Here is a 96,008-nt window from a genome sequence, read left to right on the forward strand (position 1 = left end):
TTGCAGTGATCGCCCCTGTTTGACCGTGCAATTCAGCAATATTGCTCTGCAAAGCATAGGTAAAGGTTTTTGCGGCCTTAGGCGAGTAACGAAAACGCACGTTTCCTTTTCCGTCAAAGTGACCAATTAAGGCTAAGTTTTCTATTAATAGCTTAGCCTCAGGTTGCGTTGGCAGGTTGTCAGGTAGGGCTAATACCAGCTCCATTACACTAAATTCTTCTATTTCATCTTTGGCTGTAGTTAGACGTTCAAAAACTGTGTGGGAGCGGGTCCACGTACGCACATATTGACCACCCCAACCAGGTTGTGAAGGATCCTCTTGATTACCCTTGAGTAACCAAGCGAGTGAAGGTGTATCACCCATTTTAATTTCACCGCCTAGATGCCCGACAAAATAGTCTCCTAAGGCTCCATGACCGGCGACATTTTTAGTGACAAAAGTGGTATTACCCCAATCTTCGCCTTGATTACCGCCAACAAACCAACCGCGATAAGTGGCATTGGATTCGATGATAAACAGGCTGGGAAAGTTATCAGCAATATATTGATAGGCATCTGGCCCCCATTTTTTGTTAGGGCCACCTATATAATACACCCGCAATTTGGGTAGAATATCTGGCGCGTCATGTAAGGCTTGAGCTAAATCTTCAATACCGCCCCATACCAATATATTTAAAGGACGTGGGTCATCAATACGAGCACGTTCAATAATCCAGTTAGAGCCTGCCGTCGCTTGTCTAATACCAGCATAAGGTGCAGTTTGCGTTTCACCCTGTTTGGTGATTTGGCGTAATGCATCAGCCGTAGGATAACGCGCTGAATGGTTTTTTAGCTTCGGGTAATCTACGGCATAGACATCGATTACATCAAGGATGTCTTGTTTACGCCCCGGCCCAAAAGGTGAGGATATTAAGCCTTCAATATCTATGCTATCCGCATAAAGTAAAAGATGGACCATGGACTGAAAATCATCAGGATCGGTACCACCAATATCGGTTGAGACAATGACACGGTGACGGACTTCGTCGTTTGAGCAGCCAGTGATTAACAGTGAAGTGCTAAGTAATAAAATAAGCAAAAATTTCATGCTTAACGCTCCTGATCATTGGCATTGATGCGGTCGATTGCTACTGCGATCAAGATAATTAAACCTTTGATGACCTGTTGCCAAAATGGTGAAACGTTGAGCAAAAACAAGCCGTTATTGAGTACGCCTATAATTAAACAGCCCAGCACCGTGCCCATGATCGTGCCACGTCCACCGGATAAAGAAGTACCACCAATGACTACCGCTGCAATTGCATCTAATTCATAACCCAAACCGGCGTTGGGTTGGGCCGAATCAAGACGGGCAGTGACCAACAAACCGGCGACACCCGCTAATGCGCCACCTAGGGCATACACCCATATTTTTATGGAGTTAACATTGATACCTGTTAGGCGCGCAGCACGTTCGTTACCACCCACTGCATACAGATAACGCCCAAAACGCGTTTTACGGGTAATGACGACAAATAAGACGACTAAGGCTAGGGTGATCCACACCGGCATTGGCATGCCAAACACCGCCCCAGTGCCTAAAAATGAAAAGTCTTCGCCCAGTCCAGTAACCGGAAAGCCCCCAGTCCACAACATGGTTAGGCCTCGAGCAATACTAAACATACCAAGGGTTGCGACAAAAGGCGGCAATCTAAAGCGAGTAATCACAAAACCGTTAAACCAACCAAGCATAAAACCAACAGCGATACCGATCACAACAGCACCTGCAAGGGAAAACTGCAACAAGATATCGAACATGGGTAAGGCAATACCATTTTTTAATACGCCAGCAGCCACCGCACCGGCTAAGGCCAAAATCGCTCCCACCGATAAATCAATACCACCAGATAAAATGATTAAGGTCATCCCTATGGACAAACACAGGTTGACGGAAATCTGGCGTAAAATATTCCAGCCATTATCGGGGGTTAAAAATGAATCAGACAGCAATGAAATGGCAATAACCATAATGATTAAGGCAATTAAGGACTGTGATTTGGCCAATAACTCCTTCGCAGGTAAAGTGGGGGTATTCACGATTTTTCTACTCCATTTGGCAACGCTGCCGACATAATTGATTCTTCTGTTGCTTCGGTCCGGCTGAATTCAGCGGTTTTTCTACCTTCACACAATACGATGACACGATCAGTCAAGGCTTGTACCTCTGGTAATTCTGAGGACACCACAATGACGGCAAGACCCTCTGCTGCTAATTCATGAATTAACTTATAAATTTCGTCTTTGGCGTTAACATCAATACCACGGGTAGGCTCATCCAATAGGAGCACCAAAGGTTTGTTGGCTAACCATTTGCCTAAGATGACTTTTTGTTGATTGCCGCCACTGAGGTTACGAATGGTTTGATGCACAGAAGGGGTTTTTACCCGAAAGCGCGCGACGATATCGTCCGCCAACTGACGCTCGGCATCGAGATCGGTAAAACCCATTTTGCCAAATTGGGCTAAACACGCCAAACTGGCATTTTCTTGCACCGACATGCCTAAAACTAAGCCTTCACTTTTTCGATCTTCTGGTGCCAATGCCAGACCAAGCTTGATCGCGTCTTGCGGACTGGTGATATTCACTGGCTGGCCGTTGACAAAAAATTGACCTGCCACCTGACGGTGATGTAAACCAAAAATCGACTCAAGCAGCTCAGTACGTCCTGCGCCCATCAGACCAAAAATGCCTAATACTTCACCACTGTGTACATTAAAACTCACGTTTTTGAATACAAAGTCATTAACACGCTGTGGATGCTTTAGGGATAATTGCTCAACACGTAATACTTCTGGACCCAGTTCAGGAGATTGACGAGAGGCGATAGACTTCATTTCGCGGCCTACCATCATTTGCACAATTTCTGGCCGTGTTAGATCTTTTAAGGGAGCACTACTGATCAGCTTGCCATCACGCATAACAATAGCGTCGTCACCTATACGCACTAACTCTTCAAGTTTGTGAGTAATATAAGCAATCGCTACACCTTGCTGTTTGAGCTTATTAATAATGCCAAACAGCACTTCAATCTCATGTTCGGTGATAGCAGAGGTTGGCTCATCCATGATGAGCACCTTGGCTTTACAAGAAATTGCTTTGGCAATTTCTACAATTTGTTGCTGACCAACGCGTAATTGGCTTAGCGGGGTAGTGGGCTCAACCGCTAAATCTAATTGCTTAAGTAAGTCTGCCGCGTCTTTATTCATTTTATCGGCATCGATAAACCCTAGCTTATTTAAGGGCTCACGACTCAAATAAATATTTTCCGCTACGGTTAAATTTGCCACCAAATTTAACTCTTGGAAAATCATTGATATGCCAGCTTCGCGAGCTTCACGTGGGGTGTTAAAACTGACAGTTTCGCCCGCCAGTTTGACGTCGCCGCTATCCTGTTTAAACACGCCCGCGACAATATTCATCAAGGTTGATTTACCCGCACCGTTTTCACCAAGCAATGCAGTTAAACGCCCTTTTCTTAAAGTCAGGCTTACTTTATCTAGGGCTCTTACCCCAGGAAAAGATTTACAAATGTCCAGTGCTTCTAACACTATGTCTGGCGAACTGGTCATAGAGCCTCTATCACTACAGGTACTAAGCTCAGTACCGTAGGCGTAGTCTCAAAGTCATTTACTTCGACGGCTCCAACAAAATAAAGAAGGCTGCCAACTTTGCCATTGTTCACCGCTAAAGGCAGAACTTCTTGCTCTACTTGTAGATTTATTTCGGCAGAAACCGCATTAAAGTCTTGAGTATTAGCAAAGTCACTAATACTCAATACACCAGAACCATCACGAACCGCATTGCCAAAAATGGGACCGGTATCAATTTCGACCATTACCAAGTCATTGTCATGCAAACTTAGGCCAACTATGCCATCTTCAAAAAACACAACAGTTCCCTGTCCTTTAACAAAATAGGTGACAGAGCTACTTAAACCTAAACGATGACCATAACGTTTGGCAGCATCAGCGGGCTTTGTTTGCATTAGATCGAGTAAAACTGTGGCATCTACCGCAGTTTTAACTGCCTCTTGTAAATCTTCTTGCCAAAATCTAGCCACATAAGACTTGGCATCAAATTGCGCGACTAGATTTTTTTGCTGGGTTGCATGTAAGGGCACTATCGAAAATAGAGGCATAAAATTAACTACCAGCAAAATAATTATGCCGGCAACAATCCATGCCTTAAAACGAAGGATAAAAGCCAGCTTTGTATCAGACATAAACCAACCCTATTTGCGACCGAAATCACTGTATTGTGCAACATTATCCAAGGTAACTAACTCTACCCCGACTGGTGTCTTGGCTGGAAAATCACGTTTGCCGTTAATATAGGCATCGGCACTTTCGGCGGCGGTTCTGGCCATAACCTTAGGAAACTGCATACCGGTGGCGGCAATTTTACCTTCAGCAATAAGCTTGACTACATCGTCGGCACCGTCAAAACCAAACACTTTAACTTGCTCAGCTTTGCCCGATGCCGCTAGTGCTTGATAAGCACCCATGGCCATAGCATCGTTACCACAAAAGACGGCATTAATATCGGGGTTTGCTTGTAATACAGATTCAAGCACTTCAAGGGCCTTAGCTCGGTCAAAATCAGCACTTTGCTGAGCAACCATTTCTAAGCCGGAATAACGGTCAACCACGCTATGGAAACCTTTAGAGCGATTCCAGGTATTGTTGTCACCCACTAAACCTAGCAGCTCAACATATTTGCCGGTTTTACCCACCTGTTTGACAAATTCTTTACCGATTAATACGGCGCCGGAATAGTTATCAGACAGGATTTGAGAAACGGTAACATCAGTTGCGTTGATTTCTCTATCCATACTAAACACCGGGATGTTGGCATTTTTAGCGCGACGTACATTGGCTACCGAGCCATCAGCATCAGTTGGATTAAATAAAATCGCTTGATATCCGGAAGCGACGATATTTTCAAAATGTGCCGCTTCTTTTGAAGGGTCATTCTGCGAGTCAAAAATCGTTGTTTCATAACCGAGTTCAATGGCGCGATCTCTGGCTGTTTCTGCCAAAATAACAAACCAAGGGTTATTTAAGGTGGAAACCACTACCGCAATACGTTTGCTAGTGGGGGCTTGATTTTGTTCTGCTTTATCAGCTTGCCCACAGCCTGATAACAACGTGGCCAAAACCAACACCGCGCTCATTAATATGGAAGAAAATTTATTGAATCTCATAATATCACGTCCTATTTTGCTTATTTGTCGCACCGGCAAGCACTTGGCATACCGCATTTTGCCAGCCTGTGTAGAGGGTTATAACTTTGTCGTTTGCCATTAATGGGCGACAGTGGGTTTCTTGTTTAGGAAATTGTTGCAAGGTATCTAACGAGGTGTAAAGGCCTAATCCGACTAAGCCCATCATGGCGGCTCCTAAGGCAGAGCAATCGGCTGCAGTGGAAATATTTAAACTGCAACCTGTAATATCGGCAGTAAACTGCATAAGTAACTGATTGGCGGTGGGGCCACCATCTGCATAAAGTGTCGTCAACTCAACCCCACTGTCGGCTTGCATGGCATCTAATACATCTCGTAATTGATAGGCCATAGAATTAAGTGCCGCCCGAGCAATGTGACGTTTATCACTTTGCGCGGACAGCCCTAAAATAGCTGCTCGAGCCTGAGCTTGCCAGTGAGGTAAACCTAGGCCTGAAAATGCGGGAACCAGATAAACACCTTGTTCATCTTCAACTTGACGCGCCATTACTTCGATTTCGTCAACACTGCTAAATAGTCCCAGCTGATTTTGTAACCAGTTTAAGGTGGCCGCTGAACTAATTATGATCCCTTCAAATGCATAGCTTGCTTGACCATTAATGACCCAGGCCAGTGCGGTGACCATGCCCTTATCAGAAAACTGGGGTACAGCACCAATATTCAGTAATACCGATGAGCCAGTACCAAAAGTTACCTTTGCAGAACCTTGGGCAAAACAGCGTTGGCCAAATAAAGAAGCTTGTGAATCTCCCATGACACCCACTATTGGGATGGCTTTTGGCAAAATACCTTGCAACGTGCTTAGTCCAAATTGAGCCTGGCTTTCACGTACCTCAGGTAGAGCCTGTTTAGGCACCTGCCACAGTGAACATAGTTCATCGTCCCACTGTAATTGCGTGATATCAAATAACAGAGTACGACTGGCATTAGAATGGTCAGTGGCAAACACTTGAGTTTGTGTTAAACGATAAATAAGGTAGCTATCTATCGTACCAATTAAGGCTTCACCACTGGCCAGTTTAGTGGCTAACTCAGGGTGATTTTGGATTAACCATTGCAGTTTAGAACCGGAGAAATAGGCATCAATACGTAAGCCGGTTTTTTGCTGAATTAAAGGCTCAACACCAGATTTTAGGTGCTCACTACAAATAGCATCGCCGCGGCGACATTGCCAAACAATAGCCGGATAGAGAGGTCGACCGCTTTGGCGATCGAAGATCACTATAGTCTCACGTTGGTTAGTAATACTTAAGCCCAACAGACTGGTAATACACTCAGGATTACTTTGCAGCACAGTAGTGGCGACGGATATAACATTTTGCCAAATTTCTTCTGCATCGTGTTCTACCCAGCCAGGCTGAGGGTAATATTGTTTGTGCTCTAGTGAAGCACGTGCATGCACCTTACCCTGACTATCAAATAGTAAGGCTTTACTGGCCGACGTACTTTGATCTATGGCTAAGATAAAAGACATAGTCGTTATACGCTTAATATGGTTTGCATAGTCTTAGCCAAACCTTCCATGGAGATACCATAGTGACTAAAAATATCAGCCTGACTACCTGTTACCGTATATTCGTCTGGGATCCCACAAATTTTTAGGATCGGTTTAAAGGCTGATTGAGCAATGACTGCGGCACAGGCTTCACCCAAACCACCGTTTACCATATGTTCTTCAACCGTGACGACAGCCTTACATTCTGCGGCGGCAGCTAAAATAGCAGCAGTATCTAAAGGTTTAATACTTGGCATGCTGATAACTCGGCACTGAAGACCCGTGCTTTGTTCTAAGTGAGCTGCAGCCAACAGAGCATGAATGACAGTTTCGCCGGTGGCAATAAATGCCGCATCATTGCCTTCACGTATGGTTCTCGCTTTGCCTAAGATAAAATCAGCGTGCTTGGGTAAATCATATAAAGGTGCTTTACCAAAACGTAAATAGACTGGCGAGTTTGAGGCTGCTGACGCTTTGACCGATTCAATGGCTTCAAAGTTATCTGCCGGTGCCACAATAGTCATGTTATTCACTGCCCGTAGTGCCGCAAAATCATGTAAAGAGTGGTGGGTCGTACCCAGCGCACCATAACTAACACCGGCACTGATGCCAACCAAGGTCACATGATTGTCAGAATAGGCCACATCATTTTTTATCTGCTCAAATGAACGTGCCGTTAAAAAACACGCGGGAGAAACCGCAAAAACATTTTTGCCAACTGAGGCAAGTCCTGCAGCAATGCCCACTAAATTTTGCTCAGCAATACCGACTTCAACAATTTGTTTAGGTAGCGCTTGGCTATAAGGACCTAATTTGCCAGAGCCTCTGGAATCACTGGTAACTGCGGTAAGCCTGCTATCTTGGGTAGCTAACTGTTGCAAGGTTTCAGCAAATACTTCTAAATTTGCACGGCCTTGGGTTAAACCGAGTTGGGCGGCCATGGCTTTTGCTGCGTTGCTATACATAGAGGGAGCGGGAGCACTCATAGTGAATCCTCCTTCAACGCAGCCAGTGCTGTGTTTATTTCTGCTAGTGCGCGAGCATATTCATCATCATTTGGCACACCGTGATGCCACTTACCAACGTCTTCCATAAAACTAACGCCTTTACCTTTTGTTGTACGAGCAATAATGGCACTGGGTTTACCCAAAACAAGGGGCTTTTCGAGTGCTTCAGTTAATGCCGTTAAATCATGGCCATCTACCGTTTTTACTGCCCAGCCAAAAGCTTCAAATTTTTCTGCTAAGGGCTCATTATTCATGACATCGCTAGTACGTCCGGAAATTTGCAAGGTATTGCAATCGACTATAGCGGTGAGGTTATCTAATTTGTAATGAGACGCCGCCATCGCTGCTTCCCAATTAGACCCTTCGGCTATTTCACCATCACCCAGCAAGGTAAATACACGGAAATCCGCATTATCCATTTTTGCGCCAATGGCCATACCTGTGCAGATGGGCAAACCATGACCAAGGGCGCCGGTGTTTTGCTCAACACCAGGGATTTTCCGCGTGGGGTGACCAACAAAGTGTGATTGGTATTGGCACAAGGTTTCTAATTCCGATTCATGGAAATAACCTTGTTCAGCCAGAACCACAAAAAGTGCTTCAACCGAGTGCCCTTTACTTTGTACATAACGATCTCGCGTTGATGAAGTAAAAGTCTGGGGAGAAACTCGCAGAATTCGGTTGTACAGCACGTTGAGTATATCCAAACAGGATAAGCTTCCGCCGGTATGCCCTGCGCCAGCATGTTTGATCCATCGCAGCGTATCTCGACGATATTCCAACGATTTTCGGGTAAGTTGCATATTTGTAAGCATAATTATTATTCAGGTACTTTATTGTTAATTCAATTCACTATATAGTGTTTATTAATTTATATCTAGTGTTTTAGTAAGCATTCGACTTTCGATTACTTTCGCTTTGGTTCTGTAAATGTTGTACAGTGAGATAAGGATCTGCAGAGACGGCCATATTTTTACAAAATAAGGCATGACTCGATTCACTATCACAGAGAGTTGAATGATGAATGGGAAAAAACAGCAAGGCCGTCAACTGGGCGAAATTCGCCGTAATAAAATGTTGGCGTGGCTAAGAGAAGAAGGTAGTGCACGGGTTAGCGTATTCGCCGAAGCCTTTGGTGTTTCTGAAGTTACCGTGCGCCAAGATTTAGAGAAGTTGGAAAACGAAGGACATGTGGTACGCGAACATGGTGGGGCCTTTCTTAAATCGGTTCCTGATCAGGTGCGTTCCATGGCTTTGGCCCATCAGGATAATGCCGAGGCCAAACAGGCTATTGGTCGTGCGGCGGCAGCCTTAGTGGCAGATGGTGAGACCATTATCTTAGATTCTGGCTCGACGACTACCGCAGTGGCGGCCAATTTGTTTGGTAAAAATAATGTCACTGTTATCACCAATGCACTCAACATCGCTTTGATGTTAGGGGCTGAACCTGAATTCGATGTACACATGAGTGGTGGTCATTTTAAAGCACCGACATTATCCCTTAGCGGCGATCGCTCAGCGGATTATTTTAAAGGTCTATTTGTGCAAAAACTGTTTTTGGCCACAGCGGCAATGGACATTGAGAATGGTTTAACTTATCCGTCCATGTCAGATATCGCGGTCAAACGGGCCATGATTGGCTCTGCACAGAGCATTATCTTAGTGGCCGATTCGAGCAAAGTGGGTAAGCGCTCTTTTTGTCGCCTTGATGGTATAGAGCAGATTGATATTTTAGTTACAGACAAGGGTATTCAAGATGATGACAAAGCAGCAATAGAAGCTGTTGGTGTAAAAGTCATTATCGCAAATTAATCGTCAGCTTATAGTTTGACGGGTTTTCACTTAAAAATCTTTTGGAGAGATAATCATCATGAAAAGCACACAAAAATATGGCGCAGGCATTTGGCACTTCGCGACTTATGTCGATAGATATGCAACTGATGGTTATGGTCCACCTAAAAGTTTACTCGAAATGATTGATTTGGCAGGGCAAGTAGATGATTTGTCCGTGGTTGATATTAACTACCCTTTTGTTGACTCTTCGCTGTCGTTGGATGCAGTAGAGGTTGCCTTAAAGAAAAATAATTTATCGGTTATTGGTATCACCCCAGAGATTTACACTCGCCAATTTTCAAAAGGCGCATTTACTAACCCTGATGCTGGCATTCGTCGTCTAGCCAATGAAATGGTCAATGATGCTGCTAATGTGGTTCGTCGTTTTGGTGCAGATTACGTTAAATTGTGGCCGGGACAAGATGGTTGGGATTATCCTTTCCAAGTTGATCATAGAGAAATTTGGAAACTGAGTGTTGAAGGCATAGCGGAAGTGGCTAGTCAAAACCCTGATTTGAAATTTGTAATCGAATATAAACCTCGTGAACCTCGCGCCCATATGAGTTACGACAGTGTATCTCGTACCTTGTTGGGTATCGAAAAAATGGGTTTACCAAACGTTGGGATTTTGTTGGATTTTGGTCATTCATTGTACGGTGGAGAATCACCTGCCGATGCGGCGCAATTAGCCATCGACCATGGTCGTTTATTTGGTATGGATGTTAATGATAACTTTAGAAGCTGGGATGATGATCTTATTGCTGGCTCTGTGCATCCAATCGAATTGTTCGAGTTCTTTTATACCTTACGTAAAAATAACTGGGAAGGTGTATGGCAATTGGATCAATTCCCATTCCGCGAAGATTCAGTTGCCGCGGCCAATAGTGCCATTGGATTTCTAAAAGTCATCGAGCGTGCTCTTGATAAGCTTGATTTTGAAGCTATGCGTGAAGCACAAAAACGTCAAGATGCCGTAACTGCATTAAACTTAGCGCGCGAAGCGTTATTCAGTTCTTACCATAAATAAGCACAGTTATAATTGAAAAAAGCCTATTGTTACCTGAAAGGTGACAGTAGGCTTTTATGTTATGACTGGAGGTGGGGGCGAGTTAAGGATTATGTGCCAACACGACGAACATCTTCAGTCATGTGATGAGATTTGCGGTAATCACGTGGTGAACAACCACAAGAGCGAACAAAAGCATCATTAAACCGGCTGATGGTGATAAAACCAGACTGCAAGGCAATTTCCGTTACTTTCAAATCGGTAGTCGTTAATAGACGCTGAGCATGGGAAATACGATGTTGGGTAAGGTAATTGATTAGTGTTGTGCCATAGGTTTTTTGAAATAGGTTCATGGCATAATTGGGATGTAAATCAACAAACTCACTAATTTGCGCGGCTGTCAGTTTTTCGGTGTAATTTTGTGCCACATAACAGGCCATCTGTTCCACTTTATTAAGACCGGAATTGGCAATGGATGTAAAACATTCACCACGATTTTCGACCGGTAGTTTATAAGCTAAACGTGTTAAGCGAGCTTGCATCTCTAATAGCACTGGATGTTCAAATTCCGTGGATTGATTTTGTAAATCGTTTACCCAGTGTTCAAATAGTTGCCTGTCTGATTCAAATCGATCGCTAGTTGGATCACTAATAAACTGGCCGTGCATTAATTGTTCAACAAAGTATTCGGGTAGGCGCCACTGTAAAAAATTCTGTAAGGGGATAGTGGCCACGAAGTAGACAGTATCTGGACTGAAATCAATAATTTGATGAGGGATTGCGGCCCAAAATACACTTAATTTCCCTACTTCAACTACTGTTTTTTTACCACCAAGAAGATAAGTGACTGAGCCAGATTTTAGAAAATTGAGTTCCACTTCACTGTGGTGGTCAGGGCGTGGCATTGGAGAGGGTTTCCAATGTACACAAGTTAAACCATAAGGTGAAAAATCGGGCCTTTGTGGGTCAAACGATAGAGGGTGAATTTTACCTACCATAGTGAATATTAACGTCCTGCAGTTAATTTAAAGTTAATCGTATATATATGTGCTCCACCTTGGTGTTCATGCTGACCAAAATCGTTTCTTTAATAGATTTAAGCAGCGTGAAGCTACTAATCTAAACAGTAGTGTTCAGTCAAAGTGCGGAAGGTGATTTAGAGCTGACAAGTTATCAAAAAGTGTAATTTTAATAACACAAAGTGAAACAATGTACCACAAAGTAGTGCATGCCATGCATTTTTCATAATGTGGATAACAAACATTGGAAGGACACATTTGCGACAATAATCGCAGCATATTAGATTTAAGTAAGCTGTTAATAGTGCAAATTAAACGCCATTAATATTATGGTTTTAGTGAATTTAAACGTTATGGTTTGGCAGCTTATTTGAGGTTTTTTCTTGGTTTCAAAACCAAATTATTTAGCGTTTTATTTAAGTCAAAAACAATTATTTAGTTAGGGTATTTATGCAACTCAATACATATGAAGAAATTATTGACGATTTTCGTCAAGGTAAAATGGTTATATTGCTTGACGACGAAGACCGCGAAAATGAAGGCGACATTTTGATGGCGGCGTCTTGTGTCGAAGCTGAACATATCAATTTTATGGCTAAACATGCACGGGGATTAATTTGTTTAACCTTGACGGAAGAACGTTGTCGCCAATTAAATCTGCCGCTTATGGTGCGTGACAATACCAGCCAACATACGACGAATTTTACCGTGAGTATTGAAGCCGCTAGAGGAATTTCAACCGGTATCTCGGCAGCAGATAGAGCGCAAACCGTTAGATTGGCAGTTGCGCCAAACGCAGTGCCACAAGACCTAGTGCAACCTGGACATATTTTTCCAATCATGGCGCAAGCTGGTGGAGTGTTAAGTCGCGCAGGTCACACCGAAGCAGGTTGTGATTTAGCTCGTCTTGCTGGCTTAGAGCCCGCTGCGGTGATTGTTGAAGTTATGAATGAAGATGGCAGCATGGCTCGTCGTCCAGAGTTAGAAGTTTTTGCCAAATTACACAATATTAAAATAGCTACTATTGCTGGCTTAATTCAATATCGTATGGTGCGTGATCGCACTATTGAGTGCATAAATCAGCGTAAGGTCACCACTCTGTACGGTGATTTTGTATTAAAAACCTATTTTAATAGTACAACTAATGAACATCATTTTGCCTTAATCAAAGGTGATATTAGTGAAGATAATCCCACCTTAGTTAGGGTGCATGTGGGTAATACCGCCAAGGATGTATTCAGCATTCGTCAATCAGGCGATGATGGTAGCTCGTGGGATTGTCGCGCAGCACTCAAATATATCGCTGAAGAAGGCAGTGGTGTCCTAGTGTATATTTGCCACTCTGAAAGTACTGCGGATATTGAAGAAAGTATCGATTATCTTTTGCATGGTAAACGACGCCGTGCCAATCCTGATATGGCTTACAAACAGGTTGGTGCCGGGTCTCAAATTTTGCGTGATCTTGGTATTAAAAAGCTGCGTTTATTAAGTGCCCCAGTGAAGTTTTTAGCTATTTCGGGTTTTGATCTTGAAGTGGTTGAGTATATTGCTTGCGATAATAAGCACTAAAACTCATGCAAACCTGCAATGGGGCAAATTTACTCAATAATTTGCCCCACTGTTTAACTTATTAAAGCCTAAAACTATTAGTGGACATTGGGATCAATTAGCTCATTTGCCTTGGTTTTATTAGCGTTTACATCAAGGTTAGTCACACGAATGGCGATGCCGCTTTTACCCGGTAATTTCACGACTCGCTGTTTTGCATCTGTATATTGATAATTATCGAATTTTTGGGTCACAAACTCACCTTCAACTGGCGTTATCGTCATATCCCAAGTATCGATGATGTCTACCTTAAAACGCATCCCATCGCTTATTCCTTGTTTATATAATGAGAAAGTCCAATCTTGGGGCTTTTCGTGGCCAAAATAGAATAGGTAATATTCGCCAGCAACACCCCCAATATCAGGGTTCTGCCATTTATCGATAGGATCGATCCCATCTTTAGGACCCTGCTGCATAATATCGCGCAAAAATGCCAAGCGTGGTGAACTATTGCCAGTCAATTTACCGCCAAATGATGTCCAGGTATCTTCACCTTCGATATTAAAATAATCACCATGCCCTACGTAGGTGCCCGCTATAGTACCCGCCCAAAAACGATGCACCAACTCTTGAGCACTTAGGTCTGCCCATCGAAATTTTGCATCGCCTTCATATTTGATTTCGTCATAAACCACGGGTTTACGATAGACATCACGATAGATTTCTGCCGCCCCTGGGCTTTGCACTGCCACTCCGTTTTGCATACTGACATGCGTGATCCAAGGTTTATTATGGTTAAACAGTAACTTGCCGTTATGGATTGAACGCAGGTGGTTATATGGGTCAATCTTTTGGATTAATTGACCAATACGATCCCAGTCTTCATCGGTTTTGGTTCGCACAAAATCATACTCATTGGCCACCGACCACCAAATATTGCGATACGCCGTAAAGCGTGCCACTACATAGCGTACATAAAGCTCGTCATTTACCTCATCCATGGAATTAAAGCCAAACTTACCATAGGGGTTAAAGAGTATGACATCGGCCTCTATACCCATATCTCGTAACTGGCCAATACGTTTTTCATAGTGCCGAAAAAAATCTGGATTGAAGCGCGTAAAATCCCAGTCATAAGGCGGCTTACCTTGATAAGGCCACAAGGCCGGTTGAAATTTATTTCGATAGGGCGTGGGTTGTTGAGTGAGCAACATTCGAGCTTTATTAAAAGGTGAAGTGGCTAAGGTTTGTAAAGTTTGTTGTTGCACTTCTATGGGGGTATCGAGCCAGTTATAGATAGTGGTACCTATTTGTTTGTAGCTAGTACCATCCGCATAGGCAAAGTGGTAGGTATTATGTACCTGCACCGGTCCATGGTTGTTTTTACTGGCTCGGTTAACGTCAAATGTGCCGCGTTTGCCGGTTAAAGGCCAACGGTTAGATAGGGTTTCATAACGCCATTGACCGACCATGTCAGGCATAAAACGCACGATGTATTTACCGTTACCATCGTAAAAGCCGGGTACTTCGATTTTTTTCGAGGCATTTTCAAACACGGCAGAAAAACGCACGTCTACAAAAGGATTACCGGTTTTAGGCCCCTCTAACTCAACTTGAAATATATCCCATTGTTCAACCGTAACTTGCGTGGCATTGGCCAAATGGCTCAAAAACAAAGCTGTGCTTAAGGCGACGACAAGACAAGCCCTTAAAACTGTTTTGTTCATGGTACTGCTCCCTCCTAATTTGTTGAGCTAAATAGCTGAGCTAAATTGTTGAACTAAAGGTGTAGCGACCTGCGCTTACCTTGCACAATACATAATTATCTTGGCGCTCAATGACTCTCACTCCTTCTGCCAATGCAATGGCCACAGCGGTTTCGAACACCAGAGTATTAGTTAAACTTGGTACATAAACATGGGCGCTAGTATTGGGTGGAACAGTGATAGACCAGCTTAAGTTCTGGCCATTGCGCTGCCAATGACTGACGATTTCTCCATTCATAGAACAATAACTAGCCTTGGCAAAATCAAGACCTTCGCCAATATAAGGTTTTAATACAAATTGCTGAAAACCTGGGCACAAGGGATCGAGCTCTATGCCGCCCACATGGCGAAATAACCATTCGCCAACTGAGCCAAGAGAATAATGATTGAAGGAATTCATATGAGGGTTAAAAAAACCGTCGCTTTCGGTCCAACCGTCCCATCGCTCCCAAATAGTGGTAGCGCCATGTTTAATGGGATAAAGCCAAGAAGGGTAATCATCCTGCAATAACAATCGGTAAGCCACATCGTTATAACCTGCCAAGGTGAGCTGTGGGTTAAGATGACTAATGCCAATAAACCCAGTGCTCAAATGCCAATCGAGAGACTCAATATTTTTTACCAAATGTTCACTGCAGGCAGAGCGTAAGGATTCTGGAATGAGATTAAAAGCGAGGCCAAGTAAATAACCGGTTTGTGTATCTGTGGTAATGCGGCCGTTATCTTGCAACCATTGTTGTTGGAACGCCTTTCTAACTTGGTTAAACATAAGTTCAAAGCGTTGCGCATCCTGCTCATGGCCCAGCTCACGGGCAATTTCACTTAACTTGCTACAGTCATCGGCCCAATAGGCGGTAGCCAGTAAATTTTTCATAGCCGAATGGGTGCCAAATGAAGTATCTGCCGGAATACATAGCCAATCTCCATAGTTATTGGCGAGTTTGTTAAGGCGCAATCCATTGGGGTTATGCCTAGCAATCCAATCGACCCACCTCACCATGGCGGTATAATGACGTTCTAAAATGCGCCTATCACCATAAACACGCCACATGGCATAAGGAATAATTATCCCAGCGTCAGCCCATCCTGCGCCGCCACCCAACTGGCCTAAACCAACAAAGTTTTCTCCTTCTTGCAAGCGTGGTGCGGTATCGGGGAATATGCCTTCCTCGGTTTGGGCATCTTCGACGTCTATCATCCATTTAGTAAAAAAGGCGGCCACATCCATATTGTAAGTGGCGGTGCGGAAAAATACTTGGGCGTCGCCCATCCAACCTAAGCGCTCATCCCGTTGTGGACAATCAGTAGGTACACTCAAAAAATTATCTTTTTGACCCCATAAACCATTGAGCCAAAGTCGATTTACTCCTGCATGGGAGCATTCAAATTGTCCACTATCTGCGGTGGCTGAACGTACTACACAGCCTATGACCGAGCTCAGTTGTTCACGTGCAGATAAACCGCTAATTTCAATATATTGAAAACCATGAAAGGTAAAATGAGGTTGATAAGTTTCTGCCTCACCACCTTTACAAATATAGACATCAACTGAATCTGCCCGACGTAAGTTATCGGTATATAAACTGCCATCTGGATTTAAGCGTTCACCATGGCGTAAGGTGATTTTTGTGCCAGCTGGGGCATTAACCGTTAAACATACCCAACCAGCAATATTTTGGCCGAGATCATAAATAAATTTTCCTGACTCTATTTCATTGATGGCTACGGGGGCTAAGCGTTCAACAATTTGCACAGGTTCAGAGCGTTGAGCCACTAAAGGAAGCTCTGGTGCGGCAACTTCTAGAGCCGCTAACCAATCGGCCTCAGCAAAGCTCGCTTGATCCCAGTTAAAGTGTTCACGGCGCGCATCATAGTGTTCACCAAGCATAAAATCAGAAAATAGAATAGGTCCGGTATTGCAACGCCACTGCTTATTGGTGCCGAAGGTAAGTAATTGGCCATCGGCTAATTCAACTTCTAACTGCAACAACAAACTGTTTTCTAGTGAGCCATAACGGGCGCGGGTTTCTTGCCAACCAACATAACCACTCCACCAGCCGTCACCCAATGTGGCCGCAAGGACGTTATCACCTTGTATAAGTAAAGACGTGATGTCGTAAGTACGGTAGTGAATACGTTTGGCATAATCTGTCCATTCTGGAGCAAAGATATCATTGCCAATCCGCTCGCCATTGGCGCGTAATTCGAATACTCCTCTGGCGCAGGCATATAGTGTTGCTCTTTTGGGAGCTGCGATTAAGCCTACGTTTTGCCGAAACAGGGCAGGGGACCCTGGAATGCTTAAGCTTGGTGTTTGGGCTTGGGGATCACGAGTAATAATCTGAGGATCCGCTGCTATCCACTTTGCTGACCAATCAGATCCGTCTAATAAGCCCATGCTCCAATAACAAGGTGCTGAGCACACAGACTGACCACTGTCATCCCAAACTTCAACTTTCCAGTGGCATTGTTGGCGAGATTGCAGAGCTTTACCTTGATAAACAATATGCTTGCTTTGTGCTCCCGCTATTTGACCACTGTCCCACAGGTCATATTCTGCATTTGCCAGCTTATGTAAGGTAGTGGCAACCATCAAGCGATAGGCGACTTGTTTTGCACCACGACGGTCAGACTTCAGAGCCCAACTTAAGCGCGGAGCGCGCTCATCTATGCCCAGTGGCGCGTGCAGATATTCACAACGTAGACGGTCAATGTTGAGTGTTGGACTAAGCATCATGAGTTGCCTCGTTCGTGCTCTATTTGTTCTAGGGATTTACCAGAGGTGTTGGGCATAAAGAAATATCCGACACCACCACTGATCACCAGAAAAATCGTCAGTAGGGTTGCTAAGGTTGGAATGCCTTGGTTAGCAATGGCTGGCACATAAAAACTCCACACTCCAACCGCGACCCGCGCTAAACCGAAGGTAAACCCTTGGGCCGTACCACGCAACATAGTGGGAAACAGCTCTTGGCTAAATACTTTATAAAAGGCTTCGCCTGCTAAGGCGCCGCCTGCAGCAAACAACACAATATTGGCAATGATAACGGGAATGCTAAAGGGTAAAACAATTAACATAGCGTAGGCCGAGATCTGTAATATGGCGCCAATAGCCCACAAGGTTTTGCGCGTTTTATGACTTCTGTCTGAGTAAGGCATAAAAACAAAAATTGCCACTAACATTGCCGTTATAAATGCCACGCTCGGTAAACCAACCCCGAGTGCTTGATTGTCGGCATTGTGCGAGGTAATCAGGTAAGAATTAAAAGCGCCTGCCGTGCCTGCCGCTAAATTCCAAAATAGGTAAATGGTGCCAGTCCAAATTAGTGCTTTGAGATTGCTTCCAGAGAATAAGGCACCCAAGGATTGTTTGGCTTTTTCTGCCACTGAAAGCGTTCGTGATTTGGCCTGTTTCCAACGTATAGATTCAGTTAATCCTCGGCGCAGTGCCCAGGTGATTATGGCAATCACAAATAGATGTAAAAATACTATTCTGATACCAAGCATGCCGAGTGGAGCAACTGCTAAGGCCAACCACAACACTATGGTTGGGCCAAGACACCAAGCGACCTGTGTAAAACCGAGTAACTTTCCTCGGGCTTTGGCAGGAGCGAGCTCGCCCACTAAAGCTAATGAGGTTGGAATATCAGCCCCTACGGCAACACCCACAATAAAAGTGCCTGCAAATAACATCTCCACACTACCGGCAAAAGCGATGCACAGAATACCCAGGGCGTAGAGTAATAAATCATATTGGTATATAAATTTTCGGCCTAGCTTGTCGCCCAACCATCCACCTAAAAATGCCCCTAGGGCACAACCAAGCGCATTAGGTCCAATCGCTGCTAAAGCGCCAAGAGCTCCATCTGACATACCAAATTGTTTTTGAAAAAGCGCGAGTCCCGCGCCCAATGCCACAATAGAGCCTGCATCTAAATAAGATGCCATTCCCGCCAAGGCAGACCATTTCCATTGTTGTTTAGTAATAGCGCCTGAATCAGTTTCAGGACTTAAATCATCGACTAACTTATCTGACATTCTTCGCACTCAGCTTAAACGTTGGGTTGAAATTAATAAACATGCTTCCACCTTGGGGATAAAGGAGCGTTAATACACTTAAAAATCCGTGAATTTGACACTCACTGCGTTTGGTTTAACTTCAGGGCTATTTTTTACAGGGAATTCTGTCAAACCAGCTTGATTATTCACAAAGCTCACCTTGTCACTTTCTTGACCTTTAACCACGACAAACGCCTTGGGTTTAAGCTGCAAGTTAGTCAAATTGGCATGCTTAACATTAACAATTTCAAGGGCTTCATCATGTACGGAATGAACCTCAATATTACTCAGTGATATATCCTGAACATCCACTATAGAGATGCCTTTTTGTGACGCAAAATAAGCGTTTTCCATTGTTACATTGCTTAGTTTCATCTCTGGTAAGCCTTGGAATAAGGCAGCAGTGCCCACATCGATTGCTCGAATATTGCTTATTGCAATATCTTTTAATTGAGGTGTCGTTTCATCCACTGGTTCGGCGCTTTTATTACTGTTTCTGTCTTTTTTAGTGACTGTGGTATTGAAGGCGTAATACATATTAAAGCTAACCGCCGCGCCTTTAATGCCCACCATATCAACATCGGATACCCAGATATTTTCAACGATACCGCCTCGACCACGCGTGGTTTTGAAACGAATACCGATATCGGTACCAATAAAAGTAGCCTTGCTGAACAGAATGTTTTTTACTCCACCAGACATTTCACTACCCACCACAAAGCCGCCATGGCCGTGGTAAACCACATTATTTTTTATAATAATATTTTCAGTGGGCATCGCTCGTAAACGGCCTTCTTCATCCTTGCCCGACTTAATACATATGGCGTCATCACCCACATCAAAACTGTTGTTATAGATCAGCGCATTTTTGACTGAATCCAGATCGATGCCATCACCATTTTGCCCATACCAGGGGTTTCTGACTTGGGTATTTCTGACCACAACATTTTGGCTTGTAAGGATGTGAATATTCCACGCGGGCGAGTTTTGAAAGGTCGGTCCATCGAGTAAAATTTTATCGCTGTCGACCAATGACACCATTACGGGACGTAAAAAATCCTTTATTTTAGTGGCTTGTTGTTGGTTGTATTTGAACGTGTCGTAAACACGAGATTGTCTCGTTCCTTCTTTGAACTCGAGTGATGGATACCACGTCTTATTATCCTCAGATACAACACCACCACTTGCCACTAATTCTCGCCATTGATCTTCGGTCAGTTTGGATTTTTTAACCAAGCGCCAACTATCACCAGAACCATCAATAATACCTTTGCCAGTTATGGCGATATTTTGGGTGTTTTTGGCATAAATAGGGCTCATAGGACGCCAACTTGCGCGACCTTCAAAGTTAGTATGCACCATGGGATAAAGATTTCTATCAACAGAAAACTTAATCAAAGCGCCATGTTCAACATGTAAATCAATATTGCTTTGCAACTGAATAGGTCCAGTTAGCCAAATTCCTCTGGGCACAATAACGCGTCCTCCGCCCTGTTTTACCAATGCTTGAATAGCATCAGCAAAAGCCTGGGTATTGTCGCTCACACCATCGGCCACACCACCAAATTGTAATAATGACACCTGTCTGACAGGTATGCTGGGCAAGACAACTTTTGGCATGACAAAAGGCACATCTTGATATAAATCATCAAGTGTTAATTCTTGGGCACTAAGGGGGCGGTTTAATAACAAAAAGACCAGTAATAATCCCTGCGCAATAGCAGCACTTTGTTGTTTTATTGTCACTTTAATCATTTTTTCTCACTAGGTTTGCGCTTGTAAATTCAAGCAATAAATCAATTTTTTAATAACAGCGAATTGAGCGGAGCACGTGTAACTACTATGTCCTCTTTATTGACGGCATAGCTGACATATACAAAGTTCTTCCAGACAATACTTTTGGGGTAACTGTAGCCCGCTCGTTTATATTTGCCCTGATACTTTTGGGGAGGTAAATCCTCACCTCCCGCCCGCAATAAATAAGAGCGATCAAAGACTGAGCCATCAGCGCTGAGGGTGATAGCTAAAGGAATTCGGGTATTGTCAGCACTGGGGTTGTTAATGATAAATGCACTACCGTCGGGCAAATTACCGGCACTTTGTTTGGCCCGAGAATCGGGCAGGGCGGTAAGTGCAGGGGCACTCCAGTTTTGCCCATTATCGGTACTGACAGAGGCTAAGGTTTTGTAACTACTGGCTTGGTCGCGGAAGATCATCACTATGCTGCGATCTTTTTTAACAAACCAACTGGGCTCTAACTCACGACTCACCGTTCCAGTATGGGGTAAATTGGGTATTTTGCCCGCTGTCCAGCCACTCAATGCCAAAGGATCATCTGTGTAATAGGGGGTGGCAATTAAGCCGGGTTGGGCATGCACAGTGGTTAAAATGCGACCATTTGGCAACTGTCGTAAGTCTTGTTCTATTACCCCTGCAACCCAGTCACCATTAGCCATTTTTAAGCGCTGAGGCTGACTCCAGTGTGAGCCATCGGTGCTAGAAATATATTCAACGTAACCCTGTTTAGGTTGCAACAAGCTTGGCCACACATTGATAAACGCGATTAACTCTTCGCCATTGGTCCACCAACCACCATTAGTGACGATGGCATTTTCACGCGCCGCCACTAAAGTGAGTGGCGTCTGCCAATTTTTGCTGTCCTGACTTTTACTAAATAGTATTGAGGTGTCCGCCGCATCTTCATCTAAGGCTGAACTTTGCCATTGGATATACAGCTCGCCCTTAAAAGGCATCAATACCGCACCATGGTTATATTTATTGGTATGTTGTTGTGCAACAAACACCTCGAAGCTTTCAATGTTGGGCGCAAAATCGAGACCACGAGTATTGTCATTTGTTAGGTCAAATAGTTGAGCCTTAACGTCAAAGGGTAAGGGGAGGGGCTTTTGCGCCGCGTCTACTAAGGTTATATGCAGTCCCATGACGACCAACCACATTATGCGCAATCCGAGCATTGAGACTCCTATCAAAATTAAAAATTGGTGCGATGGATCCAGAGACCGAGAGATCCACCACACCAAGGGAAACGTTAGTGACTACAAATTTATTGCAGTGCGTTACTCAATCTTAATTACCACTCTGCGATAGCGGGTTAAGGCTGGTTCACCCTTATCTTTCACTTCGGCCACAACGTGAATGGTTTGGCCTTTTGGGGCATCCTTGGGTACTACAAATGAGGCTTGTTGTTGGTCAGCGTTTTTAATACTTATTGTTCCAGCATAAGTATCGGCCTCTTGATATTGCCACCATTGGTAAGTCAAAGGATCACCATCGGGATCATGGCTACCTTTTGCATCGAGTTTGATAACAGTACCGGGAGTTGCGTAGATATCTTGCTCATGGGCGAGTTCAACTACCGGTGGATGATTAGCCTCTGCAAAAGATTTAATACTCCAATCAGCTCGCGCCGCGAAATCATTTTGTAATGCGACGCTCCAACGCCACATCGGTTTGAAATACTCTGTGCGTTGCGCCTCCGTGGTTTTAGTTCCCTCACGCATACTCATACGTCCCCACGCAGAGCTGGTATACCAGCGTCCTTTGGGGTAGGTATAATCTTCAACAGGCACGGGATCTAGCCAGGTATTATCATGTACATTGATATAACGACCACCCCAACCACCCCAGTCGGGCGATTCCATACTCCGTAAGCCAGTGCTAATGGTGTGCAGAAACGCCGGTGAGTCGCCTTCGGAACGAAAATCTCCCGGACTAAAATCATAGTCTCCCATCAAACCATAGCTGGTTTTGGTATGAGCTTTATATGAGGCCATAAGCGGTCCATGATTTTGTAATATGTGCTCATTCATCCAGGGGGCGGCGAAATATTTTTGCAGCTCAGCAGGGAGGATCTTTTTCCACTGATAGGCAAGGGCCCAAAATTGGTCAGAAATAATAGTTAGGATTTGATATTTACCCCAATGGGGCAAAATATAATCCTGATAGGTAGTGTCTTGTTCCCAAATAAAATAAAAACGTATTTTGTTGGCCACGTAGGCCATCTTATCGGGATGTTCTTGTTCAATGGTTTTTAGGGCTCGAGCGATAGTGTTGGTGCCGCCCCAAGCTTGTAACCAAACAGGGCGATTATCACTTTCGTCCAACAGTACTTCAACAATGCGCTCAGAGCCGGGGGTGACTTCATCCATTTCTCCTTCCGCTTTTACGTTACCTAACAAGGTACGCTTTTGCAGAAATTCCGCGCTGGGGTAGTGAGGATCATGTTTGATGAGATTGCCATGTACTTTAGCGTAAGCATTCAATACAGGTTGTGCCCAATCGTCACCGGCCCACTTATGACCTTGCCAATGATATTGTGAACTAGAGGTAATGATCCCTTCTATGTCCCATTCGTTGGCATACAAAAGAAAACGCACTAATGAGCACTCGTCGTCAACTTCACCATCGCTGGTAATAATAACTCGAGTCTTTTCTAGCTCTGGCGTTTTACTTATTGCAATATTTGAGACGCAGCTAAGTAGTGCAGGAATCACCAACAAACAACTAGGCCATAAACTTCTGTTTTTCATCACACGGTTCTCTTCTATCAATTGCTGGACATTATTGGTTTGCTGGCCACTCACTTTTTAAACGATAGTGGTAGGTGCTGTTAATGGAATTGGCATTGGCTTTTTGAACCTCGATCTTATCGTTGGCTAACAAACGATAGATTTCAGCACCGGCATATAACACAGGGCCATATCCATGGGTTGCATGTATGCTTGCACCACGATTGAAGTAGTAAGTATTGTCATGGGCAAAAGTAGTGGCTTCTACCGTGCCATCTACCGCACCGTTGGCCAATACACGAGTTGTAATGGCGTTCCAGCCAGTTAAAGCAACTGGGCCATAAACATGATTAATCCAACCTTGGTTAATGCCTTTAGCAATTGCAAAGGTAAACATGGCGGTAGCGGAGGTTTCTAAAAAGGTATTGTTTTTATCTAACATGTTGTGCCAAAAGCCAGTGCCATCTTGTAACTCAGCTAAGCTTTTCACCATAGAACGATAAAGATGCAATATTTTGTCGCGGCCTGGATATTGTTCGGGTAAAACCCCTAACAATTCGACCATGGCCATTAGTGTCCAGCCATTTGCTCGAGCCCAATAAAAGCGCGGGTCGTAATCCGCTGATGTTACGCTCCAGCCGTGGTCAAATAGACCTTTTTCTGGAACATACAAACGTTCAGCCATTTGTAGGATTTGTTTAACCGCATCATCAAAATAGCGATTGTCGCCGCTTAATACCCCCATGTTGGCTAAAAACGGCACACTCATATAGATATCATCGGCCCACAAAGACTCATACTGCGGACGATGGCGGGCTAAGGTGCCATCACTCAACCTGAATTGATGTTTAGAGACATGCTCATTAATACGATTAATCGTCTTAAGATAATCACCATTTTTAGTCTTTAAATAGGTTTTAATCATGGCTGCACCAATAGAACCACAGTCATCCAGAGCATGAAAATTCATGATGCGCCCCCAGTTTTTGATTTTCTCCTGTTTGCCAAAGGTTTCCCCTTGCTCATAAAAATAAGGTAAATGATCTACCACAAAATCAAAAAATTGAGTGTTATCAGCAAAAAACTGTTGGTCGCCACTTACCTCAGTAATGTAATCAAAAGCAGACAACACTACACCATGGGTATAAGACCACTCGCTGGCAAACCCATCGGATACTTGGGCATGTTTATTAGGTTTAGAAAAGTCACTGATTACCTTGCCTGTTTGGCCGTCAATAATGGTTTGTGGGCTGGTGGATTTATAATACCCACGTACTCGTTTTAGCACTTCCATTACCCCAGTTTGGCTCGGATAATCATAAGCCACTGTATATTCAGGCGTGCGCTCACTGTGAGCTTCTTGCGCGTCTATTACTGGACTCAACAACACGATTAGCAGGGTTGAGAGCGTGGTACTTAATTTTTTCATTTTTATTCCTAATTCATGCAAGCTAACGTGCAAAGCTTTATTTGAGTTGCAAATAATTTACAAACACGAGATTAATTAATTTCAATCACGACTCGCTGATAACGAGTGAGTTGGGGAGTACCGCTATCAGTTACCTCAACAACGATGTGAATGGTTTGATTTTTTTGCGCGTCTTTGGGCACAGTCAAATAAGCTTGTTGGGCATTGGCATTCTGAATGTTAACTGAGCCTTCATAACTATCGGCCTCAGCGTACTGCCACCAGTTATAATGTAATTTATCACCATCAGGATCATGACTTCCCTTAGCATTGAGTTTGACGATTTCACCGGCTTTAGCTTTTAAGTTGTTCACATGGGCTAACTTAACTATAGGTGGATGATTAGCTTCCGCAAACGGCTTAACACTCCAGTCTGAGCGTGCGGCAAAATCGTTTTGCATTACATCTGTCCAGCGCCACAGTGGTTTGAAGTATTCGCTACGTTGTTCTGCCGTGGTATCTGTCCCTTCACGTAAACTCGAGCGGCCCCAACCATTACTGCCATACCAACGCCCAGGGGGATATTGGTAATTAGTTTGTGGAACAGGATCAAGCCAAGTGTTTTCTCGCACTTTGATGTAACGGCCACCCCAACCTCCCCAGTCGGGTGACTCCAAACTACGTAAACCAGTATTAATAGTATGTAAAAATGCGGGGGAATCACCCTCGGAACGAAAATCACCATTATCATGGGCAGCATACAATGCGTTTAAGGGGCCATGATTTTTCAATATGTTTTCATTCATCCAATCGCCATTGAAATAGGTTTGCATGGATTCGGGCTGTACGTTTTTCCAGCGATAGGCGATAGCTTCAAATTGATCGGAAATGATGGTGGGGATATTAAACTTGCCCCACTTAGGTCGAATATAACTCTGATAGGTCAGGTCTTGTTCCCAAATCAAGAACAAACGCAGCTTATTGGCCACATAGGCCATTTTTTCAGGGTGAGTTTCTTCAATGGTTTTTAGGGCGCGTGCCAGTGTATTAGTGCCGCCCCAAGCTTGGATCCAGATGGGGCGTTCATCGCTTTCATCTAATAAAACCTTGACGATATGACTTGAACCGGCGGTAACCTTGTCCATTTCTCCTTCGGTTTCCACATTGCCTAAAAAGGTGCGCTGTTTAAGAAACTCTGCAGTAGGATAACGGCTATCATGTAAAGCCAAATTAGGCTGCACTTTGGCGTAAGCCTCAAGAAAGGGATCAATCCAGTCATCACCGGGCCACCTATGGCCGTGCCAATGATATTGAGAGCTTGAAGTGACTATACCTTCAACATTCCATTCATTGGTATAGTAAAGAAAGCGTACTAAAGAACACTGATCGTCAATTTCGCCGTCACTGGTTACTATTACTCGAGTTTTCTCGGTTTGCTCAACTGTCTGTGCAAACGCATTTTCTGTGAGCAAAACCATGCCAATTAAGCTGCAGCTTAGTACTAATTGCGCTCTGCTTTTTTGTAAGACTCGTTTTTTCAATTTGTTCAGCATCATGGCTGTGTTTGTGATCATTGGTGTTGCCCAATACCATTTAGATATTTTTCTAACATGGTGTAACCATCGGCAGCCACACTATTGCGATCTGTGGCGTCATGGGGATCTAAGCCATAACGACTTTCCCAGGTATCAGGCATACCATCTAAATCGCTATCCACAGGTGCTGTTGTGCTTTGCAAAGTTGGCCAGCCACCTACGTCATTGGGAGAGTCAATGATACCTACCGTTATTGAGGTATCAGCAACCTTGTGCTCCTTTTTATAAGTAGGTCCTTCAAAAGTTGCAGAGCCATTACGGACTTCATCGATAATACGTTGGTCAACAGCATCACGTTTGGGCAAGTTACTGCCGGCATTTTGCAGCACTAGCTCATAGGCTTGCTGCGCACTGTGTTGATTTATGGCCATGGCAGGCCAAGGTTGTTCAAGTTTTAAACCAGCAATATAAGCATCACCATCTTGAGGTTGTACGCCACCATGCCAATTATTGGCTGATACCTCGGCATTACCTTCAATTAGATTGTCTGTGATGTACCAACTACCATAATCATCAGCTTTGTTACGTGACCATGGGTTAGCAATTTGGTATTGCACAGCACCAGGTTCGGTAGCTGGGCCTGGCTTGTAATAATTGGCTACCATATTGATATTGGTGAAGTTAAATTTGGGGGCATTGTTTTGTTGAACCTCACCCCCATAGGTACCTTTGTAGCCCCAGTTATAAATGACGTTGTTACGGAAATCGGTATTGCCAGCTCCGGAGGCAAATCGAGGGTTGCGACTTGAATGATGGGCAATTAAATTGTGATGATAAGAGCTGTAGTTCGAGCCCCAAATACCACCAAAACCATGATTACCTTTTACATGATTAGACATATACAAGCTTTCAGCTATCACTGACCACTGCACTGTAATATTTTCACCGTGGTATATAGACAGAGTTTCATCTACGCTCCAACTGGCAGAAACATGATCGAGAATGAGGTTTTTGGTATAACGACTGGTTATGGCATCGGCATCATCGCCGGATTCGCCGCCCAACCTAACGCGGATATAGCGAATAATGACTTGGTCGGCTTCAATCAATAAAGGGTAAGCTCTTAGTGTGATGCCGTCACCAGGTGCTGTTTGACCTGCGATAGTAATATTGGGGTTGCGAATGACCAAATCGCTTTTTAACTCTATGGTGCCCGACACAGCAAACACCACTGTCCTCGCCCCCGCACTTTCAATGGCTTTGCGTAAACTACCTTCGCCCGCATCATTTAGATTAGTAACATAATAAACCTCACCTCCACGACCACCTACTGTGTGTTTGCCATATCCTTCGGCGGTAGGGAAGGCCAGTAGTTCAGTTTCTAACGTGAGTTGTTGTGCTGCCTTATCAGTGCCAAGCGCAGTGTTCTGCTTTAGCGAACTACTATCACAGGCGTTAAGACAAACTACGACGCCACAAAGTAAAAAAATCGCTACGGCTTTAAGGCCTTGATACTCATTTTTGTTAACAAACATCGTGTTTAGTCTCATTAGTTATGTTAGCTCGCATGTACATCAAACACTTTCGTAACTGCAAATAAAACACGAGAAAACTCATGCTGCAGTCAAGAAAAAATCTAAAAATCACATTTAGTAGCATATAAAAACTCAATTTTTGACGAATGAATAAAACTTATCAATCAATCAATATATGGCTCCTTTTCATAATTAGTACCTTTTTAATAATATTTTAGCAATGCTTTTTTAACGTAATTAATAATATTTTTGTAGCAACAGAATGTTTTTTTACGGTGATCAAAATTAATAGAAGCCAGTAAAACCCAATCATTCAAGGGCTCTATAGCCATTTTTTAGAGTGCAAACTTTAGCCAATATGGTTGCCGGCGTTAACCACATGTTAATTATTTATTAAAAATGTCGTTGACAGATTGAGCTCATTGGGGATATGTTATTGCCACCGGTGGCAAGTGTTGTCATGCGTAATTATAACCTTTTTAGTAAGATTTTATGCTTAAGATCGCTGAAAATCCCTGAAAATCACGTTAATGGCACAAAGAGCTTAATAAGCGCTATAAATAGAAACACACTCAATAACACAATGAGAGGACATCACTAATGAGCAAACACAAGCAGTTTAAAAAAACATCACTATGCATTGCGATTAGCAGTTTACTAGTCGGGTTAAGTAGTATGAGTCTGCATGCACAAGAGGCTAAAACTAAAGTAGCTGATGCGGACGTAGAGGTTATACAAGTCGTCGCCCGAGGTTTTGCTGATAGCTTATCATTAGCATTAAATACTAAACGTCAATCTTCTGGCTCCGTTGATATCATCATGGCCGAAGATATTGCTGACTTTCCCGATCAAAACTTAGCGGATTCTTTACAACGTATTCCAGGTGTTGCAATTAGCCGCAGCAACGGTGAAGGCAGTACTATTACTGTCCGCGGTTTAAACTCTGATTTCACGCGTACACATTTAAACGGCATGCAAACCCAGTCTATCGTTGGTGGTACAAGCTCACGTACTTTCCAATTTAATACTTTTGCCTCAGAACTTTTTAATCGTTTAGAAGTTCGCAAAACAACCAATGCAGCGATGGATGAAGGCTCATTAGGTGCAACAGTGTCTTTGTTTACGGCCCGTCCCTTTGATTATAAAGAAGATGTGGTTGCCTTTAATGCACAAGGAGCTTACAGCAGTGAATCAGGTGATACCACACCTCGAGTTTCAGGCGTAGTCAGCTGGACGAACGACGATGACACATTCGGTGCTGTTTTTTCCGCTGCTTACTCAGAAAGAAGCGTGTATGGCTCAGCGCCAAACACGGGGCGTTGGGAAGATGATGTTTTAAATTTCTGTACAGCCTGTGAAAACAGTGATCCAGCTAATCAACCACCAGCTGGTTATTGGCATCCGCGCTTTCCTCGTTACGTATTTGGTGATGCTAATTTAGAGCGCACAGGATTAACCTCTAGCTTCCAATGGTTACCCACTGACAGCACACAACTGACACTAGATATATTGTATTCAAAAAATACCGGTGATACTTATGGCCCTGCGCTAACGCCCATCAGTTTGGCACGTACTGGTGATACCGGCCTTCAACAATCTGATTGGGTTAGTTTAGATGTAGTTGATGCAGCTGATTCTGTGATTATTGGTGCTATGGGGGATGTGGATGTTCGTTCTGAGTATGTGCAAACTGCAGACGACGGCGATTTTAATCAAGTAACCTTACATTTAGAACAAGACATTACTGATGATTTTAGCATGAAGGTGTTGGTTGGTCGTTCTAAATCAACTGGCCACAATAATTACGAGAGCCTGATATACGAACACTTTAGCGATAATGACAATCGTAAAAATGTGACCTATGCCGATAATAGTTCTACCGTAGGTTGGGATTTTAGCGATATGTTAAACCCTTCAACAAGTTACAGTTTTGATGTGAAAAACCCAGCGAACTGGGAGGTATCAGAACTGCGTAATGATGTTACCGATTCTGAATCAGAAACCAGAACGGCTAAAGTAGATTTTGACTACATATTAACGGAAGAGTTGACCTTAGCTGTAGGTTACGCTGACGAATTGTACAGCATGGATACGACCAGACAACAACGTAACAACCCATACAACATTGATAATGCATGTGGTGTTTCTCCTGTTGTGACTGCCGCAGATGGTTCAGTAGAAACATTTAAAGGAACCGATACCTTCTTCCTTCCTGACCATGCAGCCTATGTCAAAGTTAGGGATGCAGGCTGTTTTGAGTTTTATAATGTTGACGGCAGTATTCGAGATGCGCAAGAAAATAGCGCTTCTTATTACTTGCAGGCTAAATTTAATGCTGAAATGGGCGATATGATTTTACGTGGTGATGCCGGTGTACGCCGTGTGAATACTGACTTAGATACCACAGGTATTATCGCTGGCGAAAAAGTAACGGTTAAACATGACTATTCAAACACCTTACCCTCAATCAATTTAGCGCTAGAAGCGACAAATGACTTAGTCTTGAGAGCCAGTTGGGCCAAAGTAATGTCACGTCCTACACTAGGAAGTATCACTCCAGCGGGTAGTATCACCACCTTTGGCGAGCCAAAAGTGACGTCTGGTAACCCTTTCTTAGCACCTTTTAAAGCGGATACGACTGACTTATCAGTAGAGTGGTATTTTGCTGAAAGTGCGATGTTATCAGTTGCCTACTTCAAAAAAGATATCGAATCTTTCCCTGAAACCATTACCACTGTAAGAAATTGGCAAGACCTCGGTCTTGATGACTCTTTACTAGGCGCACAAGTAGAAGACTTGAAGAATGCCGATTTTGAAGTAAGACGTTTAGAAGATGGTGCCGGTGGTGATTTGGATGGTTTTGAAATTCAATATCAACAACCATTAACCTTTTTGCCAGGTCCAGAGTGGATGCAAAAGTTTGGTATCTTGGCAAACGTAACTTTGGTTGACTCTGAAATTACTTATGGTGGTAATCGCAAAGGACCATTAACTGGCCAAGCAGACAAATCGGCTAACCTTACGCTTTATTGGGAAGATGACGTAATAAGTGCACGTATTTCGGCGGCATACCGCGGTGAATACTATAGTGACTTAGGTTCATCCGACCAAGAAAAATGGCGCACCATTGACCCAACAACTAACATTGATATTTCTGTTAGTTATCAGGTTAATGAAAACCTTAAGTTAAGCTTTGAGGCAATTAACATCACTGATGAGTGGGAAGTCCAGTGGATGCAGGGTCGATTAATTGATGTTGGTAATACTCAAGGTACAACTTATCAATTTGGTGCTAGCTACAGGCTGTAAGTCTGCCTAGATGTATTAGTTAAAACTTGAAACCCGGTCTAGTAGCCGGGTTTTTATTCTCTATTTTTTCTCTGTATAACTAAAACCACGTTTTCAAGAGGTTAAATCTTGCTAAAAATTAACTGTCGACGTCGCAAGGTTATTATGTCAGTCATTTTCTTACTGACTCAAAAAGCAATCGCTGCCCAGCCAGTAAAAGAACAATCAGTCATTGATACGATGAGACGTGCCACGAGTTTTATGACCGAGACGGTCAGTTACCAAGGTGGTTATGTTTGGTCTTACTTACCCGATTTTTCAAGGCGTTGGGGAGAGATGGAAGCCAAACCCACTATGGTTTGGGTGCAACCACCAGGTACGGCAACCATGGGGCACCTTTATTTGGATGCCTATCATGTCACCCAAGATGAATTTTATTATCAAGCAGCTCAACAGGTTGCATCTGCTTTGATTAAAGGTCAGCACCCTAGTGGTGGCTGGAACTATATGTTTGATTTGGCTGGCGAAGAATCATTAAAACAGTGGTACCAAACCATTGGTAGCAACGGTTGGCGGCTGGAAGAGTTTCATCATTATTATGGAAATGCGACTTTTGATGATGCTGGTACCTACGACGCATCAGTATTTTTACTGCGTTTATACCTAGAAAAAAACGATCAGCAATACAAAACCCCATTATATAAAGCGATAGATTTTGTACTTGATAGTCAATATGAGATTGGCGGCTGGCCGCAGCGTTATCCGCCGATGCCAGAGCATTCAGTTAAAGGTCAGCCTGACTATTCCCGTGATATTACTTTTAATGATGATGTTGCCATCAATAATATGCAGTTTCTGCAGTACTGTTTACAGTCGTTAGACGATCCGTCGTTAAAAAAACGACTAACATCAGCGATTCATCAAGGGATGGACGCCTTTGTTAAATTGAAGCTGCCGGCTCCTCAGCCTGGCTGGGCTTTGCAGTATTCCCACGACCTAAAACCAGCGTCGGCGAGAAGTTATGAGCCCTTATCGATTTCAGTGGGAGCTACGGTCAATAACCTAAAGTCTCTCATGCAATTTTATCATCTTACCGGTGATAACAAATATCTGGCGGGCATCGCAGCGACAATTGACTGGCTTGATGCACTGCGATTACCAGCAGAACTTATCCGTGATGGCAGAACCCATCCCCGTATGGTTGAGATAGGTACAGGCAAAACCTTGTTTCTGCACCGCCGGGGATCGAATGTTAACAATGGTGAATATTTCATTGATTACGACCCTGCTTTTCAAGTAGCTCATTACCCTTCAATTGGCCGTGTTAATGTTGATGAGTTACGTCAACAATATCTTGCTACGTTGGACAAGCCAATTATTCCGCCAACAACTCAACCTAGGTTATTACTCGATAATTTACCTGCTCTACCACGTTTTTTTGTATTAAACGAATTTACCGGCAGCAAACAAAGTATCGACGCCATTGTCTCCTCGCTTAATAGCCAAGGTTTTTGGCCATCAAAATTAGATTTTACTACCAACCCTTATATTGGTCCGGCTAATTTAGAAGTGGTATCCGGTGACTACCGTACCACTTTTGTCGGTGATAAATATGATACGTCACCTTATCCTAGTGAGGAATCGGTCATTGTAATTACACTCAAAGAATACCTGAAAAACATGGTGACTTTACTTAACTATCTGGAGCAAAAAAATGTACCAAAGCATTAAAACCTGTTGTTGGGTCATCTGTTTATTCTGCTCTTTTAGCATTATCGCCGATGAAAGCCAGACGTGGATGTTGGATAATTTAAGCAACATTGGTGGGCATGGTTTACATATTGAAGGGCAGCCAAAAGTTGTCGGTTCACAAGATAAATTGAGTCTTCTTTTTGACGGAAATCAGGATCGTATTCAAATTGCCGGTAACCTAGTTGCAGGCATGCAAAGTTTTACCTTGGAGTTACTGGTTAAACCTTACGCGCCAACACCAAACGGGCGAGAACCAAGAATAATCCATATAGAAGATCCGAATAATTCTCAACATCGGATTACCCTCGAAATGCGTTTCACTAAGCAAAACCAATGGTATCTGGATGCATTTCTAATGGATGGTGACTCTCGTTTTACGTTGATAGATTCAAACCTAACCCACCCGATAAATCAATGGGTAAATATCGCCATGACTTACCATAACGGCGAGTTTAACTCGTATGTGAATGGGCAAAAGGAACTTTCGACGAATATGCAATTTTCACCTATGCCAGAAACCGCATTAACCTCCATTGGAGCCAGAATGAATAAAGTGCATTATCTGCACGGAGAGCTCAAACAATTACGAGCTAATAATCGAGTCTTATCTGCCCATGAAATGATATCGGTAAAGCATCTCAATGAAAATTAACCTCCATACATAAAGAGTCCAAACGTTAGAAATAACCTTATTACTGGCGAGTCACAGTAGGGCACAAATAACGGTGTCCAACGATTAGCTATAACCGAAGATTTTTACGCCACTGGACAAATATAGAAAACAAAATATTTCACATAAATATAACTATGTAGTTACTTTTGTTGTTTTTATGATTTAAACTCCTGTTTAGTAATTTATTCGTATTGGCAAAATTGATTTTATTGAGCTCAATAATAAATTTATTTTCAAAAAGCGGGCAATCGCTCTCTTGATTTTTGATGAGGATCCACAATGAAAAAACGCATATTAACTTTACTTTGTATGTTGATTGTCTACCCGCTGAGTTCAATTGCAGCATCTCCGTGGCAAGAGCATGGCAAACTCGAAGTTGCTAAAAATGGCCACTACATTCAACATCAGGATGGCACGCCTTTTTTGTGGATTGGTGACACGGGTTGGGCGATGTTTCAGCAGCTAAGCCGAGAAGAAGTCGATCAATATTTAGATCATCGGCAAAAATTGGGATTCAATGTAATCCAAGCAGTTGCCCATTGGTCACCCCATGGTGGTGGAATACCACGTAGCCCTAACAATGCGCCTAATTTTTATGGTCATAGCCCATTCTCTGGTAGTGAGCATGATCCAAATACTGGCGAGCCTTTGGTAGTCAAAGGGGGGAGCCCTGAGTCTCCCAATGATTATTGGGACAATGCTGATTATGTGGTTAATGCGGTAAAAAAACGCAATATGTACTTAGCCATGTTACCGACGTGGGGAAGTGAGTTAATCACTGGTTCTAACGAATTTACTGAACAAGAAGCTAAATCCTTTGGTGAATTTCTAGGTAAACGTTATAAAAACGAACCAAATATCATTTGGGTTTTGGGTGGCGATACTAAAGCGCAATTTTCTGCTTACGATAAAAATCAAAACTTTTCTGCCTACGATCATCGCGCCATTTATCGAGCTATGGCCGAAGGATTAGCACGTGGTGTGACAGGTAAAAAAGTTGCATGGAACAAAGCCAACCCTGCGTGGGATGAACTTTTTATGACCTATCACCCAAATGGTGATGCACCCTATGGGTCATCGCAATGGTTTCATAATGATGCGTGGTTAGATGTTAATGGCGTTGAAGTCTGGAAAGAAGTTAATCATGTCTACCGCACCATGTTAGATGATTATCAACGCTCTGATCCTATTAAACCTTCTTTGTTTTTAGAAGGCTCTTATGAATACGGAACCTATCGTCATGAATGTGGTTGGGTGACCCCTGTTAGAGTGCGTCGTCAAATTTATCAAACGTATTTTGCCGGTGGGGCAGGTCATACCTACGGGGCTGGACCCATCTGGGCGATGCGCGGTGATGATGGTGATTACAACTGTGGTTACACTTGGCAACAAGCCTTGGATTTTCCAGCGGCTAAGCAATTTTCCGTCGTAGCAAAAAACTTTTTACAAGAGCATAGTTGGTTTGAATGGGTGCCGAACGGTAATGTTATTAGTGCTACAGGTGAAAACGAAAGCTTAAAAACGGCCGTCACCACCGCGTCTGGCGACATGGCATTAGTGTACTTTGCCAATAATTCACATACTCAAGTAAACAATATATTGGACACACCGGCGAAAGCTTATTGGTTTTCGCCCAGCAACGGTTCTATAGAGACCCTAACGGATTTCACCCAAGGCGAATCCCGTGTTATGGCACCGCCCGCAAAATGGGAAGATGCCATTTTAGTGCTTATAAGTTCTAATTAGCTGATAGCTGCGGAAGATACTTTTAATATGCTAAACGTAACCAACTCTGTCATTTTTAGCCGGGGGGAATATATGATAAAGAGCTTAAAAAGCATGAGGATTGTGCGAATAGTCTATCTGTTTAGTGCAGTCATCATATCTGTCCCAGTATATTCGAAAACGCTCTCTTCAGGCTTTCATAGTAATGTTGAATATGGCAGCGCTAGCGGTGAAAAACTGCTTCTTGATGTTAACGTTCCTGAAGGGCAAGGAAAATTTCCAATTGCCATATACGTTCATGGTGGTGGTTGGACGGGAGGCGATAAAGCTAATCCTGATGATGCACCAATACTTAACATGCTTACCACAGCTAAATATGTTTGGTTTTCACTTAACTACCGCCTTGCTCCTTTACATCGTTGGCCCGCAAGCCAGGATGATGTGCAAACAGCTATCCGTTGGGTAAAGAAAAATGCAGCCCATTATAAAGGTGATTCCTCACGAATAGCGCTCATTGGTTATTCCGCCGGTGGTCAATTAGCGACATATGCGGCGATGGTTGTGGACGAAAGTATTAGCGTGCAGGCTGTTGTCGGTTTGGCTCCCCTTACCGATTTTGTTCAGGAATTACCTAAAAGAGGCAATATTCTTGGTAGGGCTCAGCGCGGTTTGCTAAATCGTCCGAAGGAGTTAACTGCAGAATCTCTCGGGATATTAAAAGCACTTTCGCCAATCAACTACGTTCGACCTGGTCTAGCGCCATTTTTACTTGTTCACGGCGATGCCGATCAGTCGGTGCCTTACCAGCAATCACTTGCCATGCAGGCTAGACTAAAAGACAATGGCGTCCATTGCGAACTGCTCACACTGCCTGACGCTCCTCATCGCTTAACGGAATGGACTCGATTCCTTCCGAACTATGAGGAGCAAATTGTTAGCTGGATGAATCAGGTGCTTAAATATCCTAAAGACACAAAATCTTAACTGGAGTGGAGTTTAACTGGGCACAAACCATTCTAGTGCTGGAAATGCGGTTATTAAAATGCTCCTTGGCTTGTTGAGCCTACGGGACCATGGACATCATAGACTACTGTAAACACCCCTGTTGAATTAACAAAAGGCAGCAATGTCATTCGCCTAAGCGCAATTAGCAAAGAAGGTTTGGCCAATACTGACCACTTTAGCCTGAGCCCCCAGTAATAATCTTAAAATATCTTGCCAACAAAATGCAGTGACTAGCGTCGCGCAAATTGTTGGCAAATAATAATTTTTGTCTTCGTTTTAGCAGCTAAAGCCAGTCATCAATATAGAGTTAACCTTCAGCGTCAGTGTGCTGGCAAGGTTGATGAATAAGCGTGTTACTGATCCCTGTGAGATTAGCGACGTTATTAGTGCTTTGATGATGTTCGGTTTAAACGCATTATTACGGACAGAGCGCTATGCACCTTCTGCTAGACTGCAGAAGGTGCAATTAGCGTTATAAAATCGTGATCACATACTAGGAGCAGCAGTAAACGGCTCAGCTAAACGTGCCTCAATTAAACTGTCGATTTGTGTGTGAGAACCTTTAGGTAAAAAGCCAAAAACACTGACAGCATCAGTACCAGTATAAGCACGTTTATCTTCATCGCGGCCAAAGCTAAAAATAACCATATTGTTACCTTGTCTCCAACCTTCATCGCCAGCGCTCTCAGGTCCCGCATCTTTTACAGCAATATATAATAGCTGTGTATCCTCAGGGTCACTGTCCACTAAATAAAAATAAGGAGAAGGAAAATCATTACCAAACTCGGGTTCTAGATAGCCTAATCCACCTTCTTTTACTTCTCGGTGAATACCATCCTGAAGTACATAATAGTCTTTTTCAATAGAGGCTTCTTGCTCGCCGCCAATAGGCCCTTCAAACAGAAACGCATATTTGTCTTCAGCCTTTAATACTTTAATTGCCGCATGCGTTGGGAAGAAATGATATTCAAGTTCATACAAATCATTAAAGGAACGCATGATCAAGTGCTGCCCTTCAAGTCGTCCGTTAAACTCGATAGTATTGCCCTGAGTATCAACCCAGCGAGTTTGCGCACCGCTTTTTCGTTGGGGATGATCAAAGTTTCCCTCACCAAAGTTTGGCCAGCCACGATATTCGTGTTTACCCCCAGTTGAAGGAGACAAGTTATAACCTTTATCGGCGTCATTTCCAATCCAGTCATTTCCGGCCTGATCAAAGGCGCTGCTAAAACCACTTTTTCCTTCTGTTTCACCATTTTCAAAGTACCAAGTCCCTCCCGCAGCGGCGATTTTCCAGCTCATATTGTCAAAGTGTTTAACCTTAGTAACCACTACTTTATTATTTGGAAAAGGCTTGTAAGGAGAGCCCGCCGCGAGCTCATATTGCGCTGCGTCGGTAGCAGAGTTTACTGGAGCAGTAGTATTATTCAGAGTTTGCTGGGACGGTGTGGACTTGTCGCCATTATCACATGCACTTAAGCCAAGAATGCTGACCAATGTTATTCCAATAATTGTTTTATTCACATCTACTCCAAATCATGTTGTCTAAAAAATTTAGTGGTAGCGATATAAGCTCAGTATTTCTTGTTGAAATAGACTCACAATCGCTGTCAAATTTATTTACTTACGGGAATTAAAAAAGACATTTTTCAGCGTTCTCTGATTTGTTAGCGAGTTTTTTACTAAACAAAGTGAGTGACTAATTAGAAAATTATCGATTTGCGATTATATAGAAAGTAAAAAAACGGTATTTTTTTTGTTCTTATTTGCGTTGATAGAGGTATTTTAGTTAAAAGACAATGAAAGTAAACTGTATGTTAATTTTATGTGAGATTGATCTTGCCTAGTGTCTAAAAAAGTCGGGTTGCTAGCCGTGTTGCTACAATTTTGCTACACAGAAATGATTTTAAGAGTTTTTATGTTTGGGTTTAGGCTTTAAAGCCATTTAAAATGGCGCACCCGGCGAGATTCGAACTCACGACCTCTGCCTCCGGAGGGGCAATTTTCATATATTGCCACACCTGTAAAAATCTCTTAACCCTTTGTTTTAAACAATAAACAATGAAGTGAAGGTAATTCCAAATAACTGCCTATAACTACTTCAATGTCCCCAAAATGTCCCTTAATGAGACGATATAAAAAGTATTCTAAAACTGACGCAACCTCAAATATTTTAACTTTTACGTACAGCTTTACCCAGCATTAAGGCTTTATTGATTAAATCAGCGCTGAAACATTTATATGTTTGTCTCATAGTAATTAAAGCAATTTTTTTACACATTGCCCAAGCCTCAATCCGAGAAGCGGAGGTACTGCGTTACCCACTTGTGTATATTGAGGGACTTCAAACTTTCTCATTTGTCCACCTGTTGTAATTTTGGAACGAAATACAAAGTTATCTGGAAATGATTGTATTCTTGCCATTTCCCTAACGGTTAATACTCTCAGTTCATGTTCATCATAATGACAAGCGTCATCAGGAATTGATAATGCCGCGGGTGCTGGTGAGCTTGCTACTAGCGCTTTCTGAGTTTGTTTTTTTGTGGGATGAGATTTCAAATAATCTATGAACTTTTCTTTACTCACAAATTTCGATAATTGACCATCTTTTTGAAGGAATTCATATGGTTTGCAAAGTGACCATATGTCATCAGGAAGAGTTATCTCGTCTCCTTTGAGAACTGAAAAAATTGCTGTAGTAACTCGCCGTTCATCAATCGAACGTAGAACTTGATATAGCCGAAAACGCCTTTTAACTACTTCCCCATTACTGCGAAATTCATGATTCGACAAAGATTTGCGTTGCGGTAAAAATTCGAAAGTTGCATTGAGTAAATTTACAAATTTTGATGGTTTAGAAGGATTAGTTTGTTTCAAATCATCTAAAGCGTCACGAACAGTAATAGCCTCTCCATTGACTAATGATGCTAGAAATGAATTTTCAAATAAATTTAAATCAGAGGGTTTAGTTGCATCAAAATAGCTCAAGTGCCCAAATGGCAAATCACTCCCGACCTTTTTAACGAGATTATAAAAATCTAGTGAGTGAGTAAATAACTTAGTATTGGCAGAATCATCATCGAACTTTTGTAAAATGCTTTCGACGTGGTCAAACTTAACAGCAATCATTATAAAGCGTGGGCGGTTTTGTGCAATGCCAGCAAGCCGAGCATTAATATGCAAGCAAAGTGGGACATACCCAATCGTTGCAAATACCTTAGCTACCTCATACCAAGCATGAAAACTATTTCCGTCTTTGTCTTGGAAAGCTCTTAAAATTCCAGTTACGTTTTCAAGCATCGCTATTTTGGGCTGAGTATGCTCAACAAACTTTGCGAACTCCCAAGGAAGTGTATTTTTTTCACAATCCTGTTTACGGAGTCCAGCCATACTAAAACTTTGGCAAGGTGGGCCACCTGAGACCAAATCTAAACCGCGTTTAGCGCCAAATGCAGTTCTAAGCTGATGTACTAAATCACTATTTTTATCAAGTAACCTATTTAACTCTACAATACTTCCAACGATCAATTTTCCTTTTAAATTTGAAAAGTCTTTAGGCAAATCACTGTTGCCTACTTCGCCAAATGTTGGAAATTCAAAGGGGTTTTCTCTTAGTCGAGCTTTTAAGTCTGCATATGCACTATTCAACCAAAGAGTATTCTTGGCTTTCTTAGAGACATTTGCCAATTCTTCAAGGTTTTCATCAAAAAAGTTGTATGCAAAAGACTCTGCGGCCATAGGAGACAATTCATTTGCCATTGATAGTTTGAAGCCACTTTTCTCTAAGCCCAATGACAAGCCGCCACAACCAGCAAACAACTCAATATGATTCATGCAAATACCTTTAAAAACAACACGGAGCGCATGATAACTAGAACGACAATAAAAGTCCAGGAACAAATTAAAAATCAAGATAATTGAAACAGAATTATTTATAAGCTATTGTAATTATCGGCTTTTAAGAGAAGCCATTCTTTTAGAAAAGACCCCTTCAGGCCATCTCTGTAGATAAACCAATTTTTGATTTGGTGAATTTATGGTGTGGTCGAATTCATAATTCACCAAGAATCTTCAATTTGTTTATCTGCCTAAGCATGATTTAGGTGGGTTTTCTTCTGTGTCTCTCCATTTTCGTGCTGCCTCGGCTTTAAGGGGAGCCAATTTAATAAAACGCCACTGCGTACCCTAAGTTTGTTGTTCATACACAGAATCATACAGGGTACAAATTATGTCATCACATCCTAGTGATCTACCGTCAATTAATCGAATCCAACAACGTGCAAAGGCGCTAAAAAAGAAAGAGGGTATTTCTCAAGCGCAAGCGTATCAAAAAATTAGTGAAGAATACGGGTTCACCTCTTGGCCAAAGTTTCGTGAAGAGCTTAAAAAAAAAGAACGTTCTAAAACCACCATACAACTCCCATCGATAGATTTCGTAATGGATGAAGATGTTGAAATGACTGAACAAGATTTCGAAAGCTTAGATAATGAACGAAGCAGTGAACTACCAGAAGATATAAAGAGACGCGTTCAAGAAAACAAACGTCAACTTACAAAAGTTGGTATCGAATTCTCAGTATTTGAGCCAACTATCACAGGACTTAATAAGTCTATAATTGACGCGACTCAACCTGTGCGCACGCACTTCGAATTAGAAAATTTTCATTTCTACTCTGATCAAGGGCAAGGGCAAGAACATAAAGTTAAAAAAACCTCCTTCTTGCTTACCGATAAAATAAAGATCAAATCTTCCGCAAGCTTTTATAGACCAAATACGAAAAAAGGTGATCCTCGTATGTGGTTCTCTAAATTGTCACAAATTTGTGATGCAGGAGATCAAATTGCAATTGTAATACATGAGGATTCCCCTTTTCTCATAAACCTAAGTAAAACGATGCTATCTGAATCATTGGAAAATATTGATTCATGCATAGGACGGTTCCTAAATGACGTTTGTGAAGACGAGTTTTCGGTTGCTGAAGAGCTTTTATCAAAACTTAAAGGTTTAGCAAAACAACCATTGCCAGCTTTAAGGTCTGGAAGTACGGGCATTGGATTTACCATTGAGACAATGTTAGGAATTGCCGCCAACTCTAGTAAAGAGCCTGATTACGATGGCATCGAAATAAAGTCAGGTAGAGGTGCAACAACTAGAACAACTCTTTTTGCTCAAGTGCCAGATTGGGCAAAAAGTCCATGTAAGAAAAGCGCTGAAATTCTCAATAAGTATGGCTATGAACGGGAGGAAGATTTCAAACTTTATTGTACTTTAAGTACGTTGAAAGAAAATTCACAGGGACTTAGCTTTATTTACGATGAGTCAAAAGATGAATTGCAAGAGTGGCATAATAAAACAGATTTAGTTGCCGTATGGCCGGGTAAATTGCTTAGAAGCCGATTAACAGAAAAGCATGCAGAAACGTTCTGGATAGAAGCATCAAGCGAAGTTATTGAAGGTGTTGAGCATTTTCATCTGAAATCAGTAACTCACACCAAACGCCCAATGGTTAGCCAGCTATTACCCCTTATTCAATCTGGCGTTATAACAATGGATCACTTGATAAAGCGGAAAGGTAAAACAAATCGAGTAAGTGAAAAGGGGCCATTATTCAAAATGAATAAGAGAGATTTGGAGCTTTTGTTTCCAGCGCCGAAAACATATTCATTGGTGTAGGGAAGAACATATGAACGTGCGAAATGCAACATACACACGGGTAGTAAATATCCCAGACCATGTTTATAAAGAAGCCGAATATCGAGCCAATAACTTACCCATACATAAGATGTCTCATCGCAAGGAAGAAGCCAATGGTGTCGGCTGTCTTGGTGAGCTGATAGCAGAATATTGGATGACACGCCACCAGATACCATTCACTCCAGAACTTGAAAATACAAGGTTTGATTACAAATTGGGGGCTGGTCTCACAATTGATGTTAAAACAAAAGACCGGAGATATAAGCCTAAGTTAGATTTCGATAATAGCGCTCCTTTGTATAACCATGAACACCAACGCCCTGATTACTTTTTATTCATTTCTCTAGAAAGAAATAAAAATGACTATTCTAAAGATCTAAGGCGATTCCACAGCGCCCACATCCTTGGTTCAATAAGTTATGAAGAATTGAACTCAATTGGTATACCTTTTCTAGAAGGTGAGAGCGATTGGAGAAATGGTACAGAGTTTTGGACGGATTGCTTGAATGTGGAAATGTGGCAATTAATACCACTGACAGAAACTATCGATATTTTTAAAGGACTAATTAATGCTCCTTCCTCAAAAGCGGATGTTAATTTAAAGATATTGAAGGAAATGAAATTCCGTATAAAAAACAAACAACTAAAACCAAGAAATTTACCTTTGCTCAACAATGATTCTGTTTAAAAGTCATGTGAACGGTGAAGTTACTTAAATTATTTCAGATGAGAACTAACTCATTTTGCATATGAACAACTCAAACATCAAACAAAAAGCTGGCTGGCTTATTAAAGGCTTATGTGTAGGGACATCATATCTGACGTGACACATTGCCTTAGAAGTTCAAACCAAATAATATAGCCAGTTTTGAGCGAATTGCGGACATCAAATAGTTAAGTTGGGTTAGTCCGCTATAGACAAACAGCGGACATTTTATTGGGTAAAATCCGTCTAGATTTAAAGTCGTTTTTTTACAGCTATGGGAGGATTTTTACTGGTGCTGCTCCTGTTCCTAGATTATTACTTCACAGGAATAAAATCGCCGGAAGAAGTGTTTGTAATTTCTGGAAAAATAGCCGGTGTATTTGCATTGTTCCCTTTAGGTTGGTAAGCGTCGGTTAAATTTAAAGAAGTGCAAAAAAGCGGCGGGTAAAAATCAACGCGGTACTGAAGCATGTACGTGATCTTTCTCTAGTTTCACCCATGAGAAACCGGCCGCCATTGCAAGACATGCTAATTTAGATAGCTTTTTAGTATCTCTATCATCAGTAGTGATATCTGCGGCTCTTCCTTCGTTATGAAGAGAGTATTTTGTATGTTCAGCATTATTATCCCATGCTTCTGTAATTCTTAGTTTTCTCTCCCCCTCCCATTCTTGATCGATTAGCTCAACTAATTTGAAAATAGTTTTCTTCAAATTTTTTGTGACTTTTGAATCGGAACAATCGCCTTCCTCAAACTTTATTACAACATCGTTAGAACAATAATTAAAAAGGTCCTCCAGTGCATTACCATCCTCTGAGCGGACAGATATTCCTGAAGCTTCTACTTCCGATATTGACGGACGGTGTTCATTTATGTTGAATTTACAACTATCAGCATTAGCAGATTTAAGATCCAAACAAAATAAGAGAATATAAGCTAGATTCTTGAACATCTGTATTCCTTGCTTCTTCGATAATTTCTTTCTTCTTCTGTCGCTGCACTAGCAATCTTTCTTTCATTCCAGTCGTTCCATTCATCATTGAGATAACAACTTACGACCACTACTCCGTTAGGAAAACGGCATCCTTCTCCGCCGGAATTACAGTAACTAGTTCTATCTTTCGAATTCTGATTTTTTAGACAACTGACTATTCGCTGTGGAACATAAGGGGCGTTTCCGTATTGATGCATATAGTAATGCTCACTTTGGTAACTATTCTTCCCGTCAACCCAACGAGCTTGGTTTGAATAAATCGTTATAAAACCCGCTTTTTGCGGAATAGCTTCACATTTAATATCTTTCCATTCAGTGACACTAGAATATGCTAATCGTAAATCATGATAATAAAATGGGCTTTCAGTATGGTCTAGTACTACTTTTTTCGGCCCCGCCCTTTCGGTTATAGCTATGTCTACAAGCATTGGTAATTTTTCAATTCTATTTTCGGCATATTTTTTCATCTGTGCAAACGTGTTTACATCTTCTATAGAATCAAATGGCTCAACAGGTAGTGTTAGATTATCTACCGGTGAACCTTTTATAGCGATATATTGTTTAGAAGAAACTTTACTAATCACCTCTTGAGTCCTTGTGTATGACAAAATTTCTCTAATGCTTTCTTCCGAAACAACATAAAGTGAAATTGATACAGGAACCCATTCACCTTCACGAATTTCCCAACTCACATCGTTAAAAGTCTTAGATTTTTGTTCATTTTCTTCACTAGCAGAGAAGACCTTAAAATAATCAAAAGATTTCTTATCCTTTAGTTCGTTGTGGTAGTCATGCTTAGCTTTTAAGACGGCCCCTTTTGTAACCGACGCCCCTTCAATTGGTTGCTTTAAGGCCTCGTGAAAAAGCTCGTACTCTTGCTTTTTTTTGTTTTCGATTAGTTTAAAAGTGATATTTTGGCTGGCTCTATGAATTACAGACTTTAGTTCATCTTTAAACTCTTGAACCAAGTTGTTGCATTCGTTGGGTTCCATATGTCGACACTGTATAGTCAAGCGATTTTCTTTGATGTAAGTATTTATTGAAGACTCTATAAACTTTGAAGAAACCAACCGATGATGTTCTGACTCTACTTTTGTTGAGCTTTTTCCGTTACCTCCGCCAATTTTCAAGGGCTTTATATCTAGAGAAAATCCGTTTGAGGAGGAAATATTAGTAACTTTAGTATTCTTATTTTCCTTAGCAGAACTGTGTAGATCTTTAAATCTATTACTTCTCAAAAAATTTTCTTCACTAAAATCTATTCTACTTGAAATCGTTTCAGGTACGCTAACAAGTATTTGTAAATATAAACTAGGCCTTTCTGCAAATTCCTGTGCTTCCCTTAAGTTTTCAAATCGAATACTAACCGTTTCACTGCGCTCTACTTCGCTATTTGGAGTGATCTTAATGGTTTTTGAGAATGTACTGATAGGAGGAAATGAGTAAATCATGTCTTCTCTAGAAGAAGGGAATTGTACAAATACCATTCGAAAAGCATGCGTGATGAAATCGATGTCAGGGTTCTCAATTTCTTCCTTTCTTGAAATATGATCGGAAATCTCGTGTAGCAACTTGTTGTTATAGAAAAAAATCTCTAGGTCAATTTCGAATGTACCTTGTTCTGTGTTAAGTGATTCTACTTTATTCTTGATTTCCAGAGGATCAAATAAAAGCTGAGGGGTTATATAGTACTTATCGCCTCTTTTGTATATATCTACTGTTTTTCCTAGAAATAAAATTGGAGCACTATCATATTTAGTTTCATCGAGCTGTAAGTTGCTTCCAACATTTTGGGAATTAATTTCTTGACCTATCGCGGCCCCCAAAAAAAGCAGTATAACTGTAAAAAAAAACGATTTACTCACTGTGAATCTCCTTGTGATGCTTTCCTTTCGGTAATGTTCTAGAAATGTCTACAATGATGCATCTAAAGGCTCATAATGACATTTAGAACTATTAGTATGAAATATCCGAAAAAACAAATATAAAATTAATTTAGCACCCTTTCTAGGATCGAAAAGCAGGTCAGCCGCTACAACTTTACATCCAGACAAGCACTTAACTCTCAACAATGAAAATACTATGGTCAGCTATGGCACTTAAAGCAGAAGGTCGGTATCAGTCGTGGGAATGTCAGAAATTCGCGCGTTGACGCTATCAAGTAATCAATACGCCAACTTCCGCTTTACGCTGTGAGTTCAATCGATGGACGCAACACATTGGTTAAATCTCAATAATAAAAAGTGTCAAATGAAGTAGTGACTATTCCAGCTTATGCTTGTTGAAAAGGATTGGCCTCAAATAATTCATCTATCTGCTCAGTTGAGTAACGACTGGTCAATGAACTTATCTCTAAAAAGTGCCAATCTAAAGGCTCAATTGTTGGATCTTGATCAAAACATATTTTTGCTTCAATGAACTCATCCAACACTTTGAATGTATCTTTACCTTTCATTTTTAACCATGCATCTTTGGGAATTCCGAATTCAATTTCAAGAATTTCAAGTGCACGCTGTTCAAAACATACTTTCGCAAGCTTGCGAGTTTCACCAATATATTTCGCCTTAATGAAAGCATAAGCTAATTCAATACACACTCTATACCCAGCAGGCAGATAGTCGACCTCTGCAATGACGTTGCTGAATGTTGCTTTATAGCCATCTAGCTTGGTCAATTCACTATAACCAACTGGATAATGTTCGAACTCCATTAGCTCTTTATAAAGAGAAACTGCCGAAGTTTGATCTAATATGTTTGACAAGACACTCTCAGCAATTACGAAGCTAACAGAGTTAAAAAAAGCTCTAACCGCATCGCGAATATTTACTGTTTCAAAAACATTGAATATTAGAGCGGGGCCACTTTGAAAAGCAGCTTCATTCATCGGTTCAAGAACTAACAACTCTGTCAGTAATGACATTTCTCCAACTAGTGATTTGGCTGGGCAACTTCTTGCGCTACTGTAATTTCCCCATGCCTTTTTCTGGAAATACCCCTCAAATTTCGTTACGGGTCTGCCTTCAACATCACTTGCTTCCGTATCGTCTACTTCTTGTATATATTTATCGAAATCAATTTCCTTCTCTAAATCGAAAAAGTAGGTTGATAATTCATCAAGTGATGCTCCACTTCTTTTGAGCCTTCGACTTTTATTGAAAGCTTTGTTTAATTTCGCTTTAAAAGCGTCTAAATCAGACTTTCTTTTTGCATTACTAATTTTATTCTCAAGAAAAGTGATTTCTTCGTTGGTTTGTTCTAGTTCAAGTTTATTAGCAGGTTGTTTAATAAACTGGTACCAATAAGCAGTTTTTAGTAATTCATATGAGGTTGTTGCTAGCATTCAGTACTCCTTAATCTGATTTAATTTGTGATTCGTATTATACAAGAATCAACTACCCATGCTTTTGCAGAGTTAGCACCTTTACCGTGCAATATAGTCACTTTGCAGAATTAACATAACGAGTCTGCAAATATTGGTGTTCTCTTTTTACGCCAGAATAGCCTCATAAATTCACGAGGCTTAAATGAAAACACTTCAACTTTTAGACAGATACGACTTAGCTGCATTACTCAAAACAACACCCGAAACAATCTCTAATCAAATTTACCTTGGTAAAGAAGGCGACACAGTGCCCGTTAGCATAAAGCTTGGTTCCAAAAGACTGTGGCGAGCAACAACTGTTGAAGATTGGCTTCAACAGAAAGAACAAATTAATTGTGCACAAATAAAAGTTGCTCACAATGCCCTCGATTTGCACAAACTCTCCAAGAAATCATACAGACCCCAGAATCCTAAAGGTATTCGCTTAATTCAAAAGCAGCCAGCAAGTGCCCGTAAATCAAAAGGTTCTGAGAATACAGCGATGAATACAGCAAACGAGCTTGAGCAAACTCAAAGCCAGATAGATAACGGTTAATACGGGGTATACATCATGACAACACAAGTTATAACCACTCGATTCCCATATAAAGATGCCGAAGATCTAAAACATTATGCAGAGTTAAAGCAGGTTCCACTTGCTGAATTAGTAAGACTTTGCTGTAAATCTTATGTCGAGTTAGAGCAACAGAAACTACAACTAGAGCAACTGAAAAACGAAATTACTCAAGCTACATTCACGATGTTGACGACCGTTACGGATATGTCGAATGAAGAACGTCAAAATGCAGCCCGATTAATAAACAGCGAATTAGATGGGGTGATGGTTGAATGAACAATTATACTCCACCATCTACCCCCCAGCGCAGCCGGGGACTAATTACCACTTTCTTTGTAATAAGCTTCCTAATCTTAAGCTGTAGCAGTTTTTATCTGTTTTGGTTTAAAGAGTTTGGCCAACTTGATAGACACGCTGAGTTTATTTTTTCAGCAATCAAAGAGCTTATTTTCTATCATAGTTCAGTAACGATTGAACAATATTGGATTGCTTTATCAGAAGGGCAGATCAGAGCAAAGCTTCTTAGTTATGCAACATTAGTCATCGTTTTATCAGCTTTTTTAAGTTTCATAGCGATTCGGCTGCTTTTTTTTAGACATGCGGGAAGAACTCAAGATATAAAAGTAAAGGGTGGAAAACTTAGACTACGTACTCCGGATAAAACCATCCAAAAGGGGGCTTCCCATTTATTTATCCACCCGGAGTTGCCTTTGGATTCACACCAATACACGGGGAACTTATTTACTTTCGGTGCGCATGGTAGCGGAAAATCTACACTAATTAAGTTTTTGGTGTCTCAACTGATTGGTCAACGCGGGAAGTCCGTAATTCTTTTTGATGAAAAAAGAGAGTACACCCAAATATTTTATAAGCCGGATTCCGTCCATTTGATAGCTCCGTGGGATGCAAGAACGTGCATTTGGGATATTGGCAGTGATTTGAAATCTATTCCTCAGTTTCGTCAATTTGTGTCACAGCTAATCCCAATAGACGAAAGCAAACCTACGTGGGGGCAAGGCGCTCAAGATATAATGATTGCCCTAATGCTGTGTTGCCAGAAAGAAAGTTCTCTATCATGGAAAGCATTGAGTCACTGGCTCAGTATGCCAGTAGATGATTGGCTCGATAGCTTCGAAAAGTACTACCCTCCCGCACTAAAATTTATTACTGGCGCAGATGAAACCGTAAGTAGCTACATTTCAAATCTATCATCGAATATTGCATGGATTCATGACTTAGCGTTACTTGAAAATTCGTCGAACAAGAAAATTTCGTTTAATGAATGGATAAAAGGCGACAGGTCTAAATTCAATACAGTAATAATTCAGTCCCACCCATTCCATACCGAAATGATGGCCAAATTAGCTAGTGCTATATTGCACTGTGTTTCCTTGGAAGTCTTGTCTTCAGAAGATAACGAAAGTGAGGAGTTATGGTTGATATTGGACGAGTTAGGCAATCTACCAAAATTAGAATCACTTCAAAAATGGTTATCTACGGGACGCTCCAAAGGTGCTAGAACCATTGCCGGAACGCAAAACATTTCTCAAACGAAAGAAGTCTACGGCGAAAACATTTCAGAAACCTTATTAAGCCTCTTTAAAAACCACGTGGTCTTCCAATGTGGTGCAATTGGAAAAACTCCAGAGCTAGCTTCTGATAGCTTAGGGCAAGTTGTTTTTGAGCGTCCTAGCAAATCATCCTCGTCAAATGGTGACAGCACCTTCACATGGCACAAGTTCACAGAAAATCTTGTTCCAAAAGTAGACATTATCAATTTAAAAAATACTAAATTTGGTGTTGTTGGCTTTGCCAAAGTATCCGGTGATTCCGATGTTTATAAACTTGAATGGGGATACAACCAATACGCACAGATTGCTCCTAGTACAGTAATTAGTGATGGAAGTGAACATGAGCAAACCAAGTCAAACAGACTGAAAGTTAAAAGGACTGGCTAATGGTAAGTCTTTCCGCAATCAACAATATTGAGTATTACAAAAATATTGATGATGAAAATTACTATCTATCAGATGCATTGTTAGGAGTATGTCACGGAAAACTAAAGGATCACTTTAAACTTGCTAACGGAATCGATCACACAAGTTTTGAAAATATTCTAACTGCAAAACATCCTAAAACAGGGAGCAAGCTCTTTGATGCTAACCAAAATATCAAGAGAGCTGGATGGGATTTGACGTTTTCAGCGCCAAAATCAGTGTCACTTCAATGGGCTAGCTCTAATGAAATGGAACGTAAGCAAATAGAGAATGCCCAAACAGAAGCTGTTAAGAGCACGATAGATTATATCGAGCGTTACATAGCGGGGGTTAAGCGGGGGAAAAACGGCGAGAAAAAAGAGAGTTCAAAAGCTATCTTAGCTGTAATTGTGAACCATTTTGTTTCTCGTGAGTTAGAGCCTCAGATTCATAGTCATACCGTGATCCCAAACGTTACTTTAGCTGAAGACGGAAAACTGATGGCTATAGACAGTCGAAAGTTTTATACAAATCAAAAAGTTATAGGAGCTATTTATCGATCCCAACTTGCTAAAAACTTGTTAGATCTGGGGATTGAACTTGAAAAAGACGGTGAGTCATTCCGATTACAAAACATACCGAGAGAATTGGAGTCTCAGTTTTCTACTAGAACTCAACAGATAAAAAGAGAACTGAAGAACAGAGGCGTTAAGACTAGCGCTTCAAATCAAGGCGACCTAATTAAATTAGCAACTAGAAAAATTAAAAAATCGGTGTCTTTGAGTGAGCTATTACCAATCTGGCAAGAGAAAATCACCAACGCCCAAATACATATCAACAGCGCTGTTGAGCCAGTTATAGATTGGCAAAAAAGACCGTCTCCACTTAAACGGCTTATTGAAAACTTTTCGAGCTTCACTAGACAGCAATTGGAATATGAAATTTTAGTTGATGAAGTTTTTTCAAAAAAAAACATCATTGATCTAAAGAGAACCATTAACACCAAGTTTGCATCAAATGAAATAGTTAAGTTGGCACAGCGCGAATATCAAAGCCAATACACAAGTCGTAAAGTACTACAAGCTGAGTCCCAGTTAATTCAACATATTGAGAGTATTAACTCGGAGGCTAATCATGCTTTTGATAAAGACGAACTATCAGAAGCTTTGCTGAAATTTGAAGGCGAAACAGGATTCAAAGTTACGGTTGAGCAACACGCTGCCTTGAAATCAGCATGTTTAAAAAATGACTTTTCCATAGTTCAAGGGTCTGCTGGCGCTGGAAAATCTACAGTGATGCGTGTAGTGCAACTCTTGTCGGAAGCAAGTGGGAAAACAGTGATTGGTGCGACAATATTGAAAAAAGCAGCGCAAAACTTATCAGAAGAAACAGGAATTCAATCGTTCACAATTGCCAAAATACAACACTTGCTAGACAAGAATAAAGCTTGGCTAGATAACGTGGATATATTAGTTATTGATGAAGCTGGTCAAGTTCCATCTATGACACTTCTGGATCTAGCTGTAGCTGCGAGAAAAAGTAAAACAAAGTTGATTCTGACTGGTGAGGATAAGCAGTTAGATGCAATCAGCCATGGTGGAGCATTAGCCTTCCTTTCCGAAAAGTTTGGTTGTTCTAGAATTGAAACAATTCAACGACAAAGCAACATGGAAGAAAGGCAAGTAGTTTTGCAGCTTAGGGAGGGCGAGGCTAAAAAAGCCTTTGGATATTTGAATAAGCAAAATAGATTGGATTTTCGCGAAAACGCTGAGAAAGCAAAGGAAGCATTAGTTGCAGATGCAATGTCATATAGTGACAACAATAAAGACAAAGACTTCATCATTCTCGCGGCAAAATGGACTCAAGTTAACAATTTGTCCTCACTCGTCAGAAAACACTTTAAATCCAAGGGATTAATTAAGGGTGATGAATACACATGCTCTTGTGCCATTTCAGACAAAGTGTTTGAACTTTCATTCTCGGAAGGTGATTTAGTTAGGTTTTCAAAAAATGATTACCAACTAGGCGTAGTTAACGGCTCTAAAGGAACCATAAATAAAATAATTAAAAAAGAAAGTGGCGAATTGGTTTTTAATATCACTCTTAGTTGCGGTAGAGAATTGACTTTTAATACCCGTAAATATTCGGATGAACACGGAAACGTTAACTTGGGATACGCCTATGCATCGACTGTATACAGTAGCCAAGGTCTGACGATAAATGGGGATAGCTTTGTGCTTTGGGATGCATCAATGCACCGGGCAATGACCTATGTTGCAGGCTCCCGTCATAAAGAACATAGTCATTGGTATTTTAATAAGGCTCAACTTGAGGAACATAGAATAGAAGTAAACCAACCGTATATTAATATTGTTTGCAAACTGGCGACAGAAAATAAGCAAAGAAGTCTGGCTTCAAAATTATTATCTGCTGACTTAAACGTTGCAATGGATAACTCCTCTCTAGTTTTAAACTAAGCTTTGTGAGAAATTGTATTAAACGATTCGTTTTTATAAGTTGATGCACAAATTGCAGTTAAGGTAATACACTTCCTCGGCTAAATCTGTGGTGTTCTGGTAATTCGTAAAGGCACACAATTTATAAAGTTTAATCGGAGAAGCTTTAGAGAAAGAAGAACAATGTCTAGGAACTTAGTGGTAACAGCGCACCAACCCCATTTTCTGCCATGGATGGGCTATTTTAATAAATTGGTGAACTCTGATATTTTTCTTGTTCAGGATAATGTGCAATTTAGGAAGTTGTATTTTCAAAATAGAACATTCATTAAAAACATGCACGGAGACAAGTATAGGCTAACAATACCTGTTTCATTTAGTCATAGTGATTCTATAAAAGATGTTCGAATTGCTAACTCAAAATGGCGTCTTAGTATCTTAAGGACAATAGAATATTCATATTGCAAAGCACCATTCTTTGATGATTTATGGGACGATATAGAATCGGTAATATCAGGTAAATCAGTATACCTTGTAGATATTACAATTCCGCTACTACAGATCCTAATCGAAACTTTAGGATTGAATAATCTGAAACTATGCTACACAAGTGACTTTGGCGTTCAAGGAAGCTCTACCCAGAAGCTTATCCTGATTGCAGAAAAATTAGGTGTAAATAGATTTATTTTTGGAGAGGGAGGAAGTTTAGCGCACCACAACTTAGACCTAATGAAAAAGGCTGGAATATCCGTAGTACAACAGAGTTTTGTTGACAAACATCCTGTTTATCCACAGATTCATGGTAATTTCGTGTCAGAACTATCTGTTATTGATAGTTTGTTTAATGTAGGTTTTGATAATACAAAAGCGATGCTGTTGAAAGCATGGAAGATATAAAGGAGAGCGACATTGACAGCCATAAGAGAAAACGTCGTTAATTTTGCGTCAAAGGTAACGGAGTGGTTAATATATGGTTGCGTTGCCATTTTATTAGTAGAGGAGTTTATTAGGTCGGTTTTCAACTACAGTTTCCTAACAACGGAAAATAGCGATGCAAGAATTTCCATAGGCATATTTGCCCTTACTACTTTTATAGCCATCATGAAAGTAGAAGTTTCAAATATGAGAATTCTTGTTTCTAGAAGCACTACTAAATTACTTGGAGTACTCGAAGTATTGCACTCTCATGAAAACATTGATTTTTGCGAGATGCTCGAAACAGCTAGTGAAATAAAAGTACTTAGTTTATCTGGAACAAAAGCTGCATCCTTAGGAGATGGGAGAGTTCAGGAACTTCTATCTGATCCTTCAAGAAAATCCAAAATTACCATCTTACTTGCAAATCCATATTCTGAAGCCATAAAAACACGCTATATGAAAGATGAACCCGATTCATTTGAAACTGGTATAGAAGGAATTAATCGCCGTCTTATCGCCCTCAAAAGAATAATTTCTGAGCTACCAATTGTAGCCAGAAAAAAAATAGATGTTCGTGTATTTAATAACTATCCAGTTGTATCAATTGTGCAAGCGGACAACGATTTATATTCAACTACCTACGGTTACAAGTTAAGAGGGGGAGACTGTCCTAAAGTCCACTCATTAAAAAATGGTGAGCACGGTGTTTTCCTGCTTCGGCACTTTAAAAAAGTTTACGATGAAGCCATTCCTCTATTTGATTGGTATGAGAAATTTGGAGAGGATCAATTACTGGATAGTAAAAATGAAGAATAATGAAACGCTAATAATTTTTGATCTTTTCGGTGTTGTTTTCAACAAAGGCCTTGAGTCGTCCATTGATCGTTTGGTAGCAGTCTTAAACAGGCCAGAAGACGAAATCGAGAAAGCCTACAGGCATTGGGAACAACTATTCGATAGAGGAGAAATTGATGAAGATATTTTCTGGTCAAAAATAAATATCCAGCTCGGATCAAATATAAACCCTTCAGTATTATCAAATATCGTGATTTCGGCATACAGGCCTAGAATGCAAACAATCCAGTTAGCGAGGTTTTTAAAGCGACACCACAAAGTCGTAGTTTATTCAAATTACAGAAAAGAATGGTTTAATCAACTGGATGATATTTATGATATCGAAGTAAATTTTGATGATGTAATCATCTCATCAGATACTGGACTATTAAAGCCAGATGCTAATGTTTTTTATTACCTTGAGCGAGAGTTTAAAGTCCCAATTGAGAACATGGTATTGATTGATGATGATATATCTAACATTAGTGGAATCAAAAATTTAGGTGGAAATGGTGTTTTATTTAGGAATGTATATGAAGCTGAGGTAATTACCCGTTCAATCCTAAAAGAAAAAATGCCGAGTTATGATTATTCATATTCGGGAATACTGATTAGAACAAAACAAGGAGCATTGATATTTCAGCGAAGGGATAAAAAGCCTAGCATTCAAAACTCAGGCAAATTATCTGTATTTGGTGGTCGAGGAAAAAAGAAAGAAAATCCTGTGGAATGTGCTTTACGAGAACTATGGGAGGAGACTGGTATTATAAAAACTCCTGAAGAAATGACTTTGTTAAGAAACTATGGTGCACCAGATGAAAATGACTGTTGGGTAAATTGCTCGTATTTTCTTGTCGAGGCTGAAGTGAACGATATTGACATCAGAGAAGGTCATGGTGTTGAAGTGTGGTACCCAAACCAAGCATTAGATCAAAAAGATCTTACTGATGTACCTCGAGTACTTATTGAATCAATTATTGAGAAAAAGCAGTTCTAAAATAATAAAGGTTAATGGGATTAACTATGAGCAGTAACTCCCAATCATTATGTGTAGTGACTCTTTCACCAATATTCAGAGACAGCCGCTAAAACAGCGGCCTTGAACATTTATTTATCATTTCATGCTCTATAACAAGTGTCTTTCTGCACTCTCAATAAGTTCTTTTAATTCACTTTGTTTGATAGATTTTCCGCCAACTAGTTCATTAACCATCGCTATACAAACTTTCCAGTAAACACTAAACAAGACATGTTCGACCCTTTCAATTGGGTCAGGTACATTTAAGTCTAAAACTGCTGTAATTTTTTATTTTCCGCTGCAATACAAGCTTGTAAAGGAAGACTTATCTTTGGATTTTTACGCTTTCCATACCACTGACGGATCGCGTGCTCTCCGACAATTAAAAAAGCTACATAGTCAGCGTAATCTCCTATGTTTAATAAATCTCCAACAAGTCTATCTTGTGGTAACTTGAGATTATTTGGATATGAACAAACATATTCCATTTCAACACCGACATTCCATGCCATAACCAAATGACTAATTTCGTACACAGAGAATATTTCATAATCGTTGTAAGTTTTCATCGAAGCTTCCTCTAACCTAACTTGCCGACTAAATCTTCTGCTCGCAAATGGGTATATTTCTTAAGCATTGCTAAGTCTTTATGCCCAGTAATTGCTGAAACCTCCATTATCCCTAGCCCCTTCTCGAAGAGCCTGCTGGTAGCTTCGTGGCGTAAGTCATGAAATCTTAAATCCAACAAATTCGCTCGTTTAGTAATACGTCTGAACGCTTGACCTATAGAGTCGCCTCTTATAGGAAAAATAAATTCGTCTACCTGTGTTTGTGACTGCAAAATAGCATTTGCTTTAGAGGAAAGTGGAATTACTCTATCTTCTCCATTTTTAGTATCTTCGATAGTTACAATACGAGATACAGAGTTGTAATTTGACCATTTGAGTTTGGTGATCTCTCCTCGTCTCATACCAGTTTCGATAGCAAGGTCAATTATTGGAGCTATCTCGCCACCATACTTAAGAGCCTCATTTATCAGCGTTGAATATTCACCTTGCTCAAGTCGTCTATCTCTTGATTTTCCTTTTTTAGGGAGTGCAATTGAGCTAACTGGATTTCCTTTGGGTAGAAAAATCTGCCATTCATTAATTGCATAGTCGAAAAAACGTCTCTTCAACAACAGATCTTTTCTAACCGTATCCCCCTTAACAACTTTAAGTCTGCTTTCTTTGTATTCCTTGATCACCTCTGTGGTCATATCGATCATTCGATGCTCTGGAAAAGTTTTAATGAGCCGATTTAGGGCATATATCGTTACATCAGAGGATTTTTGAGGTTGAACCACCTCTTCCCAATATTTGTGGATTAGGTCTGAAAATAAATGGGACTCGGCAGCACATGTAGACTGGAAAGATCCCATATCTATTTTATTCTCAACATCTCTTGCCCACTTTAAAGCCAATGCTTTAGTTAAGAATGTTTTTGATAGTGACTTTTGCCCTTTTCTTCTTACCTTTACTTGCCATTTACCATTTGGTCTTTTAGTAATTGTTGCCATGATTAGTAATCTCCTTTGATTGAATTCATGGCATATTTTCCATAAATAACAGGAGACTGTGTTTTTGAGAAAAGGCGGCTTACTTCGCAAACTAAATGCGAATTTGAAGTCGAAAGTTGTATTACTTGCTTTGTCTTGTTCAAAATGAGTGTCCCCAAATTGTCCCAAGAGTTAAGCTGATTTTTGAAGAGGTAGGCTATAGCCCATAAAGAATGGCGCACCCGGCGAGATTCGAACTCACGACCTCTGCCTCCGGAGTGCAATTTTATGGTGTTTTTTGGTGAACAACCATGAACACTAAAATATTTAAAAATACCATTAATCCCTTTATTTATATGACCTGTGTGCTTTCATGGTTTTTCTGTGTTGTTTCTTCTTGTTCATTGTTGCACAATCAATCTGCTACATATTTGCTACACAGAAATTTTTAGAGGCCAAATGCCAGTTAAAGCAAAGATATCAAACTCGACAGTAAAAACCTTAAAGCCAAGTGATAAACGACTCAATGATACTGATATTTCAGGCTTCCATGCGCGGATTACCGACAATGGAAAAATTAAGTATTACTTGTTTTACCGCCTCAATGGAAAACAGGTTAATTATCTACTTGGTGCGGATGGTCAGATTACTCCAGCACAAGCCCGTGACTTAGCTAAAGACAAGATAGCCGAAGTCACTAAGGGTATTGATGTTCAAGCCGTCAAAAAAGACGCTAAGGAGCAAGTTAAGCTTTCAAAGTTATCTACGCTCTTGGCGTTTGTTGATCAAAAGTATGCGCCTTGGTTAACGACCAGAAATCCCAAAACGGCAAAACAAGCAATTCATAATCTTAAAGTCGCTTTTCCTAATTTCCTCAATCTGCAATTGTCGGCCATTACCGCTTGGGAAGTTGAAAAATGGCGCAGTGATAAAAAGGCAGCGGATTTAAAACCGGCCTCCATCAATCGACGTTTAAATACTTTGAAAGGTTGTTTAAGTCGTGCGGTTGAATGGGAAATTATCGACGGCCATGATTTAAATAAAGTTAAGGCGCTAAAAGTAGACAATTCCAAAGTGAGATATTTGGATAAAGGCGAAGAACTAAGATTACGTGAAGCGTTGCGCGCAAGGGACGCAAAGATTAAAGAACAGCGGAACAGCGCTAATAAATTTCGTGAAGAGCGAAACTATGAGCAATTACATGATTTATCAATAAACACCTTTGCTGACTATTTAGAGCCAATTGTATTGTTGGCAATGAATACAGGTATGCGACGAGGGGAGATCTTGAGCCTCGAATGGCAAAATGTGGATCTGACTAACCGCAACCTTACTATCATTTCTGATAATGCTAAATCAGGTAAAACACGACATATTCCTTTAAATACCGAAGCATTTCAGACCTTGAACAATTGGAAATTAGATTCCGGCTCGTTAGGCGCTCTATTTAAAGGGCAAAACGGAAAGCCATTGTTAGAAATCCGCAAGAGTTGGGAAACAGTTTTGGATATGGCAAAAATTGAAAATTTTCGTTTTCATGACTTACGCCATCATTTTGCAAGTCGCTTGGTTATGGCATCTGTAGATCTAAATACGGTGAGAGAGTTATTAGGCCATAGTGACTTAACTATGACCCTTAGATACGCTCACTTAGCCCCTGAACATAAGGCTGCAGCGGTTAATTTGATTGGTTAGAATTCCCGTTTAGTATTATTTAAAACTCATGCCTCTTAGCTGCAAAATCAATTGATTATGTTGACCAATCATTAAGTTATTCATTTCAAATGCATTACGTTCATAGCTCATTAACTTGTCATTTTGCAGTGTTATCACTTCGTTGTGCATTTGCTTTTGAGAACTATGTATATTTCTTAATTCAGCGCCTAATGTGCTGGTCATATTGGATAATTGGTTTTTCATTCCAGATATTGCAGATGAAAGATTGGTGAATCCTGCAATTAATAATTGGTTTGTTCGGCGCGCTTCGTAGATAAGTGCAAAGTTAAAATCTGCTTGAGCTATTTCAATAGTTTTATTTAGCTCAGTGATAAATTCATCAATTTTCGAGAGAGCGATGATATCGTCATCTGTATATATAAATTGGGGAGCAGCGCCCTTATATTCTAAACAAGCTTTTTGAAATGTTATGGCGTTATCTTTTATTCCACTCAGGGTGTCGTAATATGAACCTATAAACGAATAAATTTCTTCAATTTTGTCCCAGAAAGGTGAGAATAATGAACGGTTGTATAACTCTTTTACTTCGCAAAGGTATATAGATGCATCAGTTAATGTTATGGGTAATTTTTCACCCATATTGATTGCCTCTTGGTTAAGTCTGGGGAGCAATGAAGCTAAAGAAACTTGGTGCTGTGCTTCTTTTTCTTTTGCTTTTTGTTTATCCAATGCCTTATCTGCTGCACGAAGATCTGAATAATATTTTTCTTTATCGATATTTTCTATTTCTTTTTCCAATTTTCGTTTTATAGAACGTGTATTTATGTCGTAGCTTTTTTGAGCTTCCTTAACAGGCTCCATCTGTCTTTTACTAAATAATATTGCGATGCCAAATATACCAATTATGCCTCCTCCAGCGATCCTTAGAAGCCAAATTGCTATTTCACCCCCCCCCCTTGCAGGTTCATAAAAAGGAAAGATAATAACTCCCAATGCGAATATGGCGATACTTCCCCAAATATTAGAAGCATACTGCTTTTTTTCTTTAGAGATTGCGTTGTTCAATCTCTCTGTAATTATCTTTAACTCTGAATCATACTCCGCCTGCCTAATGGCTTTTTGTACTTTCACTTCATCTTCTGTCATAACAACATCCTTGATTAATATATTGATTTATCTAATCGCTTTTTGAGCATAAGAACATGTGCTCGTAGATAAAAAGTGTAATAAAACTAGAATTTAAAGGGGTTTTTCATCTGTGTCTAGAATTTGAGGTGACATAGGTTATATTTGCCGCTTTATTAAATTTGAGAGTCATTAAACTTAGCTGAGTGAGCACATATGAGTCTTAATAGTTATTCTGAAATAGACTTTATCAACAAATTAACTATAAATATTTCTGTTAAACCTATTTATCCTTAAATTCCTCTGTAGAGCTTATGTTTACAGATTATTTTGATTTGTGCTGTCCTTTTTGCATATTTGATTGGCAATATCCTCTGTGGAGCTGATTTTTAGCGCTCATTTTGCTTAATACTAACTTTAAGCGTTCTTTTTTAAATATTCTCTGCAGAGCTTGTCTTTACAGCTCATTGAGCGAAATTAACCAGTAAAGTTGAGAACTGATTTTCGCTTATTATTTGGGTTACTTTATTCCAAAATTTGATTAGGATTGGCAAACAGATTTGTTCATTTAGTAAAAAGTAAAATATGGTTTAGCTAAAGGAAAGGAATGATTAAGAAAGACTACTATCGTTATGATGAACTAAGTCCTCGATTTAATATTTTAGACGCTGATTTAGTGTATTGGCATGAAAAGAGGCTTCTGTCTTTTGTAATCCCTCAGCTAATTCAAGATTATATTATTGGTGGTTGGATAAAAGGTGGGGGGTTTCGTGGTTATGGCGTTGTTGAATATAAAGGTTTGATAAGCATACCAAGCAGCACGGAAAAACTCATACTTGAAAAAGGTAAATCGCATATAGGGGATTGCTGGCTGTTAGAATTAGACAAAATTAAGTATCTGGATGATTCATATAGATTTAGCGTTCCTTTGCCAAACAGTTTGATTCATTCATGGCAGTCTAGGTCTTTAGTCGATATCGATTGGGATATAATTCCTGCTAAGCGTTTTCCGACGGTTCAAAAAGAAAGTTCAATTCAACCGTTTATTAAAGCGATGGAAAGCATAAAGAATAAGGAATTCAAACCAATGTCACATTTCGAAGCTGATCTTAAGGATATATTATCACCACCGTATTTGGAGATTAAAAAACAAGAGCTGTGTATTACGCATGAAAATCTAATCAAATTGGGTATTATTGAGTCAGACAAAAAGCCTGAAGGTTTGCAGGAGATTTCCAAAAATACGCCCCTTTTAAATGCAGAACCTCAAGAGTCAGATAAGCGTTCTAGCCAGTTAAGCGCACTAATTGAGCGTATGTTATTAGCGAAGCCAAATTTGAAAACTATTGAAGTTTGGCGGCTACTTAGAGCCGAAACTGAGTTAGACATTATGGAAAGGACATATGACAACGAAGGTATTTTGATGGATATGACTGCTAATGACTTACTCTGGGTTAGTAGGTATGGCAATCAATCTAACGTTCTGAAGTCTACCTTTGATTCAAAAGTGTCCAGAATACGCAAAAAATTAGGTATTAATAAAAAGTAATTTGCGATTAAGCACGTTTATTTGCACTTAAGAATGCAATATTTGCGTTAAAGCTTATCCGCAAATTTTCGTCCATTAAATTCAACCTCGAAGTTAATCCACCAACAACGAGGTTAAAAATGGATACTCACAATAACGCTGTGAAGCGCGATGAATTAGCAAAGCGTGTTTTATCAGAAATAGAAACATCAGAGTACATCGGTATGAGCCGTTCTTTTTTGCGTCAGGCGAGAATGGATGGTAATCGTGATAACCGCACTTCTGCGCCGCCTTTTATCAAAATTGGACGCTCTGTCCGTTACTTGAAAGAAGATCTTGATCAATGGCTTGATAGCTTTTTCAAACAAAGTCACCTTTGCCAAGAGCGAGGTGTTTTATGAACATCAAGCTTACAAGCCAGCAAAAACTCAATTTAATGTATTTGGCCAATAACCGTTTTATCGAAATTTGTACTTCAGTTGGTCGCTCATTGGGTTGTGCCGTGTTCCCCGATGGTAATAATGCAAAATCTATTATGGCTGCTTTTAATACCTTTCTTGCGTGGGGATATTTTGACGAGGAAGAAAAGCACTATCATGGTTTACGCTATTCGCGTTTTACCGTTAATGAAAAGGGTAAACAAGCATTATTGAATGCGGAGGTGGTTAGTGAATAAATTCATTGATAACACCTTAGAGCGAGAGCTTATCTCGCGTGATAGCGAATTTACGGATTTTTTCGAATCGCTACACTTCGAGGATAGGCGATTCGTGCGAGAGTGTATCTCGCATTACCCGCGCAAAATACAGCGCATAATTATTGGTTTGTATCGCAAAGAATCGACTCCCTTTCTCGCTAATACCGCGCTTAGGCAGTTAATCGAAAAACTTAATGCGATAACCCCGCCAATTTTGTTAAGCAATTTTGATGCTGGTGAGAATGAACTTCGAGAACTTGCCGATGAAATGGCTAATCGATGTCGAGCATTTCAAGTTAGAGCAACCCGACTTTATGCGGTTACTCGCGTTAATGACGTTAACGCATCAAAGCGAGTTAACACGCATCAAAGTGAAAAAAACACCTGTTTAAAATCCGTTAACGGTTTAAAGCGTAATGATTCGCTTGAAGACGTGTATTTATGGTGTCGTAATTTCGTTAATGAAAAAGGGCTTATTGCGCCTGAAATAAACACTAAGCAAACTATCGAAGGCTGCGTAAAGCGAATGCAAGATAGGGGCTGGTGGTTACGTAAGTTGCGAAGACTAATTGTTAAAAGCCGTGAAAAAGTGATGCTTGAACTTAATCAAGTGAATCGTCTTAAAGGCATCTATTGCAGTGACTTAACCGCAGTTAATCGTAAACGCCAAAAAGAGCAGCAATTGCAAATGCTCGATTCTTTAACAATGACTAACGAGTTAGGCGAACAGTTTTCATTACGTGATTTGCATGATGTCAATGTATCTAACCCAACTATCAGGCGTAATGAGTTAATGACTCGTATGAGTGGTTTCGAGGAAATTTCTAAAGAGTCAGGTCATATAGGTATTTTTGTGACTTTGACTTGCCCGTCTAAATATCATCGTGCTTATTCTAAATCAGGTCAACGTAACCCAAAGTGGCAAGGACTAACCCCTTATGATGGGCAGCAGTACTTGTGTTCAACGTGGGCAAAAATGCGTGCTGAGCTTGGTAGACAAGATATTCGTATGTATGGGCTGCGTGTAGCTGAACCACAGCACGATGGCACTCCACATTGGCACATGATGTTGTTTATCGAAAAAGCCCAAGCAGAGAGCTTTAAGGCCATTATTGAGCGCTATTCATTTGAAGAAGATGGTAACGAGCAAGGTGCACGAGAAAATCGCGTTAAGTTTGTGGATATAGATCCTAGCAAAGGTTCGGCTACCGGCTATGTGGCTAAGTATGTTTGTAAAAATATTGACGGGGCAGATCTCGAAAAAGGCGTATACGGGGAAGATCCTATTATGGCCGCGCAACGTGTTGAAGCGTGGGCAAGTTGTTGGGGCATTCGACAGTTTCAGCAAATTGGCGGTGTTTCGGTAACAGTGTGGCGAGAGCTTCGACGGTTTCGGGGCTCCGTATACGGAGCAAAATCCGAAGATGATGCACGAAGCCCCGTATACGAAAAACCTAATTCAGAATCGCTTCGAAGCCCCGTAAACGAAGACAGTACCTTTACGGAGCTTCGTAGTGCCGCAGATTCCGGAAATTGGGCTTCGTATACGAAACTCATGGGCGGTGTGTTCTGTATACGAAAGTCTCAGGCTATGCGCCCGTATTACGAGTTGGTCGTTAACAAAGTCTCAGGCTTGATTAAAACCAGTTGGTTTGATGGCTTAATCACAACAAAGCTAAAGGGTATTAAGTACAAGGGTAGTCAAATCATTACCCGTATACACACGTGGCAAGTCAGTGTGGTTAAGAATGGAAAAGCCGGAACGGATTTTTTGCCTTCACTTGGAGTTCTGTAAATAACTGTACCCAAATATCAGCTGAGTTGATTTTTACTTATTTTAAAAGCCAAAAACACGTCATGTTCTGATAGCTGAGTTCTGACACAAAATTGAAAATTTGTTAGATGATATCGTCTCTTTAGCTTTGGAGTTCTGCATTCTATTTGATATAGTATATTACGATGTTACGGTCTTGGAACTAGGACGTTTGGATGGCTAAAGACTATAGCAGTGATAAAATCTACAAGTTATGTGATTATCCTCCGTATCGTAGGTTTGGTGAAGACAACCCTGATAGAAACAAAGATACTTATCGAATAATGGATTTAAAAAACCCATCGTCGAATAATCACCAATCCGCGATAAAACATTTCGGCACAAATTTTTCAGCAGGTTTAAAGAAACTTGTAGTCAATATAAAAACAGACAAAATTCAAGTAGCTATAGTTCCGTCATCAAAAAAAGGTAAACGTTCATCAGGACTTGAAGCTATTTTAAAAATGGTTGAAGAGGTGGCGATAATATATGATCCTTTATTCCTCGTTCGAGATGAAGACGTTCCGGCTTCACATGAAGGTGGAAATAGAAGTATAGAGAAGCATATAAATTCAATTTCAGTGAAAAAAATTCCTGACCCAAATATTCCAATGCTCATCCTAGATGATGTCACTACAACTGGAAATTCATTAGAAGCTTGTGAAAAAATACTTAAGAAGAAAGGTGTGACACTAATTTATAAAGTCGCGATAGGAAAAACAGTCTAATGTTAAGCACTATGGATTTAAAGACTCTTTTTGCTTTAGCTCTACAAAACTTTGAAGTAAAAGCTTCAGAGATTTTTCATATATTTTCCAATGTTGATTTGTCAAAAATTAAGTCTATTTCAGATATTCGAGATTTAATGAATGAATCTAATTTAGCTCTCTTTTTTCCTTCGGAAAAATCTTGGAACTATGCTCTTAATATTGATGAAGAAAATTTAAAATACAGTATCAAGTCTTATTCTATATTATCTAAAGGTTATCCAAACCATCTAAAGGCAATTGATAATCCCCCTGCAGTTTTGCACGTAAGAGGTTCTGTTGAAATACTTCAAGCTATAAAAGGAGTCGCAATTGTGGGCTCTCGAAAAACTTCAAAGGCAGGGGAAATTATAGCGCAACGTATAGCTGGTCAAGCTGTTTCAAAAGGTTGGATTGTAGTAAGTGGACTCGCACTTGGTATTGATGCTGCGGCTCACATAGGTGCTTTATCTGTAGGTGTATCTGGGGCAACAGTAGCGGTTTTAGCTCACGGTTTAGAAAAAGCTAAACCTTCAGCTAATAAAGGTATCGGAGAAGCTATTTTAGGAAATGGTGGTGCTTGGGTGTCAGAGCATCCAGTTGGAACACCTGCATTACCTGCACAGTTCGTGTCTAGAAATAGGATTCAGTTAGGGTTATCAGTAGGTTCTATTATAGTAGAGGCAGAAGAAAAAAGCGGCTCAATGACTCAGGCTAGATTTTGCATACAACAAAAAAGGCCTTTATTTGCGGTAGTACCAGAAACAATCAGTAATAGCCTCAATCTTGTGAGTTCGGGCACTCAATTGCTTGTCAAAAAGATGGGCGCTAGTCCTATAAAGTCGAAAGAAGATTACCCTAGTATGTTTGAAAGATTCGATAGACAGCAAAAAATGATGGAGTCACTGTAGACATTATCTACAAATTATTTTTCATTAAGCGAAAAATTAAAAAATTGCCTAAGTTTTAAATTCATCATAAATCAATTAAAAATTCACTTCACTAATCTTTGTGATGATTCGTCAGTCGCAAAATATTTCTGTGTACTTTGATCTTATCCTTAGGTTAGAGCGAATCCCCAATAAGGTTTTTCATATATTAGCTATTGAGAGAGGCAGACTTTAAGAAAATTGTTGATATGTAATTTAATAGGAGAGAAATTTTGAATTGCTACATATTTGCTACATGGAATTTGAAGTAAGGGGTTTTGAAGTTTAATGTTGGGCTGCAAGTCTTTAAAAATGGCGCACCCGGCGAGATTCGAACTCACGACCTCTGCCTCCGGAGGGCAGCGCTCTATCCAGCTGAGCTACGGGTGCATATTTTGAAGTTTGTCACTCTGCAGTAACAACACATTCCATGTGGGGTCATTCCAGCCAAATCATCCACGATTTGTCGTTCAGGTCTTTCGATGTGATGTTAAATCACCTCTCATCGCTTCGCGACCGAACTTCACCCAGCTGAGCTACGGGTGCATTTTGTTTCTTTGCAATGATGTCAGGGACATCACCAAAACAAAAATATCGCTAAAAACGACGGTGGTTTTTAGCGAGGGCTGATTCTAATGAAATACGGCGCTTTTTCCACTTTTATTTAGTTTTATTCTGCTGGATTCTTTTTTGATTGCTGGTTTACGTGTTGGTTGCTTGGTGAGCAGCAATATGTTTGTCATATTGCAATGTTATATCAGTCCTTTCTGAGCGTGATGCGTTTTCATCTTAGTGCTAGGTGAAACTTGCTTGGTCGTTTACACACGTTAATTTAATAGGATTTGTAATGGTTACCAGAAGACAGTTTACCCTCGGAGCAAGCGCTTTGGCGTTTGGTGGCTTAACCGCGAGCTTTTTTGGAAAAGTGAATGCGGCTGAGTTGCCGCAAACGATAACGGCTTATGGGCCGTTAGTGGCTGATCCAAACAAGATATTGGATTTGCCGGCGGGCTTTAGTTACCAAGTCATCTCGCAATTGCGTGAGAAGATGGCGGATGGTTTTACTGTGCCGGACAATGCCGATGGTATGGGGTGTTTTGCCCTTGATGATGACCGCGTGGTATTAGTGCGTAATCATGAGTTAAAACCTGAAGATTTAAACGTGGCGGCTGACGGGATTAAACAGCACAAAACAGACTTAGCATATGACCATACAAAAACTGGCGTTGCTCTGCCTGGTGGCACTAGCAATATTATTTACAACCTTAAAACCCAACAACTTGAAAGTCAGTTTTTGACTTTAGTTGGCACCATTCGTAATTGCGCTGGCGGCATTACCCCTTGGAACTCTTGGTTAAGCTGTGAAGAATCGGTGCTCACCCCCAGCGAAGGTTTGACTCAATCTCATGGTTATATTTTTGAGGTTCCAGCCTCAGCAACAGGACTAGTTAAACCTGAACCGCTTAAGGCCATGGGCCGTTTTAATCATGAGGCTGCGGCTGTCGACCCGCGTACGGGTATTGTGTATCTCACTGAAGATCGCGGTGATAGTTTGTTTTATCGTTTTATTCCTAATGTGCAGGGCAAGTTACATAAGGGGGGCAAACTGCAAGCCTTAGTGGTTAAAAATGAACAACAATACGACACGCGCAATTGGGCCGATAGTAAGATGCCGGTTCAGCAGTGGTTGGATGCCCAATGGATAGATTTAAACAACCCCGAAAGCCCTGAAGATGATTTACGTCAGCAAGGTTATGCAGCTGGTGCTGCGCTGTTTGCCCGAGGTGAAGGTATACATTGGGGTGATAACGAGCTGTATTTTTGCTGCAGCAATGGTGGTAGCAAGCAGTTAGGTCAGGTGATGCGTTATCAACCTTCTATGCATGAAGGGCAAGGTCGTGAAAATGAGCAGCCCGGCCGTTTGCAGCTGTTTTTAGAAAGTGCTGATAAATCCCTGTTTAACTTTGGCGATAATCTAACAGTTACCCCTAAGGGTCATCTTATTGTATGTGAAGATCAATATACTGAGGTGGTGGATAATCATTTACGTGGGGTTACACCGCAAGGTCAAGTTTATACCTTTGCAAAGCTACGTTTACAAACCGAATTGGCGGGAGCGTGCTTTTCGCCAGACGGCTCAATAATGTTTGTGAATCTTTATTCTCCTACCAAAACCCTCGCTATTAGAGGGCCATGGGAGAAATTCTCGTTTAATGCTTAAGCGTTTCGCTAGGGCGGCTAACAAGCTGTCCCTAGCGTAAGAAAGGGGTTTTAACCTTGTTTATCCATACTTTGTTTGTATAAGGATAAAGCTTGTTGTTGGTCGTGTTGTGATTCTTTTAGTTCGGCCATTAACCTAAGATCTTGCTGGCGGTTACCCAGTTTAATCGCGCGATTTAATGCGCGTTCAGCTAGGGCCTTATCATTGGCGTGATAGGCGAGATGTCCAAGAGCCGAGAGTAAGTCGATATTACTGTCGTCATGTTTTAACCAACCTTCGATTATTTTCATCGCCGCGCTGGGGTTAGGCAGTTTTATTTTTTTGAATAGGGGCACCAGTAAAGGGTGGGGCCCTGATTTTTGATATTCCACCAAGGCTTTTTCGGCATCGCTGTGCATGCCTTGATCAATCAATTGCTGAATATAGGCTGCTTGTTGACCAGGGTCTTTACGAGTTGAGCGCGGCAAAGATTGCCAGTTGTGCATGAGTTGCACGGCGCCTTCTTTACTGGCTATTTCGGCAAAATTGCCACTCGATGCTTGTTGAGTAAGGGGGTCATAGTCTGGCCCCAATGCTTTTTTCCAGCCTGGTAGTTTGGTTTTAAGCTCTTGCCAGTGCCCAGCATCTGCTAAGGCTTGTGCCCAAAGTTTGATGACTAGAGCTTGATGGCGTTGTTTTTCAGTCAAGTTAGTCACTATTGTCAGCGCACTATTCGCTTGTTGATGTTGCAGTGCATCACGCATAAGGCACAAATTGGCTGCCAACGACGAGCTTTCGATAGTTGCGGCTTTTTGCCACAGCAACCTAGCATTTTGTGTTTGCCCTAAGTGCACTTCTACTTGGGCGGCAGCCAGTAAATTGATGCCATCAAAATCGTCGTTTTCAATTTTTCCAAGTGCGTCTTTGGCTGCGTGGTAGTTGTTTTCAGCCAGTGCTATTAACCCTTTTCTGAATAGCGTTTGTTTTTTGCGTTGGCCGAGGTTGCCCAACCAAGAGCGTGAGCCCGAAGCGGCATTTACTGTGGCATTAATAAACCAATTAAACAGTTGTAAGCCGCTAAAAACTAAGATTGCGGAGATGGCCAATGACATCACGTTCATTTCGATGGCGTAACCGATAAACTCGATAAAGACATAACCACGATCATCAAAAATCATGGCGCCAATGACCAGAAAAATCAGCAGCAATACAAATACAAAAAGAATTCTGACAAAGCTATTCATGATCAGTGGTTCCCGTTAGTAGTACGGCCATCTAAGCGATGTTTCATCAGGTCTTGCAAAGGTGCGCTAGCAGAAAATTGCTCAGGGTAAACTCGTTCGACATCGGTATTACGCAAGCTTGCAAGGCTCTCACTAAATTGCACTACAGCGACTTTTTGCCCATCAAAATTCTCCACCACCATGTTTTGTGCATTACCTAGGGCCGCTTGAAATAACTCGGTATTGTCTTTGAGTATGGCAATCTGGGCACTTAGCAGGGTGAACTTTAACTGCTCTTTAGCTAACCACTGCTGTTGTTCAGACATGAAGGGTTTTACTTCGCTGCTGATCTTTTTAATACTGAAAAAATCTTTTAAAACCGATTCTATGTTGGCCATTAAATTACTTTGCCAATCGTCAACATTGTTGCTTAAGTTGGCCGCAGTTTCTTCATCTTCTGGGCGTTTAAAAAAGGCTAGAGGCAAGGCATCAACTTGTTGCATTAAGGCGTTGATGTTAAGTGCCACAGTGCTTGATGAAACCGGATTGATTTGCTGCAGACTTTGCATATCCATGGCTAGTTTTTCACGCACAGGTAGCAAACTGGGATCGTCTAGTTCTTGCAAACGGGTATCTGTGGCTTGCAGCATCAGCATGGCGGTTTTGACATCATGTTCAAGCCACAACTTACGCCCCGCCATTTTGAGCAGATAATCTGCTTCAGCTAAAAGCCAGTCTGTGGGGCGGCGCTCTGCGATGTCTGCTAGTTTTGCTTGGTTAAGGGCTACTTGTTGGCGGTTTTGCTCAACATCAGCAAGCAACGCTGTCAAAGTGTTCTGCAAGGCTTGGTTTTGGCTTTGCCATTCATCTTTTATGAGTTGGTTAGAATCTAAAGATTGTGTGAGTGCTGCGCGTTGTTGATTAAAACTGGTTTGCTGAGTACTGATAAATTCTTGCTGCTGCTGAAGTTGTTGTTGTTTTTGGTTTTGCCATTGCATCCAAGCCCAATATCCAGCGGCGGCTAAGGTCATCACCAGTAAAAAATTAAACAGAGTGACAAACCATAAAAATCCCGTTTTAGCTTTAGGTGCAGCACGTTGCGAAATATATTCTTCTCTTTTGGAAAAAGGAGCAGAGCTACTTTGCTTTGAGTCTGTAGGCGCAGAGGTTTTGGCGGCAGCTGAATGATCCGCCACATTTTTTGACAATTGCTCTTCTAATTCAGCAAGTTTTTGCTGATCAGACTGCTTTAATTTGTCGTGATTGTCTGCCATTCATTACTCCAATAATTGCTCGGTTCAATTTGCCGCTGACATTAGTTTTGCACTATTGATCAATGCCTGATCACTGGCGTTTTCACTGATGTTAATTTGGCTAACACCATGTTGTTTGGCGATGTCAGCCGTGCGTGGACTGACTACTATCCATAGCTTAGTCTTAAGCCATGCTGCCGAAAAAGCATTAAATGCCGCTTCAATCACTTCACCACTGGTGGCTATAATGCATTGTATTTGTTCCTCATGCCACTGGTGAGTGCTGAGTGGATTAGCGACATTTACTCTTTGATACAATTCCCATTCACTCACTTGTGCGCCTCTTGCAGTTAAGGTATCAGCGAGTAGTTCCCTGCCACCAAAACCTTTGATGATCACTAGATGTTTACCGCTAACTTGTTGCAATTGGCTTAAGGCCAGTAAACCTTCCGACCGCGCATCAGCAGGCACAGTCGTAGCAAAATTAGCTTGCTGTAATATATCAGCCGTGCTTTGCCCCACTGCAAAAAAAGCTTGATTACCAGGCCATAGCTCAGCAAGTTTAACACATTGTTGTGCTGCCACTGTGCTGGTGACTATCACTAAGGTATTAGCACTTAAGCTGGCGATTTTTTGCGGTAAAGTGGCCAATGCCTGTGGGTCGAGTTGAGTATCAATTAAGCCACAGGCTACGGCATCTAAGCCCGCAGCCTTAAATGCTGTCACACTGCTGTGACATTTTGCTTGTGGACGTAAGAGTAAAAAGCTCACATTTAACCTTGATGATGTAGGGCTTGTAAGATTTCGCCGGCACCCTGACTCAATAAACTATCGGCAACTTGTTGGCCTAGACTCAACCCATCGTTTAGGGAACCACTGGCGCTGGCATACAATAATGTCGCGCCATCGGGTGAACCAACCAAACCGCGTAAGGTGAGCTTGTTATCTTGTATTTGTGCAAAGCTACCAATAGGCACTTGGCATCCACCGTTTAAACGGGCATTCATCTCTCGCTCTGCCATCACTCGGGTAGCGGTAGGTGCATCGTTAAGTGGGGCAAGTAAGGCAATAAGTTCTGCATCATCATTGCGGCACTCTATGCCTACCGCACCTTGACCGACAGCAGGTAGGCTGATTTCAGCTGGGATCTGCTGTGTGATGCGGTCTTGCATTTTGAGCCTGATTAAACCAGCAGCGGCAAGAATAATAGCGTCGTATTCACCGGCATCTAATTTGGCCAAGCGGGTGTTTACGTTGCCGCGTAAGTCTTTAATCACGAGATCAGGACGCAATTTGCGCAGTTGGCACTGGCGGCGCAAGCTCGATGTACCCACTACTGCATTTAGCGGCAATTCACTTATTTGTGTGAATTGGTTAGACACAAAGGCATCAAAAGGATTTTCACGAGGGCAAATAGCATGTAAACCAAAACCTGCAGGAAACTCTACCGGTACATCTTTCATCGAATGCACGGCAATATCTGCTAGCCCTTCTTGCATGGCAACTTCTAATTCTTTAATAAACAAACCTTTACCGCCAATTTTGGCCAAGGGAGTATCTAGAATTTTATCGCCCTGAGTACTCATAGGCACGAGCTCAACGGTGATACCTTGATGAGCTGCTTCGAGTTGGGCTTTGACATATTCAGCCTGCCATAAAGCTAGGGCACTTTTACGAGTGGCAATGCGGATAACGCGATGGGTCATGATATTCCTTGAAGTACAATCAGTTGATTAGAGCTGACTTTCGATTTTCAGATGCTCTAACAAAGTGGGTAAAGTTTAACATTTACGCATCTAAAGGTAAGGGCAAACTGCCTTTTAATTATATTGGAGTGTAAGACTATTTACTGAACTAAAAGAGTTTCTGCTGGGATGTGGAATTCTCGCCTTGTAGCGGCTAAAAAATTGGGATTGGTGTCTAACCATCGATTAAACTGTTCAATTATTTCTGGGTACTTAATTGTTGATAATTGGTAGCTGAATACATCTTGAGGCAAGGCAACACTGTAAGTGAGTTGGTGGTCGAGACCTAAACTGTTGAGATAAAATTTTGCTACTGCAATATCCACATCAACCCCATCAACCAATCCGTTTACCAGGTGTTTCATTAATACTTTAGGGCTAGTGTCGCTAAGAATATTAATTTCGTTATTAGCAATTTCGGCTCTCCAAAGTGTCGGGTCAAAACCACTGATCATGCCTAAATTTTTGAAAAATGATTTAGGTTTTTCTTTATTTTTGAGCAGGACTATTGTGCCTGCTCTGAGGTAAACAACATCATTACTGTAATATTCGGCGCCGTTATTTTTCACATTTGGATCATGCCAGCGTTGGTTATCTGGAAATTTAAAATCGATATTGTTTTCGTGCAACCATTTCGAAAACTGTTTAACGGGGAGTGATACATAGCTAATCGTGTGACCATTATCAGTGGCAAACTTTTCGAGAATAGTTTTACTGAAAGAATTTTCATTGGAATTAAAGTCAAAATAGGGGAAATACGCAATGTCTTCAACGCCCACCACTAAATTCTGCGCGTGAAGAGATGTCATACTTAAAAACGCCGTAGTGTTCAGTAAGTAAACTAAATACATAGATAATGAAGAGAAAAATTTAGCGTTTCTCAACTGTCACACCCGTAGTGTGCAGAATTTTTCTGAGTTGATGTAGATACTAAGTAAAGCACTTTAAGGCTCAATGACCACGGTAAAATCATGACTGAGCAACTCTAAATCACCATACCAAATTTGTACTTGCCAATCGCCAGGCCAGTAACTGGGCAGTATTTTACTGGAATAAGTGCGCCAATTATCACTGCCGATATTCAGGGTGACAGCGGCTTTTTCACTGCCCTGATAAAGCCATCTGTGGGTAATTTGCTGGTTGGCTAAGTGGGTGATTTGAGTGAAAAAATAGACTTTTTTGAGCTCCCCTTCTTTAACCGTGATGACATTGCCTAAATCACTGGCGGGTTCTCGTTGTTCTATTATGTCAGTTAACTGGCTGCGCTCAACTTGCGCTGAGCTCCAAGAGGAAAATCCAATACTGATCAATGTGGTAATTATAAGGGCTGACTTTTTCATTACTCTTCCTGCTATGGCAGTGCAAAAAGGAGATATAAGTTGACATTAGACTTGTTCTTTTTACAACACAAAAAAGCTCTCTTGGGCTTAATTAATAGCTGATGAAGCCTAAAAGTCCAGTCCTAATGCTGGCGTTATAGTGGAGGGCAATGACTAAATCCACCTCGTCATGCAGGCTACGCTAATCTTAGTTGTAACCACTTAGAAATATCATTGAGCTCCTGCATACATACATTGTGCTGCATCTGATATTCATGCCACTCCACCGGATATTTATTAGCGCTTAAAACCTGAGAGGCAGCATGACCCATAAACATCGGTACAACGTCATCATGTTGGCCATGAGCGACAAATATCGGGGTGTTTTGATTGGCTGAATGAGCTTCGTTTGTGAGTTTTTCGGGCTCACTCATGTAGCTAGATAAAGACATAATCCCAGCGAGTGTGTGCTCAATACGAGTACCTAAGTGCAAGGCAATCACACCACCTTGGGAGAAACCCGCTAAGACAATCTTATTGGCCGGTATACCGTTGGCGATTTCAGTCTCGATAAGTTGCTGAACTAAATCAGCTGACTCTTTAACACCTTTGCTATCCGCGCGATTATTAAAGTCCATGCTGACAATGTCATACCACGCGCGCATGCTCATGCCGTTATTAATGGTCACAGGTCGAACCGGTGCATGAGGGAAAACAAAACGCACAGCCAAAGCGTCGGGAATTTTTAAGTCAGGCACTATAGGAGCAAAACCATTGCCTGAGTCACCTAAACCATGCAACCAGATCACAGCCGCTTGCGCTTTTTGTTTAGGATTCACTTCCACATAAGGTAAAGGCTGTGTTGTCATTTAGCTGTTCTCGTTACTATTTGCTAAGGATTAGGGTTTGACCCGCTTGTTTACTGGCTGCATCGTTTAAAAAAGACCAGAATTCGACGCCAGTTCGTTCGTCGATCCACAGGCCATCTTCTTGATAATTAAAATGATGCCCATTAAATTTAGTGGCAACCCAAAGCTGCAATAAAGGCGGTTGTTTATTAATAATAATTTTACTGTGATCAGGGAAAATCATGGTCAAAATACTACTGGCAGATTCGTAGTCAATATCGACTTCGCAGTTATCTAGCATTTCTTCAATATCGATCAACAGATCGTCTACCATCTGATGATATTGGCTTTCGTTCATAAAGGCTTCCAGTTGCATTAGGCTTTTGTAATGAATGAGGCTAGGCTAAGCAAACAATTGGCTCGCTTAGCTAAGAATTCTTCAACAATATGCTAACATTGCAAACTTCTATCGACACTTACTTTATGAAACTAAAAATACTATGGCTCATACCTTAGGTAATTTATTTATTTTAGCGGCCCCTTCTGGTGCTGGAAAATCAAGTTTAATCAAAGCTTTATTGCAAAAACATGCTGAAACAGGACCGCATAATAATGTCATGCAAGTGTCGGTTTCTCACACTACTCGTGCGCCTAGACCCGGCGAAGTGGATGGTGTGCATTATCATTTTGTAGATCGTGATGCCTTTCAGGCGCTGATCAAACAAGAAGCCTTTTTTGAATGGGCAGAAGTGTTTGGTAATTATTACGGCACCTCTAAAATTGTGATCGAACAAACCTTAAAACAAGGTATTGATGTATTTTTAGACATCGACTGGCAAGGGGCACGCCAAGTTAAAGCGCAAATACCAGATACCGCTACGATATTTGTGGCGCCTCCATCAAAAACCGAATTATTACGCCGTTTAACCGAACGTGGCCAGGACTCGCCCGACGTTATAGACAAACGTATGACTCAGGCCGTTGATGAGATTTCTCATTATCACGAGTTTGATTATGTGGTAGTTAATGATGATTTTGCAGCCGCGCTGGCCGAGTTAGATGCCATTGTGACCTCACGGCGTTTACGCAAAGAAAAACAAATTATGCGCTATGATCAGCTTTTTAAGGATCTATTAAGCGAATAACAGTCGATCTTGGATCAAATAGCTTTCAAACCGTTGCGTAAATCAGTACACTATGCGACCTTTTTTTCAATTAACACTTAAGAGAAATCACCATGGCTCGCGTAACAGTTGAAGATGCTGTAAATAAAATAGGCAATCGATTTGATTTGGTTTTGGTGGCAGCTCGTCGTGCTCGTCAAATTGCGATTGAAGGAAAAGACCCTTTAGTACCTAGAGGCTCAGATAAACCAACGGTTATCGCTTTGCGCGAAATCGAGCAAGGTTTAGTCAACGCTGAAACGTTGGCGGCACAAAGCATCCGTGATCAACGTGATCAGGATCGTGTTGAATTTGCTTCAGTAGCAAACATCCTTTCTGAGCATTAATTCTTATTTTTTTAAGCATGGCTAAACATCTTATGTGTTTAGCCGTTGGCTTGTTAGCAAAATCCCCGTATTCTTGGACTATTCATCACTAACTAAAAGCGTAAGCCGTGTATCTGTTTGAGGGGCTAAAGCAAAAACTTGAAGCTTATCTGCCATCTGACAAGGTTGCGGATGTTCAACGAGCGTTTTTAGTTGCCAGAGATGCACATAGCGGACAAATGCGCTCTAGCGGTGATCCCTATATTACCCATCCGGTTGCTGTAGCCAGTATCTTGGCCGATATGCGCCTTGATCACGAAACCCTGATGGCAGCGTTGCTGCATGATGTTATTGAAGATACTCACCACGATAAAGAAGGCTTGAGTGCTCAGTTTGGCAACACCGTTGGCGAATTGGTTGAAGGTGTAAGCAAGCTCGAAAAAATTCAATTTAGTAGTACTCAAGAAGCTCAAGCAGAAAATTTTCGTAAAATGATCATGGCTATGGTCAAAGATATCCGAGTGATATTGATTAAGTTGGCCGATCGTACCCACAATATGCGCACCCTAGGATCTTTACGTCCTGATAAACGCCGCCGTATAGCTCGTGAAACCCTCGATATTTATTCGCCTATTGCCCATCGTTTAGGTATTCATGATATTAAAAATGAGCTCGAAGACTTAGGTTTTCAGGCCATGTATCCTCTTCGTTATAGAGCATTAAAGGGCGCAGTAAAACAAGCTCGTGGCAATCGTAAAGAAGTTATCGAAAATACCCGCAAAGAAGTTGAAACTCGTTTAGCCGCAGCAGGCATTGAAGCCTTGACCACAGGCCGTGAAAAACATTTGTATTCCATTTATCGTAAGATGAAAAACAAGGAGTTAATGTTTAACGAGGTCATGGATATTTATGCGTTTAGGGTAGTCGTTAATAGTGTTGATAACTGTTATCGCGCCTTAGGTGCCATGCACGGTTTGTATAAACCCATTGAAAGCCGCTTTAAAGATTATATCGCTATCCCCCGTACCAATGGTTATCAATCCTTGCATACTTCTTTGATTGGCCCCCATGGTATTCCGGTCGAGATCCAAATTCGTACTCAAGCCATGGATCAAATGGCAGATAAAGGCGTAGCTGCCCATTGGTTGTATAAAGATTCCGATGATACTAGTGATACCACGGCTCAGGTTAGAGCACGTAAGTGGATGCAATCACTGATTGAATTGCAACAAAGTGCTAGTTCATCATTTGAGTTTATCGAAAACGTTAAAACCGATCTCTTCCCTGACGAAATATATGTCTTTACCCCAGATGGGCGCATTATTGAGTTGCCGATGGGTGCCACTGCCGTGGACTTTGCTTATGCGGTGCATACCGATGTGGGGAATTCATGTGTGGGTGTTAAAGTTGAACGTCGTACTTATTCTTTGAGTAAACCCTTAGAAAATGGTCAAACTGTTGAAATCATTACTTCGCCACGGGCTAAACCTAATGCTAACTGGTTGAATTTTGTGGTCAGTGCAAGGGCACGTTCGCATATTCGCCACTACCTTAAAAATCAACGTTCTGAAGAGGCGGTGGTGATGGGTAGCCGTTTGCTGCGCCATGCCTTAGGTAGCGTTAAATTAGATGATATCCCGGTGCATGAGATTGAGCGGGTAGTGCTCGAAACTAAACACAATAATTTTGATGCTTTACTGGCAGACATTGGTTTGGGTAATGAACTCAGTGCCATAGTCGCGCGCCGTTTAATCGGTGATACGCCTGAACTGTCAGACAAACAGTTAAAAGTAGCCATAAAAGGTACCGAAGGTTTATTGGTGTCTTATTCTCGCTGCTGTCATCCGATCCCTGATGATCCCATCGTGGCTATTTTGAGCCCAGGGCGCGGCATGGTTATTCATCAAAATGGGTGCAGTAATATTCGTAAACTGAGTAAAGAGGAGCCTCACAGGGTATTAGTGATGCAGTGGGGGACTAATGTTAGTGGTGAGTTTAATGCGGCTTTACGTATAGAATTGATCAACCATCAAGGCACCCTCGCCACCCTGACTAATACGGTTGCCAGCTGTGGCTCAAATATTATTGGTCTGCAAACAGAAGAAAAAGAAAGTAATATTTACTATATTGATATCGAGTTAACCACCAAAAACCGACTGCAACTCGCAAACGTTATGCGCAGAATTCGGATTATGCCAGAAGTCCAGCGGGTTTCACGGCATAGTCAAAGCAAACATAACAAGTCTCCTAACGCTTAATTTAAAAGGTAATTTATGTCTAAGTCTGTAATTCATACTGATCAGGCGCCACAAGCTATTGGCACCTATAGCCAAGCCATTAAAAGTGGTACTACTGTGTACTTGTCAGGTCAAATCCCTTTAGTACCAGAAACCATGAATATGGTATCTGAAGATTTTGCTGAGCAAGCTCATCAGGTATTTAAAAATATCCAAGCCGTTTGTGAAGCTGCGGGTGGTACCACAGCGGATCTGGCTAAAGTGAATATCTTTTTGACTGACTTGGGCAAGTTTGCCATCGTCAACGAAGTGATGAGCCAGTATATTAAACAGCCTTATCCGGCCCGTGCTGCGGTGCAAGTCAGCGCATTGCCACGTGGTGCCCAGATTGAAATTGATGGCGTGATGGAACTACCGGAATAAGCACCCGAATAAGCTCCCTGAGTTAACTTAAGTGCTCCGTTCAAAAACTAACACCGCAGCCGCCAGTAGCATGTCGGCCGAGCGTTATCAGCGTATCTCAACCTTTGCTGATCTACGTCAGGCTGACTTAACCGTATGCCTTGAGCAAGTACATAAACCCCATAATGTCTCAGCGGTATTACGCAGTTGTGATGCTGTGGGTATTCATACTGTGCATGCGGTTGCTACCGACGAAAACGTAATGCGTAAAGATACTGCCATGGGCGCTGAAGACTGGGTCTTTACTCAGCGACATGGCTCAATCCAAGCCGCGGTCGAACATTTTCATCAACAAAAAATGCAGGTGCTAGTTACGCATCTGGATGATGAAGCGGTAGATTTTCGTGAGATAGATTACACACTTCCTACCGCTATTATCCTCGGCCAAGAAAAGTTTGGCGCTACGCCAGAAGCTCTGGCCTTGGCAGACAAAAAAATTATTATCCCCATGGTTGGCATGGTGCAATCCCTCAATGTCTCAGTGGCGGCTGCGCTGGTTTTGTACGAAGCCCAGCGCCAGCGTCAGCAAGCCGGTTTATACCAGCGCAATCAACTGAGTTTTGAACAAAGACAGATTTTGTTATTTAAAGGCGGCTTTCCGCGTTTATATGCCTTGTGTGAAAAAAAAGGCATTGGCCACCCGCCTATAGATGAAAGTGGCAAAATAGTTGCCGGGCCAGAATGGTGGCAACAATTGCAATTTAGTGAAAAGCATAAATAAATCGAAAGTATCTAATCAAGGCGCGGGTCTACTCAGGCAAACCCACTTCATATAATGAGAACTTCATGAAAAACCGTTTATTACTTAATTTATGTACTGGCCTAACACTAGCATTGTTATCTTTACCTGGCTTGGCCCTTGATCGCACTAAAATTGCTGATGATGCCGCTAACGTTACGCCCTTACTTATTGGCCAAACTGCGCCGAACAGCACCTTAAAAACCGTGGATGATGCACCCGTTAGCTTAAAAGCCCTTACTATGGAAAAACCCACAGTACTGATTTTCTATCGTGGTGGTTGGTGCCCTTATTGTAATCGCCAGTTAGCTGGACTAAAGGATATTGAAGCTGAACTCGATGCCCTAGGTTATCAAATAATCGCTATTTCGCCTGAAACCCCAGCGCAATTGCAAAGCCAAAAGCTGCAAGAAAAATTCACTGTTCGTTTATTATCTGATGCTTCGCTAAGTGCTATCAGTGGTTTTGGTATTGGTTTTTATGTGGCCGATGACACCACGGCAAACTACAAATCCAAGTGGGACATTGATTTAAATAAACAAGACAATAGCGGTAAAGCCGTATTGCCAGCCCCTGCGGTATTTATTTTGGATAAAAATGCTAAGGTAAAATTCAGTTTTGTAAATCCGGATTTCAAAGAGCGTTTATCTCCTGAGTTATTATTGTCAGCGGCTAAACTGGTACTGTAACTATATTTGCTGAGCTCGTTAAAGAGCTCAGCGTTTAGCCTCGTTTTGTTGCCTAAACCACTGTGCTGAAACTCGCATTTTCAAACATTTACGGTATATTATGCCGCTCAGTTCACCAGTTGGCGTACACATCGATACGCCAGACAAGACCATTAGGACAACATGCGAGGATTAGCAACGACGCCGGTTACCGAACTTAAAGGAGTAGGCGCTAAAGTCGCTGAAAACCTGACTAAGTTGGGGATCTTGAGTGTTCAGGATTTGTTATTCCATCTACCCCATCGCTATGAAGATCGCACCCGCATTTATGCCATCAGTAATTTACAGCCTTTTATAAGCACTAATATTCAGGGCGAAATCACCTCTTGTGATGTGCAGTTTGGCCGTAAACGTATGTTAATTGTGCGCGTCAGTGATGGCACAGGCACGGTGACCTTACGATTTTTTCATTTTAGTGCAGCGCAAAAAAACAACTTAGAGCTGGGCAAGACCATCCGCTGTTTTGGCGAGATCAAAGCCGGTAAGTTTGGTTTTGAAATTCTCCATCCTGAATACAAAGTGGTTGATGTGGATAGTCAGGTGCCAGTGCAAGAATCCCTTACGCCGGTTTACCCTGCTACCGAAGGTATCAAACAACTCACCTTACGCAGCCTGACCGAACAAGCTTTAGTGCTGTTACGTAAAGGTGGTTTAGCTGAGCTCTTGCCCGAAGGTTTGTATCAGCAACAAATTAGTTTGCACGATGCTTTGCAATTGGTACACCGTCCGCCACCGGATGTGACTTTGACCTTGTTAGAGCAAGGTAAACACCCCGCTCAGCAGCGTTTGGTGCTCGAAGAATTACTTGCCCACCATTTAAGTGTATTAAAGGTGCGTCAGCAAAGTCAGCAGCAGCGCAGTTTTGCGATTAAACCGGCTGGTGATCTACTGACTCAATTTTTGGCTCAGTTGCCGTTTAAACCGACTGGTGCCCAGAGTCGGGTACTCAATGATATACAACAAGATATGCAGTTAAATCGGCCCATGATGCGTTTAGTGCAGGGTGATGTAGGCTCGGGTAAAACCCTAGTCGCAGTGATGGCGGCATTATCTGCCATTAACGCTGGTCATCAGGTTGCTTTAATGGCACCCACAGAATTGTTAGCCGAGCAACATGCCAATAACTTTCGCCAATGGCTTAATCCCCTTGGCATCGAGGTAGGTTGGTTAGCGGGCAAGCTTAAAGCAAAAGTACGTGAGCAGGCGCTTACTTCTTTGCAATCAGGTGAAACACAAATGCTGGTCGGTACTCATGCAATATTTCAGGAGGCTGTGCAATTTTCCAATCTAGCCCTAGTGATAGTGGATGAGCAGCATAGATTTGGTGTACATCAGCGTTTGGCGCTGCGTGAAAAAGGTGAAGCACAAGGGGCTTTTCCCCATCAATTGATTATGACTGCTACGCCTATTCCACGTACCTTGGCAATGACGGCCTATGCTGATCTAGATACCTCGATCATAGACGAGCTTCCACCTGGGCGCACGCCAGTTAAAACCGTGGTGCTGCCAGATACTCGCCGTGAAGAAGTGATACTCAGAGTGCGTAATGCGGTGGTTGAGCTTAATCGACAAGTCTATTGGGTGTGCACCCTGATTGAAGAGTCTGAGTTTTTACAAAGTCAGGCCGCTGAAGATACCGCAGTGATTTTGACCACCCTGTTGCCAGAACTTAGAGTCGGTTTAGTGCATGGCCGCCTGAAAGCCGATGAAAAACAGCAGATCATGGCGGAGTTTAAAGCAGGTAATCTGGATTTATTAGTGGCGACAACTGTGATAGAAGTCGGCGTCGATGTACCCAATGCCAGCTTAATGATCATCGAAAATCCTGAACGTTTAGGACTGGCTCAACTTCATCAGTTACGCGGGCGAGTAGGGCGTGGCTCGGTAGAAAGCCACTGTGTGCTGATGTACCAAAGCCCTTTATCTAAAACTGCGGCTAAACGTTTAGCGGTATTACGGGAATCTAATGACGGCTTTTATATCGCCCAGCAAGATCTCGAAATACGTGGTCCGGGTGAATTACTCGGCACCAAACAAACTGGTTTGGCGGATTTAAAAATTGCCGATCTTATTCGTGATGCCGAATTGATCCCCCAGGTACAAGAACTGGCTCAGCATTTGTGGCAACATTATCCTGCCAATGCCCAAGCTATTATTAATCGTTGGTTAGCTCATAAAGAACATTACGGTCATGCTTGATATTCATAATCGCACCACTCCTGTTACCGTGCCGCAAGGTGCCAGCGTGGCTTTGCTGAGCAAAGCCCAACAAACGGCTGAATACTGGGGTTTGCCTTTTGTTGCCAACGCGACTCAAGGACTGGTGTTGTTGCAAAGCGAACAACACTTGGCGCTTAAACAACTCGACGAACCCAAAGTAGGCGAAGTGCTGGTCGACTTTGCCTCCGACGCCCTGACCTTTAGGCGTTTACACGGAGGTGGTAAAAAAGAAGCCATTGCCAAGGCCGTGGGCTTAAAAGGCCAAGTAGGTTTAAAAGTCTTAGATGCGACAGCGGGCTTAGGCCGTGATGCTTTTGTCTTAGCCAGTTTGGGCTGTAAGTTACAGTTAATCGAACGTTCACCGGTAGTGGCGGCTTTGTTGGCTGATGGGATTGAACGAGCTAAGCAAAGCGGTGAACTGGCCTCTTGGTTGCCCCAGTCTATGATTTTGCAACACGGCATTGCGATTGAGCTAATGAATGATTGGCAAGCTGAGCGCCCCGATGTGGTGTATTTAGATCCCATGTTCCCCCATCGTAAAAAATCAGCCTTAGTTAAAAAAGAAATGCGTTTGTTTCAGCAATTGCTAGGCCCAGATGAAGATGCCGACCTATTATTAAAACCGGCTTTGGCCTTAGCCTTAAAACGCGTGGTCGTTAAACGCCCAGCAGACGCGCCCTATCTGGCAGGCCTTAAACCACAAATAGAGATGCAAGGCAAAGCCAACCGGTTTGATATTTACCTCATTGTAAGTCACAAGGAGGACGCATCATGATGATCAGCAACGTCAGTGTATTGGTTGCTAACTACGATCGTGACATTGATTTTTATGTCAATAAGTTGGGGTTTAAGCTCTTATGTGACGTACCTGTAACAAGTGAGCAACGCTGGATCCGAGTTGCGCCACAACATAATGCATCAACTAGTGCTTTAGTATTAACCTTGGCCAATCAACAACAGCAGCACCTAATTGGCAAACAAGCTGGAGAAGGTGTTTTTCTGTTTTTGCAAAGTGAAGATTTTTGGACTGATTATCAAGGTATGCAAACCGCTGGCGTGGAATTTTTAGAGCAGCCCAGAGAAGAGATTTACGCTACCGTGGTTATGTTTCGCGATGGTGAAGGCAATAAGTGGGATTTATTACAGCCCAAAAACAATTAATGTGGAGAATAAGATGATTAAAACTGGTGATACCTTACCCGAAGTAACCTTTAGTTTACGTAAAGATGGCATTAGCTCTAACCCCACCACAGCTGACATTTTTGCTGGCAAAAAAGTAGTGGTTTTTGCGGTGCCAGGAGCTTTTACGCCAACCTGTTCTGAAGCCCATTTACCTGGCTATGTAAGCTTATTTGATAAATTTCAAGCTAAGGGCATTGATAGTGTTGTCTGTACCTCGGTGAATGATGCCTTTGTTATGGCTGCGTGGGGCGATGCCCATAATGCCGAACACCTCATTATGCTGGCCGATGGTGGCGCTGAATTTGCCAGCGCCATAGGTTTAGCCAAACAAACCGCAACTTTTGGTGGTTTACGCTCGGTGCGTTACGCCATGTTAGTTGACGATGGTGTGGTCAAGGTGCTTAACATAGAAGCCCCAGGCAAGTTTGAAGTCAGTACTGCTGAGATGATGTTAGCTTTGGTATAAAGATGTGCGGATAAGATTGCGGCTAACAAAGTAGTAACCTGTCATGGTTGAGTAAGACATATAATTATCTTACCAAAATTAACATGTAATACTCGCTTGTAAACCCGACAGTCTTTAGCAAAAAGCCCAGCAAATAATGACTGGGCTTTTTCATTCAAGCGCCTTGATTATGTGCTTTTAAATTCTCGCTGAGTGTACATTTATTTAATGGAGTTGGTATTACTCCCCTCTTAATAATGTACTGATTGGTTTAGAGAAATACTGGCGTAAAGGTAAATAGGCCGCGCCCAGTGCTACTATGCTTATCATTGCCAAGGTTATTGCAAACATGAGGATGAGGTAATAAGACAGATATTCCTGCAATACCTCGCTAAAACCAATAAACAGCCCGAGTAAAATGATAATGCCTAAAATGATTCCCAATGAAATGGCACCTACATTATCTTTAACCATAAGTTTGAATATAGCATTGCGTTTAGCGCCAATGGCTAAGCGAGTGGCGATTTCAGTTTTACGCATTTGCGTGCTGTAACTTAAAATTCCGTACAAACCCACTGCGGCGAGTAACAGGGTTAATAAGGCTAAAGCCCCCGTGGTACTTGCCATAATAATTTGTGGAAACAAATACTGTAAATGTAAGTCATGTAAGTTCACGTAATCCCAGACTGTCCATTTAGGGTCGATTTTTTTGAGCAGTTCACCAATGCGTTCTCGCGATAAATGTTGCTTAGGATGTAGTTTAATTAAGAAACCGGTGCTTCCTTCTCTCATTGGTAAATTAAACTTACCTTGAACCGTTTTGTGCCAAGGCAACTGGGCGTTTTGTACAATACCAATAATAGTTATTGGTATTTTACCGAAGTAGATTTGGCTATTGAGAACCTCAGTATTTGGATTAATAGCACTGATCTGTGCAGCGAGCTCTGCATTAATCACCACTACCTGAGCTTTGGCCTGCAAGTCTGTCTTAGTAAATTCCCGTCCTTGCAATAGCGGTTGCTCAAGCAAACTAAAATAGTCATTGCCGATCATATTTGCGCTGGTGACAATGGGGTCTTCATGGCCGACAAGAGTGAATGTTGCATCTTCTCGCGCATTAAATGGAGGATTAGACTGTGTAGCCATTTGTACTTCAGGTTGCTCCGCGAGCTGATTGATTAACTCATTGATAATAGGTTGTACCTGTTCAGCTGGAGGCCTTGGTCGACCAGAATAAGACAGTCCTAGTGAATAACTATTTTCGGTATTAAAGCCCAGTGGCTGAGTCATCGTAATCGCGGCTTCACGAAATAAGCTGGTATTAACCAATATCAATACTGTGGCTATGGCAACTTGGCTGACAATCAAAATTTGCCGAACTCGTTTAGATACTTGAACTTGTGTGCCTTTACCGCCACTTTGCAGGGCAGTATTTAAGGCGCGATAATTGATCATATTGCTGCTAATACGGGCAAATATAAAGGCCAAAGAAAGAGCTATAACAATGGCCGCAATGAGCATAAATCCGTTTAACGATAACTCCGTGACACGTGGAAATATAGCGGTAAAAAAACGATGTATCAGTTCAAATCCGCCCAAGGCGATACCCATAGCCAGCATAATTGACAAGCTCATTAACAATAATGATTCAGCAAAAAGTGTGGTAAATAAATGGGATTTTTTGGCCCCCAAAGCGGCAAAGATGGCCAGTTGTTGTTTTTTCTCGGCGGTGCGCGACATAAACAAATTAGTGACGTTAGCACAAGCAATAACTACTAAGCCGACAATGCCGATCAGCAATAAATAAATCATCGACTGGCTATCGCTCAATATAATGTCTTTAAGTGAAGTCAATGTCACAGACGTTTGTGAGTTTTTGAAATGGGGATGACTCGTGGTGTTTTGTTGCCATGTCTCATTTAATAACATACTGAGTTTTTGCTCGGCTTGCTGGTGCGAAATACTTGGCTGTAATTTACCCACCAATATATAGCCACTAATCAGCGCTGCCCAATTATCCCGTAGATCACGACGAAAGTTATAATCCCATGTCAACCATGCATCAGATTCATAACCGATATATGAAATAGCGGGTTCGGCAAAGGATTCAGCTAAAACGCCAATGATGCGGTAAGTTACCCCACTAAAAGTCACACTTTGCGACAAAATATCTTGGCGTAAATCGAATTCGTTTTTCCAGGTTTTATAACTGATGACAGTCACAGGATTAAAACTGTCGATAGCTTCAGTTTGTTCAAAGCCGCGGCCAATGGCATATCTAGCGCCCATCATCGGGAAAAATTCAGGCATGGCAAATGAAACTTTCATCGCTGGGGTATGAGCTAAAGACGATTCAACGTCATTGCTATTTATTACCACCGCGGAGGTGCTAAATACATCTTGGCGTTGATATAAACCCATCAATCCCGGATAGCTATAGAGCCCTTCTAGTGGTTTTCTTTGCTCTACATTTACGGTGGAGTCAACCCGAAATAAACGCTCTGCATCGGGATAAGGTAAGGGCTTAAAAAGAATGACATAAGCAAGGGTTAATACACACAACAGGGCACCTAAAGTAAGACCCATAGTAATAATGACGCTACTAACAAAGCTGGGCTTTTTCTTTAGATTGTGCCAGGCGAACTTAATCTGTATCAGCAAGTTATTCACAATATCATCCTTGTCGTTAGCTAATTTTACCGTCTAACAAATTGATCCTACTTTTTGCCATCGCAGCATAACGAGGATCATGAGTCACCATGCAAATGGTTGTACCTTGCTCATTAAGCTGAGCGAGTACCTCCATAATTTGGTCACCTGTCTTAGAGTCCAAGTTTCCCGTGGGTTCATCCACAAGCAATATGGATGGATTGGCAACCAAAGCCCGCGCTATCGCCACACGCTGTTGTTGTCCACCAGAGAGCTGATTGGGTTTATGTTGGCTACGGTTACTTAATCCAACCAAAGCTAAACATTGGTTAACACGCTCCGTTATTGCCTGTTTTGACGGTGGCTTATTGTGATAGCTAAGGGGTAAAGCGATATTGTCAAACACCGTCATCTCATCAATTAGATTAAATGATTGGAAAATAAAACCGATCTTTTGATTTCTTAATTCAGCAGCGTGGTCCAGTGATAATTTAGTGACATCAATACCATCAAGTAAATATTCGCCACTGCTGGCCTCGTCAAGCAAACCCATTAATGACAATAGAGTCGATTTACCACAGCCGGATGGCCCAGAAATAGCGACGTAGTCACCTTGAGTTATGCTTAAATTAATTTGATCTAAGGCATGGGTTTCCAACTCATCGGTTTCAAATACCTTGCAGATATTTTTCATGGAAATTTTTATGTTATCCATCACGTTTCCTTGTTAATTAATGCTGATATGGGTTGCATCTAAATTAGATAAATCTGAAATAATTAAGGTATCTCCTGCCTGCGCACCCTCTATTATTTCAATGGAACGATTCGCTTGTTTACCAAAACCTATGGCGCTCAGTTCCGCTTCAGACTTATTCTGGTTAAGCTTGTAGACAAATTGCTTGCTTGCTGCTTGTACTTTGGCTGGACGTTGTACGTAAAGAATATTGCTTAGCGACTCAATTATAATCTCGGCACTGATGCTTTGTTCTGGCCTAACATTAGCCGGTTGCTCAGCATCAAATACCACTTCGATTTCAACTGTGTTTTCAAACACCACGGGATTAATTCTAACAATATGGCCCGTTATCACTTGCTGGTAAGTATCAATTCGCACTTTTTGCTTGAGGCTTAATTGTTGCGCTGAACTTTGAGCAACATTGATCATGGCAATTAAGTCATCGGTACTGCCTATTAAAGCGACTTCACTACCCGCCGCAATGCTTTGCCCTAACTCCAAATCCATGCGCTGTAATACCCCAGCAAAGGCCGCCTTAATGCTTAAATCATCTAATTTTTTTTGCGCAGTAATAAGATTCGATTGATATAAGTTGCTTTCCTCTTGTTGAATATTGAGGGCCTCTGCATGCACCTTTAACAATTGTTCCATGCGTTGGCTGCTGATTTTCAATTGGTTTTCTAATTGCCTTTCCAACAGCTGACTTTCGATAAAATCGAGTTTTGACACTACGCCATCTTTAACCAAGGTTTCGCGCGCAGCTCGTTTTAGGGTAGCAGCTTCCAGTTGGGTTTTTATATCGGCGATGGCGGCTTGTTCTGTTAGTAACTCACGCTGATTGTTGAGCAACAATTTACGATAATTAGCCTTTGCTTTGCTTAACTCTTGTTCGGCGTTTTCTACCAATTGATTAATATCGGGGTTTTCTAGTTGAACAATCACACTGCCACTTTCTACTATGGCTCCTGCTTTTAGAATGATTTCTTTAACAATGGCAGGACTTTGCGCAGTAATTAACTGGCGTTTGTTGGATTTTAAAATGCCAAAACCATTGACGGTAATATCCACATCACCACGTTGCACATCAGCTAATAAAATATCTTCATGAGAAACACTAACCGCTGAGCCTCTTTGGTATGCAATGATCACCAAAACCAACAGTACGACGGCAAGTAATAAGAATAGTTGGTTGCGGGCAATGCCTTTAGAGGACGGTTTCGTTTTTTTAATATCCATATCCACGCCAATTCATGTTGATTTTACTCTTATTCTTATTATTTGAGTTTGTGGCAAGCCTAATAAGTATGCAAGTCTAAATGACCTCGCTGTTGAATTGACTGTATTTTTGAGTCCTAATTGGAGCTAAGTTTGTTTGCATTGTTGGTTAAATAGATTCACTTTTAAGCCTTTTATGAGCGTATATTGTTGGCTTGGCTTGATTGTTTTAGCACGCTTCAAACTGCTTTAGCTAAGATTGCCACTGCTACAGTGGCAATCTTCCACTATTGATCAAACCAATAAGCATTCCTGCAAAACCCGTTGTTATCCCTAAGACTAAACCCCAAAAGCCACAAAATTTTTGTACCTTCCTGCTGCGTAATTCTTTGGCATCAGAGGTGGGTAGGGCATAAATTTCTAACTCGACCAATTTGTGCATTTTTGTGACTAGCACTATCACACCCCAAGCAAATAACGAGTAGGCACTTACTGGAGCCCACCAACCTAAAGTCAATTCGTAGGCACAGGTTAGCAAGACACCACTGAATATTAGCCAGATAGTCATATATTTGCGGTAGAGCAGCACTTGTTGTTTGGCAGCTTCTCGTGACATTTTTTTCAGTAACAAAGTTGTACTCATACGCACCGCAATAATAGCCAGTAGCACACCTAACAGTGAGCCACCTAATACAGCCAAAAACTTGGCAAAAAAGCCTGATTTACTGCTTGCGCCACTGCTGGCTAAACTCGCTGCAGCAACCGGACTGCTGGTGGTAATTGCACCAAGTACTAAGGCACTAAAACCAAGGGTAGGCGCGGTAGAGAGCAATAAACGCCCATGTTTAGCCAGTATTTGTTCTTCTAGTAACTTTCTGACTCGTGACAACTTTTGGCGAATATTGGCTTCACTTTGCTCTAATAAACGCGCGACCTGTTGGCTTGATTGTTCTTCACGATAATAAAGTAAGACTATCTCACGGCTTTCTTCGGGCAGTTGCTGAATAAAATCTTGCACGATCACTGATTGCTGCTGGCGCTCTAGGGCGATGTCGTGTCCATCGGTTGGATCACAAAATTGGGCTAGTAGTTCGTCGGCTTGTTCACTGTCTAACTTTTGTTTTAGTTTATTGTCTCGCATAAAGTTTAATGCTTTGTAACGCGTCTTTTGGCGCAACCAGGGCAAAATACTCCTGCTATTTTGCAAACTGGATATTTGTTGCCATGCGCCTATATAAACTTGCTGGGCTACATCTTCGCTGTTATCCAAATCTTTGACGATGGCCAGCGCTATACTACTGACCATATTACTGGTTTGTTTGATCAGACGGGCAAAAGCTTGCTGATCACCCCCTTGCGCCTTAAGGACGTCGGCATGCAAAGCATCGTTGAAACTCATAATGCTGCATCCAAAAATTCACTGACTTGAGCATTTAACCATTGTGGGTCGTCGAGCATGATAAAATGTCGCGACTGGGTATTCATTACTAATTTAGCTTGAGGCAGGGCTGTTAATTGTTGTTGATAAAGCTCTGCAGCCGCTTGTTGTGGGGCGCTATCAGCAAAGCCTCCTGATGCTCCTAACAATAATAAAGGAGAGTTGATTTTACTGATTTCTTGGCGCAAATCAGTGCTCAACAGGGTGAAGATGGCTTCGCCTACAGTGGCTGGATTAGATTGTTCAATCATCGCCATAACAGTATTTTGTGCCTCAGTGCTGGTTGCTTGACGCGACAAACCATAACGGCTTTGCATACTCAGTTGCTGTTGAGTCATACCTTGATACATCGTGTTTATTTGCATTGCCTGTGTTGCCAAGCTGGCTACCGTTGACTCATTTGTTTGCGTAAATATTGGGCCAATATAAGGTAGGCCGTCAATGGATATCACTGCTCCCACGGAATCTGGAGCACTAGATGCCAACCACATGGCCATAAATCCACCTAGGCTATGGCCAATGATGGCGGGTTTAAAGAGTTTGTTGTTTTCGATATAACTCAACAGCTGTTGTTTGACTGCAAGTAATGAAGGGCTTGTAGTCGCCGGTGTTTCAGCAAAACCGGCAATATTAACAAGGTGTAATTGGTAGTGCTTTGTCAGTACTTTACTTAAGCCATCCCATACTCGCTGATCAGACATTAAACCGGGAATAAGTATTACAGGTTTGCCTTGGCCAATTACCTTTATAGTAAATTGGTTGGTGGATGGTTTGTTTGCTGTTTCTGCTGCATTTACCAAACCATTGGCGAAGAGTTGGAAAATGATAGTGGCGATAAACAGCGCGATAAAAGAGAGTTTAAATTTTAAAGTATATTTTTTAGGCGTTTTGTTGTTTAGGGTTTTCATTTTGCTGGTTTCCTTTAAGTTGTAATGTGATGTACAAGTTAAAGGCACGACGACTGAACAAAGTGTGACAAAGATTTTATAAAAAACTTAAAAAATCTATTTTATCGGGATTTTCCTTGCTAAAACTGTCAATTAGTTTGCTTTAAGGTAACTATTTAACCAGCTTATGGACTGCTCAAAAAGATCAGCTCTGCTTTTAAGCAACCCATGGTCATCACCCTCATAAATAACCAACTTGTGCGGGTAGCCTTGTTCGCTAAGGGCAGTTGCAAGTAGTTTAGATTGCTCCACATTTACATGCTTATCCTCCGAGCCATGAACCAGTAAAATTGGCATTTCAGTTGGCAGTTTATCGATCCACCTTATCACCGAACGTTTGGCCAGCTCCTTGGCTCTGTTAGACTGAAAATTTGGAATCCTAGCTTGATAAACCTTTTCCATTTCAGGTCGCCTTGCCAAGGCTTTTTCTGCATCGGCATTGCCAGCAATGGCGACCATAGCCTTAACATTGTTTAACCGTGTTGCGGCCTGATAAGCCTGCATAACTCCGCGACTCCAGCCAACCAGTGCAATATTGGAGGTATCAACATCTGGCATAGCCTTGGCTATCTCTACTAGTGCGATGACATCATTAACGTCATTGCCGCCAAATTCATCCTGTCCATTATTTTTGATAAAACGAGCACTGGCACCACGGTATTGACTGCCAATAACCAGATAACCGCTTGTTGCAATGTCGGCTATAAAGTCGATTTTCTTGTTAAAACCCATGTAACCATAGTCAGCGTTACCACCGCGGTTATAGATGACCAGAGGCAATTTTTTATTATGTTGATGTTTGGGTTTAAGGTAATAACCTTCGACAGTGAAACCGTCAACCTGATAAGTAAAATCGACACATTCCAATGTGTCTTTTCGCTCATTGAATTTACTTTTTGGAAAGGATGCTAAGAATCGCTCTTTGTTAAAATTCTTTTTTGAGGCTGAATAAGCTAACCAACTTTCGTAGCTCTCAAATGATCCTCTGAAACAGCTTTTGGCATCGTTTATCTGATAATCAGCGTGGCAAAATGTGCTTATTAAAGTCAAATAGAAAAAGACTAAAAATAGCTTCATACAACATTCCTTTTGAATATTACTTCTGATCACATCGAAGCATAAAACCGACATTACTTTAGGTATTTAAATTAACCAACTGTGTTATTTTAAGCAAGTCATCAGTAAGTGCTCTTTCGTTCACTCACTATATTTATAAAAAGGATAACTTGATGTTAAGCAAAGCAATAATGCTTTTAGGTGTTTTGAACCTCACAGGCTGTGTTGTTATGCCGGCAGTCGATCATACTGAAAAATATCAATGTGCATTATCGACAGATAAAAAGACCTTAAAAGTGGTTAATTTACTAGAGGGAGATACCAGTTTTTATGAATGGAATGATGAGTTTTTATCCCTTATTACTATTCCTACATCGGCCATTGTCTCGACAGTCTATGTTGCAGTAAATAATGTCTACCACATTGGTGAAAAACAAATTAAATGTGGCAACAAGACCTAGCTATTACCTATTTCAACACACCGAGCAGAATTTTTGTCACTAAGCCTCTTGTGCCTTTAAGGGATTAGCTCCATATCTGCGCCATCAACCAAGGAGTGTTTATGTTTCGTATATTGATGTTTTTAGCCACTAACATTGCCGTCATGGCATTGATCAGTTTGGTGTTTAGCTTGTTTGGTTTTCAAGGTTTGTTGGCGCAAAACGGCGTTGATTTAGATTTACAAGCCTTGTTGGTTTATTCAGCTGTTATTGGTTTTAGTGGTTCGATTATTTCACTGTTTTTATCGAAGTCTATGGCCAAACGCACAATGGGTGTAGAACTGATTAATTCTCCAAGTAACGAAACTGAAAGATGGTTAGTGCAAACCGTTAAAATGCAGGCTGAGCGCGCCAATATCGGTATGCCAGAAGTGGGTATTTTTAATCATGCCAGCCCTAATGCTTTTGCTACCGGTTGGAACAAAAACTCGGCCTTGGTCGCGGTGAGTACCGGCTTATTACAACATATGTCGAAAGCTGAAATCGAAGCGGTATTAGGTCATGAAGTCAGCCATGTGGCCAATGGCGACATGGTGACTTTGACCCTTATCCAAGGAGTGGTGAATACCTTTGTAGTGTTTTTGTCGCGAGTGATTGGCCATGTAGTCGATCGAGTGGTATTTAAAGTAGAGCGTGGTCATGGGCCCGCTTTTTGGATAGTGTCGATTATCGCTCAGGTTATTTTGGGCATATTCGCCTCAATGATAGTCATGTGGTTCTCCCGTTATCGCGAATTTAAAGCCGATGCCGGTGGCGCCAAATTAGCAGGGCGCAACAATATGATAGCGGCCTTACAACGTTTAAAACAAAATCAGGATGCTCCCCCCTTACCGGATGAAATGAGGGCATTTGCGATTAGTGCCGGTAAGGTGCAAAAACTGTTTTCCAGTCATCCACCCTTGGATGAACGCATTAAGGTGTTGCAACAGGGATAAGCTGCGCTTACTTTATCGCTGCGCGAAAGGGTATGCGCGGAGCTTACAGTTGATTGCATCGCTGCGCGACAAGGCATGGCCTGCGGCCACAGGGCATGCGCTGCGCGCACCAAGCTACAGCATGCGCTTACTTATAAATGCATCGCTTCGTGACAAAGCATGCACTCCGTTTACGTCATCTCGATAACTGCTCCTGCGTTATTCTACCTTCCAACATCCATGTTGGTCGCATGACGTTTTTTCAAACCTCGTCCCGAGGCTCGACTCACTTCTTTCCAACAGCTGAAAGAAGTGAGCAAGAAAAGCCGCTCTCCGGCCAACTTACTGATCCGATTTCACCTGCACCTTATTTTCAAACCGACTTGGAGAGCACATCCCTGTGCTCGCCAAGCCTTGTTGAAACAATGTCGTGGAAATGTAATTTGCTGATATTTTGACAGAGTCTTTAACACATCCATGATGATCGGCACCCAGTCTTCACATCCATGTGAAGCCGTTCAACTGGGCGAAGCTGCGCTTCTAAATAATCCAGTTTCACCCTGTTTGGACATTTGACAAGCCGATACTTCTATCGGGAAAGTTGGAGTCGAGGGGAAAATCAAAAGCATCGGCTTAGCCGATTGAATAACATGGCTGTCTTGATAATTCGGTCCGACGGGTTTGCCGACTACGATCCGCTCCATCCCAGATCATCGCAATTAAAAAAGTAACCAGTCCACCAGCAAAGATCATCGGCAGTATCAATGTCACCGTCATTGGAGAAAAGTTGATTATCATTGCCAGCACAAACACAACCGAAGCGGCGGTGCCTACGGCGACAGTAATCGGTACCTTAAAACGCATCCAGTGTAAACGTGCTGCTACGGCGGTTATGACACCAGAAATAATCAGCGACATTTCCGACACATTTTGCTGATTGACATCATTAAATAAAATCGGCACAGCAAATATACCGCCCAAAAACGTCAGCAACAGGCCAATAGCTGGTAGAGCCATATGGCGTTTACGCACAAAGTATTCCGCTAAGCCCCACGAAACCGCAGACAAGGCTAAAGCACCAAACCAAGGTTCAAATGTTGCGCCCAGCCAGGCAACCGACACCAATAGCAAACCACTGGCAATCATTACAAACACATCATTAAACCCTGAGATTAAACGAAAGTTTTCTTCATCAACTAATTGTGTATTTTTAGATTCTGCCATAAATTGGCGAAATTGTTGCACTGACGTTTGACTAAACATGCCTTCTTCAACGGCAGTTGTCAGGTCTTCATCTGTATACATAGCCTTTCCTCGATTAGTGGTTCAAGGCTTATAAAGCAAATGTTAAGCCACTAAATTTTATTATTATATTTCAATAACATAGATATATAATTCTGTGTTCGAGATTTTATTCAACCAAAAAATTAGGAAAACTGACCATTAATTATGAATATTGACCCAATGCTTTATAGATAAGTTGTTGAGATATTCATGCATGACCACTCAAAGCAATATAATGGTCTACTCATTTAAGAGGCTGTTAAAAGTCGTTTGTGATTACTATTCCAGGCGATTATTCAGTGGTATTTTCAGGCACCAAATCCGGATTCCATTTTCTGAAGGTGCGGTTTAAAAAGTCATTGGCCAGCGCCTCGAACTCAGGGTGTAGGCTCATTCCGTAAAAGGCGGGTGCAGTTAAGATAAACTTCTCAATCCCTATCAAGTCTGTATCTAGCATTGGCTGGCGCTTAAACATACTCTGGGTTTGCTGGAGGGAAATATCGCCAGTGAAATACATAAGATCTGCACACCACCAGCCGACCTTATTTTGAGTTTGTTGGCATAGGGAATTTGCATCAGCAAGACTAGTTTGCAGTACCTGCGCATAACTGCCATCCCCTTTGCGTTTTTTAATGGCTGCATAGTCATAAGGCTCACTGCGATTAAGATCAACGCGTTGCATAAACTCCTCTGCGCTTACCCCTGCCAACTGCTGTTGTTGTTCATACAAAGTTTCGTCGCCTAACAGCAGCTTGTAGTATGTCAGTAATTCGCTTTGGGTAGACTCACTAACCGGTAATTGTTGAAAGCGCAGGCGCTGTTGTTCGTTGAGTTTGCCTCGCATATCTAAATCCAATAGTAATAAGAAAGCGCCCAAAAATTGTTCTGCATAATCCGGTGACTGGCGTAACTCTTCGGCCATATAATCCAGCGCGGTATCGATATTGCCGCTCAGTATATTCACTGAAGATTTTGCCCTTCTATAGTCTGCACTAGGCTCGCCGCGATAGTCGTTAATAAGCGCTAAGGTCGCTTCAATATCCTGTTGGTAAGCGTAACTAAAATAAAGGTTGCTGACGAAGTTCAGCGAGTTATCTGGAAATAGCCGTTCCATTCTGGATAACACTGCCTGAGCTTTATCAGGTTGTTCTGTTACTAAATACAAAAACCCAAGGTTGGACATATTGACCTGACTTTGCGGATTGGTTTTCAGTATCTGCTCCCGGCGCAGAATCATATCCTGATAATTATCCAGCCTTAACGTACTGACGTTTTGAATGAGCGGGTCATTGGGCGCTTGTTCATAAGCTTGTTGATAAAGCACTCTGCTTATTGCGAGTGTACTGTTGTTCTCAGCTTGTGTTGCCATTACCAGCGTTTTAAGTGGAAAGTCTGGTGCGGCCAATAGCTCCCAAAACAAGCGTTCTGTTTCTGACTGACGTAATTCCTCGGTAAAGCCCCCATAGAATAAGGCAAGGCCGTATACTACATGAAGTTGCGCCTTAGCAAGATAAAACTGCGGATCCAGCTCTATCGCTTGTTGCAATATGTCAGCGGCTTGCTCTAACGAATCCGAGCTGCGCCGATAAGCCAGCTCCCGCCCCTGAATAAACAACTCATAGGCTTCGGGGTTCGAGGTCATACCGGCTTCATGTTCAACCTGATCAGGTAACAGATTAAGTTTGAGTGCTTGGGTAATGGCATAGGTGAGTTCATCCTGCACCGCAAAAATACTGTTTAAGGTACGGTCATAGGTTTGTGACCAGATATGCGCACCGCTGGTGACTTCTATCAACTGGGCGGTAATACGTAATTGGGATTTATCCTTACGCACGCTACCTTCGAGCACGTAATTGACATTAAGCTGTTGCCCGATGTCGCGAATATCGGTATTACTGTCTTTGAAATTAAACGACGAGGTGCGGGAAATCACTACCAATTGATTTAAACGGGCTAAGGAATTGAGAATTTCTTCAGCAATGCCATCACCAAAATACCCCTGCGATTTATCCGGGCTCATATCTTCAAAGGGCAATACCGCAATGGAGCGCTCTAAACTCTCATCGGCTGTTGACACCAGCATCTTTTCATAAGCGATAAAAGCCAGCGCCAACGCTAACGCTCCAGC

Annotated in this window: 78 protein-coding genes, 1 tRNA gene and 1 pseudogene; 37 read left to right on the forward strand and 43 right to left on the reverse strand. The window is 41.7% G+C overall.

Annotated features, from left to right (window positions below; genetic code table 11):
• From AX660_RS21890 to AX660_RS21925, 8 genes are all read right to left on the reverse strand, one after another.
• On the reverse strand, window positions 1–1,087 hold a 1,087-nt coding region (locus tag AX660_RS21890), incomplete at its 3' end, for a DUF1593 domain-containing protein (protein ID WP_068382168.1).
• 2 nt (window positions 1,088–1,089) lie between these two features.
• Window positions 1,090–2,076 (reverse strand): ABC transporter permease, encoded by a 987-nt coding sequence (locus tag AX660_RS21895; protein WP_235594813.1) that lies wholly within the window; start codon window positions 2,074–2,076, stop codon window positions 1,090–1,092.
• Complete coding sequence (locus tag AX660_RS21900; RefSeq protein ID WP_068382171.1) at window positions 2,073–3,608, reverse strand: sugar ABC transporter ATP-binding protein; 1,536 nt, start codon at window positions 3,606–3,608, stop codon at window positions 2,073–2,075. The genes AX660_RS21895 and AX660_RS21900 overlap by 4 nt, the downstream gene beginning before the upstream one ends.
• Window positions 3,605–4,261, reverse strand: coding sequence for a DUF2291 family protein (locus tag AX660_RS21905; protein WP_068382173.1), 657 nt, complete (start codon window positions 4,259–4,261; stop codon window positions 3,605–3,607). The genes AX660_RS21900 and AX660_RS21905 overlap by 4 nt, the downstream gene beginning before the upstream one ends.
• Before the next feature lie 9 nt (window positions 4,262–4,270).
• Complete coding sequence (locus tag AX660_RS21910) at window positions 4,271–5,242, reverse strand: D-ribose ABC transporter substrate-binding protein (protein WP_068382175.1); 972 nt, start codon at window positions 5,240–5,242, stop codon at window positions 4,271–4,273.
• Window positions 5,243–5,246: 4 nt separating this feature from the next.
• Window positions 5,247–6,755 carry an FGGY family carbohydrate kinase gene (locus AX660_RS21915; protein ID WP_068382177.1) on the reverse strand — a complete coding sequence of 503 codons (1,509 nt, stop codon included), beginning with the start codon at window positions 6,753–6,755 and terminating at the stop codon, window positions 5,247–5,249.
• Window positions 6,756–6,760: 5 nt separating this feature from the next.
• Window positions 6,761–7,762 (reverse strand): transketolase family protein, encoded by a 1,002-nt coding sequence (locus AX660_RS21920; protein ID WP_201027489.1) that lies wholly within the window; start codon window positions 7,760–7,762, stop codon window positions 6,761–6,763.
• A complete protein-coding gene (locus tag AX660_RS21925; RefSeq protein WP_235594814.1) occupies window positions 7,759–8,586 on the reverse strand; it encodes a transketolase in 828 nt (275 codons plus the stop codon). Before AX660_RS21925 ends, AX660_RS21920 begins: the two co-directional genes overlap by 4 nt.
• Window positions 8,587–8,800: 214 nt before the next feature.
• Between AX660_RS21925 and AX660_RS21930 the strand changes: the two genes are divergently transcribed.
• Window positions 8,801–9,595 carry a DeoR/GlpR family DNA-binding transcription regulator gene (locus AX660_RS21930; RefSeq protein WP_201027490.1) on the forward strand — a complete coding sequence of 265 codons (795 nt, stop codon included), beginning with the start codon at window positions 8,801–8,803 and terminating at the stop codon, window positions 9,593–9,595.
• 58 nt (window positions 9,596–9,653) lie between these two features.
• Window positions 9,654–10,643 (forward strand): sugar phosphate isomerase/epimerase family protein, encoded by a 990-nt coding sequence (locus AX660_RS21935; protein ID WP_068382183.1) that lies wholly within the window; start codon window positions 9,654–9,656, stop codon window positions 10,641–10,643.
• Between the two features lie 89 nt (window positions 10,644–10,732).
• On the opposite strand, the gene AX660_RS21940 is transcribed toward AX660_RS21935, so the two are convergent.
• Window positions 10,733–11,527, reverse strand: coding sequence for a helix-turn-helix domain-containing protein (locus tag AX660_RS21940; RefSeq protein ID WP_068382185.1), 795 nt, complete (start codon window positions 11,525–11,527; stop codon window positions 10,733–10,735).
• A gap of 564 nt (window positions 11,528–12,091) precedes the next feature.
• Here AX660_RS21940 and ribBA point away from each other — a divergent pair.
• Window positions 12,092–13,210, forward strand: coding sequence for a bifunctional 3,4-dihydroxy-2-butanone-4-phosphate synthase/GTP cyclohydrolase II (ribBA, locus tag AX660_RS21945; protein ID WP_068382187.1), 1,119 nt, complete (start codon window positions 12,092–12,094; stop codon window positions 13,208–13,210).
• 77 nt (window positions 13,211–13,287) lie between these two features.
• Here ribBA and AX660_RS21950 read toward each other — a convergent pair whose 3' ends face one another.
• From AX660_RS21950 to AX660_RS21990, 9 genes are all read right to left on the reverse strand, one after another.
• Window positions 13,288–14,916: a DUF5060 domain-containing protein gene (locus AX660_RS21950; RefSeq protein WP_082769073.1), complete on the reverse strand. Its 1,629-nt coding sequence runs from the start codon at window positions 14,914–14,916 to the stop codon at window positions 13,288–13,290.
• Window positions 14,917–14,956: 40 nt separating this feature from the next.
• Entirely contained in the window at window positions 14,957–17,692 is a 2,736-nt protein-coding gene (locus AX660_RS21955; protein ID WP_082769074.1) for an alpha-L-rhamnosidase, read from the reverse strand.
• On the reverse strand, window positions 17,689–18,993 hold the full coding sequence (locus AX660_RS21960) for an MFS transporter (RefSeq protein WP_068382189.1): 1,305 nt from the start codon (window positions 18,991–18,993) through the stop codon (window positions 17,689–17,691). The genes AX660_RS21955 and AX660_RS21960 overlap by 4 nt, the downstream gene beginning before the upstream one ends.
• Window positions 18,994–19,071: 78 nt before the next feature.
• On the reverse strand, window positions 19,072–20,769 hold the full coding sequence (locus AX660_RS21965; protein ID WP_068382191.1) for a glycoside hydrolase family 28 protein: 1,698 nt from the start codon (window positions 20,767–20,769) through the stop codon (window positions 19,072–19,074).
• 41 nt (window positions 20,770–20,810) lie between these two features.
• Entirely contained in the window at window positions 20,811–21,989 is a 1,179-nt protein-coding gene (locus AX660_RS21970) for a sialidase family protein (RefSeq protein WP_082769075.1), read from the reverse strand.
• Between the two features lie 102 nt (window positions 21,990–22,091).
• Window positions 22,092–23,564, reverse strand: coding sequence for a nucleoside hydrolase-like domain-containing protein (locus tag AX660_RS21975; protein WP_068382193.1), 1,473 nt, complete (start codon window positions 23,562–23,564; stop codon window positions 22,092–22,094).
• Window positions 23,565–23,595: 31 nt separating this feature from the next.
• A complete protein-coding gene (locus AX660_RS21980; RefSeq protein ID WP_068382195.1) occupies window positions 23,596–24,972 on the reverse strand; it encodes a glycoside hydrolase family 88/105 protein in 1,377 nt (458 codons plus the stop codon).
• A gap of 71 nt (window positions 24,973–25,043) precedes the next feature.
• Entirely contained in the window at window positions 25,044–26,525 is a 1,482-nt protein-coding gene (locus tag AX660_RS21985) for a DUF1593 domain-containing protein (RefSeq protein ID WP_106404126.1), read from the reverse strand.
• A complete protein-coding gene (locus AX660_RS21990) occupies window positions 26,522–28,021 on the reverse strand; it encodes a pectate lyase family protein (protein ID WP_201027491.1) in 1,500 nt (499 codons plus the stop codon). The genes AX660_RS21985 and AX660_RS21990 overlap by 4 nt, the downstream gene beginning before the upstream one ends.
• 675 nt (window positions 28,022–28,696) lie before the next feature.
• Here AX660_RS21990 and AX660_RS21995 point away from each other — a divergent pair.
• The 5 genes from AX660_RS21995 (at window position 28,697) to AX660_RS22015 (ending at window position 36,443) form a co-directional block, all read left to right on the forward strand.
• Window positions 28,697–31,330: a TonB-dependent receptor gene (locus tag AX660_RS21995; RefSeq protein WP_157884371.1), complete on the forward strand. Its 2,634-nt coding sequence runs from the start codon at window positions 28,697–28,699 to the stop codon at window positions 31,328–31,330.
• A gap of 144 nt (window positions 31,331–31,474) precedes the next feature.
• Window positions 31,475–33,040 (forward strand): pectate lyase, encoded by a 1,566-nt coding sequence (locus tag AX660_RS22000; RefSeq protein ID WP_068382200.1) that lies wholly within the window; start codon window positions 31,475–31,477, stop codon window positions 33,038–33,040.
• Entirely contained in the window at window positions 33,024–33,713 is a 690-nt protein-coding gene (locus tag AX660_RS22005) for a LamG domain-containing protein (RefSeq protein WP_068382203.1), read from the forward strand. The genes AX660_RS22000 and AX660_RS22005 overlap by 17 nt, the downstream gene beginning before the upstream one ends.
• A gap of 300 nt (window positions 33,714–34,013) precedes the next feature.
• Entirely contained in the window at window positions 34,014–35,480 is a 1,467-nt protein-coding gene (locus AX660_RS22010; RefSeq protein ID WP_068382205.1) for an apiosidase-like domain-containing protein, read from the forward strand.
• Window positions 35,481–35,552: 72 nt separating this feature from the next.
• A complete protein-coding gene (locus tag AX660_RS22015; RefSeq protein ID WP_157884372.1) occupies window positions 35,553–36,443 on the forward strand; it encodes an alpha/beta hydrolase in 891 nt (296 codons plus the stop codon).
• Between the two features lie 507 nt (window positions 36,444–36,950).
• Here the strand turns inward: AX660_RS22015 and AX660_RS22020 are convergent.
• Window positions 36,951–37,988, reverse strand: coding sequence for a hypothetical protein (locus AX660_RS22020; RefSeq protein ID WP_068382209.1), 1,038 nt, complete (start codon window positions 37,986–37,988; stop codon window positions 36,951–36,953).
• A gap of 735 nt (window positions 37,989–38,723) precedes the next feature.
• Window positions 38,724–40,298: a DNA cytosine methyltransferase gene (locus AX660_RS22025; RefSeq protein ID WP_068382211.1), complete on the reverse strand. Its 1,575-nt coding sequence runs from the start codon at window positions 40,296–40,298 to the stop codon at window positions 38,724–38,726.
• A 394-nt stretch (window positions 40,299–40,692) separates the two neighbouring features.
• On the opposite strand from AX660_RS22025, the gene AX660_RS22030 reads away from it, so the two are divergent.
• The gene (locus AX660_RS22030; RefSeq protein ID WP_068382213.1) at window positions 40,693–42,138 is read left to right on the forward strand and encodes an MvaI/BcnI family restriction endonuclease; all 1,446 of its coding nucleotides are present in this window, start codon (window positions 40,693–40,695) and stop codon (window positions 42,136–42,138) included.
• Between the two features lie 10 nt (window positions 42,139–42,148).
• Window positions 42,149–42,847 carry a hypothetical protein gene (locus AX660_RS22035; protein WP_068382215.1) on the forward strand — a complete coding sequence of 233 codons (699 nt, stop codon included), beginning with the start codon at window positions 42,149–42,151 and terminating at the stop codon, window positions 42,845–42,847.
• 469 nt (window positions 42,848–43,316) lie between these two features.
• Here the strand turns inward: AX660_RS22035 and AX660_RS22040 are convergent, their stop codons facing one another.
• The 3 genes from AX660_RS22040 to AX660_RS22050 all read right to left on the reverse strand — a co-directional run bounded on the left by AX660_RS22040 (window position 43,317) and on the right by AX660_RS22050 (window position 47,199).
• Window positions 43,317–43,817, reverse strand: coding sequence for a hypothetical protein (locus AX660_RS22040; protein WP_068382217.1), 501 nt, complete (start codon window positions 43,815–43,817; stop codon window positions 43,317–43,319).
• A complete protein-coding gene (locus AX660_RS22045; protein WP_068382219.1) occupies window positions 43,802–45,724 on the reverse strand; it encodes a hypothetical protein in 1,923 nt (640 codons plus the stop codon). Before AX660_RS22045 ends, AX660_RS22040 begins: the two co-directional genes overlap by 16 nt.
• 407 nt (window positions 45,725–46,131) lie before the next feature.
• Window positions 46,132–47,199, reverse strand: coding sequence for a hypothetical protein (locus AX660_RS22050; protein ID WP_068382221.1), 1,068 nt, complete (start codon window positions 47,197–47,199; stop codon window positions 46,132–46,134).
• Window positions 47,200–47,383: 184 nt separating this feature from the next.
• Between AX660_RS22050 and AX660_RS22055 the strand changes: the two genes are divergently transcribed.
• The 7 genes from AX660_RS22055 (at window position 47,384) to AX660_RS22085 (ending at window position 54,978) form a co-directional block, all read left to right on the forward strand.
• The gene (locus AX660_RS22055; RefSeq protein WP_068382223.1) at window positions 47,384–47,776 is read left to right on the forward strand and encodes a helix-turn-helix transcriptional regulator; all 393 of its coding nucleotides are present in this window, start codon (window positions 47,384–47,386) and stop codon (window positions 47,774–47,776) included.
• A 15-nt stretch (window positions 47,777–47,791) separates the two neighbouring features.
• Window positions 47,792–48,073 (forward strand): hypothetical protein, encoded by a 282-nt coding sequence (locus tag AX660_RS22060; protein ID WP_068382225.1) that lies wholly within the window; start codon window positions 47,792–47,794, stop codon window positions 48,071–48,073.
• Window positions 48,070–49,755, forward strand: coding sequence for a type IV secretion system DNA-binding domain-containing protein (locus AX660_RS22065; RefSeq protein WP_068382227.1), 1,686 nt, complete (start codon window positions 48,070–48,072; stop codon window positions 49,753–49,755). The genes AX660_RS22060 and AX660_RS22065 overlap by 4 nt, the downstream gene beginning before the upstream one ends.
• Entirely contained in the window at window positions 49,755–52,250 is a 2,496-nt protein-coding gene (gene mobF, locus AX660_RS22070) for a MobF family relaxase (RefSeq protein WP_068382229.1), read from the forward strand. Before AX660_RS22065 ends, mobF begins: the two co-directional genes overlap by 1 nt.
• 177 nt (window positions 52,251–52,427) lie before the next feature.
• Window positions 52,428–53,126, forward strand: coding sequence for a WbqC family protein (locus AX660_RS22075; protein WP_068382231.1), 699 nt, complete (start codon window positions 52,428–52,430; stop codon window positions 53,124–53,126).
• A gap of 12 nt (window positions 53,127–53,138) precedes the next feature.
• Window positions 53,139–53,963 carry a hypothetical protein gene (locus AX660_RS23380; RefSeq protein ID WP_068382233.1) on the forward strand — a complete coding sequence of 275 codons (825 nt, stop codon included), beginning with the start codon at window positions 53,139–53,141 and terminating at the stop codon, window positions 53,961–53,963.
• Window positions 53,953–54,978, forward strand: coding sequence for an NUDIX domain-containing protein (locus tag AX660_RS22085; RefSeq protein WP_068382235.1), 1,026 nt, complete (start codon window positions 53,953–53,955; stop codon window positions 54,976–54,978). Before AX660_RS23380 ends, AX660_RS22085 begins: the two co-directional genes overlap by 11 nt.
• Window positions 54,979–55,268: 290 nt before the next feature.
• Here the strand turns inward: AX660_RS22085 and AX660_RS22090 are convergent, their stop codons facing one another.
• Both AX660_RS22090 and AX660_RS22095 read right to left on the reverse strand, forming a co-directional pair.
• Window positions 55,269–55,568, reverse strand: a complete 300-nt coding sequence (locus AX660_RS22090) for a hypothetical protein (RefSeq protein WP_068382237.1) — start codon at window positions 55,566–55,568, stop codon at window positions 55,269–55,271.
• An 11-nt stretch (window positions 55,569–55,579) separates the two neighbouring features.
• Window positions 55,580–56,557, reverse strand: a complete 978-nt coding sequence (locus tag AX660_RS22095; protein WP_068382240.1) for a tyrosine-type recombinase/integrase — start codon at window positions 56,555–56,557, stop codon at window positions 55,580–55,582.
• Window positions 56,558–56,995: 438 nt separating this feature from the next.
• Between AX660_RS22095 and AX660_RS22100 the strand changes: the two genes are divergently transcribed.
• A complete protein-coding gene (locus tag AX660_RS22100; RefSeq protein WP_068382242.1) occupies window positions 56,996–58,231 on the forward strand; it encodes a site-specific integrase in 1,236 nt (411 codons plus the stop codon).
• Between the two features lie 15 nt (window positions 58,232–58,246).
• Here AX660_RS22100 and AX660_RS22105 read toward each other — a convergent pair whose 3' ends face one another.
• Window positions 58,247–59,359, reverse strand: coding sequence for a hypothetical protein (locus tag AX660_RS22105; RefSeq protein ID WP_068382244.1), 1,113 nt, complete (start codon window positions 59,357–59,359; stop codon window positions 58,247–58,249).
• 586 nt (window positions 59,360–59,945) lie between these two features.
• Here AX660_RS22105 and AX660_RS22110 point away from each other — a divergent pair.
• From AX660_RS22110 to AX660_RS22135, 6 genes are all read left to right on the forward strand, one after another.
• Entirely contained in the window at window positions 59,946–60,887 is a 942-nt protein-coding gene (locus AX660_RS22110) for a hypothetical protein (RefSeq protein ID WP_068382246.1), read from the forward strand.
• 119 nt (window positions 60,888–61,006) lie between these two features.
• On the forward strand, window positions 61,007–61,267 hold the full coding sequence (locus AX660_RS22115; RefSeq protein WP_068382248.1) for a helix-turn-helix transcriptional regulator: 261 nt from the start codon (window positions 61,007–61,009) through the stop codon (window positions 61,265–61,267).
• Window positions 61,264–61,542: a hypothetical protein gene (locus AX660_RS22120; RefSeq protein ID WP_068382250.1), complete on the forward strand. Its 279-nt coding sequence runs from the start codon at window positions 61,264–61,266 to the stop codon at window positions 61,540–61,542. The genes AX660_RS22115 and AX660_RS22120 overlap by 4 nt, the downstream gene beginning before the upstream one ends.
• Window positions 61,535–63,358: a replication endonuclease gene (locus tag AX660_RS22125; protein ID WP_235594815.1), complete on the forward strand. Its 1,824-nt coding sequence runs from the start codon at window positions 61,535–61,537 to the stop codon at window positions 63,356–63,358. Before AX660_RS22120 ends, AX660_RS22125 begins: the two co-directional genes overlap by 8 nt.
• 194 nt (window positions 63,359–63,552) lie before the next feature.
• The gene (locus tag AX660_RS22130) at window positions 63,553–64,104 is read left to right on the forward strand and encodes a hypothetical protein (RefSeq protein ID WP_068382254.1); all 552 of its coding nucleotides are present in this window, start codon (window positions 63,553–63,555) and stop codon (window positions 64,102–64,104) included.
• Window positions 64,104–65,033 carry a DNA-processing protein DprA gene (locus tag AX660_RS22135; RefSeq protein ID WP_082769078.1) on the forward strand — a complete coding sequence of 310 codons (930 nt, stop codon included), beginning with the start codon at window positions 64,104–64,106 and terminating at the stop codon, window positions 65,031–65,033. Before AX660_RS22130 ends, AX660_RS22135 begins: the two co-directional genes overlap by 1 nt.
• Before the next feature lie 331 nt (window positions 65,034–65,364).
• Here AX660_RS22135 and AX660_RS22140 read toward each other — a convergent pair.
• Window positions 65,365–65,441, reverse strand: a tRNA-Arg gene (locus tag AX660_RS22140).
• 457 nt (window positions 65,442–65,898) lie between these two features.
• Here AX660_RS22140 and AX660_RS22145 point away from each other — a divergent pair.
• Entirely contained in the window at window positions 65,899–67,272 is a 1,374-nt protein-coding gene (locus AX660_RS22145; RefSeq protein ID WP_068382256.1) for an alkaline phosphatase PhoX, read from the forward strand.
• A 50-nt stretch (window positions 67,273–67,322) separates the two neighbouring features.
• On the opposite strand, the gene AX660_RS22150 is transcribed toward AX660_RS22145, so the two are convergent.
• From AX660_RS22150 to cyaY, 8 genes are all read right to left on the reverse strand, one after another.
• The gene (locus AX660_RS22150; protein ID WP_082769079.1) at window positions 67,323–68,495 is read right to left on the reverse strand and encodes a heme biosynthesis HemY N-terminal domain-containing protein; all 1,173 of its coding nucleotides are present in this window, start codon (window positions 68,493–68,495) and stop codon (window positions 67,323–67,325) included.
• Window positions 68,496–68,497: 2 nt separating this feature from the next.
• Window positions 68,498–69,748: a uroporphyrinogen-III C-methyltransferase gene (locus AX660_RS22155; protein ID WP_068382258.1), complete on the reverse strand. Its 1,251-nt coding sequence runs from the start codon at window positions 69,746–69,748 to the stop codon at window positions 68,498–68,500.
• A 24-nt stretch (window positions 69,749–69,772) separates the two neighbouring features.
• The gene (locus tag AX660_RS22160; RefSeq protein ID WP_068382260.1) at window positions 69,773–70,498 is read right to left on the reverse strand and encodes a uroporphyrinogen-III synthase; all 726 of its coding nucleotides are present in this window, start codon (window positions 70,496–70,498) and stop codon (window positions 69,773–69,775) included.
• Window positions 70,499–70,500: 2 nt separating this feature from the next.
• Window positions 70,501–71,433 carry a hydroxymethylbilane synthase gene (hemC, locus tag AX660_RS22165; RefSeq protein WP_068382263.1) on the reverse strand — a complete coding sequence of 311 codons (933 nt, stop codon included), beginning with the start codon at window positions 71,431–71,433 and terminating at the stop codon, window positions 70,501–70,503.
• A 140-nt stretch (window positions 71,434–71,573) separates the two neighbouring features.
• Window positions 71,574–72,281 (reverse strand): type 2 periplasmic-binding domain-containing protein, encoded by a 708-nt coding sequence (locus AX660_RS22170; protein ID WP_131811852.1) that lies wholly within the window; start codon window positions 72,279–72,281, stop codon window positions 71,574–71,576.
• Window positions 72,282–72,416: 135 nt separating this feature from the next.
• Window positions 72,417–72,812 carry a DUF2914 domain-containing protein gene (locus AX660_RS22175; protein WP_068382267.1) on the reverse strand — a complete coding sequence of 132 codons (396 nt, stop codon included), beginning with the start codon at window positions 72,810–72,812 and terminating at the stop codon, window positions 72,417–72,419.
• A gap of 176 nt (window positions 72,813–72,988) precedes the next feature.
• Window positions 72,989–73,660, reverse strand: a complete 672-nt coding sequence (locus AX660_RS22180; RefSeq protein WP_068382269.1) for an alpha/beta hydrolase — start codon at window positions 73,658–73,660, stop codon at window positions 72,989–72,991.
• A 16-nt stretch (window positions 73,661–73,676) separates the two neighbouring features.
• Window positions 73,677–73,997 carry an iron donor protein CyaY gene (cyaY, locus tag AX660_RS22185; protein WP_068382494.1) on the reverse strand — a complete coding sequence of 107 codons (321 nt, stop codon included), beginning with the start codon at window positions 73,995–73,997 and terminating at the stop codon, window positions 73,677–73,679.
• A gap of 142 nt (window positions 73,998–74,139) precedes the next feature.
• Here cyaY and gmk point away from each other — a divergent pair, with 142 nt between their 5' ends.
• From gmk to AX660_RS22235, 10 genes are all read left to right on the forward strand, one after another.
• Window positions 74,140–74,784, forward strand: a complete 645-nt coding sequence (gene gmk / locus AX660_RS22190; RefSeq protein ID WP_068382272.1) for a guanylate kinase — start codon at window positions 74,140–74,142, stop codon at window positions 74,782–74,784.
• A gap of 92 nt (window positions 74,785–74,876) precedes the next feature.
• The gene (rpoZ, locus tag AX660_RS22195) at window positions 74,877–75,149 is read left to right on the forward strand and encodes a DNA-directed RNA polymerase subunit omega (RefSeq protein ID WP_068382274.1); all 273 of its coding nucleotides are present in this window, start codon (window positions 74,877–74,879) and stop codon (window positions 75,147–75,149) included.
• A gap of 107 nt (window positions 75,150–75,256) precedes the next feature.
• On the forward strand, window positions 75,257–77,386 hold the full coding sequence (gene spoT / locus AX660_RS22200) for a bifunctional GTP diphosphokinase/guanosine-3',5'-bis pyrophosphate 3'-pyrophosphohydrolase (protein ID WP_068382276.1): 2,130 nt from the start codon (window positions 75,257–75,259) through the stop codon (window positions 77,384–77,386).
• Between the two features lie 15 nt (window positions 77,387–77,401).
• Window positions 77,402–77,788 carry a RidA family protein gene (locus tag AX660_RS22205; protein WP_068382278.1) on the forward strand — a complete coding sequence of 129 codons (387 nt, stop codon included), beginning with the start codon at window positions 77,402–77,404 and terminating at the stop codon, window positions 77,786–77,788.
• A gap of 70 nt (window positions 77,789–77,858) precedes the next feature.
• A complete protein-coding gene (trmH, locus tag AX660_RS22210; protein WP_068382496.1) occupies window positions 77,859–78,548 on the forward strand; it encodes a tRNA (guanosine(18)-2'-O)-methyltransferase TrmH in 690 nt (229 codons plus the stop codon).
• Window positions 78,549–78,613: 65 nt separating this feature from the next.
• On the forward strand, window positions 78,614–79,255 hold the full coding sequence (locus AX660_RS22215; RefSeq protein ID WP_068382281.1) for a peroxiredoxin-like family protein: 642 nt from the start codon (window positions 78,614–78,616) through the stop codon (window positions 79,253–79,255).
• 162 nt (window positions 79,256–79,417) lie between these two features.
• A complete protein-coding gene (gene recG, locus AX660_RS22220) occupies window positions 79,418–81,493 on the forward strand; it encodes an ATP-dependent DNA helicase RecG (RefSeq protein ID WP_068382283.1) in 2,076 nt (691 codons plus the stop codon).
• The gene (locus AX660_RS22225) at window positions 81,486–82,289 is read left to right on the forward strand and encodes a class I SAM-dependent methyltransferase (protein ID WP_068382285.1); all 804 of its coding nucleotides are present in this window, start codon (window positions 81,486–81,488) and stop codon (window positions 82,287–82,289) included. Before recG ends, AX660_RS22225 begins: the two co-directional genes overlap by 8 nt.
• A complete protein-coding gene (locus AX660_RS22230; RefSeq protein ID WP_068382287.1) occupies window positions 82,286–82,675 on the forward strand; it encodes a VOC family protein in 390 nt (129 codons plus the stop codon). Before AX660_RS22225 ends, AX660_RS22230 begins: the two co-directional genes overlap by 4 nt.
• Window positions 82,676–82,688: 13 nt before the next feature.
• Window positions 82,689–83,162 carry a peroxiredoxin gene (locus AX660_RS22235; protein ID WP_068382289.1) on the forward strand — a complete coding sequence of 158 codons (474 nt, stop codon included), beginning with the start codon at window positions 82,689–82,691 and terminating at the stop codon, window positions 83,160–83,162.
• A gap of 219 nt (window positions 83,163–83,381) precedes the next feature.
• On the opposite strand, the gene AX660_RS22240 is transcribed toward AX660_RS22235, so the two are convergent.
• The 6 genes from AX660_RS22240 to AX660_RS22265 all read right to left on the reverse strand — a co-directional run bounded on the left by AX660_RS22240 (window position 83,382) and on the right by AX660_RS22265 (window position 91,203).
• Window positions 83,382–85,811, reverse strand: coding sequence for an ABC transporter permease (locus AX660_RS22240; RefSeq protein WP_068382290.1), 2,430 nt, complete (start codon window positions 85,809–85,811; stop codon window positions 83,382–83,384).
• 16 nt (window positions 85,812–85,827) lie between these two features.
• Window positions 85,828–86,505: an ABC transporter ATP-binding protein gene (locus AX660_RS22245; RefSeq protein WP_068382292.1), complete on the reverse strand. Its 678-nt coding sequence runs from the start codon at window positions 86,503–86,505 to the stop codon at window positions 85,828–85,830.
• Window positions 86,506–86,517: 12 nt separating this feature from the next.
• Window positions 86,518–87,762, reverse strand: a complete 1,245-nt coding sequence (locus AX660_RS22250) for an efflux RND transporter periplasmic adaptor subunit (RefSeq protein ID WP_068382294.1) — start codon at window positions 87,760–87,762, stop codon at window positions 86,518–86,520.
• Window positions 87,763–88,009: 247 nt separating this feature from the next.
• A complete protein-coding gene (locus AX660_RS22255) occupies window positions 88,010–89,140 on the reverse strand; it encodes an RNA polymerase sigma factor (RefSeq protein ID WP_068382296.1) in 1,131 nt (376 codons plus the stop codon).
• Window positions 89,137–90,087, reverse strand: a complete 951-nt coding sequence (locus AX660_RS22260; protein ID WP_068382298.1) for an alpha/beta fold hydrolase — start codon at window positions 90,085–90,087, stop codon at window positions 89,137–89,139. The genes AX660_RS22255 and AX660_RS22260 overlap by 4 nt, the downstream gene beginning before the upstream one ends.
• Before the next feature lie 132 nt (window positions 90,088–90,219).
• On the reverse strand, window positions 90,220–91,203 hold the full coding sequence (locus tag AX660_RS22265; RefSeq protein WP_068382300.1) for an alpha/beta hydrolase family protein: 984 nt from the start codon (window positions 91,201–91,203) through the stop codon (window positions 90,220–90,222).
• Window positions 91,204–91,412: 209 nt separating this feature from the next.
• On the opposite strand from AX660_RS22265, the gene AX660_RS22270 reads away from it, so the two are divergent.
• Together AX660_RS22270 and htpX are read left to right on the forward strand one after the other, a co-directional pair.
• Window positions 91,413–91,643 carry a hypothetical protein gene (locus AX660_RS22270; RefSeq protein WP_131811853.1) on the forward strand — a complete coding sequence of 77 codons (231 nt, stop codon included), beginning with the start codon at window positions 91,413–91,415 and terminating at the stop codon, window positions 91,641–91,643.
• 101 nt (window positions 91,644–91,744) lie between these two features.
• The gene (gene htpX / locus AX660_RS22275) at window positions 91,745–92,617 is read left to right on the forward strand and encodes a protease HtpX (protein WP_068382304.1); all 873 of its coding nucleotides are present in this window, start codon (window positions 91,745–91,747) and stop codon (window positions 92,615–92,617) included.
• 612 nt (window positions 92,618–93,229) lie between these two features.
• Here htpX and AX660_RS22280 read toward each other — a convergent pair.
• Both AX660_RS22280 and AX660_RS22285 read right to left on the reverse strand, forming a co-directional pair.
• Window positions 93,230–93,901: a hypothetical protein gene (locus AX660_RS22280; protein ID WP_068382306.1), complete on the reverse strand. Its 672-nt coding sequence runs from the start codon at window positions 93,899–93,901 to the stop codon at window positions 93,230–93,232.
• A 271-nt stretch (window positions 93,902–94,172) separates the two neighbouring features.
• A pseudogene (locus AX660_RS22285) lies at window positions 94,173–96,008 on the reverse strand (hypothetical protein); the annotation flags it as partial.

This window comes from Paraglaciecola hydrolytica (genome assembly GCF_001565895.1).
GTDB lineage: Bacteria > Pseudomonadota > Gammaproteobacteria > Enterobacterales > Alteromonadaceae > Paraglaciecola > Paraglaciecola hydrolytica.

Bases quoted from the DNA above. Each gene is read 5' to 3' on its own strand.
- AX660_RS21980 (WP_068382195.1), bottom strand. From the start codon at position 24,972: ATGAAAAAATTAAGTACCACGCTCTCAACCCTGCTAATCGTGTTGTTG.
- AX660_RS22050 (WP_068382221.1), bottom strand. From the start codon at position 47,199: ATGCTAGCAACAACCTCATATGAATTACTAAAAACTGCTTATTGGTAC.
- AX660_RS21925 (WP_235594814.1), bottom strand. From the start codon at position 8,586: ATGCAACTTACCCGAAAATCGTTGGAATATCGTCGAGATACGCTGCGA.
- AX660_RS22170 (WP_131811852.1), bottom strand. From the start codon at position 72,281: ATGACATCTCTTCACGCGCAGAATTTAGTGGTGGGCGTTGAAGACATT.
- rpoZ (WP_068382274.1), top strand. From the start codon at position 74,877: ATGGCTCGCGTAACAGTTGAAGATGCTGTAAATAAAATAGGCAATCGA.
- AX660_RS22065 (WP_068382227.1), top strand. From the start codon at position 48,070: ATGAACAATTATACTCCACCATCTACCCCCCAGCGCAGCCGGGGACTA.
- AX660_RS21910 (WP_068382175.1), bottom strand. From the start codon at position 5,242: ATGAGATTCAATAAATTTTCTTCCATATTAATGAGCGCGGTGTTGGTT.
- AX660_RS22145 (WP_068382256.1), top strand. From the start codon at position 65,899: ATGGTTACCAGAAGACAGTTTACCCTCGGAGCAAGCGCTTTGGCGTTT.
- AX660_RS22135 (WP_082769078.1), top strand. From the start codon at position 64,104: ATGTTAAGCACTATGGATTTAAAGACTCTTTTTGCTTTAGCTCTACAA.
- AX660_RS22015 (WP_157884372.1), top strand. From the start codon at position 35,553: ATGATAAAGAGCTTAAAAAGCATGAGGATTGTGCGAATAGTCTATCTG.
- AX660_RS22005 (WP_068382203.1), top strand. From the start codon at position 33,024: ATGTACCAAAGCATTAAAACCTGTTGTTGGGTCATCTGTTTATTCTGC.
- AX660_RS21955 (WP_082769074.1), bottom strand. From the start codon at position 17,692: ATGATGCTTAGTCCAACACTCAACATTGACCGTCTACGTTGTGAATAT.
- AX660_RS22120 (WP_068382250.1), top strand. From the start codon at position 61,264: ATGAACATCAAGCTTACAAGCCAGCAAAAACTCAATTTAATGTATTTG.
- AX660_RS21985 (WP_106404126.1), bottom strand. From the start codon at position 26,525: ATGATCACAAACACAGCCATGATGCTGAACAAATTGAAAAAACGAGTC.
- AX660_RS22105 (WP_068382244.1), bottom strand. From the start codon at position 59,359: ATGACAGAAGATGAAGTGAAAGTACAAAAAGCCATTAGGCAGGCGGAG.
- AX660_RS21970 (WP_082769075.1), bottom strand. From the start codon at position 21,989: ATGCTCGGATTGCGCATAATGTGGTTGGTCGTCATGGGACTGCATATA.
- AX660_RS21930 (WP_201027490.1), top strand. From the start codon at position 8,801: ATGATGAATGGGAAAAAACAGCAAGGCCGTCAACTGGGCGAAATTCGC.
- AX660_RS22115 (WP_068382248.1), top strand. From the start codon at position 61,007: ATGGATACTCACAATAACGCTGTGAAGCGCGATGAATTAGCAAAGCGT.
- cyaY (WP_068382494.1), bottom strand. From the start codon at position 73,997: ATGAACGAAAGCCAATATCATCAGATGGTAGACGATCTGTTGATCGAT.
- AX660_RS22030 (WP_068382213.1), top strand. From the start codon at position 40,693: ATGTCATCACATCCTAGTGATCTACCGTCAATTAATCGAATCCAACAA.
- AX660_RS22235 (WP_068382289.1), top strand. From the start codon at position 82,689: ATGATTAAAACTGGTGATACCTTACCCGAAGTAACCTTTAGTTTACGT.
- AX660_RS22090 (WP_068382237.1), bottom strand. From the start codon at position 55,568: ATGAAAACTTACAACGATTATGAAATATTCTCTGTGTACGAAATTAGT.
- recG (WP_068382283.1), top strand. From the start codon at position 79,418: ATGCGAGGATTAGCAACGACGCCGGTTACCGAACTTAAAGGAGTAGGC.
- AX660_RS21965 (WP_068382191.1), bottom strand. From the start codon at position 20,769: ATGATTAAAGTGACAATAAAACAACAAAGTGCTGCTATTGCGCAGGGA.
- ribBA (WP_068382187.1), top strand. From the start codon at position 12,092: ATGCAACTCAATACATATGAAGAAATTATTGACGATTTTCGTCAAGGT.
- AX660_RS21900 (WP_068382171.1), bottom strand. From the start codon at position 3,608: ATGACCAGTTCGCCAGACATAGTGTTAGAAGCACTGGACATTTGTAAA.
- AX660_RS22150 (WP_082769079.1), bottom strand. From the start codon at position 68,495: ATGAATAGCTTTGTCAGAATTCTTTTTGTATTTGTATTGCTGCTGATT.
- AX660_RS22245 (WP_068382292.1), bottom strand. From the start codon at position 86,505: ATGGATAACATAAAAATTTCCATGAAAAATATCTGCAAGGTATTTGAA.
- AX660_RS21905 (WP_068382173.1), bottom strand. From the start codon at position 4,261: ATGTCTGATACAAAGCTGGCTTTTATCCTTCGTTTTAAGGCATGGATT.
- AX660_RS21995 (WP_157884371.1), top strand. From the start codon at position 28,697: ATGAGTCTGCATGCACAAGAGGCTAAAACTAAAGTAGCTGATGCGGAC.
- AX660_RS21990 (WP_201027491.1), bottom strand. From the start codon at position 28,021: ATGTTTGTTAACAAAAATGAGTATCAAGGCCTTAAAGCCGTAGCGATT.
- mobF (WP_068382229.1), top strand. From the start codon at position 49,755: ATGGTAAGTCTTTCCGCAATCAACAATATTGAGTATTACAAAAATATT.
- htpX (WP_068382304.1), top strand. From the start codon at position 91,745: ATGTTTCGTATATTGATGTTTTTAGCCACTAACATTGCCGTCATGGCA.
- AX660_RS22055 (WP_068382223.1), top strand. From the start codon at position 47,384: ATGAAAACACTTCAACTTTTAGACAGATACGACTTAGCTGCATTACTC.
- AX660_RS21940 (WP_068382185.1), bottom strand. From the start codon at position 11,527: ATGCCACGCCCTGACCACCACAGTGAAGTGGAACTCAATTTTCTAAAA.
- AX660_RS22100 (WP_068382242.1), top strand. From the start codon at position 56,996: ATGCCAGTTAAAGCAAAGATATCAAACTCGACAGTAAAAACCTTAAAG.
- AX660_RS22095 (WP_068382240.1), bottom strand. From the start codon at position 56,557: ATGGCAACAATTACTAAAAGACCAAATGGTAAATGGCAAGTAAAGGTA.
- AX660_RS21960 (WP_068382189.1), bottom strand. From the start codon at position 18,993: ATGTCAGATAAGTTAGTCGATGATTTAAGTCCTGAAACTGATTCAGGC.
- AX660_RS22225 (WP_068382285.1), top strand. From the start codon at position 81,486: ATGCTTGATATTCATAATCGCACCACTCCTGTTACCGTGCCGCAAGGT.
- AX660_RS22085 (WP_068382235.1), top strand. From the start codon at position 53,953: ATGAAGAATAATGAAACGCTAATAATTTTTGATCTTTTCGGTGTTGTT.
- trmH (WP_068382496.1), top strand. From the start codon at position 77,859: ATGTCGGCCGAGCGTTATCAGCGTATCTCAACCTTTGCTGATCTACGT.
- AX660_RS22110 (WP_068382246.1), top strand. From the start codon at position 59,946: ATGATTAAGAAAGACTACTATCGTTATGATGAACTAAGTCCTCGATTT.
- AX660_RS21935 (WP_068382183.1), top strand. From the start codon at position 9,654: ATGAAAAGCACACAAAAATATGGCGCAGGCATTTGGCACTTCGCGACT.
- AX660_RS22205 (WP_068382278.1), top strand. From the start codon at position 77,402: ATGTCTAAGTCTGTAATTCATACTGATCAGGCGCCACAAGCTATTGGC.
- hemC (WP_068382263.1), bottom strand. From the start codon at position 71,433: ATGACCCATCGCGTTATCCGCATTGCCACTCGTAAAAGTGCCCTAGCT.
- AX660_RS22175 (WP_068382267.1), bottom strand. From the start codon at position 72,812: ATGAAAAAGTCAGCCCTTATAATTACCACATTGATCAGTATTGGATTT.
- AX660_RS22180 (WP_068382269.1), bottom strand. From the start codon at position 73,660: ATGACAACACAGCCTTTACCTTATGTGGAAGTGAATCCTAAACAAAAA.
- AX660_RS22035 (WP_068382215.1), top strand. From the start codon at position 42,149: ATGAACGTGCGAAATGCAACATACACACGGGTAGTAAATATCCCAGAC.
- AX660_RS21915 (WP_068382177.1), bottom strand. From the start codon at position 6,755: ATGTCTTTTATCTTAGCCATAGATCAAAGTACGTCGGCCAGTAAAGCC.
- AX660_RS21950 (WP_082769073.1), bottom strand. From the start codon at position 14,916: ATGAACAAAACAGTTTTAAGGGCTTGTCTTGTCGTCGCCTTAAGCACA.
- AX660_RS22230 (WP_068382287.1), top strand. From the start codon at position 82,286: ATGATGATCAGCAACGTCAGTGTATTGGTTGCTAACTACGATCGTGAC.
- AX660_RS21920 (WP_201027489.1), bottom strand. From the start codon at position 7,762: ATGAGTGCTCCCGCTCCCTCTATGTATAGCAACGCAGCAAAAGCCATG.
- AX660_RS22250 (WP_068382294.1), bottom strand. From the start codon at position 87,762: ATGGATATTAAAAAAACGAAACCGTCCTCTAAAGGCATTGCCCGCAAC.
- gmk (WP_068382272.1), top strand. From the start codon at position 74,140: ATGGCTCATACCTTAGGTAATTTATTTATTTTAGCGGCCCCTTCTGGT.
- AX660_RS21975 (WP_068382193.1), bottom strand. From the start codon at position 23,564: ATGAAAAACAGAAGTTTATGGCCTAGTTGTTTGTTGGTGATTCCTGCA.
- AX660_RS22270 (WP_131811853.1), top strand. From the start codon at position 91,413: ATGCCGGCAGTCGATCATACTGAAAAATATCAATGTGCATTATCGACA.
- AX660_RS22260 (WP_068382298.1), bottom strand. From the start codon at position 90,087: ATGAAAACCCTAAACAACAAAACGCCTAAAAAATATACTTTAAAATTT.
- AX660_RS22025 (WP_068382211.1), bottom strand. From the start codon at position 40,298: ATGAATCATATTGAGTTGTTTGCTGGTTGTGGCGGCTTGTCATTGGGC.
- AX660_RS22280 (WP_068382306.1), bottom strand. From the start codon at position 93,901: ATGTATACAGATGAAGACCTGACAACTGCCGTTGAAGAAGGCATGTTT.
- AX660_RS22155 (WP_068382258.1), bottom strand. From the start codon at position 69,748: ATGGCAGACAATCACGACAAATTAAAGCAGTCTGATCAGCAAAAACTT.
- AX660_RS22060 (WP_068382225.1), top strand. From the start codon at position 47,792: ATGACAACACAAGTTATAACCACTCGATTCCCATATAAAGATGCCGAA.
- AX660_RS22010 (WP_068382205.1), top strand. From the start codon at position 34,014: ATGAAAAAACGCATATTAACTTTACTTTGTATGTTGATTGTCTACCCG.
- AX660_RS22000 (WP_068382200.1), top strand. From the start codon at position 31,475: ATGTCAGTCATTTTCTTACTGACTCAAAAAGCAATCGCTGCCCAGCCA.
- AX660_RS22215 (WP_068382281.1), top strand. From the start codon at position 78,614: ATGAAAAACCGTTTATTACTTAATTTATGTACTGGCCTAACACTAGCA.
- AX660_RS22265 (WP_068382300.1), bottom strand. From the start codon at position 91,203: ATGAAGCTATTTTTAGTCTTTTTCTATTTGACTTTAATAAGCACATTT.
- AX660_RS22130 (WP_068382254.1), top strand. From the start codon at position 63,553: ATGGCTAAAGACTATAGCAGTGATAAAATCTACAAGTTATGTGATTAT.
- AX660_RS22040 (WP_068382217.1), bottom strand. From the start codon at position 43,817: ATGTTCAAGAATCTAGCTTATATTCTCTTATTTTGTTTGGATCTTAAA.
- AX660_RS22255 (WP_068382296.1), bottom strand. From the start codon at position 89,140: ATGAGTTTCAACGATGCTTTGCATGCCGACGTCCTTAAGGCGCAAGGG.